Raw genomic sequence first — 109,175 nt, 5'->3', positions numbered from 1 at the left:
CCTTTTGCTTACTTTTCGGCGTTTGAAAAAGTGAGTCGCCGTAAGGGCGAAACCCTAAGTGGCCGTTACCGCAGGAATGGATATGTACACCGAAAAAAGGGCCAGCTGTCAGGCCCCAGTCCCTGCGATAAAGCTAAAAATCTTCATCGGCTGTAACATAACCCCCCGTTTGCCACCGCCCATCCCCGCCATAGGGCAGGAGCCCGGGCACGCAAGCGTATACACAACAGATACATTTTTTCAGGTTCAGGAATTGCCAATGACTCAGTCGCAACGTTTGAAATACTCGATTCTGATCTCCCTCGTGGTACTGGGGACCATGTTTGGCCTTTCGTATTTGCAGAACACCGGCGTCATCAGTGAAAAACTGTTCCAGTACATCGCCATTGGCGTGGCGGTGGTCGTGGTGGTCATCAACGGCGTGATGCGCCGCAAGGTCAAGCCCTGAGCGGCAGCCCCGGGCCTGGCTCGATCAGTCGTTGTGCAGCAGGGCGGCAGCTCGCGGGTGAAGGCTGTAGCTCTTGTCCGCATTGAGGACAATCACGCCTTCGCTGCACAAGCGTTTCAACACTTCGCGCACACTCAGGAACGACAGGGGAATGTCCAGTTCCAGCAAGTGAGTGTGTACGCCGCGCACGCCCAGGCTGCGGTCGTTCTCGGCGGCCGAGAGCAGGGCGTCGATGACTTTCAAGCGAATCAGACTCGTTCGCAGGCCAAAGCTCTTGAGCAGGATGCGGATCCGCTCGTTGCCGTGGCGCTCGGTACGCTGGTCGAAAACACCGACCCCAATGGAAGTGCCCTTTGGCGCGTTGCTACCGTCCGTTGGCAGTTGCGAGTTGTACATTGCAAAAACTCCTGTTCAGAGCCTGATCGGGAAAAATTGGGCGCTCTTACCTATTAAGACGTATGAGCGACCCAAATCATGAAGACTTGAATGTAGAAATTTCGTCGTCATGATGTGACCGCTGTGTAAGGTGCCCTTGAAATGCGGTCCGGGACCGCCATCCAGTCTCCTAAATTTTTGTCGTTTGCTTCGTCCCTAAAAGGATGCGCAGTGCGTGTGTGTACGCAGAACTGTGACCATCGTTTTTCGATCAGGAGCGAGTGTGATTATTTCCAGCCAGTTAGCCAGGGTGAGCCTGGCGGGTGTGTGCCTGGGGCTGAGTCTTGCGGCGAATGCGCGCAGTCAGCCTGAGCAGGCCAGTGCCGATATCCGCCGGACCAGTTTCGGTGTGCCGCATATTCGGGCCGAGAACGAGCGCGGGCTCGGTTACGGCATTGGCTATGCCTACGCTCAGGATAACCTGTGTTTGCTGGCCAATGAGATCGCCACGGTGAACGGTCAACGCTCACGGTTTTTCGGCCCGGACCAGTTCACCGTCGACGAGCGTGAAAACCGCGTCAGCGATCTGTTTTTCACCTGGTTGAACACCCCGCAGGCCGTCGACGCCTTCTGGCAGGCGCAAACCCCGGAAGTACGGCAGCTGATGGAAGGTTATGTGGCCGGCTACAACCGCTCCCTGGGCGAACGTCGGGCCCAGGGCTTGCCGCAGCAGTGCCAGGGCGACTGGGTTCGGGAGATCACCGCGATGGATCTGGTCAAGCTGACCCGCCGCCTGTTGGTGGAAGGTGGCGTCGGGCAGTTTGCCGAAGCCTTGGCGGGCGCGACGCCGCCGGCGGCGGTTGCGGGCAACGAAGGCAAAGGAAAAGCGTTCCAGGTGGCCGACATGCGTATGCAGCGCTTCGCCCTCGATCGCGGCAGTAACGCCGTCGCCGTGGGCAGTGAGCGCTCGTTCAATGGCCGTGGCATGTTGCTGGCCAACCCGCATTTTCCGTGGGTCGGCGGGATGCGCTTCTATCAGATGCACCTGACCATCCCTGGCAAACTGGATGTCATGGGCGCCGCGCTGCCGGGATTGCCGCTGATCAATATCGGTTTCAACCAGCACCTGGCCTGGACCCACACCGTGGATTCGTCCAAGCACTTCACGCTGTATCGGCTGCAACTCGATCCCAAGGACCCGACCCATTACCTGCTCGACGGCGAGTCCCTGCCGATGCACAAACAGACACTGACGGTTGACCTCAAACAGTCGGACGGCTCGGTCAAGGCGGTGTCCCACGTGGTGTACAGCTCGCAATTCGGTCCGATCGTGCAATGGCCCGGCAAACTGGAGTGGGACAACCAGTTCGCCTACAGCCTGCGCGACGCCAACCTGGACAATGACCGGGTGTTGCAGCAGTGGTACGCGATGAACCGTGCCGGTAGCCTCAAGGAATTCCAGGCCTCGGTCCATGAAATCCAGGGCATCCCTTGGGTCAACACCCTGGCGGCGGACGAGCAGGGGCAAACGCTGTACATGAACCTGTCGGTGGTGCCGAACGTCAGCAGCGAAAAACTCGCGCAGTGCAGTGATCCACGGATCGGCTTGCAGATGATCGTCCTCGACGGTTCGAACAGCGCCTGCGCCTGGGACATCGACCCGCAAGCTGCACAAAAAGGCATCTATGCCGCGAACAAATTGCCGCAATTGCTGCGCAAGGACTTCGTGCAGCATTCCAATGATTCGGCATGGATGGCCAACCCGGCGCAGCCGCTCACCGGCTACTCTCCATTGATCAGCCAGGACAGCCAACCCTTGGGCCTGCGCGCGCGGTTCGCCCTCGATCGCCTGGGTAAACTTGCCAAGTCCGGGCCGATTGCGGCGGCGGATCTGCAGCACATGGTGATGGATGATCAGGTGTATCAGGCGGCGCAGGTGATGCCGGACCTTTTGCAATTCTGCGCGGGCGACCTGGGTACCGATGCGCCGGCGCTGGCGCCGCTGTGTGCCAGCTTCAAGGCCTGGGATCGCAAGGCCAATCTCGACAGCGGCGTGGGCTTCGTGCATTTCCAGAATGTCATGGAACCGCTGGAACAGATGCCTGATGTCTGGCGCGTGGCGTTCGATCCGCTGGATCCGCAGCACACGCCGCGTGGCCTGGCGATTGATCGTCCGCCGGTAGCGCAGGCGCTGCGCCAGGCGATGCTGGCATCGGTCGAGCAGGTCAACGCGTCAGGGCTCAAGAAGGAAACGCGCTGGGGCGATGTCCAGGTGGTCAGCAGCGGCGGAGTGCAAACGCCGATCCACGGTGGGCCGGGTACGCTGGGCGTCTACAACGCCATCCAGAGCGTGCCCAGAACCGACGGCAAACGCGAAGTGGTCAGCGGCACCAGCTATCTGCAAGTGGTGACGTTCGATGAAAAGGGCCCGCAGGCGAAGGGGCTGCTGGCGTTCTCGCTGTCGAGCGATCCGGCCTCGAAATACGCCCGGGACCAGACGCTGGCGTTTTCGAAGAAACAGCTGAGTGTGTTGCCGTTCACCGAGCAGCAAATCAAATCCGATGCGAACTATCAGGTGCAGACCATCCGCGAGCAGGACGCCAAGGTGGCGGCTCACTAGGTTAGTGTGTATTTGATCGAGACATGAAGGCCGCACCCCGCAAGGGTGGCGGCCTTCAGCTTTTCGGGGCTTGCTGCGGAATCGAGTTGAGGACCGGGTTGCCGTCCTTGTTACGGGTCAGGTAGACCGGCAGTACCTTGGGCAGGGACGTCACCAGGGTATTGAGTTCCTTGATGTTGTAGATGCCGCCGATGCGGATTGCGCCGGTACTGTTGTCGGCGACCACCAGGGGATTTTCCAGGTAACGGTTGATCAACGGCAGGGCATCGTTGAGCGCCAGGTCGTCGAGCACCAGTTTGCCGCTGCGCCAGGCCAGCGAATTATCGTTGTCGTAGGTCTGGCTGATCCGCGGGATGTAGTCGCCATGGCCATAGCTCGCCTGCATCGAAGGGCCGAGCCGCAAGCCGTCCCCCGGCAGGTCAGCGTTGCTGCTGACCAGTACCGAGCCTTCGATCAGGTTCACTTTGACCTGGTCTTCATACATCCAGACATTGAATTTTGTCCCGGTGACCCGGATCCGGCCTTCGGCCGCCTTGACCACGAACGGGTGGGACGTGTCGTGGCTGACGCTGAAGAAGGCTTCGCCTTTGCCCAGGGTGACCTGGCGTCGATCCTTGTAGTTGCTGTAGGTCAACTCGCTGCCCAGGTTCAGTTCGACCTGGCTGCCGTCCTTCAAGGTGACTTGGCGCACATTGTCAGTCGCCTCGAAGTGTTGGTACGAATCGGGCAGCCACCCCAGATTCCAGCCACTGTAGGCCGCCAACGGCAACGCCAGTGCGCACACGGCCGCCGCCATGCCGACAGTGCGCCAGGGTGTCCGGGTGGGGCGAACCATTGGCACAATGCTGGATTCGGGGCGCGGCAGGTCGCCTGCAACGTCCCAGATTTCCAGCATGGCCTCGTATTCGACCAGGTGCAGCGGATGAACATCCAGCCACTGCTCGAATGCCTGCCGCTCTGCAGCGGTGCAGTCAGGTGCATGCAGGCGCATGCACCAATGCGCGGCGGCCTCGGTGATGGCGTCAAACTGGGCTTGTGAGAGTGGGCTGTCGGTCATTGACTCATCCTGATTTCCCGCATTCTAACCTTGAGGGCAGTCGGCGAGAACAGCCGTCATGGCATTTACCCATCAAACGGCTGTTTATTTTCCGCAGTCAAGGTGTATTGACGTGTAGCTCGCGTCCGAGATGACTGATTAACCAGGCTACGCTGTCGGCATTCCCAAGTTGTACCGCCAGACGGGTCAGTGAGTCATGTTTGAATTTATCGCGAGCGCCGGCCAGATTGTCTGCGCCGGTCAACGCCAGAATATGCGCCTTTATCCGATCGGTATCTTCAAATAGGGTACTTCCCGGGTCTTCCCACTCGCCGGTGTCGGGGTCCTGAGTCATGAACAATCGAGTGTAAGGCGTCTCTTTTGCCAGTGCGGTGTTCTGAACATCGGTCAATGCATCCTTGAGAGCAATGGCGGTTGCGCTGGCCGTGCCGATCAGGTCGGGGAAGGGTCTACCAGGATCCAGGTAGGAAATGTCCTCGGTTTTACAAGCAATGTGTGAAAGCTCATGCAGGAGCGTTATCGCCCGGGCATGCGTGTGGATCGGGAACGTGGTGTCGGAAAGATGTTGGCGGTAATGCTCGAAGCCGGGGTCGAAGAATCGTTCTCCCAGATAGATCGTCTTCGTTTTGTCCTTTGGTACGATAAAACCGAATGTACTGTCTGCGCTGTCGATTACCCTGCCGACGACAAAGCGATCGGACTTGGCCTTTCTGAGTGTGGGGTCCAGCAAGGCGGTAAAGATATCGCCCACGACCTTTTCCAGCTGTTCCACATGCGCGGGCAGCACCTCTTCCACATCGATGAAACGCTTGATGAGTTGATGCACGGGGGTGTCCGTGTCGTCGGCGTTGTTCAGCAACTGCAGGTTTTGAAAGCAGGTCCAGGCATAACTCGTTGCCTGGTCCAGCGCCTGGTCGATCTGCCTGGCCTTGTGCGGGAAAATACGTCGAATCTGCGGCACTCCACGGGCGTCGACGTTCATGCCGTCCCAAACCGATGCCAGGGTATCCAGCCGACTCATAAGGCTGAATTGCGGCTTCGGTGCTTTGCGGTCGAGCACCCACTGTTTCGATGTGTTTTGCCGCAGATAAGGGCCGAGCTTCCTGGGGCTGGCGATGCGCCAGCGGGTGCCGCGTTTGGCCACCGGAAAGACCTTGCCTTCCACCGGCCCGTAAAGTTGTTTGGTCGTCGGGTGCGCATAGAGCCCGGGTGTTGAGTCGGGCTTAAGCGAGCCCAGGTCGACGTTGGGGCTTTCATGGCGCTGTAAGTTTGTGCGCTCGGGGGCGGTGACCTTGATGTCCTGCCATTTGCAGGCAGCTTCGGGTTTTTCTTGCTCCGCATCGGTCGACGTGGAAGTCGACAGCGCGTGAGTGTCCAGCGATTGGCGCAACGAAGCGAGTTGAGCGATGCCGCTGACGAACGCCCTGATGGCCGCACCCCATTTGTGCGTTTGCAGGTCTTCGGCGGATTGTTTGATGTCCAGGTAGCTGTGGTACACCGTGACAGGGTAGGCGAGCTTGCCCATGAAAAACGAATACGCCGCGTGCAGGTCTTCACCCAGAACGTGCTTGATGGTTGCCCATTGACTCTGTTTCCTGTCATCGGACTGACAACCGAGCAACCGGCCCAACAACGCGGCATTGTCATTGAACAAGTGCCCGAACAGGTGGCCCTTGATTGGATTGGACGCCAGCGTGACCTCGGTCTCCGTGGCCACTGACCCGGCTCGTATAGGCCGGTTGCCGCGCGTTGCCATCCGTGTCTCCAGCGAAAACCGATCAAGATTCCTCAGGTTCATGAGGACCCAATCGAACAGAGCACCGCGCGACTTCAGTTCTACCAGCAGCTGGGTTTCGCTGGCGTACTCCTTTATCCCGTGTCGTGGACTGTGAGGGGCGACAAGCACCTGCGGCGCGGTGCTGTCGGCCGATGAACCGATCAGATAGACGCCTGGCACCTTGACCGCTTGTCCGCTCCGGACGCCGAGCAACTCCAGGGGGCGGATGATCGCGTGGGCCCCCTCGACGGCCTTACGGGCGATGGCATCAGGCATGTCCATGACCTGGCGGATCAGGTCGAACCCGGTTTCGCTCAGGCGCTCCTGCAGTTTTTCCACGTGGGCGAGGTGCATCAATTGCCAAGGCAATTGCCTGTAAAAACGCTGCCTGCGATCGGCGTTTGCCACGGTGTCTGCAAGGGCCGCGCTGAGTATTTTCTGCTGATGTTCACCGGGTTTCAGGTCGCGTATCAGGTCTTTGATATAACGTTCGTTCATGCCCTCTGGAAGGTCCGTAGTGTCCAGCGACGTCAGTTTGAGGGAAACCGTGTCCAGGTCCTTGAGATGCGCCAGCGCAAACTCGGTCAGGGTCTGGTTGCGGGGCGCAGACCAGGGGCTCGCGATCTCGACCTGGACCTTGTCCGGATCAAGGTTGAAACCGTCTGCCTTGAGTTGTTGTTCCAGCTCATGGTGGGCGGTGCGCGGTAATGAGCGGATGCCGGTGAGGTAATCCTCGTCGTCCTTGACGTTGTTCCGGTATTGCTCAAGCAGTTCGCCATGCAGGATCAGCTCTTTGATCGGCGCCTTGGCCAGCCAGACCGGCAGTTTTTGCTGGGTGATCAGCGACTGGGCGATGTCGGTCGCATGACTCAGCCCGGTCATGGGCTCGCGCAGGGCCACCAGATTAAGCAGGTTCGTCAGTGGTGCGGGGGCGAGCGGGGTGGCCAGTGCACGGGTGACGAAGGCCTGGTCCAGATCAACGAAGGGTTTTTGCAGGTTGTCGAGAAAATGCCCATGGACCTGTTGCAGCGGCGCCAGGGTGTAGGCCTTGCCTGGCGATCGTTCGCTGCGACCGAGGTTCTCCAGAAGCATGCAACGATGATTGTCGTCCTCAAGGCGACGTTCCAGTTCGTCCTTGAGCGGCGTCAGTGCCTTGAAGGCTTCAAATCCCAGTGCCGGCGTCCACAGGATGGCCTTGCCCGAATGCACCGGATCCAGGCCGCCCCGTTCGGTCAGGACGAAACAACTGGCCAGTTTCAGCGGGCTTGCAGCCGCGCCAGCCTTCAACGCGAGGGAGAAGACCTCCGGAAAAAAACCGTTCAACGCCGCGCGTTGCACGCGTGTAGGCGTATCGAGCACGGTTTTGATGATCGCCTGTTCCGTCGCACCCAGGGTGCGTGAGACGGCGCGAAGCTTCAATTCACTGCGCAGTGCCGTTGCCAGGGTATGGGTAAAACTTGACTGCAAATCCGCCAATGATGAACTGACGAGGTTTCGCACCTCGGAGAATGTCTGGGCTGTCGTGGGAATGGTCGGGTGTTTTTCAAGACGTTGATCGAGCGCCTGTTCGACCGAGCCCAGCAGCGAGAGCTCCGTTTTGGCCGACTCGCCGCGCACCGTGGCCGGTCGCGCATTCACGCGTCGGTCCGGGCGTGTGCTCCAGCGTCCTGCGCTGCCCTGCAGCAGTAAGCGCTGATCGATCAACCCCCGGACGTCCAGGGCATTGTCGAGCAAGGCATGAGGGTCCTGCGTGCCTTCGCTTTCACGGTAAAGGTTCAAGGCATGGCTGAGGTTTTGCCGTTGTTTATCGATGATGTCAGCCATCACGCTTGTAAACACCGCGCCGACGACGGGCTGACCGACGAGCACCCAATCGTTCGGTTCCAGTGCAGTAAAGGTGTTGCGTTCGTCCAGTGACATGAAGTTGAGCAGCGTCTCTTCATGGCCTTCGCTTCTGAGCATCTGTCGCAGGATTGTTTTCACCGCCGACAGGTTGCTTGTGACGTCGATGCCTCGGGACGGGCTGTAAAGGAAACCCAGGGTGTTCGCGCCGCCGATCATCAAGGTCGAGGCAAGTTCCGCGAAAGGTTTGAGGGGGGCGGTGATCCGCACTTTTTCAATGCGAAGGTGATCGCCCGTGGCTGGGGCGAGGCTGACCTTCATCAGTTGCAGGTATTGCTCTGTCGTCACAGTGCCCTGTTGGCGCTGGTACAACAGCTTCGCGTGAAAAGTGTCGCGCAGGCCCTCGGCAAAAAAAGCCTGGCGCGCCAAGCCATTGTCCATGGGCGTGTTCCAGAATGTCTCAATCAGGCTTGGGAGGTCGTCCAGTGTTGATTGCAAGGTGGGCATCTTGACCAGCTCGCCCGCCATCGCCTCGAGGTTTTTTTCCTGCTGTTGCTTGAGCGTGAGTTCCTGATCTGCGAATACCGCGCCTTCGATTTCGCGGGTAGCGATGTCGAGCTCCGTGGCGGCGACCAAGGGCAGGCGTTGTTCGATGGAGAGGAACCGCAACAGTTCACGTTTTCCAGTGGCCTGCGCTAACCATTCCTTGAGTTTGCTCTTGAGCTCGGCCATACCCGCGAATTTGCTCAAACCTTTCCACGGTGTGTAGAGCATGACTTCGCCATCGTTGGGCCGGCTCATGATAAAGGCACCGGCCAATGGTTTGCCGGTCTCTGCGGCCAAAGACAACAGCAGCTGAAAGGCCTGCATCGGTTTTTCATGGGCTTTGCGGGCTGCCTGGGTCGCTAGATAAACCGTGTTCAGCCAGTCCAGATCGTCCAGGGTAAAGCCCAGCGCGGTTTCCCGTTCGCCGAGTTGCATGGCAGTGGATGCAGACAAGGCGTCGTCAAAAAAATACGGCAGTGCAGTTGTCGTCATGGTGTTTCCTCGATGGGCTGCGACGGTGTTCAGCGCAGGTCGTTGGGTCGAGGGGCAACAGTAGGGGCGGGGAAAAGGCGGGGTGCGGTACATATTGCTTGCGCGAGAGACTTGACAGGATGCCGGTAAGAAAGCACTTAATCGACGTGTTGCCCGCCTCTAACAATAAAACTGGAGCTTCAGATGACCGCTTCGCCTGAAATGGCAGTCAGTTCGGCCAACTCAACCCTGGATTTTGATTCTCTGGTGCTGTTGCTCGAACGCATTTTCGTTCGTCACGGCACCTCCGCCGAGGTCGCCAAAACACTGGCCCTCAACTGCGCCGGTGCCGAACGCGATGGCGCCCACAGCCATGGCGTGTTCCGCATTCCCGGCTACGTGTCGACGCTCAAAAGCGGCTGGGTCAATGGCCAGGCCGTGCCTGTGGTCGAAGACGTGGCCTCGGGTTTTGTCCGGGTCGACGCCGGCAATGGTTTCGCCCAACCGGCGCTCGCCGCCGCCCGCGCCTTGCTGGTGGAAAAGGCGCGCAGTGCCGGCATTGCGGTATTGGCAATTCGTAACTCCCATCACTTCGCGGCGTTGTGGCCGGACGTCGAGCCGTTCGCCTATGAAGGGCTGGTGGCGTTGAGCGTGGTCAACAGCATGACCTGCGTGGTGCCGCACGGCGCCGATCGCCCGCTGTTCGGCACCAACCCGATTGCCTTCGCCGCCCCGCGAGCAGGCGGTGAGCCGATTGTCTTCGACCTGGCGACCAGCGCGATTGCCCATGGCGATGTGCAGATCGCCGCGCGCAAGGGTGAACGCTTGCCGGCGGGCATGGGCGTCGACGGCCTTGGTCAACCGACCCAGGATCCGAAAGCGATCCTGGAGGGCGGCGCGCTGCTGCCATTTGGCGGGCATAAAGGTTCGGCGCTGTCGATGATGGTGGAGCTGTTGGCGGCGGCGTTGACCGGCGGCAATTTCTCGTTCGAGTTCGACTGGAAGAACCACCCGGGGGCCAAGACCCCGTGGACCGGCCAACTGTTGATCGTGATCGATCCGAGCAAGGCGGCCGGACAGAGCTTTGCCGAGCGCAGCCAGGAACTGGTGCGGCAGATGCACGGTGTGGGGCTCAAGCGGTTGCCGGGGGATCGGCGGCATCATCAGCGGGCCAAGTCTGACGCGGGCGGCATCCAGCTGGATGCGGATACGCTGGCGAGTTTGCGGGAGTTGGCGGGGCTCTAATTGTAGGAGCGAGCCCTGCTCGCGATGGACTTCCAAGCGCCGTGTTTAACCAGTAGACACGCGTCTTCGTTAACGACCATCGCGAGCAGGCTCGCTCCTACAGGGACCGTATTTCAATTGTGATACCGCCGGCTTACCGGCGGCCCAGCAACAAGCCCACGACCAACCCAAATCCTGCGGAAATGGCCACAGTCTGCCATGGGTGCCCGCCAATGTAGGTTTCAGTGGCTTCGACCGCTGGCAGGGTCCGGCTGCGCACGCTGGTGACCGAGTCCCGTGCCTGCTGGAGTTTCTGGGCGATTTGTCCGCGAAGCGTGTCCGCCTCTTCACCGACCAGTGACGCACTGCTCTTGAGCAGTTTTTCCGACTCTTCAATCAGTGACTGAAGTTCGCTGAAAGCCTGGTCCTTGATCTGGTCTTCGGCGGCTTGTGCGGCGGTTTTGCGGGCCATTGGGTGACTCCTTGCAGTTAATGGGCATTGAACAATGGAGTCCGGCGTGACGGAAAAAGTTGCAGTGATCTTGCGGGCGGACGCCATCCTGTTGAAAAATCCAGCGCAGGACATTTCTACCTACAGTGTAAGATGTAGCCTATTTACGCAGCAGGTAATTTCCCATGAGTTTCAATCTGGCCGACAAACCCCTTGCCGAGCGCGCAGCGCTGGAAGACGAGAAATCCCGTCTGTTCGAACTCTGGCAGAACAATTTGGGCAAGGCCAAGGGCGAAGCCGCACGCCTGTTCGGCGAGCGCGCCAAGCGCAAGGGCAAATGGGCCGAGTGGGTCCGCGCCGAGCTGGACGGCATGTCGCCACCGGAGTTCTCGAATATGGTGCGAAGTGAAGTCAATCGATTGATGGCGGCCAAATAACGCAGAGCTACGCAAAGCTCGCGACAATCGCCTCACGCACTTTCAACACCACCGGATCGAGTTGTGTACTGGTGCGCCAACCCAGTTCGATCGGATAACGCGGCAGCGCCAAAGGGCAGGGCAGTAGTGCCAGGCCGCTGAGCGCTGCGATGCTTCGGGCGGCATGGGCCGGAATGGTCGCCACCGCCTGGCTGCCCTTGAGCAGATGCGGCAACGCCGCGAAATGCGTGGTCGACGCGCACACCCGCCGGCTCAGGCCCAACGTGGCCAATCCCTCATCGGTGATCCCGATAAAGCCACCCGATGACACCAGGATGTGTTCACGGGCGACGAATTCTTCAAGGTCGATGGTTTGCTGTCCCGGGGCCAGGCTCATCGGGTCAACCAGGCACAGATAATCGCCTTCAGCCAATACCTGTCGACTGAGCAAGCGTTCGGCAAAGCCGCCGGCCGTGATTGCCAGGTCGATGCTGCGATCCATCAACGCCTGGGCGACGATCTGGCTGTGGGTCTGGCGGAAGATCAGCCGCAACTTTGGCGCGCAACGGGCGATTTCTTCGATCAAGCGGCGACCGTAGGCGATTTCGAAATCATCCGACATGCCCACCGTGACTGAACGGCCTTCATAGTGATGGGCAGCCGGATCGACCATCGCCAGACTTTGCCGGCATTTGTTCAGTGCGTCGCTGACCACCGGTTTCAGCTGATTGGCCTTGAGCGTCGGCGCCAGGCCTCGGCCGGTGCGTACGAATAACTGATCGCCATACACCTCGCGCAACCGGCGCAACGCCGCACTCACCGCCGACTGCGTGACGCCCAGGCGCAACGCCGCGCGGCTGGCGCTGGACTCTTCGTGCAAGGCCTCGAAGACTTTGAGCAGGTTGAGGTCGACGGTGGCGATATTCATCGGGTTCATATCATTCAGCAGTGAACGGGGCTTTATTCATGATCAGGTAGCGCCTGAGAATGAGCAACACCCGATTCGAATGGAGTTACTGTTATGCCCAAGTCAATCGTTGCTGCACTGCAAATCGGCGCACTGCCTGGCGGCAAGGCCGAAACCCTGGAGCAGATCCTCTCGTACGAAAACGCAATCGTGGATGCCGGTGCGGCGCTGGTGGTCATGCCCGAAGCGTTGCTCGGCGGTTACCCGAAGGGCGAGGGGTTCGGCACGCAACTGGGTTATCGACTGCCGGAAGGCCGGGAAGCGTTCGCCCGTTATTTCGCCAACGCCATCGATGTGCCTGGCGCGGAAACCGAAGCGTTGGCCGGGCTGTCGGCGCGTACCGGCGCAAACCTGGTGATCGGTGTGATCGAACGTGCCGGCAGCACTTTGTATTGCTCCGCGTTGTATTTCGATCCGCAGGCCGGACTGGTCGGCAAACACCGGAAACTGATGCCCACGGGCACTGAGCGACTGATCTGGGGCAAGGGCGATGGCTCGACCTTGCCGGTGATCGATAGCCAGGTCGGACGGATCGGCGCGGTGGTGTGCTGGGAAAACATGATGCCGCTGCTGCGCACGGCGATGTACGCCAAAGGCGTGGAGGTGTGGTGCGCGCCGACGGTGGACGAGCGGGAGATGTGGCAGGTGAGCATGCGCCACATCGCCCATGAAGGGCGTTGCTTTGTGGTCAGCGCCTGTCAGGTCCAGGACTCGCCGCAAGCCCTGGGCATGGAGATCGCCAACTGGCCGTCGGATCGGCCGCTGATTGCTGGCGGCAGTGTGATCGTCGGGCCGATGGGTGACGTGCTGGCCGGACCGCTACGCGGCGAACGCGGACTGCTCACCGCTGAAATCAACACCGACGACCTGATCCGCGCGCGCTACGACTACGACGTCGTCGGCCATTACGCGCGTCCCGACGTATTCGAGTTGAGCGTGGATGAACGCGCCAAGCCCGGCGTCCGGTTCAACACATAACCAGATGGCTCAGCGGCTCAACTGTGCGACAACCGCAGGCGTGGCGGGCTCAGCCTTGGCCGGCACATCCGGGTTTTCCATGACCTGGAGGATCGAGGCTTCCGGATCGAAATCGTCTTCTTCCAGCTCGATGAATTCCTCGGGCAGGAAGATGTTCAGCACGATAGCGCACAACGCGCCCACGGTAATCGGCGATTCGAAGATGTTGTGCAGCGCCTTGGGCAGTTCGCGCAACACTTCCGGCACGGCCGCCACCCCCAGGCCCATGCCGATGGAAATCGCCACGATCAGCATGTTGCGTCGATGCAAGCCGGCTTCGGCGAGGATCTTGATCCCGGCCACGGCGACGGTGCCGAACATCACCAGCTCCGCACCGCCGAGCACCGGTTTGGGCATCAACTGCAGCACGGCGCCGATCATCGGGAACAACCCCAGCAGGACCAGCAGGCCGGCAATGAAAAATGCCACATAGCGACTGGCCACGCCGGTCAGCTGGATCACCCCGTTGTTCTGCGCGAAGGTCACCATCGGCATGCTGTTGAACACCGCCGCCATGGCCGAGTTGAGGCCGTCGGCCAACAGGCCGGATTTGATCCTGCGAATGTACACCGGGCCCTTGACCGGTTGACGGGAAATCATCGAGTTGGCGGTCAGGTCACCGGCCGCTTCCAACGGTGATACCAGGAAAATCACCGCCACCGGGACGAACGCCACCCAGTCGAAGGCAAAGCCGTACTTGAACGGGACCGGCACGCTCATCAGCGGCACGGCCGGCAGGCTGGCGAAATCGACGTGGCCCAGCAGCCAGGCGACGGCGTAGCCGAGGGTCAGGCCGATGACAATCGCGCCCAGGCGCAGGAATGGCACGTCGACCCGGTTCAACACCACGATGGTGCCGAGCACCAGGGCCGCCAGGCCCAGGTGACTGGCCGCGCCGAGGTCGGGGGCGCCGAAGCCGCCGGCGATGTCGGTCATGGCGACCTTGATCAACGAGAGGCCCATCAGGGTGATGATGGTGCCGGTCACCACCGGGGTGATCAGCATCCGCAGCTTGCCGATGAACTGGCTCAAGACCACTTCGATGAAGGCGGCAAAGAAGCACACGCCGAAGATGGTCGCGAGGATTTCATCGGTGCCGCCGCCCCGGGCCTTGACCATGAAACCGGCACTGAGGATGACGCTGATGAACGAGAAGCTGGTGCCTTGCAGGCACAACAGGCCCGAACCCACCGGACCGAAGCGCCGCGCCTGGACGAAGGTGCCCAGGCCCGAGACGAACAGCGCCATGCTGATCAGGTAGGGGATTTCGCTTTGCAAACCCAGGGCACTGCCCATGATCAGCGTCGGGGTAATGATCCCGACGAAGCTGGCGAGTACATGTTGCAGGGCGGCGAACACCGTGGCGGTGAGGTGCGGGCGGTCGTCGAGGCCGTAGAGCAAGTCGCTGTGGCGCGGGTTTTTTTCAGGGGAAGTCATGGTGGTTTGTACGCCGGGAGGCGGGGCCGGGTCAGAAAAAGGAGGCGCAGGATGCCAGAACGATCCAGCCACGGCAAAAGCAAAATCCTCAGGTAAACGCCGCGAGCAAATCCTCTTCAAAGGCCATCTGCGCATCCCCCGGCACTTGGGCGCGATGGCGAGCCAGGTGAAACGCCACCTCGAAACTCAAGCCATCGCGGCGCACCGGCCGCAGCAAACCCTTGTCTTCCCAACTGCGGGCAAAGTGACTGGGCAAATACCCCACATGCTTGCCGGACAGGATAAAGGCCAGGGTGCCTTCGACCTGTTCGGAGCGCGCCGAGCAGACTTTTCCTTGAAACGGCTCGTCGCTGCGCAGGAAGCGGTAGGGGTGATCGACCCGGTCGCAGGCCTGGAGTGCCTGGTCGTCCGGTGCCTCATCGGTGAACAGCGGATGGCCAACGGCGCAGTACAGGTGCTGGGTTTCAGTAAACAGCTGGCGGTAGTCAAACGCACTCTGGATCTGCGAGAAATAGCCGATGGCCAGGTCCAGCCGTTGCTGCAGTAACAAACGTTCCATGTCACCCGGCATGGCGCTCATCAACTCGATGCGTACCGACTCGTCACGCTCGCGAAAGCGCTGGATCGCTTCGGCCACCCGCTGCAGCACCGACTGGTCCAGCGCTTCGGACAATCCCAGGCGCACCTCGCCGATCAAGCGCCCGGCCACGCCGTTGGATTGATGACGGAACGCTTCGATGGACTGGAACAGGCTGCGCGTCGCGTTGAGCAATTGCTCGCCTTTGGGTGTGATCCGAAAGCCGCCCTTGCCACGGCTGCACAAGCGATAACCGAGACGGGTCTCCAGTCTGGCCATCTGCTGGCTGATGCTCGACTGGCTCAGGCCCAGTTCACCCTGGGCTGCACTGAAACCGCCGCACTCGACCACGCTGACGAACAGGCGCAGCAGTTGCAGGTCCAGGTCATGCAGTTGGCCGAGCATCAAACATTACTCCGAGATAATGTCAGGTTAACAATCTTTATATTTTACCAATGTAACCGAGGACGCATCCTGCAACCACTTCCTCAGGTCAGGTGTGCGTCATGGCTCCCGTGCTCAAGTATTGTGTCCCAACGCTGTTCCTCGCCATGGCCGCCGCGGCCCAGGCCGAGGACAAAGTCGTCAACCTCTACAGCTGGGCCGATTACGTCGCCCCCGAAACCCTGCAGCGCTTCGAACAGGAAACCGGTATTCAGGTGCGCTACGACACCTTCGATGCGCCGGAAGTGCTGGAAACCAAATTGCTCACCGGCGGCAGTGGTTATGACGTGGTGGTGCCGTCGTCCAGCGTCCTGGCCCGTGGCCTGGCGGCCGGTGCGTTGCAAGCCATTGCCCACGAAGGCTTGAAGGGCTACGCCAACCTTGATCCGGACTTGCTGGAGAAACTCGCTGCGGTCGATCCCGGCAATCAATATGGCGTGCCTTATACCTGGGGCACCCTGGGTTTGGGGATGAATGTCGAGGCGGTCTCGAAACGCCTGCCGAACGTGCCGCTCAACAGCCTGGACTTGTTGTTCAAGCCCGAGTACGCCAGCAAGCTCAAAGACTGCGGCGTTGCGATCATCGATTCACCCCAGGAGGTGATCGGCCTGGCGTTGCACTACCTGGGCAAGGATCCCTACAGCACCGACAAGAAGGACCTCGACGCGGCGCAAGCGTTGCTGCATCAACTGCAACCTTCGGTGCTGTACGTCGCCAGCGGCCGGCAGATCAACGACCTGGCCAATGGCAGCGTTTGCCTGGCCCTGGCTTACAACGGCGACGCCAGCATGGCCGCCGATCAGGCACGCAAGGCCAACAAACCCTATGAAATCGCCTACCGGATTCCCAGGGAAGGCACCCTGGTGTGGCAGGACAACCTGGCGATCCCCAAGGACGCGCCGCACCCTGAAGCCGCGCGCCAGTTCATCGAATTCATGTTGCGCCCCGAATCCGTCGCTGCGCTGACCAACACGCTGTTCTTCGCCACCGCCAACCAGGCCGCCACGCCGCTGGTCGACGAGGCGGTGCGCACCGACCCGGACATCTTTCCACCCGCCGACATTCGTCAGCGCCTGTACGCCGACCGCAGCATGAGCCTCAAGGACATGCGCCAGCGTACCCGCGTGTGGACCACTTTCCGTAGCCGCCAATAACAAGGAGCCTTCAATGGACGTCCCCATGCAGAACGATCAGGCCATCACCCGTGACAGCCTTTATGGAACCGCCGCCGAAAGCACCTACGCCGGCATCACCAGTTTCATGCGTCGACGCTACAGCCGCGACTTGCGCGGTGTCGATGTAGCGGTCAGCGGCGTACCGTTCGACACCGCGACCAGCAACCGCCCCGGCGCCCGCTTCGGGCCACGGGGGATCCGCGCCGCGTCCACCGGGATTGCCTGGGAGCGCCACTGGCCGTGGACCTTCGACCCTTTCGATCATCTGGCGGTGGTCGACTTTGGTGATTGCGACTTCGACTACGGTTCGCCGCAGTCGACCCCCGAATGTATCGAAGCCCACGCCGAGCACATCCTGGGTGCGGGTAGCGCGATGCTGACCTTCGGCGGCGATCACTTCATCACCTATCCGCTGCTCAAGGCCCATGCGCGCAAGCATGGTGCGCTCTCGCTGATACACTTCGACGCCCATAGCGACACCTGGCCGGACGAGGAGGGCAAGCGCATCGACCACGGCACCATGTTCTGGCATGCGGCCAAAGAGGGCCTGGTCGATCCGTCGCGTTCGGTGCAGATCGGGTTGCGCACCACCAACGACGATCACCAGGGTTTCCAGGTACTGGATGCGCGACAAGTGCATCGGCGTGGCGTCGATGCGATCGTCGAGGCCATTCGTGCCAGGGTCGGTGACCACCCGGTGTACCTGACATTCGACATCGACTGCCTCGACCCGGCATTCGCACCGGGCACCGGCACCCCGGTATGCGGCGGCTTGAGCACGGTGCAGGCGCTGGAAATTCTCGGCGGTTTGCGCGGGATCAACCTGGTGGGCATGGATGTGGTGGAAGTGGCGCCGGCCTACGACAACGCCGACATCACCTCATTGGCGGCGGCGACGCTGGCGATGGAGATGCTGTGCCTGTATGCGGCGAAGCATAAGGTCGACCAATAACACACGCACATAGACTGTAGGAGCGAGGCTTGCCCGCGAACCGGACACCTCGGTGTAACTGCCGGACCGAGGCGATCCCTTCGCGGGCAAGCCTCGCTCCTACAAGGGGCGTGTATCAGGCCACCGGGATTTTCGGCAGTTCCAGGGTTACACCCCCGCTGAACCGCGCAAACGACCCACTAATGGATTCATGGGGCACGCCCTTGGGCACATCGCTGACACCCTCGAGCCGCGCCAACTGCTCGGTATTCAATTCCACGTTCAACGCCCCCAGAGTCGCATCCAGTTGTTCACGGGTGCGCGAGCCCAGGATCGGAATCAGCGTGGTGGTCGAGCGTCTGGCTTGAGCGCGCAGCCAGGCGATGGCCACGTGGGTCGGGCTCGCACCCAGCTCCTCGGCGACGGCGAGCAGCGTGTCGAGCAGGGCGGTTTCGCGGGCGCTTTTCTCGGCGTGAACCAACATCCCCAGTTTGCTGGCGCGGTTGTCGCCATCGCCGCTGCGGTATTTGCCGGTGAGGAAGCCTCCACCCAGTGGCGACCACAGGGTCGCGGCCAGGCCCAGGGCTTCAGCCATGGGCAATTGTTCGCGTTCGGCGCTACGTTCGGCCAGGCTGTACTCCACCTGGATCGCCGCAATCGGGGCAAAACCACGCACCTCGGCCAGCAGGTCGGCGCGGGCGATGCGCCACGCCGGAAAGTTCGACAGCCCGGCGTAATGGATCTTGCCGGCACGGATCAGGTCGTCGAAACCGCGCAGGATCTCCTCCATCGGCGTCACGCCGTCGCTCATGTGTGCCCAGAACAGGTCCAGGTGATCGGTTTTCAGCCGCTTCAGGCTCTCTTCCACGGCGCGAACCATGTTCTTGCGGTTGTTGCCGGTGTGGGAAATGCCGGCGTCCGGCGTCGTGCCCAGCGTGTATTTGCTGGCGATGACCAGATGATCGCGTTCGGTGGCGATGAATTCGCTGAGCATGGCTTCCGACTGGCCCGCCTGGTAGCCGTTGGCGGTGTCGATGAAATTACCGCCAGCGGCAAGATAACCATCAAATATCCGCTTGGCTTCATCGCGCTCGGCGCCATGACCCCAGCCGGTGCCAAAGTTGCCGGCACCCAACGCCAGTTCGGAAACCCGCAAGCCGGTTTTACGGCCGAAAACTTTGTAATGCATGGGGGAGACTCCTGTGGAACCGATTGAATGAATTTAAATGTTGTGCGTCATTTATTAAATATGATGCCAATAATATTTGCCGTCAAGGCGTTTTTCCCTTGCCCGACAAGTGCACAAGCGGCGTGAAATTTCACAGAAGACGTTGTCGACGGGTGGCATACTGCCGCGCATGAATGTCGACTCTCCCCTCAGCGCCTGGCAGCACGCGATCGAACAGAAGGGTTTCGTCCAGGACGAAGCCCAGGAACATGCCGTCTGGGCCCTGCAAAAGTGCCACGAGGCCCTGCATGAAGGCCGCAAGCCGATCATGGGCGTGTACCTCTGGGGCCCGGTCGGGCGTGGCAAGACCTGGTTGATGGACCAGTTCTACCAGCACCTGCGGGTGCCGGCCCGGCGTCAGCACTTTCATCATTTCATGGGTTGGGTGCACCAGCGTTCCTTCCAGCTGACCGGTACCGCCGACCCGTTGCAGGCCTTGGCCCGTGAACTGAGCGAAGAAGTGCGGGTGCTGTGCTTTGACGAGTTGTTCGTCAATGACATCGGTGACGCGATCATCCTTGGCCGCTTGTTTCAGGTGATGTTCGAGCAGGGCGTGGTGGTGGTCTGCACTTCCAACCTGCCACCGGACCAGCTGTACGCCGACGGCTTCAACCGCGACCGCTTCATGCCGGCCATCGCCGCGATCAAGCAGCACATGCAGGTGATCGCGGTGGACGGCGGCGAAGACCATCGCCTGCACCCGGGGCAGGGCTTGCAACGTTACTGGGTGGCGGCGCCCGGACAGCCCAGTGCACTGGCTGACGTGTTCAAGGTGCTGACCCTGGGCCAAGTGGTTTCCAGCGCGCCGATCAAGGTCGGCTATCGTTCGCTGGAGGTGGTGCAGGCCAGCCAGAGCGTGCTCTGGTGCCGTTATGCCGACCTCTGCGAGCAGCCCTTTGCCGCCATGGATTTCATGGCCCTGTGCGACACCTTCAGCGCTATTCTTCTAGGTGACGTGCCCAACCTCAGCGCGCAAAAACGGGCAGGGCGCATTGCCCGGGGCACTGAAGACGGGGTCGAGCGCGTGGTGGCAGGCGACCGCGAACTGCCGCAGTTGTCGGTGCACGATGACGGTGTACGGCGTTTCATCGCGCTGGTGGACGAGTGCTACGACCGCAAGGTGCCGCTGTACCTCGAAGCGCAGGTGCCCATGGACTCGCTTTACACTGAGGGCTACCTGGAATTTCCGTTTCGCCGAACCCTCAGCCGCCTGCAGGAAATGCAGCTGCAACGTTTTGCCGAGGCCTGACATCCAGGAGGCGTGAACATGAATCAACCCCTGTCACACCATTTGTTGACCATGGCCTATCAGAATGCCTGGGCCAATCACCGGCTGGCCAAGGCCTGGTGCCAGTTGAGCCAGGAGCAGTTGGCGGCGCCCCGGGTCAGCTTCTTTCCCAGTCTGTGCGCGACCCTCAACCACATCCTGACCTGCGACTGGTTCTATGTGGATGCGCTTGAGCGCGAGTTGCGCGGTGACGATCCCCATCCTGATTGCTACCTGTTCTTCAAGGATGACGAGCCGTTTACCCAGGCCGTCGACCTCAAGCGCGAACAGGCGCAGGTCGACCGACGCCTGATTGCCTACTGCGAGCAAATGCGCGACACCGACTTGGGCAAGATCGTGACCATCGCCCGGGACACACCGCAATACGACAGCCGCTTGCGCCTGCTGTCGCATCTTTTCGAGCATCAGATTCATCATCGCGGGCAGGTCCACGCGATGCTCAGCGGCACGTCGGTCAAGCCGCCGCAGCTGGACGAGTTTTTCTGTGCCGGCGAGTCGCACCTGCGGGCTGAGGATTTTGCCGAGCTGGGATGGACTGAAGCGCTGATCTGGGGGCATTGAGATCAAAAGATCGCAGCCTGCGGCAGCTCCTACACTGCGATCTTTTGATCTTGCAACACACATGACGCTCAGGATAGGGTCGTAGTCCGATGCCTACGTATCGGGACTACTTCATGTGATCGGGGATGGAAATGGATTCCGCAGAAATTCTTGTGCTTCAAGCCAGCTATACCAATCCGGTGCACGCCGAGGCGATTGGCCTGGTATTGAACAGTTACGCCGAAGATCCAATGGGGGGTGGTCATTCCCTGCCTGCCACGGTGCTGGAACATCTACCGGGTGAGTTGGCCAAGCGCCCCCATGCGTTCAGCGTTCTGGCCTTTGTCGGCGGCGAGCCGGCCGGGTTGATCAATTGCTTTGAAGGCTTTTCGACCTTTGCCTGCCGGCCATTGGTCAACGTGCACGACGTGGCGGTGGTGCCGAAGTTCCGCGGCCTGGGCCTGAGCCAGCGGATGCTGCACAAGGTCGAGGACATCGCCCGCCAGCGCGGCTGCTGCAAGATCACCCTGGAGGTGCTGGAAGGCAATGCGCCAGCGCAGGCGTCCTACAGCAAGTTCGGCTTTGCCCCGGGCGAGTTCGATCCGGCACACGGGCGCATGATGTTCTGGATCAAGCCGCTTTAATCCGGGCAAAAAAAGGGCGTCCATCAGGACGCCCAACAGAAGTCTCTGACCGAAGAGCAAACGGTCAGAGGTGTAGCAATCATTTCGGCCGATAGGACTCGGTCATTTGCGCGGTTTGATCGTCCGGCACCCGCAGCTCTTTTGCCTGCTCTGGCGTGATGTTGCCCAGCGCCACTTGCTGGTTGTAGTGCAGGGTTGCGTAGTAGTAGCGCATGCGTTCGGCGCCGCCTTCGGCCAAGGCGCTGGCAGAACCCAGTGTCATGAGGACCGCGAGGATCAAGGTGGATCTTTTCATGGTGTGCCTCCCACTTACAGATGTCGGATGCCTTTCGTCCATGAGTCAATGAATCAAAGTCGAACGCTCATTATCCGCCGATTCGGTTAAATGGGAATTAATAACTCTAGAGCTTCCAGTCGAGGCTCAGGGTCACCGTGCGCGGGTCGCCCCAATACACGCCGTTGTAGAACCCGACGTTGTCGTAGTACTTCTTGTCGAACAGGTTGTTGACGTTCAACGAGGCCGACAGGTGTCGGTCGAATGCGTAGCGCGACATCAGGTTGACCACGGTGTAGGCCTCCTGCTGGATGTTCGTGCGCTCGGTGATGATGCTGTTATCGGCGCGGCGACCGACAGGGCGATTGGCGCCGCGATAGATGTCGCTCTGCCAATTCAGCGCAGCACCAACGGTCAGCGCCTGCCACTCGCCGGGCAAGTGATAAGCGGTGGAGAACCGCAACATGTTCAACGGCTGGACCGTGTTGATACGCTGTTTTTCACCGTCGACCGAATGGGTGTAGGTGTAACCGGCGGTCATGTTCCAGCCCTCCATGACCTCGCCTGACAGCTCGGCTTCGAAGCCTTGCACTTTGTTGCCTTTACCGCTGGATTTATAGAACTCCTCGCCGGTCACCGGGTCCGGCGGCACCGAGTCGTCCAGTTCCGCGACGTTGTCCTGCTTGCTCCAGAACAACGCGGTGGCCAGGTTCAATCGTTCTTCCAGCAGGCTGCCCTTGAGGCCCAGTTCATAGTTGCTGCCGACCACAGGTTCAAGGTATTTGCGACTGCTGTCTCGCACCGTCTGCGGTTTGAAGATATCGGTGTAGCTGATGTAAACGGTGTACTCCGGGGTCAAGTCGTAAAGCAGGCCGGCGTAGGGCGTCCACATGTCGTTTTGTTGCTGGCTGCTGTGATCGATGCCGTTCAGTTGCAGGTTGTCGTCGTAACTGTTGGTGGTGGTCGAGGTTTTCCAGCTGCCATAGCGGCTGCCGAGCACGGCGTGCAGTTCGTCGGTGAGGTTCAGGCGCGTGGCCAGGTAGCCGGCTTTCTGCCGGGTATAGTCTTTCGAGCCTGTCAGGCTGGTAACGGAGTCGGGGAATTTGCCGATGTTGCCCATGTATTTCCAGTCAGGGACATTTTCATAATCTGCAGCTCGCGGGCCATCCACCGTGTAAGGAGAATCCTCGCGGCGCTCGGCTTCGCCATAACCCACCATCATTTCGTGATCGCGCCCAAATAGCGTGTAGGGGCCGGACACGTTGAAATCATAGGCCTGCATTTTTTGCGTGCCGATCATGTGGCTGACGTTGGCGACCATGCCGCTGCGGTCCGCCTCGGGGAAGCCACCGCCGGCGTAGTAGATCTTGCCGTCGGTGTCGCTTTCGCGGTGGGTGTAGGCGGCCTTGAGCTGCCACCCGCCGCCGAGCTGGTGGTCGAGGTTGGCAAACGCGGTCTTGTCCTTGAGCGGCCAGGAACTCCAGGACGTGGCCATGTTGGTCGAGCGCCCAAGGTTGGCCTTGCTGCCGTCGGCGTTCCAGTACGGCACCGTGCCCCAGGACGTGCCTTGCACGTGCTTGTTCTGATAGTCGTAACCCACAGCCAGCAGGGTGTCGTCAGTCAGGTCGGCCTCGAGCACACCGTAGCCGACTTCCCGTTGCTGCTGGTATTTGTCCCGGTATGAATCGCTGTCGCGGTAGGCCACCACCCCACGACCGCGCAGGCGCCCGTCGAACGCCAGCGGGCCGCCGACGTCCAGGTAGCTGTAGTAATCGTCGTAACTGCCGCCGCTGACACCGCTCTTGGCTTCCCACTGCGACGTGGGGCGTTTGCGCACCATGTTGATGGTGGCAGAAGGATCACCTGCGCCTGTGGTCAGGCCCGTTGCACCGCGTACCACTTCGATGTGGTCGTAGATGATGGTGTCGGAATCGGACTTCATGTAGCTGAAGGTATTCAACATGCCATCGATCTGGAAATTGTTGATGGTGTAGCCGCGCGAGGAATAGCTGACCCGGTCCGAGTCGTTGTGCTGGACCACTATGCCGGTGGTCTGGCTCATGGCTTCGGACAGGCTGCCGAGTTTGAAATCGTCCATTTGCTGGCGCGTGACCACGGATACCGATTGCGGTGTGTCCTTGATCGACAGGTTCAGGCGGGTGGCGGTGCTCATGGCCCCGGTGGTGTACGAATCGGTATTTTCGGTGGTGCTGCCCAGACTCTGGGCGGTGACGTTGGTGGCGCCGAGCACGAGGGTTGGCGCCAGCGGGGCGCTTTCGGTCTCGGTTTCAGCCAGCAGATCCGGGCTCAGTGCGGCACCGCACAGGCCAAGGGTAAAAGTCATGGAACGGGTGATAGGCGCGAACATCGCAGCCGACTCCTTGTCGTCGAGGGAAAAATCCGTTTATGCAAAGACGAAGGAGGGGGGAGGGATTTAGGGGTAAACGAGAATAATTATTATTTTGTGGGGTGTTCCTGCCACACAAAACAACTGTGGGAGCGAGCCTGCTCGCGAAAGCGGCGTGTCATTCAACATTGATGTCGACTGACCTGGCGTCATCGCGAGCAGGCTCGCTCCCACAGGGAGTACAGCCTTGAAAACGGTTATTTTTGTACGACTTCAGGCAAGACTGGCGCAGCTTTTGGCTTAATCAGGCTGAAATCGATCAATGGCCGCTGTTGCCGCTCGTAAGGGTTACCGATCAGCAAAGGTCGCGCCTTGAAGCTGTCGCTGACCACGCTCTTGGTGCGATCGAGTTCATCGAAACTCAGGCCCGCCAGGTCTGCCCAGGTATGGATCAGGTGCGAGCTGCTGTAGGGACGCTCCAGGTCAGCGCCAAAGTTCCAGTCGTGGCTTTCTTTCCATTTTGGCGAGGCCCAGGCCATGAACGGGATGGTGTACATCGGCGCCGTCGGCTTGTTCTCGTTGCGCCCCAGAGTGCCATGGCCCGGGGAGTCGAACACGTCTTCACCGTGGTCGGAGAGGTAGAACAGGAAGCCGTTCGGGTCGGACTTGGCGAAGTCCTTGATCAGGCTCGACACCACGAAGTCGTTGTACAGCACGGCGTTGTCATAGCTGTTGTACGTTGGCAGCTGATCGTCCCGTACACCGGCCGGAACGCCGTTGCGGTCCTTGAACTTGTCGAAGGTCGCAGGGTAGCGGTACTGGTAGCTCATGTGCGTGCCGAGCAGATGCACGACGATCAGCTTGCGCGGTGCCGCGTCGGTCAGGGCCTTGTTGAACGGCTCGATCACGTCGCCATCGTACTGGGCGGCATTCTGGTTGCGGTTGTTGTTGAGGTACACCTGCTCGTCGGCCTGCTCGGAGAAGGTCGTGAGCATGGTGTTGCGCTTGGTCATGGTCTGCTGGTTGGTGATCCAGAACGTCTTGTAGCCGGCCTGTTTCATCATGGCGACCAGGGACGGCGTGGACAGGTACAGCTCAGGGTTTTCTTCGTCGGCGAAGGTCAGCACCTGTTGCAACGCCTCGATGGTGTACGGGCGCGGCGTGATGACGTTATCGAAGACCGCCAGCTGGTCCTTGAGCTTGTCCAGTTCCGGAGTGGTTTGCCGAGGGTAGCCGTACAGGCTCATGCGCTGACGGTTGGTGGACTCGCCAATCACCAGCACCAGGGTCGCGGGCTGGTTGGCCGTCGAATCCTTGAAGTTGTGCAGTGGCGCAACCTTGCTCGCGCTGTGCAGCATCTGTTGCATGTTGGCCAGGGTATCGAGGTAGCGGTGATAAGCCACGGCCATCTGCCATGGCACCGCCGGCTCGATGCGGGTTTCGAATTTCTCGAAGCCTTCGGCGAAGCTGCCGGTACGCAAGGTGTGCTTGACCAGCGGATAGCCGATCACGCCGACCGCTATGGCGGTGGCCGCCACCAGTGCCTTGGCGCGAGGCAGGTACACCGGGCGCAGGCGTGTCCACAGGAAGTAACCGACCGCGGTGTGCGCGAGGAAAGCCGGGACCATCCACCAGGCAAAATACTGGGTCATGTACTCGCCGGCTTCGGACACGTTCGACTCGAACATGATGAAGATGACGCTTTGCGAGAATTCCTGCTGATAGATGAAGAAGTAACCGAGGCTGGCCATCGAGCACGCCCACAGCACCACGCCTATGACCGCGGCCATCACTCGGGTTTGGCGGGGGAACAGCAGCATCGGCGCCAGCCAGATGGCACTCATCACGAACGCCTGGCGAAAACCGGTGAAACCGGAGGTGCCAGTCAGTTGGATCAGCAGTTGGGTGATGCCGGAAAAATACCAGAAGAACAGGAACAACCAGAGAAATCCTGCCCAATCGAAACCTTTCGCAGACGAATCGCTGCGTTTAAACCAAGTCATTCAACGCTCCAGCCAGTAGTCAGTCGCACCGCCTGGCCCACGCAGTCGCCGAAAAAACGGCGGCCGCGCGCGGCCCAGGCGGCGCACATTGCGCCGGAGTATCAACAAGCGAATGTGAAAACTTCGTGAGTTGCCGGGAGTAAAGGGGGGATATGGCGTGTCGGAAGCAGTGCAGGGCTGCTTCCGGCTTGGGCGGGAAGATCAGGCGTGAGGTGCCCGCTGGGGCAGTGGCAAGGGCTGTTCGCCCTGGGTCAGCAAGCGCAGTTGCGCCAGCTCCTGTTTCAACTGGTCGCGCTCGTCTTTCAACTGACGCAATTCATCGCGACGGATAGTGACGTAAAGGGTTTGTGCTGGCAGTGCGGTGTGTACTGTGCCCATTGCTCACCTCGCAAATGGCGTGTCTCAACTGTAGTTGGCCGCCGAAATCGGTGGCTGATCTACTATCGGCGCCAATTTTGATTTCTTTTGCCCCCGAAGGGAACTTTTTTATTTTTCATGGTCGTTGTGTCTTCGGCACGATTCCCGACGTTATCCATCAGGATCGGGCACAATGCCCGGAAACTTCACGCCAACGCTCTGGACTAACCTCATGAGTCGCGTTGGGCTATAACCTTTGACACACATTTATTTGTAGTAGGGAGCATCAGCACATGCAACTCGGGATTATTGGACTGGGCCGCATGGGCGGCAATATTGCGCGGCGCCTGATGCTCAACGGACATTCCACCGTTGTGTACGACCGCAATACCGCCTTCGTCGATACCTTGAGCAGCGATGGCGCCACCGGCGTCGCCGATCTGCCGGCCCTGGTTGATGGCCTGGCCAAACCACGAGCGGTGTGGGTCATGCTGCCGGCAGGCGCACCGACCGAAGACACCATCGACACCCTGAGCACCTTGCTCGAAGCCGGCGATACCATTATCGACGGCGGCAACACCTTCTATAAGGACGACATACGCCGGGCCAAGGCGCTTTCGGAAAAAGGCCTGCACTACATCGACGTCGGCACCTCCGGCGGCGTCTGGGGCCTGGAGCGCGGTTATTGCATGATGATCGGCGGCGACACCGAGACCGTGAAGCGTCTTGATCCACTGTTCGAAAGCCTCGCTCCGGGCATGGGCGATATCCCGCGCACCAAGGACCGCAAATCCGATGACGACCGTGCCGAGCGCGGTTACATCCACGCAGGTCCCGCCGGCGCCGGGCATTTCGTCAAGATGATCCACAACGGCATCGAATACGGCATGATGCAGGCCTTCGCCGAAGGTTTCGACATCCTCAAGACCAAATCCAGCACCCTGCTGCCGGAAGACCAACGTTTCGACCTGAACGTCGCCGACATTGCCGAAGTCTGGCGTCGTGGCAGCGTGGTGTCGTCCTGGCTGCTGGACTTGACTGCCGACGCCCTGGCCAGCGATCCGAAACTCGACGGTTACTCCGGTTCCGTGGCGGACAGCGGAGAGGGTCGCTGGACCGTCGAAGCAGCCATGGAGCAAGCAGTGCCGGCCACCGTGCTGACGACCGCTCTGTTCTCGCGCTACCGTTCCCGTGGGCAAGGCACCTTTGGTGACAAGATCCTCTCGGCCCAGCGCTTCGGCTTCGGCGGCCATGTGGAGACTGCGAAAAAATGACCCACGGGATCCGCAGGAAATCCAAGACTGAACCCGCGCCACCTACCACGCTGTTCCTTTTCGGCGCCCACGGTGATCTGGTCAAGCGCCTGCTGATGCCGGCGCTGTACAACCTCAAGCGCGACGGTTTACTCGGGGATGGCCTGCGGATCGTCGGCGTTGACCACAACGCCATCAGCGATGAAGGCTTCGCCAGGAAGCTCGAAGACTTCATTCGCAGCGAGGTGGCCGGCAAAGTCGGCAAGGGCGATCAGTCCCTTGATCCAGACTTGTGGGCCAAACTCGCCAAAGGCATCAGCTACGTCCAGGGCGATTTCCTGGACGACAGCACTTATAAAGCGCTGGCGGCAAAAATCGCCGACAGCGGTACTGGCAATGCGGTGTTCTACCTGGCCACCGCGCCACGTTTTTTCAGTGAAGTGGTGCGTCGTCTCGGCGCATCCGGTTTGCTCGAGGAAAACCCGGAAGCATTCAGGAGGGTGGTGATCGAAAAGCCCTTCGGCTCCGACCTGCCAACCGCCGAGGCCTTAAACGCCTGTCTGCTCAAGGTCATGACGGAAAAGCAGATCTACCGGATCGATCATTACCTGGGCAAGGAGACTGTGCAGAACATTCTCATCAGTCGCTTTTCGAACAGCCTGTTCGAAGCCTTCTGGAACAATCACTACATCGACCACGTTCAAATCACCGCCGCCGAAACCGTCGGCGTCGAAACCCGTGGCAGTTTCTACGAAAACACCGGCGCCCTGCGGGACATGGTGCCCAACCACCTGTTCCAGTTGTTGGCGATGGTGGCCATGGAGCCACCGGCTGCGTTTGGCGCCGACGCGGTCCGTGGCGAAAAGGCCAAGGTAGTCGGCGCGATACGTCCCTGGTCGGTGGAAGAGGCCCGGGCCAATTCGGTGCGGGGTCAGTACACCGCGGGGGACGTCGATGGCAAATCCCTGCCGGGCTATCGCCAGGAAGACAGGGTCGCGCCTGACAGCAACACCGAAACCTATGTGGCCCTCAAGGTCATGATCGACAACTGGCGCTGGGTTGGCGTGCCGTTCTACCTGCGTACCGGCAAGCGCATGAGCGTGCGTGACACCGAGATCGTCATCTGTTTCAAGCCTGCGCCTTATGCGCAGTTCCGCGATACCGAAGTCGATGAGCTGGCGCCGACGTACCTGCGCATCCAGATCCAACCCAACGAAGGCATGTGGTTCGACCTGCTGGCCAAACGGCCCGGCCAGGCCCTGAAGATGGACAATATCGAACTGGGGTTCGCCTACAAGGATTTCTTTGAAATGCAGCCGTCCACCGGCTACGAAACCTTGATCTACGACTGCCTGACCGGCGATCAGACCTTGTTCCAGCGCGCTGACAACATCGAGAACGGCTGGCGTGCGGTGCAGCCTTTCCTGGACGCCTGGCAGCAGGATGCCAGCGTGCAGACCTATGCCGCGGGTGAAAACGGACCTAAAGCCGCCGAAGAACTGCTGGCACGCGATGGTCGCGTCTGGCACGGCCTCGGATGAGTGGCGAGTCGCAACAATCCATCCGCTTGCTGCTCAGTGACATGGACGGCACGTTATTGTTGCCCGATCACAGCCTGAGCCAGCGCACCATCGATGCGGTCCGTTCGTTGCGTGAGGCCGGCGTGTTGTTCAGCCTGGCCACGGGACGGCCACCCAGGGCCATGTTGCAGACGATCGAGGCCTTGGGTGTCGACCTGCCCACGGCAGCCTTCAACGGCGGCACCCTCGTTCATCCCGACGGCAGTTTGCTCGTCGCGCATTACTTGCCGGCCACCGCGGCGTTGACGACCCTGGCGCTGTTCGCCGATCAACCGGAGATCGATGTCTGGGTGTTCAGCAGCGGTGACTGGCTGGTGAAAGACTCGACCGGCCCCATGGTGCCGCGTGAGCAGCACGGGCTGGGATACCCGCCAGTGGTGGTCGAAAGCTTCGAACCGTACCTGGCCCGCATCGACAAGATCGTCGCCGCCAGCAACAACACAGCGTTGCTGGTGGAGCTGGAGGCCCGGTTGCTGGAAAAAGTTGAAGGGCAGGCCCAGGTCTCGCGTTCGCAACCGGTGTATCTGGACGTGACTGCGATGCAGGCCAACAAGGGAGAGGCGCTAAGGACGCTGGCCGAATTCCTCGGAGTGCCGTTGGCGCAGACGGCTGCAATGGGAGATGGCGGCAATGATCCGGCGATGTTTCAGGTGGCGGGGTTGTCGATCGCCATGGGGCAGGCGGAAGAGGCGGTGAAGCGTCAGGCGAATTTGGTTACCGCGAGCAATGCAGAAGACGGTGCTGCGTTGGCAATCGAGCAATACATCCTGAAACGCTGAACCCCCGTAGGAGCTGCCGCAGGCTGCGATCTTTTGACTTTGCTTTTCACAACAAGATCAAAAGATCGCAGCCTGCGGCAGCTCCTACAGTAGGTGTGTTGTTACAACCAGAAACTCACGGCGTACCAACCAAGAACGCCCATCACCACCGTATATGGCAACGCCATCCACACCATCCGCCCATACGACAGGCGAACCAGCGGTGCAATCGCCGAGGTCAGCAGGAACAGGAACGCTGCCTGGCCATTGGGCGTCGCCACGCTGGGCAGGTTGGTGCCGGTGTTGATCGCAATCGCCAGCGTCTCGAAATGCTCGCGGCTCATGTGCCCGGAGAGGAAGGCCTGTTTCACTTCGGTGATGTAGATGGTCGCCACGAACACGTTGTCGCTGATGGCCGAGAGCAGGCCGTTGGCGATGTACAGCATGCCCGGTTGTTGCTCGGCGGGCAGGGCCAGCACCCAATGGATCAATGGCGTGAACAGCTGTTGATCGTGGATCACCGCCACCACGGCGAAAAACACCACCAGCAACGCCGTGAAGGGCATGGCGTCCTTGAACGCGTTGCCCAGGCGGTGCTCGTCGGTGATGCCGGTGAACGCGGTGATCAGCACAATCACCATCAGCCCGATCAGGCCCACTTCCGCCACGTGAAAGGCCAGCCCGGCAATCAGGATCAGGGCTGCCACACCCTGCACGAGCAACGCTGCACGCTGGCGTGAAGTGCGCTCGGCATTGTCTTGGGCGGCGTAATTGGCCAGCACGGTGCGCACGTTGTCCGGCAGCAAGGTGCCGTAGCCAAACCAGCGCAGCTTCTCCAGCAGGACGCAGGTGACCAGGCCCGCGACCAGCACCGGCAAGGACACCGGCGCGATCTTCAGGAAAAATTCGGCGAAGTGCCAGCCCATTTCATGGCCAATCAGCAGGTTCTGCGGTTCACCCACCAGCGTACATACGCCACCCAGCGCCGTACCCACGGCGCCGTGCATCAGCAGGCTGCGCAAAAACGCGCGGAATTGCTCAAGGTCAGCGTGATGCAGGGTGGGCAGGTGCTGGTCATCGTTGTACTCGCTGTCCTGGCGCGGATCGCTGCCCGAGGCGACGCGGTGGTACACCGAGTAAAAGCCGACGGCGGCACTGATGATCACCGCGGTCACGGTCAGGGCATCGAGAAACGCCGACAGGAACGCCGACAAAAAGCAGAACATCAGCGCCAGCAGGGCCTTGCTGCGCACCCCGAGCAACAGGCGCGAGAACAGGAACAGCAGCAGGTCTTTCATGAAGTAGATACCCGCGACCATGAACATCAGCAGCAGGATCACCGGGAAGTTGTGCAGCAACTCGTCATAGAGCGCCTGGGGTGTGGTCATTTTCAGCAACAGCGCCTCGACCAACAGCAAGCCGCCGGGCATCAGCGGATAACATTTGAGGGCCATGGCCAGGGTGAAAATGAACTCCAGCACCAGCAACCAGCCCGCCACCACCGGGCCTGCGGTCCATAACGTCACGGCGTTGAGCAGCAGGAAACCGACAATGCAGGCCTTGTACCAGCGCGGTGAGTTGCCGAGAAAATTGTGCGCGAACGCCTGGGCCATCGAGCCGGACATCGGCTACTCCTTGTATTAAGAAGCGCGCAACTTGCCGTAAGCCGAACAGAAGATCAAGCGTAGGAAAAGTCCATCGAACTAACCCAGGTAGCGTGCGACGATCGCCCGATAGCTGCCGTCCAGGGAATAGCCGGCGACGAGGATGTTACGGTCATCCTGCACCGCGATCGAAGTGGCCGTGTCGAGGCTGCGCCCAAGACGGGTGCGCACCCATCCGTTGCCGTCGCCAAAATCGCCATCGACTTCGCCGTTAGGCAGGTATCGACCCAACACAAAGTCGGCCTCGACACCGCCAATGGTGGCGCCGGTTGTCAGCACGCTGCCGTCCGGCTGCACCTGGGCGGCGGTCCACTGGCAGCCGCTGTGGCCGATTTCCAGCAAGTGCGCCTGGCCGCCATTGCAATGATGGTCCGGGCGTCCATTAGAGTGCACCTTGAGCGCCAGGCAGCGCATGGGGTCGCGGCTGCTGCCAAAACATTGCACGTCGCCGTTGTCCCGCTGGACGATCTGGCTGACCTGGGCACCCTGTCCGCTGGCCTTGAAACTCATGAAACCATCGACGGCAAAGCTGCTGTCCAGGCTGCCATCGGCGTGATAACGCGCCACCAGTCCTTCTTCTGGAAAGTTGATCGATCCACCCACCAGGATGCGACCGTCGCGTTGCACCGTCACGCTGCTGAGCCAGGTATTCATCAGCAGGTGCCTGACCATCACAAAGCCGCGGCCATTGAAGGTGCTGTCCAGCGTGCCATCGGCGTTCAGGCGTATCAGCATGGCGGCATGATCGGCCAGTTCGAAATGATGATTGGCCACCAGCAGTATCCGACCATCTTCCTGCACGTCGACGCTGCAGGCCTCGGCGCCCGGTACTCCCGGGGGTAGCCAGACATCGCGCATGCCCCGGGACAAGTTGCCTGGCAGGCGCACGACACAGCGGCCATTGTCGCCAAAACGCTGGACCGGTTGACCCAGCGAGTCAAACAGCGCCAGGGCGGGAAGCGTGCGGTGATCGCTTTCGTATTGCAGGCCCGCAATCAACAGGTGCCCATTGGGCAGCACCTGCACCTTGCCCGCCATGGCCTCGAAGCCCGGTTCGAATTGCCCGATGACGCTGCCTTGATTGCCAAAAGCCAGGTCCGCCGAACCGTCTTTCAGCAAGCGCGCCAGGCCAAAGCGGTTGCCCCCAGGCATTGCGACCTTTGCCGCCACCAGTATCCGGCCCTGTGAATCAATCGCGATGTCGTTGGCCAGACTGGAGGTGCTGCCGAAGAAATACACCTGGGCGGTGCCTTTGGCTGCGAAGGTGGTATCGAGCTTTCCGGCATGATCGACGGTTGCGGGGAAAGCCAGAACGGACTGGATTGACATCACGCATCTCCTTGCGAGTCGTCCTGATCCAGAAGTTGGGCGGTGGCGACTGTTAAGAGAATATTCAATCCCTGAATGGTTGAATGCACAACTGTCAGAACTAACAGGTGGAGGGTCGTTGTGTGCCACAACAGTGTCTTTTCGAACCAAACGCAAGCCAGCAAAGAATAAAGGGCGCGCCGAAGTTCAAGTAAGAAAGCGTCTTAAGTGCAGTTGGAGTTAAAAGTCAGCTAACTAACGCCAGCGAAGGGCGCGGATTACTCCAGAGTAATCCGCCCTACGATTATTGTGGCATTGACCACGATTGCAGTGCGTAGCCTTCTTCGCTCAACTCGGCGCGCGCCTGTTGCAGCAGGCATTCGAGCTGCGCTGGATCGGTATAGGCGCTGCTCGGGATCTGCTTGCGTCCAATATTGTTGTTGGTGCGGTCGATCACGGTGAGGGTCAGTTCGCCATTACCGTCCTGTGGGGCCCAGGCCACGCATTTGAAAGGTTTGAATGCGCGGTCGGCAATCAGCAGAGCTTCGTTGACACGGAGCGGGGCGTTCATAGGTCGTCTCTCTATAGGCCCAATCAAGTCAATTGCCGTCGGTTGGGCTTACCGTTCGGCTGGTTACTTGTACTGATGCCCGCAACCGGGGTTCAGGTCACACACATTCAAAAGAAATTTCAACTTTCTTCTAATCCCCGCGCAAACAAGCAGGTGTTGAAAGCGCAATGAAAGAAAACATTCGTCAGGTTGTTGGAAAAACCCGTTTCTTATAACTCTTTACGTACCAGGCCTATAGTCAAACGGTACAAGCGCCCGTCAAATTCTTGCTAACGTTACAGCCAGGTCCGCCAAATGACTGTTTTTAATAAAAAATCCTAAAATTTGGCGTCAAGGAAATCACATGAGCGAAGCGCCTGCGTTACGTCGTCTATTAGTGGTGGATCCCTGCGACGACTGCCATCGTCTGTTACCGGGATTACGTTCCGTGGGTTGGGACGTTGACAGCTGCTCGCTGGACAACGCTGCCGATCGTAGCTGTGACGTGGGCTTGTTACGATTACAGCCTTTTCATCTTGAGCATCCGGATACGGTCAAAGAGGTGATCAGCCGCAGCGGTACCGAGTGGATCGCCGTGCTTAATCAGGATGTCCTGCGGCTACAGAATGTCGGGGACTTCGTCTGCGAGTGGTTTTTCGATTTTCATACCTTGCCGTTCGATGTCTCCAGGGTCCAGGTCACGCTGGGTCGGGCCTTTGGCATGGCGCGCTTGCGCGGGCAGGGCACGGTTCATATCGATCAGCCCGAGCACGAGTTGCTGGGCGACAGCAAGCCCATACGCGAACTGCGCAAATTACTGAGCAAGCTGGCGCCCACCGAGTCGCCGGTGTTGATTCGCGGTGAAAGCGGCACCGGTAAAGAGTTGGTGGCCCGCACGCTGCATCGACAATCCCTGCGCCATAGCAAACCCTTTGTCGCGATCAATTGCGGGGCCATTCCCGAGCACCTGATCCAGTCCGAACTGTTCGGCCACGAGAAAGGCGCCTTTACGGGCGCCCATCAGCGCAAGGTCGGGCGGATCGAGGCGGCCAACGGCGGCACGCTGTTTCTCGACGAGATCGGTGATCTGCCCCTTGAACTGCAGGCGAGCCTGTTGCGCTTCCTCCAGGAAAAACACATCGAGAGGGTGGGCGGCAGTCAGCCGATTCCCGTGGATGTGCGGGTGTTGGCGGCAACCCATGTTGATCTCGAGGCGGCGATCGAGAAGAAAAGCTTTCGCGAAGATCTGTATTACCGCCTGAACGTGTTGCAAGTCGCGACCGCGCCCCTGCGTGAGCGCAATGGCGACTTGTCGATGCTGGCCAACCATTTTTCCCATTTCTATAGCCGTGAAACCGGCCGCCGTCCGCGTAGCTTCAGTGAAGACGCCCTGATAGCCATGGGCAAGCATGACTGGCCGGGCAATGTGCGCGAACTGGCCAACCGGGTACGTCGCGGCTTGGTGCTGGCCGAAGGCCGGCAGATCGAAGCGAGAGACCTGGGGCTGATCAGCCATCACGCCATTGCCGCGCCGATGGGCACGCTGGAAGACTACAAGCACCGGGCAGAGCGCCAGGCCCTGTGTGATGTGCTTAACCGCCACAGCGATAACCTGAGCATCGCCGCCAAGGTGCTGGGGATATCCAGGCCGACTTTCTACCGGTTGTTGCACAAGCATCAGATCCGCTAACCAGCCGCTGCGGTGTACCTGCCGCACCGCGCCATCGTACTTCGCCTGCAGGAGCGAGCGGGCGGCGATCCGACTTGCCCGCGAACCAGACGCTGCGGTTTACCTGTTGCACCGCGTCATTCGCCGGCAAGTCGGATCGCCGCCCGCTGGCTCCTACAGAAGATATAACCGCAAAAACCCCGTTGCGATTGAAGTCGCAACGGGGTCTTGTCGTGGGTCAGAAGTAGTACGGGAATTTCAGGCTGAAGGAGAAGTCCGGCGAGTCGTCGGTCAGGCCGATGGCCAGGTTGGGAACGATTGTCAGGTTGTCGGTGGCGGCCAGGGTCATGCCGATGTTGAAGTTGGCCGAGTTGTAATCGCTGTTGGAAATCGATTGCCAATCGCCGCCGTCCGGCTTGATTTTGCTCTTACGGGCGAACTGGTCGGTGAACGAGAACGACATACTCATCTTCTCGTTCAAGGCGAACGCAATACCGGCGCCGATCTGCCAGGAGTCGCCCAGCTTCACGTCCCCGGGTACCTTGGTGTTGACCGTAGGGCTGATGTCGCTGAAAGAGTCCTCCATGTTGTAGGTGTAGGACAGGCTGCCGAACAATACGGCCGGGTCGAAGGTCTTGACCAGCGAGATACCCGGGGTGATCGACCAGACACCATTGCCGGTAGGCAAGTCTTCGGGTACTGCGAGGTTATCGTTACCCGGGACTTCGACCAGCTTGATGCCGTAAGGGTCCTCCCCGGTCGGCGCCTTGACTCGCAGTGTCGCCACTGCGTCGGGCAGGTTGGCCGATTCATCGAGGAACTTGTAGGCAACGCCAACGTTTATGTCGCCAATGGCCGGGTCGCGGGTAACGGTTTCGTCTGAAACCCCGTTGGCGGCGCCACCGGCGCCACCGGAAGAATACGTCGATTCGCGATAGACCACGGGCACGTTAATGTCGAACTGCCAGCGTTGGGCTACGTTGTAGCGGGCGGTCAGGTCCAGGGTCCAGTTATCCGCCTTGATGCGGTCGAGGTTGATATTGCCGAGGAAAATCGAGTCCAGTGCCAGGAAACCGTTGAGTGTCAACGCACGTGTATCGTAGTGGGTGTAGGTCAGGCCGGTTTCGACGCTGAACTTGCCACCGCCAAAGAACCCGCTGGCCTCGTCGTACAGGTTGGAAACGCTTTGCGCCGGCTCCGAATCATCCTTGAGCGACTGCCCGTAGGAACTACCGGTGGTCCCGGGCGCGCCGGCAGCCACCGTCTGGCCACTTCTGGGCGCTTCGGCGGGGGATTTGGTCAGGCGTTTGGGTGCGGGTGTCGCCGGTGCTTCTTCGACTTGGCGAACGCGCTGTTCAAGGACCATCAACGCGTTCTGTTGTGCTTCGTACCGCTGTTTCAACTCCATGAGTTCTTGTTTTAGTGCTTCGACCTGGGGGTCCGGTGCTGCGTATAGCAATGGGGCCGGTGCCAGGCTACTCAAACAGACGATAACTCTAAACGTTAACGATCGGTGCATGGGTTAGCCGTCCCTTCTGACTACAGATGATGAGACTGAGCGTAGATCAGAATCCTTGAGTGCGAAGACCTTTGAGCTGGTCCAGGTTGCCGTTCAGCGAGCTGGCTGTCGCCACGTTGTCTCGCAGCACGACATTGAAGGACGTGAGGTTTCTGACCTGGTTGCTACTGCCGAGCAAAGTCGTGTTCTGCATCAGTCCACCCTGGGCCAGGCGTTGTACGGTACTGCCCTGGTTGTTGTTGGCCACGATGTTGAGTTGCACGCCCGTACCGCTCGAGGAAACGCTCAGCGAGCCCGCGCCATTGGAACCGACCAAGGTCGAGCCCGCGGCCAGTGCCTGGCCTTGTTGTTGCGTGGCTGGCGCCTGGCTGGCCTTGGTGACGTTGATATCAACGTTGTTGTAGGCACTGTTGTTATCGCCGGCAGCCCGCACGACTTGAGTGACGCCTTCGGTGCTGTTCAGGCCGGCGCCGCCCGTGACGGTACCCGTGCCAGTACCAGGGGTTTGACTACGCGCTGAGCCATTGCCTTTTTCGTCGATCATCGTCACATAGAACTGTGGCTTGATGGTCGATTGTTGAATCTGCATCCTGGAAGTTGCCCCGATCACTTCACCGTTGGCGTTTTGCCAGGTGCTGGTCATGGCAATGCCGAAACTGATGATCCGCCCCGGCATGACATAACGACCGCGCAGGCTTGCCAGTTCCTGGTCGTTCAGTTCAATGGGCTTCAATATTTCTGCATGGATTGGCAGGCTGGCGGCCAGGCAGACCACGGCCAGCCAGATTGGAGTCTTCATTGGATACTCCCGGAGCGTCGTGCTCCTTTTGTTATTAGAAGAAGTCGCTTTGAATGAATCCGAAATCCATCAACTCCGCGTCCTGTACCGGGCTGAAGGTGTTGACGCGGTTTTTGGCGGTCAGTGGCAGGGGCGGGTCGAGCAACGCATTGGCTTTGTCGTAGCCTTGGCCGATGACGGCAAAGATGATGCCGTTCCAGCCTTTGATAAAGTCATCGATTTTGTAGCGTTTATGCCCCAGTACCGGATCGCCGATATAGACCCAGTCGTTTTGGACTCTTTGCATGACCACAAAGTGTTTGTAGCCACGGATGTCCAGGAGTACCACCACAGGAATTTTGATCTCTTTCAAGGATTCCGGTGATACCCGGTAGCCACGGGCCCGCATGCCGATACTTTCCACGTAGCGCTTCATGTCGAGCATGGAGAAGCCCTGGACGCGGACCAGATCCTGATCGGAGTGTGACAGCATGCCTTCGATGATTTGTTCTTCGTCTACGTCCAGCCAGTAGGCCTGGCGCAGGATCGTCGCCAGCGCCGCGGCGCCGCAACTGAAGTCGGTTTTCTGTTGCACCAGGTCGGCAAATTTGCGCTCGCGTACGCTCTGGATCGGCTTGTACACCAGCGCACCGCCCGGCAGGACGGACAGCGGCAGCTGTGCAGCCTCGATCACACTGGACACGCAAAGCAAGATTGCCAAGGCGATAATACGCATGGTGGGACGCCTTCTGGTTGGGTTTAAAAAGGCCCCCGGACGGGGGCCTCTGCAGACAGCATTAGAACGATTGGTTGGAGATGGCCAGCGAGTTGCTTTGTTGGTTGCCCACACCAGCAGCCACGTTGACACCCAGGTTGCCGCTGCCGCCGTTCACCGAACCGCTCAGGGTTGCAGTGTTGGTCACAGGGTTGGCCCAGCCGGTTGGAGTCAGCACTTGATAAGAGTAGGTGTTACTCAAATCATACGAGCTGCTTTCGCTCCAGCTTTTCGCTTTTGCGTACTCGGATTCGGACGACTTGCTGCCCGATTTGTCATACGACGATGCGTTGGCTTTCTCGAACGAAGTGTCGAACGATTTTTCGAACGAGGAATCGCGCGATTTGTCGTACGAGGATTCACGGGATTTGTCGTACGAGACGTCGAGAGACTTGTCGAACGAAGATTCACGCGATCTGTCGAACGAGGATTCGCGCGATTTGTCGAACGATTTGTCTACCGACACGTCAAGCGTTGCGCTAAGCGAAGCGCTAAGCGATGCCTCGGACTCTCTGCTGCGGGTGCGATCGCCAAAACCGTTGTTGACGGTAGTGGAGTGGGAAGCCGCCGCCGCAGCATCCAGGGTCGCGTCCAGGGAAGCATTCAGAGAAGCACTCGATGAACCGCTTGCACTGCTGCTGTTGGAACCACTTGCAGCGCTGCTATTGGAACCGCTTGCATCCAGGCTGAAGGAACCGCTTGCGCTGCTGCTGTTGGATCCGCTTGCATTACTGCTTTTGGAACCGCTTGCATCCAGGCTGAAGGAACCGCTGGAGCTAGAGTTCTTGGAACCGGCAGCGGCCCAGCTCGACGAATTGCTTTGACTGCCGCTGGCTTCGAAGGACTTCTCGCGAGAGGCACTACCACTAGCGGTTTTGGTAACCGTAATGGTATCTACGCGATAGGTCCGGTCAGCGGTGTTATTCACAACGAGGCCAGGACCGTCTTGATTGGCGGAGGCGGTGGCTCTTGCGCTACCGAGTGGAGCATTGGTATTGGCAATTGCCATGGTGTTTTTCTGTTGGTTCAGATCGCCGCCAGCAATGTTGACACCCACGTTACCGCTGCTACCGTCGGCGGATCCACTCATCGTGGCAGTGTTGGTTACGCCGAAGTTGTTGACGTAGTTACGGTTGCTGGTTTGCCTTACTTCAGCGTTGGCAGTGGCACTGCCGAACACGAAGCTGTTGTCGATCGCGGCGTTGTCGGAGGCTGCGTTGGCGATGGCGGCGGCGTTGTCTTGCTGGTTGCCGTTACCTGCCGCCACGTTGACGCCGACGTTGCCGCTTGCGCCTTGGGCCGAACTGCTCATCTCGGCCGAGTTTTCTACCCCTTCATTCCAGATGCGGTTGTTGGTGCTGCTCTGTCTGTCGTGAGCATTGGCAGTCGCACTGATAGGGATCATTTTTGCAGGAGGGGTGTGGTGTCCGCCGTTGTGATGGTTACCACGCCGATCGTTTTGCCCAGCTTGTACAGCAACAGCCATGACCGCAGCAATTGCGAAAACCAGAGGCTTTAATGCCATCGAAGGTTTCATGGTGATTCTCCGTACTTATTTTAGGTTAAGTGTTGTTATTACCTGTTTGGGTCAGTCCACGACCCGTACGCTAAGGGTGTTGGCCATGCGGTTTCCCACCCCGGCGCTCTGATTCAACTGAATGAGCCCACGGCTACCGGTGAAAGCCTGGTCACTGGTAGTGACCTGGCGATAGCCTGGTGCAGAGTCAGTTGGATCGGAGTTGTAGAGCAGCGTCACGTTCTGTTGCATGAGGACGCTGTCATCGATACTTTGCGGCTGTGCACTGGTGCTGATCCGCAGCGCATTGGCTTGCTGGTTGCTGGCACCCGCGCTCTGGTTGACGCCCAACACGCCATTGCCATGGCTGAAGGAGTCGCCTTGAATGCTCGATTGGGCATCCATATTGCGGTCGACAATGGTGCGCAACCGTTGGCGAATTTCTGTGGTCGCGCTGGCGTTGTGACCCGCGGCGATGGCCCGGGCATTAGCCTGTTGCTGCAGGTCGCCGGCCGCCTGGTTGACCGCGAAGTTGCCTTGGTACTGCGCGCCCGAGCCGTCGATGTCGGCGTTATTGATGACGGGGGATTGGGCGAAGGTCGATGCACTGCAAAACATGGCGAACATCAGCAGCGTACGATTCATCTTAACGGTCTCCCGTTATGATATTCAGGGCGCCCAGGCCCCGTTGGACGTTGGAGTTGACCATGTTGGCAATGCCGCTGCCGGAATTGCCCGAGCGCCCGGCGGGGAGGTTGGAAAGCTGGGTCTGGTTGCTGATGTTGCCGCCCAGGTTGTTGGTGTTTTGCGTCACCATGCGGGAGATGCCTGCACCACTGGCGACGCCGGCAAAGTCGCCGTCGCTCAACTCGTTGGTTTGAGCGAGGATCTGCTTGGACGGGTTGGCGTTCGCGGTCGTGGGGTTGGGGTCGGGAACGAGCGGTGGAACGGTTGCGTTGCGCACCTGGACATCACGCTTGATGATGATGATGCCGTTGTCAGCTTGTACAGGCAGGCAGACCGTTAAGCTGAATGCGCATCCGACCAGCAGGAGACTATAGAGACTGTTATCAAATTTCCCCACGACGGCAATTCCTTCTGTAAGTGGAACGCTGGCCCTTATCAGCGTTGCAGGGGAAGAGAGCAGAAGGTGTGCCGTTTTTGGTTTTGCTTTTAATAACAGTGGCTTGGCTTTAACTGTTGAGGTGATGAAAAACACTTTGTAACGTCATTGAGACAAAGCCAGGCAAAAGCGCCGTCCATGCTGGCGGCATTGCTCGCTAAGGTCGTATCAGGCAGGTTGTATCAGTGGCTTAACATTTTCTGGCGAAAATGCTGTAACCGCTTTAGTTCGCGGGTTTGCGCAGGGGAGGGTGTTTCAGGAATGGACGTTTTCGGCAGGAAGTGGCCGCCCTGTCAAGCCATGAGCAAGCGCGCGACAGCGTCAAATGCCGCGTCCTTGCGCTGTTGCCAGTCACCTTGCAGTACCTGGCAAGGCTGGTGATGCAGGTCAAGCCACTGGCGGCTGGCCTGGAAAAACGCCTGGCGTTCTGCCAGTTGCGGTTGGCAACGCTGACCGTCGTCGTGCCAGGCCACTGTCTCAGGACTTAGCAGCAGGTGCAGGTCGTAATGGCGCTCCTGCAATGCCTGTTCGATCCACGTCGGGCAAACGCCAAACAACGTGCGACTCCATAACATGTTGCTCAACAGGTGCGTATCGAGAATCAACAGGGACGGCTGTTTTGCGCGTGCCTCATCTTCCCAAGTCAGCTGGCCAAGTGCTATGGGCGTGATGTCTTCGTAGCAGGTTAGCCGGGCTTCATTATCGATGAAATACCGAACGTACTCGCCGACCAATATGCCGCCGAAGTTGGCGTGAATCTCGTTCGCGAGCCAGCTTTTGCCGCTCGATTCCGGTCCTGCCAGCACCAGTACCTTCATGGGCACAGCAGCGGATCGCTGCGCCATGTGCGCCAGCCTTGAATGGCCAGAAGGAAAAACAGGAAATACAGGGCCGCCGTCAGGTACATCCCTTTATAGAGGAACAGGCCGACGAAGACACAGTCCAGGACGATCCACAGCGGCCAGCACTGCAGGCGCTTTTGCGCCATCCACCATTGCGCCACCAGGCTGAAGGCCGTCAGGGCCGCATCGAGCCAGGGTTGCGCGGCATCGGTCCAGTGCGCCATGGCGGCGCCCAGCAACAGGCTGCCGAGCGCGCCAAGGGCCAGCCCGAATGCCACCGCTTGCCCGTCCAGCCGGCTGAGTTCGCGCCCGTGATGTGCCTGGCCTGCGCGCGTCCACTGCCACCAGCCATAGATCTGCAGCGCGGCATAGATCACTTGCAGCAACATGTCCGAATACAGCTTGACCTCGAAAAAGATCCAGCTGTAGATCAGCACCATGACCAGGCCGATCGGCCAGCACCAGGGGTTCTGCTTGACCGTCAACCAGACGGCAATGACGCCGAGTGTAGCGGCAAACAGTTCAAGCCCGGACATGCAGGTTCCTTGGAGAAATCGAAGAGGGGCGATTGTAACCGGATTACGGCGAAGAGGCTTGTTCCAGCGCTTCCCCGGTGTCGACAACGCGGCAGCGAAACGCGCACTTGTCTGCTAGGATTTCGTCCCCGCACGCAAAAACCTGAAATCAAACTGATTTTTCACGAAACGCTGGAATTTTTTGCGTAGGCTTGTGCGCGCGGGACGAAACGAAAACGGCTTTGAATAAATTAACGGGGCATGCGTCCACGCATAGCCTTTTGGGGGATTGATGGATCTTTGGACGGCCTTTCAGGCTTTGATTCTTGGCGTTGTAGAAGGGCTGACGGAGTTCTTGCCCATTTCCAGTACCGGGCACCAGATTATTGTCGCCGACTTGCTCAATTTTGGTGGCGAGCGCGCCATGGCGTTCAACATCATTATCCAGCTCGGTGCCATCCTGGCGGTGGTCTGGGAGTTTCGTCGCAAGATTTTCGACGTGGTCGTGGGCCTGCCGACGCAGCCCAGTGCCCGACGCTTTACCGCCAACCTGCTGATAGCTTTCCTGCCGGCAGTGGTTCTCGGGGTGATTTTCGCCGACCTGATTCACCACTACCTGTTCAACCCGATCACGGTGGCCACCGCATTGGTCGTTGGCGGGATCGTCATGTTGTGGGCTGAAAAGCGCCAGCACGAAGTGCATGCCGAAAGCGTCGATGACATAACCTGGAAAGACGCCCTGAAAGTCGGCCTGGCCCAGTGCCTGGCGATGATTCCGGGAACCTCGCGCTCCGGCTCGACGATCATCGGCGGCTTGTTGTTCGGCCTGTCGCGCAAGACCGCTACCGAGTTTTCCTTCTTCCTGGCCATGCCGACCATGGTGGGCGCGGCGGTGTACTCGGGCTACAAGTACCGCGACCTGTTCGTGCCATCTGACTTCCCGGTGTTTGCGCTCGGCTTCGTCACTGCGTTCATCTTCGCGATGATTGCGGTCAGGGGCTTGCTCAAGTTCATCGCCAGCCACAGTTACGCGGCGTTTGCCTGGTACCGCATTGCGTTCGGCTTACTGATCCTGGCCACCTGGCAGTTTGGCTGGGTCGACTGGACCGCGGTCAAGCCATGAACGATGTCAGCGCGCGCAACGGGGCAGGCATCCGCAATGTGCGTTTGAAACTGCTGGTGTTCGCCATATTGTGCGCGCTGCCGTTGTTCGGTTCGATGTCGTTGTGGCTGCAAGGGGTTTCGCTGATTCCCCTGGCGGCCTACGGCGTCGTCAGCGTGCTTGCGTTCCTGCTGTACTGGCGCGACAAGCGCAAGGCGCGCTTTGATCGCTGGCGCACGCCGGAAAACGTTCTGCATGCGCTGGAATTCGCCGGCGGCTGGCCGGGTGCCTTGCTCGCGCAGCAAGTGTTCCGGCACAAGACGCGCAAGGTGTCCTTTCAACTGGTGTTCTGGATCATTGTCCTGCTGCACCAGGTGTTCTGGATCGACCGGTTATTCCTGGGGGCGCAGCTGTTCGCACTGGTCTGACCCTGCAAGTACTAAAGCAGTAAGCCGACCTGGGTGCGCTTGGGTAACTTGCTCACCACCAGTTGATGGGAGCGCCGCAGCAAGCCTTGTAGTTCCTCGGCGCCAAGCGGGTAGGGCGTGGCCATGATGATCCATTGGGCTCGCGCCAGATAAGGCGCCGGGTGAATACCCGGACGGTCGCAGTGCCCGAGAAACAGGTCCTTGTCGACCTTGAACGCCAGGGAGTCGCCGCGCAGGTTCTGCAAGGCGAACATCTTGTTACCGGCAATCGAAAATACCCGCACGCCACCCCATTTGTAATCTTCACGGGCACCCGGCAATGCCAGGCAAAAAGCCGCCACGTCGGCCTCGTTCATGCGTCCTGCCTTCATATCAAGCGATCCCCACAGGCATTGAATGTTTCGATCAGATGGTCGAGCCAGGCACGCACGGCCGGCATCACTCCGCGCCGATGGGGGTAGACCGCCTGCAGCCAGCCCCCTGGCAACGACCAGTCGGGCAGTAACTGTACCAGTGAGCCGTTTGCCAGTTCCTGTTCGCAATACATCATCGGCAGCGTGGTAAAACCCTGGCCGGCCAGTGTGCAAGTCTTTCGCACGATGAAGTCGTCGATGCCCAGCCGTGCTTCAAGGGCCAGGTCGTATTTTTTGCCCTGGCGATCGACCAGGCCGATGTGCACCAGACGGTCGGGCTCGAGGGCGCCGAGCACAGGCAGGTTTTTCAGGTCATCGGGGTGATTGATCTCAAGCCCCTGGAGGAAGGCGGGGCTGGCGACCATCAGCATCTGCGCCTGGCGCAGGCGGCGGGTTACCAGCAACGGGTCTTCATCACCCGGCTCGCGTACTCGCAACGCAACGTCCACGCCTTCGGTCACCAGGTCTACGCGACGATTGACCAGCATCACCTCCAGCTGGACTTGAGGATACTTCTCCAGAAAGTTGCTGATCACCCCCGGCAGCATTTCGTGTGCCAGGCCGACCGGGGAAGAGACCCGCAAGCGCCCGCGCGGTTCGCTGGACATGCTGGCCACGGCTTCGTCAGCCATTTCCGCTTCCAGTAACATCGCCTGGCAATGGCGCAGATAGCGCTCGCCTACAGCAGTGAGTTTCAGCTGGCGGGTGGTGCGTTGCAGCAAGCGTGCACCCAGGCGCTCTTCAAGTTCGGCAATGCGCCGCGACAGTCGCGACTTGGGAATCCCCAGCAAGCGCCCCGCGGCCGCGAAGCCGCCGGCCTCGACGACTTTGGCGAAGTAATAGAGGTCATTAAGGTCTTGCATGGGTGCTTTCTCGATCGTTCTATCAGTGAGACAAACTATCGCATTGTTGCACTCTAATCAGCTATTGGTTTCGCCTGTAGGATTGTTTCCATCAGATCGCCCTGGCGGCGATCCTCACCTGGAGATCCCACATGAAACTGCTGCATATCGATTCGAGCATTCTTGGTGACAACTCGGCTTCCCGTCAGCTGAGCAGCGAAGTCGTCAAAGCCTGGCAAGCCGCTGAGCCGTCCGCCGTGGTGACCTACCGTGACCTGGCTGCAGACGCTATCAGCCATTTCTCTTCGACCACCCTGGTTGCAGCGGGTACCACCGCTGAACTGCGCGACGCCGCCCAACAGCACGAAGCTCAGCTGAGCGCGTCGACCCTGGCCGAGTTCCTCGCCGCCGATGCCGTGGTTATTGCAGCGCCAATGTACAACTTCACCATCCCGACCCAACTGAAAGCCTGGATCGACCGCATTGCCGTTGCCGGCCAGACCTTCCGCTACACCGAGGCCGGCCCTGAAGGCCTGTGCGGTGGCAAGAAAGTCGTGATTGTTTCGACTTCCGGGGGCCTGCACGCCGGCCAGGCCACCGGTGTTGCCCACGAAGACTACTTGAAGGTGTTGTTTGGTTTCATCGGCATCACCGACATTGAGTTCGTCCGTGCCCACGGCCTGGCCTACGGTGACGAAGTGCGCGGCAAAGCCATGAGCGATGCCCAGGCGCAAATCAGCGAGCAGTTGTTCGCCGCCGCGTAAGGCTTGGGTAAAGACCCGCTGCCGCTGCAGGCAATCTCCAAAAAACTCTGTATTCTGTTCACGCAAGTGGCAGATGCGGAGTTTTTTGTTTCTGGTTGTTGCCAGTTGTTGTTGCAAATTGTGGCCCGAGTTATGCAGTCGAGGCTTAACGTCTCCGTTCCGGTAGCAGGTGGGGCATCCTATGGTGCGTCTTTGTGCAGGTTTACTGATCTGTCTGCTCGCCAGCCTGAATCCAGTGCACGCAGCACCTGCGCCGCATCCTCACTGGAGCGTCGGTTTTCATGAGATGAGTTTTCTTGATCCGCTCGATTTGCAACCGATGCGTGCCATTGCCTTTTATCCTTCGAGCGCCAAGGAACACTCCAGCAGGCTTGAGGGTTACACCGTCGAAGCCGGCGAAGACACCAAAGTCGCCATGGGCCGGTTTCCGATGCTGATGCTGTCCCATGGCAACACCGGCACGCCGCTGGCTCTGCATGACCTGGCCACGTCGCTGGCACGCAAGGGCTTTGTAGTGGTGGCGGTAATTCATCCGGGCGACAACTCCAAAGACCACAGCCGCCTGGGCACCTTGAGCAACTTGTATGGACGGCCGATCCAGATTTCCGAAGCCATCACCGCGACGCTGGGTGATCCCATGCTCGCACCCTACGTCAATGCCGAACAGGTCGGGGTCATCGGTTATTCGGCGGGCGGCGAAACGGCGTTGATACTGTCCGGCGCGACCCCGGATCTGGATCGTCTGCGCCGCTACTGCCAGGAACGCCCGGACGACCATGATGCCTGCAATACCCAAGGTGAACTGATCGTCGACCGCGACGATTTGCAGCCGGTGGCCGATCCGCGGGTCCATGCGTTACTGCTGATGGCGCCACTGAGCCTGAAGTTCGGCCGTCAAACCCTGGCCGATGTGCATGTCCCGGTACTGCTTTACAGCGGCGATGGCGACAAGCTGGTGGCTCCCGACAAGAACGCCGCTGCCCTGGCGCGCAAGCTGCCCGTCGCCCCTGACTTCAAACTGCTCGCCGGGGCCGGGCATTTCGTGTTCATGGCACCCTGCAATGACGAACAGATCGTCAACATGCCGGCCCTGTGCACCGATGCCGAGGGGGTCGATCGTGTGGACATTCACCGCAACCTGATCTTCGAAGCCGGGCGTTTTTTTTCTCGCACGCTGGGCAGGGCGACGCGGGCCGGGATGCAGACCGCCGATCAATGAACGGCGAGCAGAGGTCTTTTATAATTCGTTACTTGTTTGCCAAGGCTGTTTCCAGGGTTTGAACTCTGGCATTCAGTTCGCGAACGGATTCGATTAATGGTGCAACTAGTTTTTGATAGTCCACTTGCAGGTGATCACCTTCAGTGCGTACCAACTGTGGGTAGACCTTTTGTACATCTTGCGCGATCAGGCCGACGTCAGCCTGGTCGTTTTGTTTCCAGTTGAATGTCACGCCACGGAGTTTAAGCAGATTCTCCGTCGGGTTTTCCAGACGCTGTACATTTTGTTTCAGGCGTTCATCGCTGAATGGGCAGCAATCGCCGCCAATGCCGCCAGAGCCCGGCGGGCCGCCAACATCATAGCAGACACCGTTGTGGCAGATTTGCTGTTGAACCGAACTTTCGGCGTTTGCAGTGGGGGTAATTAAGAACGCCAGCAATGGAGTAAGGAGTGTTAGAGCGGTTCGCATCGTCTATTCTTTCCGAGCAAGAGTTTAATGTAGATGTGTCGTCTACGATTTTGTCAAAGTTGATAATCAAAGCAACGATGGCACTCTGCGATAATTGATGCGTGATATTACTTGTTGTTGTATTTTGAAATGCTTTTATGGTTTTTTTTGTGTGGCTATTTCAACTAGTCGGGCTTGCAGCCTGACGTGATAGCAACAAAGTGAGACAAAGTCCGGTGACGGACAGCAACGCAGCGCAAAAGAAAATCCACGAGTACCCGAGGTTCAACGCCACCGCCCCCATCAACGGACCGGCAATCGCCAGGGCCAGGTCGAAAAACACCGCATAAGCACTCAAGCCCGCGCCACGACTGGAGTTGGGCACCTGCTTGATCGCTTCGACGCCCAGCGCTGGATACACCAGCGACAGACCGAAACCGGTCAGGCCGGCGCCGATCAAGGCATAGCCGGTCGAAGGCGCCAGCCACAGCAGTGCCAGGCCGACGGTCTCGATGGTCATGCAGGCAATGGCCGAAGTGAAGCCGCCAAAACGGCTGATGCTGGAAATGAATAACAACCGGGCCAGGATGAAGCACACTCCGAATACCGTCAGGCAATACGCCGCGCCGCTCCAGCCACGATTGATGTAATACAAGGTAATAAAAGTGGTGAGGGTGCCGTAGCCGATCGAGGCCAGGCTCAGGCTTGCGCCAAAGGGTGCAATGCGCCCGAACACCGCCCAGAATGGAAGACGCTCGCCACGAATGACCGGCACCGACGGTTTGTTGCGGATCAGCAGCAGCGCCGCCAGGGCCATCAGCGACAACGCGATGCCCAGGCTGGCGAACCCCAGCTGATCGACCATCACCACGCCCGCTGGCGCGCCAATGGCAATGGCGCCGTAGGAAGCGATGCCGTTCCAGGATATCGAGCGCGCGGTGTGTTCGGCGCCGACCTGGCCCATGCACCAACTGATGGTGCCAACACCGATCAGTCCCTGGGCGATCCCTAGCAGCAGGCGGCCGGCGATCAGGATCAACAGGCTGAGAAGGGGCAGGCTTTGCAATAACACCGACAGCAAGGTCAGCCCGCCGCTCAAGACAATCCCCACCAGCCCGTAGATGATGGCGCGCTTGGTACCGACATTGTCCGACATGCGCCCGGCCATGGGCCGGCTGAGCAGGGTGGCCAGGTATTGCGAGCCTATGGTCAGCCCGGCGACCACGGCGCTGAACCCCAGTTGTTCATGGACATACCCCGGCAAGACTGCAATCGGCAGGCCGATGCAGAGGAAGGCGACGAAGGTATAGAAAACGATGGAAACGATCTGCAAGGTGATCGCCATGGAGCTTTGCGGTGGCTGTTCTTGCGCAGACATGAGGGCTCGTTCGCGGGCGGCGGTGGGAGAACTGCATGATGGCGCGGTGGCGGAATAAAAGAAAGCAGGCTAACTAATTTGGTTTGATATTCTCGTTGATCTTGACGGCCTCATCGTCGGAGCGCCGCCCGGAGCAGGCTCGCTCCCACATTTGAAATGCATTCCCCTGTGGGAGCGAGCCTGCTCGCGAAGGTTTCGACACCACAGAAAATCATGAGTCTGAATGCAAAAAGCCCCGTCACAAAGGACAGGGCTTTTACTTGCAGCTTGCAGCTTGAAACTAATAGCTGCCCTTAGAACACCACACCCTGGCTACGCAGGTAATCGTCATAGGTACCGCTGAAGTCGGTCACGCCGTTAGGGCTCAACTCGATGATGCGGGTAGCCAAAGACGATACGAACTCACGGTCGTGGCTGACGAAGATCAGCGTGCCCGGGTAGTTTTCCAGCGCCAGGTTGAGCGCTTCGATGGATTCCATGTCCAGGTGGTTGGTCGGTTCGTCCATCACCAGCACGTTCGGCTTTTGCAGGATCAGCTTGCCGAACAGCATGCGGCCTTGCTCACCACCGGAGATGACCTTGACCGACTTGAGGATCTCGTCGTTGGAGAACAGCATGCGGCCCAGGGTGCCACGAATCATCTGCTCGCCCTGGGTCCACTGGCCCATCCAGTCGAAAAGGCTGACATCGTCTTCGAAGTCGTGGGCGTGGTCCTGGGCGTAGTAGCCCAGCTCTGCAGCGTCGGTCCACTTGACGGTGCCGGCATCCGGGGTCAGTTCGTTGACCAGGGTGCGCAGCAGGGTGGTTTTACCGATACCGTTCGGGCCAATGATCGCCACGCGCTCGCCGGCTTCAACAACGAAGCTGAAATCCTTGAACAGCGGTTTGCCGTCGAAGCCTTTGGCCATGCGTTCGACGATGACCGCTTGACGGTGCAGCTTCTTGGTCTGTTCGAAACGGATGAACGGGCTCACACGACTCGAAGGCTTGACCTCGGCCAGCTGGATCTTGTCGATCGCCTTGGCGCGGGAGGTCGCCTGCTTGGCTTTCGAGGCGTTGGCCGAGAAGCGGCTGACGAACGATTGCAGCTCGGAGATCTGCGCTTTCTTCTTGGCGTTGTCCGACAGCAGTTGCTCGCGGGACTGGGTCGCCACGGTCATGTACTCGTCGTAGTTACCCGGGAACAGGCGCAGCTCGCCGTAGTCCAGGTCAGCCATGTGCGTGCACACGCTGTTCAGGAAGTGACGGTCGTGAGAGATGATGATCATCAAGCTGGAGCGCTGGGTCAGAACGTTTTCCAACCAGCGGATGGTGTTGATGTCCAGGTGGTTGGTTGGTTCGTCGAGCAGCAGCACTTCAGGATCGGAGAACAGCGCCTGAGCCAGCAATACTCGCAGCTTCCAGCCTGGGGAAACTTCGCTCATCGGGCCGAAATGCTGCTCAATGCCGATACCCAGGCCCAGCAACAGTTCACCGGCACGGGATTCGGCAGTGTAGCCGTCCATTTCTGCGAATTCGGTTTCCAGCTCGGCCACGGCCATGCCGTCTTCTTCGGTCATTTCCGGCAGCGAGTAGATGCGGTCGCGCTCGGCCTTGACCTTCCACAGCTCTTCGTGACCCATGATCACGGTGTCGATCACGGTGAATTCTTCGTAGGCGAACTGGTCCTGGCGCAGTTTACCCAGGCGCACGTTCGGTTCCAGCATGACCTGGCCGCCGGATGGATCAAGGTCGCTACCGAGGATTTTCATGAAGGTCGACTTACCGCAACCGTTGGCGCCGATCAGGCCGTAGCGGTTGCCCGCGCCGAATTTGACCGAAACGTTTTCGAACAACGGCTTGGCGCCGAACTGCATCGTGATGTTAGCTGTAGAAATCAAAGGTTTTTCCTGCGAAGCATTCAGAGTAGCTAGGGTTGCGGCAGTACCGATTCAGTACCCGTTCACGCTGTTCGACCATGGGCAGTACATCCCGGTCAGCAGCGCAAGATCCATTTGGCAATAAGTGGACAGCAGCATAGGGAGCGCTTGGCCCGAGTCGAAGTGCGCTGAGGCCGGGATTTCCCGTCATCAACCAAGGGGGGCGCGTAAAGTTTGGCGGCGATTGTACTGGTCTGGCTATATAAACGATAGGGCAATAAGGCCGCACCGACGCATTGACGGTATCAACGGACAGATTTTCACATCTTAAAGCTAACAATTGGTTACAAGCGATGGCTAAAATGCCATCTTTCACTGGGTGCCAAACGTTGGCATCGGCTCAAGGACGGTCCTTCGGGACAGTTTTCTGGTTTTCAAACGCTGCGCAAGCTCCACAGGTGATTTGGTTGCCAGGGGCGCAGTTTGTTCACCTCTGACGTGTGACGATTTCCGTGAAACTCATCATTGCCGCTGTCTACGTTGTATCCATCGCGTATGTCCACCTGCGCGGTCGCGTACGCCACAAGCTGGGTCGCCAACTGAGCGACCACTCGACGTTCCTGGCGCCGATCAATTGCTTCCTTTATCTGTTCTCGAAGATCCCCAACAAGCCGTTTCTCAACCCGGCGGACTTTCCCGACCTGACGCCGCTGCAGACCCATTGGCAGGAAATTCGCGCCGAAGGCCAGAATCTGCTGAAGGCGGGGGAGATCAAACGCTCCAATGATTACGATGACGTCGGCTTCAACTCCTTCTTCAAGACCGGCTGGAAGCGCTTTTACCTCAAGTGGTACGGCGACAGCCACCCGTCGGCCATGAAGCTGTGCCCGCGCACCACTGAACTGGTGCAGAGCATCGGCTCGATCAAAGCGGCGATGTTCGCCGAATTGCCGCCGGGTTCCAAGCTGGTTCGCCATCGCGATCCCTATGCCGGTTCCTACCGGTATCACCTGGGGCTGGAAACGCCCAATGATGCCGGTTGCTACATCAACGTCGATGGCCAGAGCTATCACTGGCGCGACGGTGAAGCGGTGATGTTCGACGAGACGTTCATTCATTACGCAGAAAACACCACTGACCAGAACCGCATCATCCTGTTCTGCGATGTCGAGCGCCCGATGAAATATCGTTGGGCTGCTGCGTTCAATGGCTGGTTCAGCCGCCATGTGATGTCGGCTGCCGGTGCGCCGAATGAGGCGGGTGACAAGACCGGAGGCATCAACCGCCTGTTCGGCAGGATCTACAAGATCCGCCTGCGCGCCAAAGCCTTGAAGAAACGTAATCGCAAGCTTTATTACCTGCAGAAGTGGGCGTTCTTTGGTGGGTTGCTGGCGATCTTTGTCATGGTCTGATTCATTCGTTTGTCAAACTGACGTCATCGCGGGCGAGCCCGCTCCCACAGGTTTTGTGAACGCCGCCTATCACTGTGGGAGCGGGCTCGCCCGCGATGACGCCGGAAGGTCCAGTACATTATTTGCTGACTTTTTTCCTCGCAGCCGGTTTGGTCGTTGATTTGGCCTTGGCAGCAGGTTTGCTCTCCCCCTTGCCACCCAAACTGCGCTTGAGCAACTCGGTCAAGTCAATGACATCCGCCGTCTTGCGTTCCTCTTCGCCAGTGGCCGTTTCAACATCCTCGATCTTGCCTTCATGGGCCTTCTTGTCCACCAGGGCCATGATCTTGTCTTCGAATTCGTCCCGGTAATCATCCGGCGACCACTCGACACTCATGTCCTCTACCAGGCGCTTGGCCATGTCCAGTTCACCCTTGGCCAACTCGGCCTTGGTCACGTCGGGGCCCAATGCCAGCTCGTCCAGGCTACGCACTTCCGCCGGCCAGCGCAGTTTCACCAGGACCATGGCCGATTCCAGCGGCATCAAGGCAGCCAGGTATTGGCGGGTATGCAGTACCACACGAGCCAGCGCGACTTTATTGGTTTTGGTCAGGGTTTCGCGCAACAGGGCATAGACCTTGCCGCCGCGTTTATCCGGGGCCAGGTAGTAGGGCGTGTCGATGTTCTGCAGGGGGATCTGCTCGCTGTCGACGAAGGCAAAGATATCGATGGTCTGGGTCGACAGCGGATGCGCCGAGCGAATCTCCTCTTCGCTGAGCACCACGTAGCGGCCCTTTTCGTATTGCACGCCTTTGACGATGTGCTCTTTGGTGACTTCCTTGCCGGTGACTTTATTGACACGTTTATAGCCCACCGGGTCCATGCTGCGACTGTCCAGCCAGTCGAAATCCACCCCTTGGGATGACGTCGCCGAAACCAGCGCCACAGGGATATGCACCAACCCGAAACTGATCGCGCCTTTCCAGATTGCCCGTGCCATGGTGGTCTTCCCGAAAGTGATGTTCAGGTGACCTTGGGCCTGGCGCAAAAGTTTCAGCGGCCTGCAGGCCGGTCTTTCGGTCCATCAACGTCGTGTTACATCTTGCCGGCAATTTTGGGTTAACAAATCCGAACCCCAGGCGTAGCGTGCTATCGAAGACTTAATTCACGCATCCGTCGCGAGGCTCGCCCATGAACCGATGTGTACCTGGCCTTGTCGTGCTGGCATTGAGCGGCGTACTCGGCCACCTGGCCCAGGCCGGCGTCGCTTCCCCCGACACACCGTTACAGGTGGTGCAAAACCTGCCGGGCAGCACCAATAACAATCCCTACAACAGCCCGATCCGCCGGGCCAACCCAAACAGCATGCAAGGCACCCAGCCCAGTGCCCCAGCAATACGTGGGCCGAATACGGTGCCGGTGCCGCGGCCGCCGACCCTCGATAATGGCGGCATTGGCAATCGTTATCCGCACAATCCCTCGGCGCCCGCCAGCCCTCCTAAGTTCATCCCCAATCCGCCGCCCCGTAGCCCTTGAATGACAGGAAAAGCGTCCTGTTGGCCAATCCCATGACAAAAGGAATCGTGCATGTTGCGTAAAACCCTGCTGGGCACTTTCTGCGCCAGCACCTTGTTAGCCGTCAGCGCGCCTGTTCTGGCAGCGATCAGCCAAGACATGCAAAGCGAGCAGGGCACCCTTGAGGTCACCCCCATCGCCACAGGACTTGAACACCCTTGGGCGTTGGCCTTCCTGCCGGACCGTCAGGGAATGCTGGTCACCGAACGACCGGGCAACCTGCGCGTGGTAACCGCCGAGGGCAAGTTATCAGCGCCGCTCAACGGCGTGCCCAAGGTCTGGGCCAAGGGGCAGGGCGGTTTGCTGGATGTGGCGTTGTCCCCCGACTTCAAGCAGGACCGGATGATTTACCTGTCCTATGCCGAAGGCGGCGGCCAGGGCGGCAAGGCAGGTACCGCGGTCGGCCGTGGACGGCTGTCCGAAGACCTGACGACGCTGAAGGATTTCCGGGTGATTTTCCGTCAGGAGCCCAAGCTCTCGGTGGGCAACCATTTTGGTTCGCGGCTGGTGTTCGACCGGGATGGTTATCTGTTCGTTACCCTGGGGGAAAACAACGATCGTCCCACCGCCCAGGACCTCGACAAGTTGCAGGGCAAGGTCGTCAGGATCTATCCCGACGGCAACGTGCCCGATGACAATCCCTTTGCCTCCCAGGCCGGTGTGCGCCCGGAAATATGGGCCTACGGCGTTCGCAACCCGCAAGGCGCGGCGCTCAATCCCTGGACTGGTACGCTCTGGGAAAACGAGCACGGTCCCCTGGGCGGCGATGAGGTCAACATCATCGAGCGCGGCAGGAATTACGGCTGGCCGCTGGCCACCCATGGCATCAATTACTCGGGTCAGCCGATCCCGGAAGCCAAGGGCAAAACCGCCGAAGGTACTCTTGGGCCGCATCATGTCTGGGAGAAATCCCCGGGTTTGAGCGGCCTGGCATTCTACGACGGCGACCGCTTCAAGGCCTGGCAGCACAACGCGTTCATTGGCGCACTGGTGACCCGGGAGCTGATCCGCCTGCAGTTCGACGGCGACAGGGTGGTTCACGAAGAACGCTTGCTGGGCGAACTCGACAAGCGCATCCGCGATGTGCGGCAAGGGCCGGATGGGTATTTGTATGTGCTGACCGATGAAGAGGATGGCGCGCTGTACAAGATAGGGTTGAAGTAACGCTTACCCGATCGATCCCATGTGTGGAAACGATCGGGGTCTGAGTGGGGCCTGATGTACAAATGGCAGTTATTGCTCGACAGCCTTCTCGACCTTGCTCGAGGCCGACCAGACCCGGTAACGAACCTCGACGTCCTTGGGCACGTAGAGCACGATCGGCAGTTTGCTGTTGTAGCGCAGCATGAAACCATCACCGACCACCGGCACGAAATCCTGTTGGCGCTTGCCATCCGGGCAGGCCATCAGCGTGCTCATCGGGCCGATGACTTTTTCCAGGCGGTAGAACGGATACCCCCAACCTTCGAGGTTCTTCTCATCGAGAATACCGCCCAGGCGTTGGCGATTGCAGTCGACTTCCAGGGTCTTGCCAGCAAGGATCTGCACCTGGAAGTCGTCTTCACGGGTTTGCGGGGCGAGATGGATGACCTGGCGGGTGAAACCACTTTCCGGCTTCGGGAAGGGCGCAACTTCTTCGAGTTTTGCCCCGTGGGCGATGCTCGACAGCGTGACGGCGATCAGCCCGATGGTGGTGCTGAGGGTCGATGAACCCATGATGCCTCCTTGCGTTTGTGTGGTTGAGCGGATTCTGGGTCAACCATTCTCGACGGCGGCAGTGGCCAATGCAAATCCTTCGCCTCAGCGTGCAAATTGCAGGGCCGCCAGCAGCCTTTTTCGCAATTTGCATGAGCGTTTTTACGAGACCTTACAATAAGTCCTTGAATTACCGATGAGCTGCACAGCGAAATTCAAGGCATGTTTTATGCTGTACCTGTTCTTAAGCTGACCGGGATTTCATATGAGTCAGTGTCGATGGTTAATTGGCAGTCTCACAACGGAGAGGGTCGCCATGTTTCTTTCTGCCTTGGAACTTCGCAATATCATTGAAAGCAGTTTTCTACCGAAACGCTGTCAATGCACGTTGTCGCCGGACTTGTCGATGACCGTAAAAGTGTTTGCCGATGGTGAAACCGATCAAATCGATCTATTGAAAACCGGAATCGACGCCCAGCAACTCAATGGCTGTCGGGAAATCAACGAACTGATAGCCACGCTGCGTTCCGATCTTCAAAATCACTACACGGAACCCGGAAATACCCAGGGGATGCGCAAAGCGCTTTAAACCGTCGCTTCAAGTTCCGCCAATGCGCGCCGGGTCTGGAAAAAACCCAGACCCTGCGCCAGCACCGATCGGGCATCACGCTCCAAGTCTATTTCAGACTTTTTCCTTCAGTTCTGATAACTGCAAGCGTCGGAAAGTTTTCGATAGGCGATTTCTTCAGGTTGGCCCGATTGTGAGTCGATGTACTTCATTGTCGCGGTAATCACTTCGCAGTCCAGGGTGGTGGGTTCGCTCAGCGCAAGCACTTTGCCCACGTGCAATGGCATGCCGTAGTGGTAGGAAGGCACGTTTTGTGCGGAGGTGGTGTCATTGGCCTGTGCAACGCCGGTCGATGAGGCACAGACAAGGGCGATTGAAACGAGCAGGGCGCGCGAGTTCATGGGGCAATCTCCAGTGCGGATGCAAGTTAGCTCGACGTGTCGTCGAACCTGCCGCACTGGGCGTCAGAGGGCTCTGAGGGCGTGCGGTCCAGTAAAGTGTTGGACTGTGCGATTAAGCATTGGTTAACCCGACTGAACGCCACCTGTCGTACTGCCACTACCGTTCGGCGGCATTTATCAATTTAAAGCGGTCACTATTGAGACTAAAGTCGTCTGCAGTGAGAAAAAGCCTTCTGCCATCATTGCCGCTCACCCCGCGTGTTCAATTCAGCCCGGTCCTCTACAGGAGCGGATGAAGGCTATTTCTGGCTGATTGCGCCTTGGCGCAATCGCTGCATTGTTGGAGTTTTTAATGCGTCCCCCTTTTACGTTCATCCGCGCCCGCCAGTCATTGGGCTTCGGCGCTCTGGTCCTGTGCGCCGGTTTTACCGGGCCGGTTCAAGCGAGCGGTTTTATTGATGACACCACAGCGAAAATCGAATCACGTACGGTGTATTTCAACCGCGACTTTCGTGACGGTCACACCTCCAACGAGCAGGGCGCGTCCAAACGCGAAGAGTCAGCCCAGGGTTTCATACTCAATCTGCAATCGGGGTACACCGAGGGTACGCTGGGTTTCGGTGTCGATGCATTGGGCATGGCGGGATTCAAGCTCGATTCCAGCCCAGACAGCAGCAATAGTGGCCTGTTGCCGTCCAGCGGCAGTAACCCGCGTGGGTCGGCGGATGAATACACCAAGCTCGGCCTGACCGCCAAGGTGCGCGTCTCGCAGAGCGTACTGAAGTACGGCGCCCTGCTGCCGGATGTGCCGCTGCTCAAATACAACGACGGCCGCTTGCTGCCGACCATGTTCAATGGCGCGATGCTCACGTCCAGGGAAGTGAAAGACCTGAACTTCATGGCCGCGCGCCTGGACAAGTACACCGCCCGGGATTCTACCGATTCCCAGGACATCCGCGTGCACTGCAAGAACAAACGCTATGCCTGCAACATCACTGCCGATCATTTCGACATGTACGGCTTCGATTACCGGATCAACGAGCGGCTGACGGCTCAGTATCACTACGCCGAACTTGAAGACATCTACCGTCAGCACTTCGTCGGTGTGCTGGGCAATCAACCGCTGGGGGGCGGCGTGCTCAAGGCCGATCTGCGCTTGCTCAAGAGTGCCGACAGTGGCGCTGCCCGTGCCGGCTCCATCGACAACCGCGCCCTGAGCGCAATGCTTGCCTATGCCCTCGGCGGCCATACGTTCAGCGCTGGTTGGCAGCGCATGAACGGCGACAACTCGATGCCGTACCTCGATGGTACCAATCCGTACCTGGTCAACTACGTGCAGGTCAACGATTTCGCCGCGGCGCAGGAGCGCTCATGGCAGCTGCGTTACGACTATGACTTCAAGGCCATCGGCCTCAACGGCCTGACATTCCTGACCCGTTATGTGAACGGTGATCACATCAAGGTGCCGGGCAGCGATCAGGAAGGCAAGGAATGGGAACGCGACAGCGAACTCAAGTATGTGGTGCAAAGCGGGACGTTCAAGGACGTCAGCCTGCGGCTGCGCAATGCGACCTATCGCACCAACTACGAGCAATATGCCCGGGACGTGGATGAGACGCGGCTGATCATCAGCTACAATTTTTCGATCCTGTAGCGCCTGAAAGATTGCCATCGCGAGCAGGCTCGCTCCCACATTGGCCCGGGGGCGTACACAACATTTGTGAACGACCGGAGACCTTGTGGGAGCGAGCCTGCTCGCGATAGGGCCATCACATTCAACGCAACTCTATCTGATGGCGATACGGCAAATCCGGCCCGGTCTTGCTGCACGTCAGCGCAGCCGCCTGCACCGCAAACCTCACCATCGAGTCGATCTGCTGGCGACTCAGTTGCCGTACCCCCTCGACCGAATCCAGCCGCTGTTCGGTCAGCCAGGCAATCAACGCCGCCTGGAAGGTATCGCCGGCGCCCACGGTGTCGGCGATGACCACCGCGCAGGCCGGCACCGACCACGAACCGTGGGTCCGACTGAACACCGTCGCACCTTCGCCACCCCGGGTCAGGAACACCAGCTGGCAGCGGTGTTGCAGCCAGCCCTCGATGACCCGCGCCGGGTCCTGCCCGGGAAACAGCAGGCCCAGGTCCTCATCGCTGACCTTGATCAGATCGGCATGCTCGACCAGGGTGGCAACCCGCGAACGCCACAGCTCGATGTTCGGCTGCGGGTTAAGCCGCACGTTCGGATCAAGGCTGATCAGGCGCTTGCCGCTTTCCCGGCGCACCAGCTCCAGCAGGGTGTCGGCAATCGGCTGCACCACCAGGGAAAACGAACCGATGTGCAGGCCGCGCACTTGCGGCCCCAATGTCGGTAGATGCCCGGGTTGCAGTTGTCGATCCGCGCAGCCTTCGCCGCGGAAGCTGTAGTGCGGCGAGCCATTGGCCCCGACCGCGACCATCGCCAGGGTGGTTGGTGCGGCAAACTCCACCAGATAATCAGTGCACACGCCTTCTTCCTCCAACACCTGGAGCAAGCGCCGGCCGAGGTAGTCAGTGGACAAGCCGGCCAACAACGCAGCCTCCACGCCCAAACGGCGCAAGCCCACCGCAACGTTGAACGGCGAGCCACCGGCGATGGCCTTGAAATTCACTTTTGAAGCCAGGCCGCTGGCGTCGTTTTCACTGAAGAAATCGAACAGCGCTTCGCCACACACCAGATACATAGTTGTTCGCTCTTTATAGGGTTGCGACATTTTGTTGATAGCGTTCGTAGGCCAACTGCGAGGCCGCCACGTTTTCCGCAATTGGTAAGGTTTCACTGGCCGGATCGAACTTCACGCAGCGCTCGCACAGATCCGCCAGGCTGTCCTCATGCCCGGTTGCCCGGGACTTGCACCAGGCCGCCTGAATCGCCGCGCCAAGGGCGGCGGCTTCGCTTTGCTCGGGGCAGATGACTGTCATGTTCATGGTATCGGCAACGATCTGCCGCCACACCGCGCTCCTGGCGCCACCACCGATCAGGCAGATGCGCAGGCTTTGTAAGCCATTGTGGCGCAGCAGGTCCAGTCCGTAACGCAAACCGAAGGTCGTGCCTTCCACAACGGCGCGACACAGATTGGCCCGGGTCAGGTTGCTCATGGTCAGTCCCAGTACGCTGCCGGTGGCATGGGGCAGGGCAGGGACGCGTTCGCCGTTGAGGAACGGCAGCATGCTCACCCCTTCGGCGCCGATGGGGGCCAGGGCAACGAGCGCATTGAAATGCTCGATATCCAGATCGAACAATTCTCGGACCAGCCCCGTGGCGTTGGTCAGGTTCATGGTGCAAATCAATGGCAACCAACCGCCGCTGGATGAACAGAACGTAGCGACTGCAGCAATCGCGCTGACGTTCGGTTGCTCGGCATAGGCGTACACCGTGCCGGACGAACCGAGGCTCATGGTGATCGCACCCGGTTTGATGTTGCCGGTGCCGATGGCCCCCATCATGTTGTCGCCACCGCCGCTGGACACCAGCGCCTGCGGGTTGATGCCCAGGTGTTCGGCGATGCCCGGCAGCAGCGTGCCGACGGCTTGATGGGCATCGATCAGTTCCGGCAGCGCGGCTTGCAGACGCCCGCTGGGGTCGATGTAGCGCAGCAGCTGCACATCCCATTGGCGGGTACGTACGTTGAAATAGCCGGTGCCCGAGGCATCGCCGTACTCGCTGCAACTGCGACCGGTGAGCCAGAAGTTCAGGTAATCATGGGGCAGCAGGATGTGCGCGATGCGCGAGAACAGATCGGGGTGCTGTTCCTGGGTCCAGAGCAGTTTTGAAACCGTGTAGCCCGGTGCAATCACCACACCGAGACGTTCCAGAGAGCCTTTTTCGCCTCCCAGATGCTTGAGCAGTCGATCGTTCTGCGCGGTGGTTTCGGTGTCGCACCAGAGCTTGGCCGGGCGCAGGACCTGGCCTTGATCGTCGAGCAGCACCAGGCCATGTTGCTGGCCGGAAACGCCGATGCCGAGGATGTCCTGGCCATCGACCTCCGCTGCCAGCAATGCGCGGCGGGTGGCAAGGCTGAATGCCTCCAGCCATTGCGCCGTGTCTTGCTCACGGCGACCGTTGGCGCCGCTGATCAGCTTGTGCGCGGCGGCGCCCTGGCCCAGGACCTGGCCGCTGAGCGCATCGAGGACGATGGCTTTGGTGCCTTGGGTGCCGCAGTCGATGCCGAGGAATAGTTGTTGGGTTGCCATGGTGGATCCTTGGTGTGTCAGTTCGATCGCGGTGAGTCCATTCGCGAGCAAGCCCGCTCCCACAGTGGTGCGGGGTGGAACATGGATTTGTGTACGACATTGACCCCTGTGGGAGCGGGCTTGCCCGCGAAGACGGCAGTGGCTACACCACCGACATCACGCCAGAATCCGCTCCAGCGTGCGCGACACCCCAACCTCGCGCAAACTGTTGCAACACCACTCGAACGCCGCGACAAACTCCGCCGAACGTGGAATCGCCGTACCAAAAATCTCCTCAACCTCCAGCAACCGCTGGGTGATCAAGACATCATCAACCACCAGCGCCTGGCAAAACGCCGCACGCGGATCCGGAATCGAGTAGGTATTGCCACGCTCATCCACCCCCTTCAAATACAATGCCCACGCGGCAACGACCAGCGCTGCGCGTTTGGTTTCCCGGCCATCGGCAATCAAGCGGTTGATGGTCGGCACGGTGAATTTGGGAAACTTCGACGAACCGTCCGAACACACGCGCTCCAGCTGATCGGCAATTGCCTGGTTGGAGAAGCGTGCCACCAGCGTGTTCTTGTACTCGGTCAGGTCGATCCCCGGCACCGGCGACAACTGCGGTGTCACGTCCAGGTCCATGTAGGCACGCATGTAGCGCACGAACAGCGGGTCGTTCAGGGTCTCGTGGACGAAGCGGTAGCCCTTGAGGAACCCCAGGTAGGTCAGGGCCAGGTGACTGCCGTTGAGCAGCTTGATTTTCATTTCTTCGTAGGGGCTGACGTCGTCGGTGAACTGCACGCCGACCCTTTCCCAGGCCGGGCGGCCGTTGACGAACTTGTCCTCCAGCACCCATTGCGCGAACGGTTCGCAGACCACCGGCCAGGCGTCGTCGACCCCGTGCCGGTCGGCCAGTTGCTGGCGGTGTCGGGTGCTGGTCATCGGCGTAATGCGGTCGACCATGGCGTTGGGGAAGCTCACGTTGCGCTCGATCCAGTCGCGCAGATCGGTATCCAGCAGGGCGGCAAAGGCCAGCAGGGCCGTGCGGGTGACCGCGCCGTTGTGCGGCAGGTTATCGCAGGACATCAAGGTGAATGCCGGCGTGCCTGCCGCGCGGCGTTTGGCCAGGGCGGCGCAGAGGAAACCGAACACGGTTGTCGGGGCGTGCGGGTTCGCCAGGTCGTGCTGGATCTGCGGCAGATGGGCCATGAACTCGCCGTTGCTGTCGTCGATGCAGTAGCCACCCTCGGTGATCGTCAGCGAAACGATGCGGATCTCGGGGCTGGCGAGTTTGTCGATCAGCGCCTGGGCATCGTCTTCGGCCAGCAGCATGTCGCGGATGGCACCGATGATTCGCACTTGGGTGTCGTCGGTATCGCCGAGCTCGAACAAGGTGAACAGGTAGTCCTGTTGTTGCAGATCATCCCGGGCCCGGCGATCTTCGCCGCGCAGACCGACGCCGCAGATCGCCCAGTCCAGACCTTCGCCCTGGTTCATCAACGCATCGGTGTAATACGCCTGGTGGGCGCGGTGGAAACCGCCGACGCCAATGTGCGCGATGCCCTGGCGGGTGTCGCTCAGGGCGTAGGCGGGCCGGGCCACCGTAGGTGCGAGTCGCTGCAGGTTGTGTTTATCGAGTTTCATCACAGGCTCTCTGAATCAGGCAGCGACGCGCAACGGACGGGTCATCGCCACGCCGTCGGCATCGAACAAATGGCAGTGGCTGGCGTCCAGGTGCAGGCTCAAGGTCTCGCCGTAGCGGCTGGCCAGGTCCCCGCGAACACGCATCGTCAAGGCTTCGCCGTTGGCTGTGCGCACGTGGCAGAAGGTATCGCTGCCCAGGCGTTCGCTGACGTCGGCGGTCACGTGCAGCGTGCAGTCGCCGGGCGTAGCCAGTTCCAGGTGCTCCGGGCGAATCCCCAAGGTGACGGCGCCGCCGACCCTCAGGTTGGCGCCGCCGAGCGGCAGGCTGATGCGGGTGCCGGCGTCCAGTTGCACTTCGCAGCCCTGGCCATCGACCCGGCTGACCTGGCCCTTGAGGAAACCCATTTTCGGTGTGCCGAGAAAGCCTGCGACAAACAGGTTGGCCGGCTGGTGATAGAGGTCCAGCGGCGAGCCGATCTGTTCGATTTTGCCGCCATTGAGCACCACGACTTTATCGGCCATGGTCATCGCTTCGACCTGGTCGTGGGTCACGTAGATCATCGTGGCTTGCAAGTCTTTATGCAGGCGCAGCAGTTCAAGGCGCATCTGCACCCGCAGCGCGGCGTCGAGGTTGGACAGTGGTTCGTCGAACAGGAAAATTTTCGGATTGCGCACGATGGCGCGGCCAATCGCCACGCGTTGCCGTTGACCACCGGACAGCTGTTTGGGCTTGCGTTCGAGCATCGGTCCGAGCTCCAGGATGCGCGCCGCTTCACCGACTTTCTTCTCGACCTCGGCTTTCGGCACCCCGGCCAGGTCGAGGGCAAACGACATGTTCTTGCGCACGCTCATGTGCGGGTACAGGGCGTAGGTCTGGAACACCATCGCCAGGTCGCGCTTGGCCGGGCTGACTTCGGTGATGTCGCGGCCGTCGAGTTCGATGGAGCCACCGCTGACTTCTTCCAGCCCTGCGATCAGGCGCAGCAGGGTGGATTTGCCGCAACCGGACGGACCGACGAACACCACGAACTCCTTGTCGTTCACTTCCAGGTCGATGCCCTTGATGATGGAAAAGCCTTCGAAGCCTTTTTGCAGATTCTTGATTTTCAGGTTGGCCATGAGGATGGGCCTCCACGTGTTGTTGTTATTTCACGGCGCCGAACGACAGCCCGCGCACCAATTGTTTCTGGCTGATCCAGCCGAAGATCAGGATCGGCGCGCAGGCCAGGGTCGACACCGCCGACAACTTGGCCCAGAACAAACCTTCGGGGCTTGAGTACGAGGCGATCAACGCGGTCAGTGGCGCCGCTTTAGATGAGGTCAGGTTCAGCGACCAGAAAGCCTCGTTCCAGCACAGGATCAGCGACAGCAGCACGGTCGAGGCCAGGCCGCCCTTGGCGATCGGCAGCAGTACCCGGAGCATTTCCTGCCACAGCGTCGCGCCATCCAGGCGGGCGGCTTCGAGGATGTCTTTCGGGATGTCCTTGAAGTAGGTGTAAATCATCCAGACCACGATCGGCAGGTTGATCAGGGTGTAGATCACGATCAGTGCGATGCGTGTGTCGAGCAGGCCAAAGCTCTTGGCCAGCAGGTAGATCGGCATCAGTACGCCCACCGGCGGCAGCATCTTGGTGGAGAGCATCCACAACAGCGTGCCTTTGGTGCGCTGGGTTTCGTAAAACGCCATGGAGTAGGCTGCCGGCACCGCGATCAGCAGGCACAGGGCCGTGGCGCTGAACGAAATCACCACGGAGTTCCAGGCGAAACTTGCGTAGTCGCTGCGCTCGTTGATGTGCAGGTAGTTTTCCAGCGTCGGGGTGAAGATGAACTGCGGCGGTGTGGCGAACGCATCGATTTCGGTCTTGAAGCTGGTCAGCACCATCCAGAAGATCGGGAAGAAGATCAGGATCGCGATGGCCCAGGCCAATGTGCCCAGCAGCAGGCTTTGCAGGCGACGGGATTGTTGAAGAGTCATGGCGTGGGCCTCAGGCTTTGTCAGTCAGGTTTTTGCCGATCATGCGCACCAGCACGATGGCCGCGATGTTGGCGATCACCACCGCGATCAAGCCGCCTGCCGAGGCCATTCCGATATCGAACTGCACCAGCGCCTGGTTGTAGATCAGGTAGGCGAGGTTGGTCGAGGCGTAGCCGGGGCCGCCGTTGGTGGTGGTGAAGATTTCGGCGAACACCGAGAGCAGGAAGATGGTTTCGATCATCACCACCACCGCAATCGGTCGCGCCAGGTGCGGCAGGGTCAGGTGCCAGAAGATCGCGACCGGCCCGGCGCCATCGAGGCGCGCGGCTTCCTTCTGCTCCAAGTCCTGCGATTGCATCGCCGTCATCAGGATCAGGATCGCGAAGGGCAGCCATTGCCACGAGACAATGATGATGATCGACAGCAGCGGGTAGTGCGCCAGCCAGTCCACCGGTTGCGCGCCGAACAGCTTCCAGACGTAGGCGAGAATCCCCGACACCGGATGGAAAATCAGGTTCTTCCAGATCAGCGCGCCGACGGTGGGCATGATGAAGAACGGCGAGATCAGCAGCACCCGCACGATGCCGCGACCGAGAAACTCGCTGGCCTCCAGCAGGGCACTGATCAATACACCGAGCACCACGCTGATCAGCAACACACTGCCCACCAGCAACAGGGTATTGGTAGCGCCGGGCATGAAACCGGAGTCGGTCAGGAAGTAGTCGAAGTTCTCCAGCCCGACGAATTCGTTTTCACCCGGATTGAGCAGGTTGTAGCGAATCAGCGAAAAGTAAACGGTCATGCCCAGCGGCACGATCATCCACAGCAGCAGCAGCGCCACCGAAGGGCTGACCAGAAACCAGCCGGGGTTGGCCACGCGACTTTTACGCTGGGGTTGGACAATGTCCAGGTGAGCTTTGGCAGTTGAAGTATTCATGGCGTAAGAACCGATTCATGTAGACCAGTGAAGATCCAATGTGGGAGCGAGCCTGCTCGCGATGGCGGCGTATCAGCCACCCAAAATGTTGAAGCGCAAACCGTCATCGCGAGCAGGCTCGCTCCCACAGAAGGCAGGAGCGGGATTGCGCGGTTATTTCGGGTAACCGGCGCGCTTCATCTCGCGTTCGGTGGTTTGCTGGGCCGCGGCCAGGGCCTGGTCAACCGGAGTTTGGCCAATCAGCGCTGCCGAGAACGATTTACCGACCTGGGTGCCAATGCCCTGGAACTCCGGGATGGTCACCAGCTGAATGCCGATATAAGGCACCGGTTTGAGCGTCGGCTTGCCCGGGTCCGCTGCCTTGAGCGACTCCAGCGTGACCTTGGCAAATGGCGCGGCACTCAAGTAGGCCTCGCTGTAGGTCGAGGCCCGGGTGCCTGGCGGCACGTTGGCAATGCCGTCTTCTTGTGCCACCAGTGCAGCGTATTCCCTGGACGTGGCCCAGGCACTGAAGGTTTTTGCCGCGTCCTTGGCCTTGGAACTGGTCGGGATCGCCAGTGCCCAGGAGTACAACCAGGCCGAGCCTTTATCGGTGACCTCGTGGGGCGCGTAGGTGAAACCGACGTGGTCGCTGACCTTGCTCTGGGTCTTGTCGGTGACGAACGAGCCGGCGACGCTGGCATCGACCCAGATCGCGCATTTGCCGCTGTTGAACAGCGCCAGGTTTTCATTGAAGCCGTTGCTCGATACCCCAGGTGGTCCGGATTTCTTCATGGTGTCGACGTAGAAGTTCAGCGCGTTCTTCCATTCGGGACCGTTGAATTCCGGTTTCCACTGCTCATCGAACCAGCGAGCGCCATAGGCGTTCGCCACGGTGGTGACCAGCGCCATGTTTTCCCCCCAACCCGCCTTGCCGCGCAGGCAGATACCGTACTGTTCCTTATCCTTGTGGGTGAGTGTGTTGGCGAATTCGGCGATCTGGGTCCAGGTCGGGCGCTCGGGCATGGTCAGGCCGGCGTCCTTGAACAGGTCGGTGCGGTAATAGGTGATGGAGCTTTCAGCGTAGAAGGGCAAGGCATACAGCGTCCCTTTGACGGACAGGCCCTCGCGCACCGAGGGAAAAACATCGTCGAGGGCGTAGCTGGCCGGCAAATCCTTCATCGGCTCCAGCCAACCTTTCGCGCCCCACAGTGCGGCTTCGTACATGCCGATGGTCAGTACATCGAACTGTCCACCCTGGGTGGCGATGTCAGTGGTCAGGCGCTGACGCAGGACGTTTTCTTCGAGCACCACCCAGTTGAGCTTGATGTCCGGATGCTCGGCCTCGAAGGTTTTCGAGAGCTTTTGCATGCGAATCATGTCGCTGTTGTTGACGGTGGCGATCGTCAGGGTCTGGGCGCCAAGGCTGACGCTGCTGAGGGTCATGCAGGTGAGGGCAAGCAGAGCTTTTACAGAAGGTTGCATCGTGCACTCCTTTTCTGCACCCGAAGGCCACAGAAGGACAGTTATTGTTTTTGTATCTTCCGACGGCTGGAAGAATGTGCGCTGATTACAGCCTTCTATTGAGGGCGAGACAAATCATCCATCGCACTTGGATTGATACTTTTTTGCACTGGAGTTTGGAGGGGGAGACGCAGAGAAGGGCTTTTTCAGCGGTGGGACGACATCGAATCCGTACAGGTTTTGGGTTGAAATACAGCACCGCCGCGCCCACAGGGATTGTGTTTTAACCCAGGTTTTGCTCGGTCAACCGCTGCACCACCAACCGCCGGTAATGCGAAGGCGTCATGCCCTTGAGCTGCTGGAAACGCCGGTTGAAGTTGGAGATATTGTTGAAGCCTGACTCGAAGCACACGTCGGTCACCGGTTTGTCGCCATCGGCCAGCAGTTCGCAGGACTTGCTGATGCGCAGGCGATTGACGAACTCGATGAAGCAGCGCCCGGTGGCCTGCTTGAACACGCGGCTGAAGTAGGTCGGCTTCATGCCCAGATGCTCGGCGACTTCCTCCAGCGGCAACTCGCGGGCGTAGTGGGCAAAGATGTAATCCACCGCGCGGTTGGTGCGATCGATGTTGTGTTCGTCGGCCAGTTGCGGCGTCGTGGCACCGGACAGCAGTTGATAATCTTCGCAGGCCGCCAGCAACTCCAGCAGTATGAAAAAGTGCCCGAGGCGGGTCATGCCCTGGGTGTCGGCGATGCGCTGCATAAGGTCCATCGCCTTGCCGATCGTGTGTTTACAGCGAAACTCGATACCGTACTGCGCGCGTTCCAGCAGCGGCGCCAGGCTCCTGAGTTCGGCGAACACCTGGTAGCCGCTGTCGAACAGCTCGTCGGTGAAGTTGACTAGCATGTCGCGCTTGGGCACCACCTCATCTTCGGCCACCTGGCTGATCCAGTTGTGTGGCAGGTTGGGGCCCGTGAGAAACAGGGTTTGCGGATAGAAATTGCCGATGTAGTCGCCAATGAATACCTTGCCTGAACTGGCGACGATCAGGTGCAGCTCGTATTCCTTGTGAAAATGCCAGCGTACCAGGGGGCAGGGGAAGCCGTGCTGGCGATAGATGATGGACAGCCCGTTATGGTCGTCCATCAGTTCATAGGAAGGATCGGTGACTCTGGCGGTTCGGGTCATGTCAGCGCACTTTTTATTGTCATTGCACCTTGATCATGCCTCTTTCCAGGCCTGCAATGCCAGCTTGCAACGCTCCGGCCGTCCCGCTGGCGCCCGAGCATGTAACGCAGGGTCGTAGACCGCTTGGGTGCGAGTGCTTACAGTGGGTTTCGGTTTTTTGCTTCAATCCACTGCGCCATATATTGGGTACTTTTATTGTGGTGGTGGCGTAACATGCTGCCGGTGAAGTTATCCCTCCTGAGTTGCAACAAGTTCCGCTGGCAATACCGTAGTTTTTCTATCAGTGCCTGGCCATGTATCGATCGTTGATAACGATCGCTCAGGAGCGTCTGTCCAAAAGCCTGGGCGTCTTTCCAGCATGATTCATCCTTGTAGAGCTGAACCGCGCTATGAGCGAACGCTTGTGCTGTTTGGGCGATGACGCCCGGCCACGAGTGTTCGCCGTGCATGGCTTCGGCACCTATCGGTGTGGTGACACAGGGCGTTCCACAGAGCATGGCATCGACAATTTTGCCTTTGATGCCCGCACCAAAACGCAAAGGTGCCAGGCAAACCCGCGCCGCCGACATGACCTGCAATGCATCCTCTGTCCAGTTCATGACATGAAAACCTTGCGCCGCATTGTGCAGGGCCGTAGCTTTTGGTGGCGTGTAGGCACCGTAGATATGCAATTGGGCATTGGGCAGTCGTTCGCGGATCAACGGCCAGATCGTCGTTTTCATCCAGAGCACCGCATCCCAGTTCGGTGCATGTCGAAAATTACCGATGCTGATAAAGTGCGCACGATCTTCAAAAGCGGCCGGCGGCACGCAGGGCGGTTCGACCATCAGCGGACACCAGTGCAGCAAGTGGCGCGGCATGTTGAACTGTTCGACCAGTAACTCGATTTCCACTTCAGAGACCATCAGGTTCAAATCGCAACGATACAGCGCGGCAATTTCACGTTTTGCCAGGTCGGTATCAGCCATCAATTCGAATTCTTCGCGCAACGCGGGTGCGAACAGTTCGTTGAAATCATTGTTGTCGTCACTGGCCTTCAAACGGTCCTTGAGTCGCTGATGCCGAGCGTGCCGCAAGCTTTGCAAATCCGAGGTTTCAAGCACCCGCAACGCGTCAGGACAGTGCTTCTCTACACGCCAGCCAAACTGTTCCTCCATCATGAACTGATCGAACAGCACCATGTCTGGAGCCAGTTCGCGGACGAAGTCGTCGAAACTGCTGTTGTTCAATTCGATCGGTACTTCACGAATACCCAGTGTTGTCAGGTCAGCGCGATGCTCTCCGGTACCCGCGGGGCTGCTGAACGTAATGTCCCACCCCTGCTGCAAGAACGTCTCGAGAATTTGCAGCACATGCCCACTGGCTGCCGAAGAGCGAGGCTCGGGCCAGACGTAACCAATGACCAGGACTTTGGTTGCGTGGGGCAGGGTCATTGTTGTTCCTTCGGGCAGGTTATCGGGTAGAAATCGAGAGGGCGCAATTAAACCACAAGAGGGTTGACCCTGAGCGAAACCCCGCCGCCGCAGGTCGCCCTGCGGCGGTGATCCCGGTTTTAGATCGTATTGAGTTTCACCAGGACATCCACGCCGATGTAGCCGTTGCGGTTTCGATCAAGCGCCAACTGCATGGCTTTGATATTTTCCAGATAGACAGGTCGGTTGGTCGCCAACTGGCTCAACAACGAAGTCGTTATGGCAAACGAGTCTGCGTTTTTCAAGGCGGTGGTGCTTTTGAGGTATACCGGCGGGTATTTGCCGGGAATCGCTGGCGCATGACCGGAGGCGAGGTTCAACAAAGGGCCTACGTCCAGTTGTTGGTAACCTTTCTGATAAACATCCGGGGCTAACGCATAGTTGAAATCCCGGGTGTCGGGCGCACCGTGAAACATTTCGTGAATCAAACCGTCAGCCGTGGTACCTGAGTTGAAAAACTCCTTGCGGTAATTATCATTAAAATTGTGAATGTTTATCCTGATAAATTTTTTGCGCGCTGCTTCACTGTGGCTTGCGGCCTGCCATTCCTTATACCAAGTGGTGTTTAATGACGCGAGCGCCTCGGTGTTTTTTGAACCATCAAAAATTACATTGTTGAGACTGACCTTTGAAAAGTCAGCTTTTACTTCATTCAAATAGGTGATGTATTGGTTGCGTGTTTGGGGTGAGGCGTCCCCCAGAAGTAGCTTGAGCACAAGGTTTGCATCATCCTTTGAAGCAGTGTCGGACAAGACACTGAGAGCACTGTCTACTTTCTTGCGCGCCAAAGGAAGCCCTTCCTTGATAACACTTCTGGCATAGCTTTCAGGCATGAATTTATAACGGATTGGATGGAGTTTTATTGTCGACTCGAAGTTGTTCAGTTTTTTACCCCATGGCTGGCCAAGTCGGTTGAGAGCATACCAATCGTCATTTTTGCGCACAGCCGCAAATACAAAAGAATCGACGGCGCTATCAAGGGGGCGCCATGTGCCTTGTGCCACGTCAATTCGTTGTGCTGCCTTGATCAAGTCGTATGAGTCAGCGGCACCGTTAAGCTTTCGAAGTTGATGGGTGGCATTTTCCAATGAGTGCAGCCCCAGCTTGCCAATGCCCAGTGCACCTTTTTTCAGATACTTTCCGGCACCATAGAGTAGTTCAGGTGTGCCATCCAACGGGTTGAATACCGAGTTGAGAAGTACAAGGCCAGTCTTCGCCAGCGCTCTTGATTTTGCCCCGATGGAGGCTGCCTTGCCTACCATGCTAACGGCCTTTGCGACCACGCCGACCACCAGTAATACGTTGACGGCGAGTTCAATCGTGCAAGCCAGTACACTGCCTCTATTGCGGTCTGGATCGTCTGAAGTAAGGTCCTCGTAGCAGCTCTTGAAAGGTACGATGATATTGATGAAGGTGTCGAAGTAATTTTCTTCCCTGGCGAGCTTGAGCTCCAGCTCTGTTCGGCCTCTTGAATCTTCTATCAGTTCTTCGTATGTCCAGACAGGCCGATGTTTGAGGATAAAGTCCACCAGCGAATTGAATTGCCCGCTGTAAAAACTCTTGCAATGACCTTGCTGTGTTTCGCTCGATTTTTTTTCAGTGCGAGGTGGTGAGCCCAGCTTGTCGATGACGCCTTGACTGGATAAGGCAACGCCGTGGGGAACGCCATGGGTATAGCGTTCGATGTCGGTAGGCAACATAAGCGGGGTAGCTGCTTTGCTCAAACTATTGATGTGACCGGTAAAGTCCAGCCTGGCAGGATGCTGTAGCAAGTTTTCTTTCTCTATCAGTGCTGCCAGTTCCGGGTTTTTCCGACATTCACCCTGTAAAGTGAACAACTCATAACAGTACAGCCGCCCTTCATGGTTCGAACACAACACCAGACCGTAGCGGCCCGTAGCGGCATCCTTGTCTTTCTGCTTTTCCTGGAGAAACATGTCTGGAGGCTGGATAACGGCAACCGATGGGCGGAGTGTGAATAGCGTGATTTCTCCGCACAGCAAGCGAGCTCGGTCAATGGGCGGTAATCCCGATAAAACAAGGTTCACTGTTGTGGCCATCGCTTTTGCCAATGGTGCATAGGCTTGGTCAAAGCGACGCTTGAATACGCCTTCCGTAGAAACCAGGCCAGGTAAAAGGTGCGGGAAGCTCTGGTAAATGCTTGTGCCTCTTCGTAAATCCCAATTGCTTGTCCCAAGGTGATTGGACATGTTGAGCTCGACCATTGACATGGCCAATGGCTCGAAATTGTTGAACTCATGGGATCCGCGTCGTTTCTCGTAGAGTATTTTTTCCTCCAGGAAATCGCAGCCCGGCACGATATGCTGGAGTATCTCCAGTGATATCGCTTTTCGGGTGGGAAGCGCAGTGGCCAAGGTTGTTGCTGTTTGTGTATAGAGATCGCCGAATGCCTGGTAAGCCGCGATGGCAGACTCAACGGCAGCCGGATAATGACTATTTACGCTGTCGAGCGTAACAATACTGTTCAGTAGGGCCCAATCAATGATGGGGTCAATCGCCAACACGCTGTGCAGAATTTCCAGATCCTTGTTGACTGGCTCAATTGCCTCGAGTTGCATGACATCGCAATAGGCCATCGACAGCGCAGACCCGATTGCGTTTGCCTCTGCCAGGGCGACACCCCGACAGAAGGCGATCCATTCGGATGTTCCCGCGAGCAGAGAATCGGGTAGCTCTCGAACCAGAAGCTCTGGGGCCTTGCCTGCCAATAGCAAGTAGGCAGCTAATGTGGTGGCATATACGGGTACTTGATGGTTTACCTCGAGATGCCTTTCAAAGTCGAAGATGATGTCTTGTGCTGACTTTTCAATGTTTTCGGGAGCGTAAAGATTGTAACCGGCCACATGATTGCGCGGTTCCTCTTCTCCCGCCGCGGGGTATGTATCCAGAATGATGGCGGTCATCAAGATCTGTTCCGCGTACAGTTCAGAAATGTCATCTCCTGCACTGGAACCGTACCAGCCGAGCGCATCGATATAGGTTTTAGACCAGGACTGCAAAAACGGTGGAGTGCCCAATTCGTGCAAAAGTTCACGGCAGTTCGCCAGGGTAATCGTATGCCCCTGGGGGCCAAATGCGATCTCCCATAGAACTGCCATGAGTTTTTTTTCACGTCCGGTGAATTGTTCCGTCAGCGCGCGTATTGTTTTTCGCTCAGCAGACGATAATTCGGGGGCTGAGATCATTGCCCAATAGTTATCGAGAGGAGGGCTGGGGCTATACTCGAACTCTAGATGTTTAATCAGATTTTTTATGCCCTTCACATCTACAGGTAGATCGTACTCATGAAATGCTATCCACTGCTTCACACCGATAGCATCATTTGTAGAAACAACTCCCCCTATCGATGCCGCGATTTCAGTGAGCGTAGTTAAATCGTCCTTGAGCTCAGGATCAAGATTTATCGCGTTGGTGACGCGGTCTACACGGTCATGAGGCCATACGAAAATCTGACCTGCGGTGAATACATGGAAAGAACCTGATTTAACGCCATGTTCTTCGAGAATATGTTTAAAGGCTGGCTTGTCCATCATTCGTTGTAACAGGACTGCACCAGGTTGATGGGCTTGTTCGAAAGATGAACCCTTCTGCGCGGTGATGAATTCACCGTCCCAATATACAGGGATATCGTCGTCCTCTCCGGTGATACCTTTTTTAAGCAGTGTGAGAATCTGTTGCCGCTCGATCTGATCGCTCTTGATATTTTTTTCAGGGTCGCTAAGGATGCGATGCGGCTTGGAGAAACGCACAACAGAAGTTTTCGCAATGTCGGGGAGATTCATTTATAAGTCCATTTTAGGTTTTGGTTTTAGATGTGGTAATCCTCTTGTAGTCAGGGCAAGCAGGCAATTGACGATGTGTGAATGCTTGTTTCTTGCTTTCGGAAAGCGAAGAGCATTTGATTAATCTAAAATTAGCCGCGCATTCAACCATTCGGCGCATAGGAGATGGGCTGTTGAGCCTGCGAGCGGCGACTCTTGGTTTGCGCCGCCCGTAGGCACCCACTCCTTTTTCAAATCACGCGAATAATTCCGCTTATCTCCTGGTAATTGGTTATCTTGCCCCCTCGCGCCAAATTGGAGCTCAGCGAGAGTTGGTACCAATCGGTCGCTTGTTTGCAGATCAGTACATCCGTTGCCTGGAATAGTTCACCAATACCTTCCAGACGTGCAATTTTCACATCCGCAATGTTCAAAGACTTTACTGCGTTAAGCGCATCGAGCGTCCCGCTTATGGAGCGAATTTGTCGGGTGGCTTTTCCGGAGGTCTTGACGCCTTGTCCAGTGATGAGTAAAACGCCGTTTTTAGTGAGATTCCCGCCTTTTTTCATGAGGCTTGATACACCATCCAGCGGGTTGACCAAGCTCAATGCAAAACTGCCACTGAGCCTGACCAGTTTCACGGATTTCGAAAGAAGACTCCCGGTTTTCAAGGCGACGCTTGCAAATTTCGACGCGACGCCCGCTGCAGAGCCAACAACCGCCAGCGCGTCGAGTGCGCACCCAATGACTCCGGATGCCTCGCGGTCAGGATCACCCGACGTCAGATCTTCGATGCAGCCCTTGAACGGGATAATTAAATTAAGAACCAGGTCAATATTTTCTTCTGTGTTCTGTCTGGCAGCCTCAAGGGGGGCTACACCATAACCGGTATCGTAAAGTTCTTCGTAGGTGGCCGGCGGGAAATGTTCAAGTAAAGTTTCTACAGTTTTGTTGGTTCTTTGGGAGAAGAAGGTTTCAAGTTGACTTCTGGTGCTGGGGGAACCAGGTGGGGCTTCATTTGATTGCCATAGTTTTTCGACGACCAGTTTATGGGTGACGTCCCTGACGGGCGCCGTCCCCTTCAGGTACGCGTCAATGTCCAAGGGCCAATCAAGGGCTTGCGCCTGCCATTGCATCTGGTCTTTATCAGCCCAAAGGCTGGGGTCGAAATATTCAATGGAGGTGGTCAGGAAAATATCGCCCAGGTCCTGGCGGCTGAAGCACTCGGCTCGCAGCGTAAACAGTTCGTAGTAATATTTCTGAGCGTCGTGCTCGGCGCATATGATGACGCCATAACGCCCCCTGTATTTATCCCTCAGTCGTTGTGTCTCTTTCGTTGCATGATCGGAAAATTTTTCGCGGACTGTGTAAAAGCTGAGAACGCCATATTCCAATCGAATTCGATCTGTTTCAGGCATTTTTGACAGGGCGAGCTTTAGTGCGGTGACTGTGCCTTGCTGTATTTTTTCATAATAATCGCTGAATAAGTTGGTGTATAATACTTGAATATTTTGAAGTTTGTAGAAGTAGGGTCTGGCCAGTGCCATTCCGTCATTATATCCAAGGTTAAAGATATCGGCAGATAGGTCTGTCCCGGTCCAGCCCTGATGCATCAAATCTCCTGACATGTATAACTCATGAATCGATATTGCTTTGTTTCTTGGCAGGTCGGTGTGTCCGAAGTGTTTGTTGGTAAAGTAGCCACCATCCGGAATGGCTCTTTTAAGCTCGCTCAAGGCGACTTCTTCGCGCGTCGGAAGTGGCGTGTTAAACGCATTACTGCATTGTTCCAAGGCTTCTGTGTATTGATTGTAGTGAGTTTCGGTGGTGTAGAAATTATCAGGGGTGTATTCGCCTTCAGGGCTGTAGGGGATCAGCCCATTGACGGCGCCCCAGTTAAGCATGTGCGTTATGATGTCTAGCCCGAAGAGTTGCTCAAGCTGCTGATCGAATGGCCCTAAGTCGGCGTAAGACTGTACTTGTTCGTAGGTCATCGCACGTGATGACCCCGGGGCAATGGTTTCGATCTTTGCGACAGCAAAGCTATGCACGACCCACGCGGGCGAGCTGATTGTCATACTCTCCGGAATTTCTTTTACAAGGCATTCAGGCGCCTCATCACCTACTAGAATATGCACCGCCAGGGGAGCTGCTTTCGCATCAATCATGCCGTTGGCGACAAGGTGTTTTTCCAGATTCAGTAAAATTTGCGCTGGGTGCAGATCCGCGTTTACCGGTTGGTAAAGAGCGTAGCCCAGCACACGACCTTTGCTTTCAATCTCACCTATGTTCGGATCGATGTTAAGTACGATAGCTGCCATGAGGAGTTGTCGCAGATCCTCTTGACAAGGTGAATCATCCGAGTCTGTTCCATACCACTCCAAAGCTTCAAGGCAGTCCTGCGCGAGATTTGAACCGATCATGCCTTCCATGAATTCGTTGATAAATTGAGCTGGGTCGTTCTTCAGATCGACCTGTGAGTGGGTGTTTTGCTCGACCAACCTATTCAGTAATTGGCCCGTATCGCTCAGCCCGAACGTTGTCGTCGTGTTTTTGATTTTTTCGCGCTGGACAAGAGTCAATGCGGTCGGGGAAATTTCCGGGTCTTTAAGTATGTCGTAATACTTTCCTGTTCCTGATAATGCAGGACGTCCTTTCTTGAAGAATTCCATGAGGTTTGCAAGCTGCTGAGCCGTAGATGGCATGGGGTGCCCATAAAATCTGATCCACTGTTCAACGTTGATCTGGTCGCAGCTGTATATGAAACCACCTGCGTTGTTCGCGTATTCGCTGAGCTCGTCCACGTGTTGATTGAGGGTTTCATTCTCTTTCAGAAGGTCGTCAATTTGCATGGACGTGCCATCAGCTATGACATGTAGCTCTTTGTTCGAGTTGCACACGTATGTGGTGGGTTCGGGCAGGCTGGATAATTCTTCCAGTCTTATGAATTCGTCGCTCTTCAGCAGTTCATTCAACTTCGCTTGCCCCGCTCGATGAGCCAGTTCTAGCGAGCTGCCAGGGGTGGTGGGGATAAGCAAGTTTGAAAGTTTGAATTCGGCATTGGCGTCGGGGAGATTGTTTACATAGTCTTCCAGTGACTCGGTGATGAATTCTTTCTCTGCTTTGTTGAACGCCAGCAAGGCGCTAATGTCGGACTCAAGGTTGTCGAAAGTTGATATTTTTCGATAATCATATCTAGGGGTGTTCATCAATAAATCCTTTTTCTGATGATTGCGCAGGTCTGCGCGGGTTTATGAAATAAAAGGCGGCTGTTGGTAGTGATTGATGTCTATGACATTTTCGAAGCAGAGTAGGGCTGGCGACATAAAGATGGCCAGAGGGTATGTTGTGCTTTTTGTTTCTTTGAGGTGCTAGATGTTAACGCGGCCAGGTTTCTGGCCGGCTATAGCAAAGTTATCAACGCTAAGCGGATATTCATTTGCGCAGGATTGCAAGTGGATCAGCCAAGGATGCCCTTGACCTTGTCCCGCAACTGATCGATGGAAAACGGTTTGCCAATAAGATGCATGCCTTCGGGCACTTCGATGTTTTCGGCATAACCGCTGGCAAACAGGATTGGCAGCGCGGGACGCAGGCTTCGCGCCTCATTGGCCAGTTCCCGGCCGTCCATGACCGGCAGGCCAACGTCGGTCATCATCAGGTCAATGTGTTGGCCTTGGTTCTTTAAGAACTCCAACGCCTTTTCACTGCCATCCGCCTCCAGGACCTTGAACTCCAATTCCTCCAGCACGTCGACAATCAACATACGCACGATGGCATCGTCTTCGACGACCAAGAGGGTGAGGGCGTTGGTGGGCATGATGGCGTTCTCTAAGGGGTCGGTGGGTTTTTCGGCCGTTCAAAATCGCCGGCTCTCTTGCATGAGTAAGTGACGGGTCCCTACAAGTTCCCCATAGGCTATAAAAAGAAGGGGCGGCACGCGTATGGGCAAAGGATAACCGCTGCGTTGTGCATTTTGCGGCCAACCCTGTGAGAAAATTCGATCAGTGCGTCAGTTTTGGGGCAAACTCCTTGGTTTCATCCGTTCAACAAGGCTTGACTATGACCTCTGAGTCTTCGGTTGATGAGCAGCGATTTCGCAAGCTCCTGAGCCGCAACATCGGCCTGCCGCTGGGCGTCGGCGCCATCAGTGCGGTTTTCTTCGTAACGCTGATCACTTATCTGCTGTCGACGATCCAGTGGGTCGAGCACACCGACCGGGTGATCAATAACGCCAATGAGGCGGTCAAGCTGACGGTCGATCTGGAAACCGGCATGCGCGGTTACCTGCTCACCAGCGACGATAAATTTCTCGAACCCTATGAAACGGCCAAGCCACGCATCGCGGTCGTGCTCAAGACCTTGCTCGAGCTGACCGCCGACAACCCGGTCCAGACCGACCGCTTGCACAGGCTCGAATCCTTGCAGCAGGAGTGGGCCGGCTACGCGCAATCGATGATCGAACTGCAGCGTAGCAACGGTGACTACCGTGGGGCGGTCAGGGCCGGCAAAGGCAAGCGCCTGACCGATGAGATCCGCAAGCAGTATGAAGACGTGATCGACATGGAGCAGCAGTTGCGCGCCACGCGTAACGAGGAAGTGCGCCGTACCACGATCTGGAGCATCACCCTCTATCTGTTGTTCATTGCCGGTATCAGCGGGTTGCTGGCGTACATCGGCCGCCGCGACCTGGTCAATCTGTCGCAAAGCTACGCAGGGACACTGGCGGCGCAACTGGCCAGCGCCCAGCGCCTGGAGCAACAGGCCTGGCTGCGCAATGGCCAGACCCAACTGGCCGAGCAAGTGTTGGGGCAACTGTCGCTCAACTTGCTGGGGCGCAACATCCTGCAGTTCTGCGCACAGTACCTGGGCAGTGCCGTGGCGGCCATTTATGTGCGCGAAGAGCACGGCGGCCTGCGCCGCGTGGCGTCCTACGGGTTTTCCCGCGAGCAGCAGGAGCGTGAGCAGCAGATCTACAGCGACGAAGGCATTGTCGGCCAGGTGGCGCAACAGGCTCGCCTGATTCGCCTGGACGATGTGCCCGGCGACTACTTCAAGGTCAGTTCCGGTCTCGGCGAAGGTTTGCCACGCAGCGTGCTGGTAGTGCCGACCAGCGACGACGAGCGGGTCAATGGCGTCATCGAGCTGGGCTTCCTGCGCCCGCTGACCGACCGCGACATCGATTTGCTGGAACTCATTGCCGGCAATATCGGTACCTCCATCGAGGCGGCGCGTTATCGCCAGCGTTTGCAGGAAGTGCTGGCCGAAACCCAGCAACTCAACGAAGAGCTGCAGGTGCAGCAGGAAGAACTCAAGACCGCCAACGAAGAGCTTGAAGAGCAGTCGCGGGTGCTCAAGGAATCCCAGGCACACCTGGAAACCCAGCAGGTCGAACTGGAACAGACCAACGAACAACTCGCCGAACAGGCGCAGGTGCTGGCCGATCAGCGCGACGCCATGGACCTGAAAAATACCGAGCTTAATCAGGCCCAGGCCCAGCTCGAAGAGCGCGCTGAAGAATTGCAGCGTTCGAGCAAATACAAGTCCGAATTCCTCGCCAACATGTCCCACGAGCTGCGCACGCCGTTGAACAGCTCGCTGATCCTGGCCAAGCTACTGGCGGAAAACCCGCAGGAAAACCTGAGTGCCGAACAGGTCAAGTTCGCCGAGTCGATCTATTCGGCCGGCAACGACCTGCTCAACCTGATCAACGACATTCTCGATATTTCCAAGGTCGAAGCCGGCAAACTGGAGATACGCCCGGAAAACACCAGCGTGGCGCGCTTGGTAGACGGCTTGCGCGGGATGTTCCAGCCGTTGGCTGCGGACAAGCATCTGGACTTCCAGGTCGAGTTGCAGGACGGTGCGCCAACCATGATGTACACCGATCGCCAGCGCGTGGAGCAGATCATCAAGAACCTGCTGTCCAACGCCGTGAAGTTCACCGAGAAAGGCCAGGTCGCCCTGACCGTGACGGCGGCGCCGAATGACGGCATTGCCTTTATCGTCAGCGATTCGGGGATCGGTATTGCCGACGATCAACAGGAAAGCATTTTCGAAGCCTTTCGCCAGGCCGACGGCACCACCAATCGTCGTTACGGCGGCACCGGGCTGGGCCTGTCGATTTCCCGCGACCTGGCCGCGCTGCTCGGCGGCTCGATCAATGTGGCCAGCACGCCGGGGCAGGGCAGCCGATTCAGCCTGGTCCTGCCGCAGCAATACGTCGAGCCGGGCGACGAGCCAGTGGAGCCATTGCGCGCCTTGCCGGCCCTCACGCCAACCCAGGCCACGCCCAGCGCGATTGCGCCAGCGGAGGTCCAGGAGATTGCGCGGTTCGCCGATGACCGCCTCAAGGCACCTTTCACCGTGCGGTGTATCCTGGTGGTGGAGGACGAGCCGAATTTTGCGCACATCCTCTATGACCTCGCCCATGAACTGGGTTACCAGTGCCTGGTGGCCCATGGTGCCGACGAAGGCTACGACCTGGCCAGGCAATTCATTCCCGACGCCATCCTGCTGGACATGCGCCTACCGGACCACTCTGGGCTGACGGTGCTGCAACGCCTGAAGGAACACGCCGAGACCCGGCATATTCCGGTGCATGTGATTTCGGTCGAAGACCGGGTCGAAGCGGCCATGCACATGGGGGCCATCGGTTATGCGGTCAAGCCGACCACCCGCGAAGAGCTCAAGGACGTGTTCGCGCGCCTTGAAGCCAAACTGACCCAGAAGGTCAAGCGCGTGTTGCTGGTCGAGGACGACGACTTGCAGCGCGATAGCATTTCCCGGCTGATCGGCGATGATGACATAGAGATCACCGCCGTCGGCCTGGCGCAGGACGCCCTGGCCTTGCTGCGCACCACCGTGTTCGATTGCATGATCATCGACCTCAAGCTGCCGGACATGCTTGGCAACGACCTGCTCAAGCGCATGTCCACCGAAGACATCTGCTCGTTTCCGCCGGTGATCGTCTATACCGGGCGCAACCTGACCCGGGACGAAGAGGCCGAACTGCGCCGGTATTCGCGCTCGATCATCATCAAGGGCGCGCGCTCTCCCGAGCGCCTGCTGGACGAAGTGACACTTTTTCTGCACAAAGTCGAATCGCGGTTGTCCCATGACCGGCAGAAGATGCTCAAGACCGCCCGCAGCCGTGACAAGGTGTTCGAGGGGCGCAAGGTGCTGTTGGTGGACGACGACGTGCGCAACATCTTCGCCCTCACCAGTGCGCTGGAGCAAAAGGGCGCGGTCGTGGTCATTGGCCGTAACGGACGTGAAGCGATCGAGCGATTGAATGAATTCGAAGACATCGATCTGGTGTTGATGGACGTGATGATGCCGGAAATGGATGGTTTTGCAGCCACTACCTTGATCCGCAAGGAGGCGCGCTGGCGCAAACTGCCGATCATCGCGGTGACGGCCAAGGCCATGAAGGACGATCAGGAACGCTGCTTGCAGGCCGGCGCCAACGATTACCTGGCCAAGCCCATCGACCTCGATCGCCTGTTCTCGTTGATTCGTGTGTGGTTACCGAAGATGGAACGCATTTAAGTGCAGAGCGATTATCCAGGGGAGCGAAGCAGCGAAATCGAATTGCGCTTGTTGATCGAGGCGATCTACCTCAAGTACAGCTACGATTTTCGCGATTACTCCGGCGCATCGATCAAGCGCCGGGTGACGCACGCCTTGAGCCAGCTCGAGTGCAACACCATCTCGGCGTTACAGGAAAAGGTCCTGCACGACCCGACGGCGTTCATGCAGTTGCTGCAATTGCTGACGATTCCGGTCAGTGAAATGTTTCGTGACCCTTCGCACTTCCTGGCCATCCGCCGCGAGGTGGTACCGTTGCTCAGGACCTACCCGTCGATCAAGATCTGGATCGCCGGGTGCAGCACCGGTGAAGAAGTCTATTCGATGGCCATTCTGCTGCGTGAAGAAGGCCTGCTCGAGCGCACCATTATCTACGCCACCGACATCAATCCGCGTTCGCTGGAAAAAGCCAAGCAGGGGATTTTCTCCATGGAGAATGTCTGCGCCTACACTTCAAACTACCAGCAGGCCGGGGGCAAGTGCTCCTTTGCCGACTACTACACGGCAGCCTATGGGTACGCGATTTTCGACAAGTCGCTGTGCGAAAACGTCACTTTTGCCGATCACAGCCTGGCAACGGACAGCGTATTTTCAGAAACTCAATTAATTTCATGCCGTAATGTATTGATTTATTTCAATAAAAAGCTCCAGGATCGCGCCTTCGGATTGTTTCATGAGTCGCTTTGCCACCGCGGCTTCCTGGTGCTGGGCAGCAAGGAAACCCCGGATTTTTCAGCCTTCGGCAACCAATTCACGCCGTTGGTCAAACAAGAACGGATCTACCGCAAATCATGAACAGCGCAACGGGTTTACCTTCCATAGAAGCGATTGTGATCGGCGCATCGGCTGGCGGAGTTGAGGCGCTGCTCAACATCCTGGGTCCCCTGCGTGTGGGTTTCGGATTGCCGATCATCGTGGTCCTGCACTTGCCGGCCGAACGCCGTAGCCACCTGGCGGAAGTCTTTGCCCGGCGTGTGTCGCTGCCGGTCCTGGAGGCCATGGACAAGACCCCGGTGCAAGCCGGAACCCTGTATTTCGCTACACCCGGGTACCACCTGTCGGTTGAGCAGGACCGCAGTTTTTCCCTGAGCCTGGAAGACCGTGTGCATCACTCGCGGCCGGCCATCGATTACCTGTTCGAATCCGCCGCCGATGCCTACGGCCCGCACCTGGCCGCGGTGTTGCTGACCGGTGCCAACCAGGATGGCGCCAAGGGCATGTCCCAGGTCAAGCGGCGTGGCGGGTTGACCATCGTCCAGGACCCGGACGACGCCCAGGTCGCGACCATGCCCCAGGCGGCGCTGGATATTCTGCAACCCGATCACATACTCCCCATACGCGGCATCGGCCGCTTGCTTGTCGAGCTGGAACGAATCGCATGCTAAGTAATATCCAGGCCAAACTGCTGATCGTCGACGATCTGCCAGAAAACCTATTGGCACTTGAAGCGCTGATCAAGCGCGAAGATCGCATCGTCTACAAGGCTCTGTCGGCCGACGAAGCCTTGTCGCTGTTGTTGCAGCACGAATTCGCCATGGCCATCCTCGACGTGCAGATGCCCGGCATGAATGGCTTCGAGCTGGCCGAGTTGATGCGTGGCACGGAAAAAACCAGGAACATCCCGATCGTGTTCGTCAGCGCCGCCGGTCGCGAACTGAACTACGCGTTCAAAGGATACGAAAGCGGCGCCGTCGATTTCCTGCACAAGCCCCTGGATATCCAGGCGGTCAAGAGCAAGGTCAATGTCTTCGTCGACCTCTACCGCCAAAGCAAGGCCATGAAGCAGCAGGTCGAAGCGCTGGAGCAGAGTCGCCGGGAACAGGAAGCGCTGCTCAAGCAGTTGCGCAGTACCCAGCTTGAGCTGGAGCAAGCGGTGCGCATGCGCGATGACTTCATGTCCATCGTTGCCCATGAAGTACGCACGCCGCTCAACGGTTTGATTCTTGAAACCCAGTTGCGCAAGATGCACCTGGCCCGGGACAACGCCGCCGCCTTCACCCTGGACAAGATGCACGCCATGGTCGATCGCGACGAACGGCAGATCAAAAGCCTGATCCGCCTGATCGAAGACATGCTCGATGTGTCACGCATTCGTACCGGCAAGTTGTCGATTCGCCCGACACACTTTGATCTGGCGGCACTGGTTCGCGGTTTACTGCACAATTTTGCCCAACAGATCGAAGCCGCCGAGGCGTCGGTCAGCCTGGATGCCGAGCAACCGGTGATGGGCGATTGGGACGAATTTCGCATTGAACAGGTGATTTCCAACCTGCTGACCAACGCCCTGCGTTACGGCGCCAAGAGCCCGATCTCGCTGAAGGTGTACAGTGAGAACAATGAAGCGCGGGTGGAAGTCCGTGATTACGGAATTGGCATCAGTGAAGAGAACCAGCAACGGATATTCCAGCAATTCGAGCGTGTCTCGGCCAACCATGTCGCCGCCGGGCTGGGCTTGGGGTTGTTTATTTCCGAACAGATAGTTGCCGCCCATGGCGGTACCATTACCGTCGAGAGCCGGATTGGCGAAGGCGCCCTGTTTCGCGTTTGTCTGCCGCTGTAGGAAAACAGTGCGATAAACGCAACCTCTGATCGACCCCGGGGTCGTATCAGCAGCTATTGACCGAACAAAGGCTTCCCATGAGTGAAGATGCACAAGATGTAGTCCTCGTCGTCGAGGACGATCCCTCCATCCTGATGGTGCTGTCGGCCTACCTGTCGGGGGAGGGCTATCGGGTGCTGCAAGCCGAAAACGGCGAGCAGGCCTTCGAAATCCTCGCCAGCAAGCCACACCTGGACATGATGATCACCGACTTCCGCCTGCCCGGCGGTATCTCCGGCGTGCAGATCGCCGAGCCCGCGGTGAAACTGCGGCCTGAGCTGAAGGTGATTTTCATCAGCGGCTACGCCCAGGAAATCCGCGAGACGGACAGCCCGATCACCCGCAAGGCGCCGATTCTGGAAAAGCCATTCGATCTGGACAGGTTGCAGGAACTGATGCAGGAAATGCTGTCCTGACCCGGTAGGAACTGCCGCAACCTGCGGCAGCTCCTACACGCGAATCATCTCCTGCACCTTGGCCGTCAACAGATCGAAGGTAAACGGCTTGGTGATCATCTGCATGCCCGGGTCCAGGAACCCGCCGCGCACCGCCGCATGTTCGGCATACCCGGTAATGAACAAGACCCTCAGCTGCGGCCGCAGCTGCCGGCCGATTTCCGCCAGTTGCCGGCCATTCATGCCGGGCAGGCCCACGTCGCTGATCAGCAGGTCGATGCGCTGGGTCGAGTCGAGGATCGGCATCGCACTGTCGGCATCGCTGGCCTCGACAAAGGCATACCCCAGATCCCCCAGCACGTTGCTGACCAATAACCGTACCGCCGGATCGTCCTCGACGATCAGCACGGTCTCGCCATTTTGCGCGTAAGGCGCATGTTCGATGTCGATAGGCTTGTCCTGGGGTAGGTCACCGCCAAAACGCGGCAAATACAGGTTCACCGTGGTGCCTTGGCCGACTTCGCTTTGAATCGCGACATGTCCGCCCGATTGCTTGCTGAAGCCATAGATCATCGATAAGCCAAGGCCCGTGCCCTGGCCGATGGGTTTGGTGGTAAAGAATGGATCGAAGGCTCGATTGATCGTGCTTTGCGGCATGCCGCAGCCATTGTCGGTGACGCTCAGTACCACGTAGTCACCTGGCGCGAGGTTACCGTGGGGCCTGGTGAAATCGGCGTCCAACTTGCGATTCGAGGTCTGCACCAGCAGTTTCCCACCATCAGGCATGGCGTCGCGGGCATTGATGACCAGGTTGAGCAGGGCGCTTTCCAGTTGATTGGGGTCGGCTTCGGCGACCCACAGCTGCTCGTTCAACTGCATGTCCAGGTCGATGCTTTCGTTGATGCTGCGTTGCAACAGCTCGCCCATGGAGACCACCAGGTTATTCATGTCCACGGGCTTTGAGTCGAGCGACTGGCGACGGGAAAACGCCAGCAGACGGTGGGTCAGGCTCGCCGCACGATTGGCGGACGTCACGCCGAGGTCGATCAGGCTGTCCAGGTCCTCTGTGCGCCCACGGGCCAGGCGCCGGCGCAACAACTCCAGGCTGCCGATGATGCCGGTCAGCATGTTGTTGAAGTCATGGGCGATGCCGCCGGTGAGTTGGCCGACCGCTTCCATTTTTTGCGACTGACGCAGCACCTCCTCGTTGTGGCGCAGCTGCGCGGTGCGCTCTTCGACCTGTTGCTCCAGGGTCTCGAGGGTGTTTTGCAGGCGCAGTTCACTCATGCTCAAGTCCACCAGCCGGTCTCTGGCTTCATACTGTCGCCTTCGACCGCGCAGGGCGGCAGTGACCATGCTGATCAAGGTTTCCGGGTGGAAGGGGCGTTCGAGGAACGTGACGTTACCCAGCAGAGGGCCAAAACGCGACGCCGGGTTGTGTTCCGGGCCACCATGGTGAGTCAGCAACACGATCGGCAAATCCGACCATGCCGGTTGCTGCTCGATCAGCCCCAGCAGCGGCTCAAGATCGCTGCGCAGCAGGGCTTCGCTGGACATGAGCAACAGGCCGGCACCTTGTTGCAGTTCGTGGCAAAGCCCCGCCAGGTCCTTGCTGACGACCCCGCCGAAGCCGGCCTCGTTGAGCAAGGTCAAGGCGATCTGGCTGTCTCGCCCCAAGGGGGCAAGAATGATCGCACGCTCGGACGTCGCTTGATTGACTGTCACGGTGTCTCATCCCTGAGCAGGGGATTGCTCGCGCCCAGGTAGGTCGGGACACCGCGCAATACGCCCTGGAAGGTTTCCAGCGGATCGCCTATGGTCATGCCGTTGGCGCTGATCTTGTATTCGCGGATGGTCGATTCATGGCTGCCGGTGCGTTTCTTGATGATCGAAATGGCACGCCGAACCTTGCCCAGGGCTTCGAAGTAGCGCAACAGAATGACCGTATCGGCCAGGTAGGTAATGTCCACCGGGGCCTGCATGTCACCGACCAGGCCATGCTGGGCAACGGTCATGAAGGTCGCTGCGCCTTTGCGATTGAGGTACAGCAGCAGCTCGTGCATGTGCAGCACCAGGGCGTTTTCTTCCGGCATCGCCGCTTGGTAACCGTTGATACTGTCGATCACCACGGTCTTGATGTCGCCCTCATCGACGCAGCGACGCACCCGGTGGGAGAACTCGCCGGGGGACAGTTCAGCGGCGTCCACTTGCTCTATCAGCAGATTGCCGCTGTCTTGCAGCGCACTCAAGTCGATCCCGATGTTCTTCATGCGTGCGAACAGCAGGCCAAGCTCTTCATCGAAGATAAACAGCGCCGCTTTCTCGCCTCGGCTCACGGCCGCGGCGGCGAAAATCATCGAGATCAGCGACTTGCCGGTGCCGGCCGGGCCGAGGATCAGGGTGCTTGAGCCCGTCTCGATACCGCCGCCGAGCAGCGCATCCATTTCGCGGATGCCGCTGGTCAACTGTTGGCGCAGGTAGTCCCCACGGTGCTCGGCGGCCACCAGGCGCGGGAACACGTGTACGCCGTTGCCCATGATGGTGAAATCATGAAAGCCGCCGCGGTACTTCTGGCCACGGTATTTCACCACCCGAACGCGTCGGCGCTCGGCGCCATAGTTGGGCGTCAGTTCCTCGAGGCGAATCACGCCGTGAGCCACGCTGTGCACGGTCTTGTCCAAAGATTCGGTGGTCAGGTCATCGAGCAGCAGCACCGTGGCCTCGTAGCGCACGAAATAGTGCTTGATGGCGAGGATCTGCCGACGATAGCGCAGCGAGCTTTGCGCCAGCAGGCGAATCTCGGAGAGGCTGTCGAGCACCACGCGGGTCGGCCTGACGCGTTCGACCACTTCAAAAATCTGTTTGGTGGCCTCACCCAGTTCCAGGTCCGAGGAGTACAACAGCGATTGCTGGTGCTCGGCGGTCAGCAGGCTTTCGGGGGGCGTCAGTTCGAAGATATGGACGTTATCGTCCAGCTCCCAGCCATGGGAACGTGCACCCTGGCGCAATTCGCGTTCGGTTTCGGACAGGGTGATGTACAACGAGCGCTCGCCGGCTTGGGCGCCAGCCAGCAAAAAGTGCAGGGCGACCGTGGTTTTGCCGGTTCCGGGTTCGCCTTCAAGTAAAAACACATGGCCGCGGGACAGTCCGCCATCGAGGATGTCATCGAGACCATCAATTCCTGTGGCGGCTTTTACGCTGGTCAACTCGTTGGATGTAGTCAAAAAATGCCCTCTCATGACTAGGGGAAACGAGGCAGCTGGTGACGGGCTGCCTGTTCTCTTGACCCTGGGTCGTAATGAGCGTTCAACTTTTTGTAGGGGGACGTTGGGCCTACGCACCCTTGCCCGCGTCATCGTTTTTCGCCTGTAGGAGCCAGGCTTGCCGGCGAACCAGACGCTGCGGTGTAGCTGTTGCACCGCGTTATCGTTCTTCGCCGGCAAGCCTGGCTCCTACAGGCGAGGAACGTTTTATAGCCCTTGCTGCAACGCCGGATCATCCGGATTCATTTGCTCAAGCTGCGCCAGCAATATCTGCACGTTCTGCAACTGTCCGCTTTCTTTCCAGTAATTGATCAGCAACACCCGTGCCCGACGATCGTTCGGGTGGCGCTGGACGATTTCCTGCAGCTGTTTCTGCGCCGCTTCCAGTTCCTGTTCGCCATGCAGCGTGGTGGCCAGGTCGTAGCGGTAATCCTTGTTGTTCGGCTCAAGCTCCACGGCCTTTGATAAACCTAGCAGGGCGAACTCGCTTTGGCCGTGATGCAGCAACCAAAGCCCCAGTGCGTGTTGCAAATAGGCCGAGTCGGGCTGGGCCTTGAGTTGTTTGGCCAACAGTTGGCGGGCGGCGTCGGCCTGGCCCTGTTTGTCCAGTACTTCGATCTGCATCACCAGCGCCGGCAGCTTGCCAGGGTCGAGGCGCAACGAGTGTTCGAGCGCCTGTTGCGCCTCTTTCAATTGGGCGTTGTGCAGGTACAGCCGCGCGAGTTGGTACTGGTTGTCGGCGCTTTCAGGCGCGATTTTCAACACCTGCTGCCAGGCGTCGATGGCTTGCTCCAGAGGGCCGAAATACAGGCCGAGATCATCGGGCGACAAGCCCAGCAGCGCATTGACGGCGGCCAGTCGCACGTTCTGCTCGCCGTCATCGAGCAACGGCCCCAGCAACAGGCTGCGCTGGCCGCTGGGCACCAGTGCGCTGATGCTTTTGATCGCTGCGATGCGGACCTCGGGCGCCTCATGCTGCAAGTCCGCATCCGCAAGCTTCAGCGCCACGGAGCTGGGGTAGTTGGGCAGTTCGGCATGCAGCCAGACGCGTCGCTTGGGTGAAATGTCCGGGCGGGCCAATTGCTGGTAGAGCACCCGCGCGGCCCCCGGTTGGCCGTTGCGGGCTGCCGTCAGCGCTTCGGTGTAACCGCGCTTGATTGCTTCGGGCACCACCGGGGTGCTGCTGCGCAGGAACATCCAGGCAAGGCCGATGGCAAACAGGACGCAGAGACTGATGAGCAGGTAGCGGCGGGACTGGGGCATGCAGAATCCGGAAGCTGGCAGGCTTTGGCAAAGCTGTCAGCTTCGGTCAGGCGGGGCCTTGAGTCAAACCCTGACTGCGATACGCAAACCTGTCCAGACCCCGATGCTGTGACTACGCTTGCTGGAGTGGACTGGACGGGTGTACCCATGCAAGCGCTGCTGCAATACTTCAAGGCGATGCTCAACCCCGGGCGCGGGGTGCTGCTGTTCGCCTTGAGAACCATTGCGGCCGGGCTGTTGACCCTGTACCTGGCGTTCGTATTCGACCTCGAGCAGCCCAAGTGGTCGATCATGGCCGTGGTCATCATCAGTCAACCCTTGGCCGGCATGGTGCTGGCCCGCAGTTTCGGCCAGGTCATCGGCACCACCCTGGGGGCGGCGGTGGCCGTACTGATCATGGCGATCTTCCCCCAGGCGCCGCTGCCTTTCATCATGACCTTGTCGCTGTGGCTGGCATTGTGCACCGCCGGTGGCACCTTGTTGCGCTATACCAGTTCGCAGGCCTTTGTCCTCAGCGGCTACACGGCCGTGGTCGTGGGATTGCTGGCGGTGCCCGATCAAGACGGTACCTTCCTGCTGGCCGTGACCCGCGTGACCGAGACGCTGCTGGCGGTGGCTTGCGTCTGCGTGGTCAGCCTGCTGACCGCGCGCCCCGAGGCCGTGGCCAAGGAGTATTTCGACCGGATCGACCAGGTGATCAAGCTGCTGGCGACCCATGCCAGCGCCGTTATCCGCACCGAGGAAAGCGAAGCCGACTTCCACCGGCGGCAAATGCAATTACTGGGGCAGATCAGCGCGCTTGAGGGGGTACGCCGGCATCTGTATTACGACGCGCCGCGTTTGCGCAGCGCCGACGACCTGGTGCAGTTACTCGGCAACCAACTGGTGCTGCTGACGGCACGGCTCACTGCCTTGCGCCATCAACGCGAACTGTTGCTCGAGCGCTGGGAAGGCGAGATACCCGGGGAAATACGGCAGTTGCTCGACGAAGAACTGGTCTTTCTCGATGAACTGGCCCGGCAGGGGCGCGCGATGCCCGCCGAGCAACGGCGCCAGTTTGCTGCGTTGCAAACGCGTTTCGATGCACTGGCGTACCGCTCGGAGCAACTGATCGAACCCTTCAAGGCCACCCTGCGCTCGCTGTCATGGTCGTTGCGCTGGGAACAGGCGCGCATGCTGCAGCAGCTTGAAACGATCCTGGAATTGAGCGATGTAATCCAGACCGGGCGCAAGGCCAGTAGCGTTTATCGCGGCCAGGCCAATCCTTTGCACCTGGATTTCACCCTGGCGACGATGAATGCCATCCGCGCTTACTGCGCACTGATGGTGGCCGGGCTGATCTGGATTGAAACCGGATGGGACGGCGCCCGGGGCGGGATGGTCGTGGTGGGGATTCTCTGTTCGTTGATGGCGACGTTTCCCCGGCCACTGCTGGCTGCCCAGAGCTATGCCCGGGGGCTGGCGCTGGCACTGGTGTTGTCGTCGGTGCTGCAGTTCGCGCTGGTGCCGATGATCAGCAGTTTCGAGCTGCTGGCGCTGTTGCTGGCGCCAATGCTGTATGCCGTCGCCGTGGGGTTGTCCAGCCCGGCCACGACGGGCACGGGGATTGGCCTGGGGCTGATGACGTGCCTGTTGTTGGGCCCGCAAAATACCGGCATCGGGCAAAACAGCGCCATCCAGTGGTTCGAGTTTGCCGGTGCTTACGTGTGCGCCGCGACACTGGCGTTGAGTGTCTATGCCTTGATCTTTCCCTTCAGGCCCGTGCTGCGGATGCGCCGCTTGTTCAGGGAGAACTGCGAGCAGGTCTACGCCTTGCTGAAAACCCCGGCCACCGATGAAAACCAGTTTGCCTTCGAGAGTCGCATGGTCGATCGCCTGACCATGATGCTGGGATTGATGCCCGCCATCCAGGACAAACCCGCGCGGGACCTGTTCGACGTCAGCCTGGGGTGCATGGCGCTGGGCATCGCCTTGAACCAGCTGCGCCAACAGGGGCAGAACAACACATTGCTTAGCCCGCAGTTGCAAAGCCGATTGCTCGCCACGGTGCGCGAAACCGGGAGGCTGGTGGCAGGCCGGCCGGACATTCACGTGGACAGTGTGCTCGACAGTCTGCACGCCTTGGGTGATGAACTGGACGCGCTGCACTCGAGCGTTCATGAACACCTCTGGTCGGTGTTTCGCATGCGCGTGGCGCTGTTGATCGTGGTGTCGTTCCTGGAACGCCACCGTGGCCACTTCGAACCCGCCACCTTGCAAGGAGTACCCGAGCTTGCCCATTGATCTGGAAATAGGCGGCGTCTACCTGCCGCCGATCGCCCAGGCGTTGCTCCTGGGAGTGCCGGTTTTCCTGGTGCTGGACTGGATTCTGCGGCGCCTGGGCGTGTTGCAGTTCGTCTGGCACGAAGCCTTGTTCGAAGGTGCGTTGTACGTCTGCGTGTGCGCGACGTTGATCCTGGTGATGGGAGCCTGATGCCGTGAAGAAGATCCTTGCCCATCTCACTACGGTGGCGGTGGTGGTGCTGGCGTTCGTGCTCGGCTGGTTTGCCTGGGAGCACTACACCCGCGCGCCCTGGACCCGGGATGCACGGGTGCGTGCCGATGTCGTGACCTTGTCCGCCGATGTCGCGGGACGCATTGTCAGCCTCGGTGTTCACGACAACCAGCATGTGGAGAAGGGCCAGTTGCTGCTGGAAATCGATCCTTCACGCTACGCCCTGGCGGTGGAACACGCCAAGCGTTCGGTGGAAGTGGCGAAGGCTTCACTTGGGCAGTCCGAAGCAACCATCGTTGCCAGCCAGGCGTTGCTGCGCCAGCGGCAGAGCGAGGAGCGGCGCCGGCGCACCCTCAAGGAGCGCTCTGCCATTTCCGGTGAAGAGTGGGAAAAATCCAGCACCGATGTCTCGGTGGCCCAGGCCGACTTGCTGCGAAACCAGGCCAACCTGGGATTTGCCCAGGCCAACGTGCAACTGGCCATTGCCGCCTTGGCCGAAGCCGAACACGATCTGGAACGCACCCGCGTCGTATCGCCGGTCAGCGGCTATGTCACCAACCTGTTGACCCGCCAGGGCGACTACGCGACCGCAGGCGGTCCGCTGGTGGCGCTGGTGGACAGCGATTCGTTTTATGTCAGCGGCTATTTCGAAGAAACCAAGCTGCCGCGGATCGGGGAGGGCGATCGGGTCGACATCGAGTTGATGAGTGGAGAACGATTTGGCGGCACCGTGCAAAGCATCGCCTTCGCCATCGCCGACCGGGAAAACCTGCCCGGCGGGCGTTTGCTGGCCAACATCAACCCCAGCTACACCTGGGTCAAACTGGCGCAGCGGGTGCCGGTGCGGATACGGATCGACGCGGACTATGCCGGTAAAGACAAGCTGCGAGCGGGCACAACGGCCACCGTGACCGTCCGGGAAACCCACAAATCTGAATTACAATACTGAACCCGGTGGGAGCGGGCTTGCCCGCGATAGCGGTGGATCAGCCGACATTAATGTTGAATGTGCTGCCGCCATCGCGGGCAAGCCCGCTCCCACAGGGGCCGTAGTGTTTTCTAAAATCGCAAAAAAAAGCCCCGCGACCGAATGAGGCGCGGGGCAAAAAATTGGTTGGTTGCGGCCAACCAAAGGAGCTCTTTAAAGGCTGTTAGTTGCTGGCCACCGTCTCCGGTTGCCAGCCGCCACCAAGGGCCTTGTAGATCGCGACGATGCCGCGGTACAGGTCGACTTCGGCCTGGGCCTGGGTGTCTTCCGCCGCCAGGCGCTCACGTTGGGCATCGAGCAGCACGAGGAAGTCGGCGGTGCCTTCGCGGTAGCGGATCTCGGCGAGGTCGGCCGCGGAGCGGCTCGATTCACTCTGGCGAATCAGCGAAATCAGCCGTTGCTGGCGTTTGCCGTAGTCGCTGAAGGCGTTTTCCGATTCTTCCAGGGCCAGCAACACCTGCTGCTCGTAGGTCGCCAGGGCGCCCTCGGCATCGGCGTCGGCACCGCGTATGCGGGCTTTTACACTGCCCAGGTCAAACGCCGCCCAGGTGATGCTCGGGCCCAGTGCCCAGGCGTTGGCCGCCGAGGAACCGATCTGCGAGCCACGCCCGGCGGTCCAGCCGAGGAAGCCGCTGAGGCTCACCCGCGGAAACAGGTCAGCCTTGGCCACGCCGATACGCGCCGTGGCCGACGCCAGTTTGCGCTCGGCGCTGAGGATGTCCGGACGGCGTTGCAGCAACTCGGCGGGATCGCCGATCGGCAGGGCCTTGGCAATTGCCGGCAAGTCTTTGGGGCTCAGGTCCACGGCCAACTTGTCCGGGCGCTGGCCCAGCAGGGTGGCGATGCGGTTTTTCTGCCGCACCTGTTCGGCCTGCAATTGCGGCACGCTGGCTTCGACCGAAGCCAGGCGCGCATCGGCACGTTCCACATCGAGTTGGTCGCCGACGCCGGCATCACGCAGGCTGATGGTGATCTTGCGCGACTCCTGCTGGTTGTTCAGGTTGGCCAAGGCGATCTTTTCCCGCAGTTGCGCACCGCGCAGCTGACCATAGGCGTCCACCAGTTCGGCAATCATGGTCACCTGCAGCTGATACAGATCAGCTTCAAGCGCCTGTTGCTCGGCATTCGCCGATTCCAGGTTGCGCTGGATACGGCCAAACAGGTCGATCTCCCATGCCATGTCCAGCCCCAGGTCGTAGCGCTCACTGTTGACCCGGTCGGTGGTCTCGCCGGGAATCTGCCCTTTGCCCAGGTCACTGCTGACCCGGCTGGTGATGGTCGGCATGGCGTCGTTGCTGACGTCATCGCGGATCGCCCGGGCCGCTTTCCAGCGCGCGAAGGCGACGCGCAGATCACGGTTGCCCTTGAGGGATTCGGTCACCAACTGGTTGAGGGTCGGGTCTTCGAACTGCTGCCACCAGATGCCTTCGAAACGCGAGCGGTCGAAGTTTTTCTGGCCGGCTGCGCCCTGCGTGGCCGTGGTGATGTTGGCCGGTTCAAGGGCTTGGGTTTTATAGTCCGGGCCGACGGCACAGGCGCTCAGCGCCAGTACCAGCAGGCTCGGCAGGAAAGCTTTCAAACTCATCAATGCGACTCCAGCTTCAGGGCACGGGCGGCTTTGCGCGCTTGACCACGCTCGACAAAGTTGCGAATCAATACGTAGAACACCGGCGTCAGCAGCAGACCGAAGAAGGTCACCCCGAGCATCCCGGAGAACACCGCCACACCCATGGCGTGACGCATTTCGGCACCGGCGCCGCTGGAGAACACCAGGGGCACCACACCCATGATGAACGCGAACGAGGTCATCAGGATCGGCCGCAGACGCAGGCGGCAGGCTTCAAGTACCGCGGCCAGCGGGCTCAGGCCTTCTTCCTGCTTATCCTTGGCGAACTCGACGATCAGGATCGCGTTCTTGCAGGCCAGCCCCACCAGTACGATCAAGCCGATCTGGGTGAAGATGTTGTTGTCGCCGCCCGAAGCAATCACACCGGTAATGGCCGACAGCAGGGTCATCGGTACGATCAGGATCACCGCCAGTGGCAGGCTCCAGCTTTCGTACTGCGCCGCCAGTACCAGGAACGCCAGCAGCACGCAGAGCGGGAACACGAACAGCGCGGTGTTGCCGGACAGGATCTGCTGGTAGGTCAGGTCGGTCCATTCGTAGGTCATGCCGTTGGGCAGTTCTTCCTTGAGCAGTTTCTCGATGGCTTTTTCCGCTTGGCCGGAGCTGTAGCCTGGGGCGGCGGCGCCGTTGATTTCAGCGGTGATGAAGCCGTTGTAGTGCATCACGCGGTCCGGCCCCGAGGTGTCGCTGACCTTGATGAAGGTCGCCAGCGGGATCATCTCGCCCTTGTTGTTGCGCACCTTGAGCTGGCCGATCTGGTCGGATTCGAGGCGGAACTGCTGCTCGGCCTGGACGTTGACCTGATAGGTGCGACCGAAGCGGTTGAAGTCGTTGGCATACAGCGAACCCAGGTAAATCTGCAGGGTGTCGAAGATGTCGCTGACGGCCACGCCGTGGGTCTTGGCTTTTTCCCGGTCGATGGCGGCATCGACCTGGGGCACGTTGACCGTGTAGCTGGTGAACAACCCGGCCAGTTCCGGCACGTTGTGGCTCTTGGCGATGACGTTCATGGTTTCCTTGTACAGCTCTTCGTAGCCCAGGTTGCCCCGGTCCTCGATCTGCAGGCGGAAACCGCCGATGGTGCCCAGGCCTTGTACCGGTGGCGGCGGGAAGATCGCCATGTAGGCTTCCTGGATCCCGGCGAACTGGCCGTTCAAGGCACCGGCAATCGCACCGGCGGACATGCTCGGGTCTTTACGTTCGTCGAACGGCTTGAGGGTCACGAAGACGATGCCGGCGTTCGGGCTGTTGGTGAAACCGTTGATCGACAGGCCAGGGAAGGCCACCGCACTTTCCACGCCAGGCTGTTTCAGGGCCAGGTCGGACATGCGCTTGATCACGTCTTCAGTGCGGTCCAGGCTCGCCGCATCCGGCAATTGCGCGAACGCCACCAGGTATTGCTTGTCCTGGCCGGGTACGAAACCGGTCGGGGTGCTGGAGAAACCGAAGAACGTCAGCACCATCAGGCCTGCGTACAGCAGCAGGGCGATGCCGCTTGAGCGGATCACGCGGGCAACGGTACCGACGTAACCATGGCTGGCCTTTTCGAAGAAGCGGTTGAACGGACGGAACAACCAGCCACCGAACATCTTGTCGAGGACCTTGGAGAAACGGTCTTTCGGTGCGTCATGGCCTTTGAGCAACACAGCGGCCAGGGCCGGCGACAGGGTCAGGGAGTTGAAGGCCGAGATCACCGTCGAAATCGCAATGGTCAGGGCGAACTGCTTGTAGAACTGCCCGGTCAACCCGGAGATGAACGCGGCCGGAACAAACACCGCGCACAGCACCAGTGCCGTGGCAATGATGGGCCCGGTCACTTCACGCATGGCGCGCTTGGTGGCTTCGACCGGTGTCAGCCCGAGCTCGATATTACGTTCGACGTTCTCCACCACCACGATCGCATCGTCCACCACGATACCGATCGCCAATACCAGGCCAAACAGCGACAGGGCGTTCAGCGAGAAGCCGAACAGATGCATCACGGCAAAGGTGCCGATCAGCGATACCGGCACCGCCACCAATGGAATGATCGAGGCGCGCCAGGTCTGCAGGAACAGGATCACTACCAGCACCACGAGGATTAGCGCTTCGAACAGGGTGTGGACCACCGCCTCGATGGAGCCGCGCACGAAGATCGTCGGGTCGTAGACGATGCTGAAGTCCATGCCCTCGGGGAAGCTCTTCTTCAGTTCGGCCATTTTCGCCCGAACTTCGTTGGAGATCTCGATCGCGTTGGAACCCGGGCGCTGGAAGATCGGGATCGCCACCGCCGGCTGGTTGTTGAGCAAGGAACGCAAGGCGTACTGGCTGGAGCCCAGTTCAACCCGAGCGATGTCTTTCAGGCGAGTGATTTCACCGTCGTCGCCAGAGCGAATGATGATGTTCTCGAACTCTTCCTCACTGACCAGACGGCCCTGGGTGTTCACTGACAACTGGAAGCTTTGCGCATTCGGCGCAGGCGGCGCGCCCAATGCACCGGCAGCCACCTGGCGGTTCTGTTCACGGATGGCGTTGACCACATCGGTAGCAGTCAGGTTGCGCGAAGCGGTCTTGTTCGGATCGAGCCACACGCGCAGCGAATAGTCGCCCATGCCGAACAGCTGCACATCACCGACACCGCCCAGGCGCGCCAACTCATCCTTGATATTGAGGATCGCGTAGTTGGACAGGTACAGCATGTCGTAGCGTTTGTCCGGCGAGGTCAAGTGCACGACCATCGTCAGGTCGGGCGAGGCCTTGTCCACGGTGATACCGATGCGCGTCACTTCCTCGGGAAGCTTCGGTTCGGTGCGGGTCACGCGGTTCTGCACCTGCACCTGGGCGTTGTCCAGGTCGGTGCCCAGGGCGAAGGTGATGGTCAGGGTGATCTTGCCGTCGGCGGTCGACTGCGAGGACATGTACAGCATGTTCTCGACGCCGGTGATCGCTTGCTCGAGCGGAGCGGCCACGGTTTCACCGATGACTTTGGGGTTGGCACCCGGGAAGTTGGCGCGCACCACCACGGTCGGCGGCACCACTTCCGGGTATTCGCTGATCGGCAACTGGAACAGCGAGATGGCGCCGGCGATCAGGATCAGCAGCGACAGCACCGCGGCGAAGATCGGCCGTGAAATGAAGAATTGGGAAAAATTCATCGGAGTCGTTATCCCTTAACCGCGTGGGTTCGCAGCAGCCAGTTTCACAACGGTGCCCGGCGCGACCTTGGCAGGCGCGACTTGGGGCAGGTTGCTGGCTTCCAGCGCTTGTCGTTGTTGGGCCAGGGCCGCAAGGGTCTGCTCGGTGGCCATCGGAATCACTTCAGGGGTGACCGGGGAACCCGGGCGTACCCGCTGCAGGCCCTTGACGATGATGGTGTCGCCCGAGTTCAGGCCGTTACGCACGATGCGCAAGCCTTCGATTTTCGGACCCAGCTCCACGGCGCGATAAGCCGTGTTGTTGTCGGCATCCATCACCAGCACGAACTTCTTGCCCAGGTCCGTACCTACCGCCTCATCGTTGATCAGCATGGCGTTGTAGGTGCCGCTGCCCACCAGTTTCAGGCGAGCGTAGAGGCCCGGGGTGTAGCTGCCGTCGCTGTTGTCGAACACGGCGCGACCGCGGATGGTGCCGGTTTTCGGGTTGACCTGGTTGTCGACGAAGTTCATCACGCCCTGGTGCGGGTTGCCGTCTTCGTTGGACAGACCCATGTACACCGGGGTGGTGGCGCCGCGTTTACCCTGGCGGGCGAGCTGGGTGTACTTGAGGAACACGCGCTCGTCGGCATCGAAGTAGGCGTAGACCTTGTCGGTGGACACCAGGCTGGTCAGCGGGGTGGTATCGGCCGTCACCAGGTTGCCGGCGGTGATTTGCGCACGGCTGACGCGACCGCTGATGGGGGCGGTGACGCGGGTGAAACTCAGGTTCAATTTCGCCAGGTCCAGCTGTGCTTGCAGGGCGCCGACGGCGGCGCGAGCCTCTTGGGCGGCACTGGTACGCGAATCGGCGAGCTCGGCGGAAATCGCATTGCTGGTGCGCAGGCGCTCACCGCGCTGGGCTTCGTTTTCGCTGCGGGTGGCGTTGGCGCGGGCCTGGGCAACCAAGGCTTCGAGGCGACGGACTTCAGCCTGGAACGGACGCGGATCGATCTGGAACAGCAGGTCGCCTTTCTTGACCAGGGCGCCTTCGGTGAAGGTCACTTCATCGATCTGGCCCGAGACCCGTGGACGAATCTCTACGGTTTCCGGCGCTTCAAGGCGCCCGGTGAATTCGTCCCACTCGTTGACCGGTTGCTCCAGCACCTTGGCCACGCTGACCTTGGCTGCGGGCAGGGTAGCGGCAGTCTCTGGCGTCTTGCCGCAAGCGCTCATCACCACTACGGCCAATACGGCCAACGGCAAGCGCAAATGTTTGAGTGACTGTTCCATGGATGCATCCGCCAATGTATTAAGATTGGCGAATGATGCTCGGCAGGGTTGTATCGCACGAATCGAATGGGGCGAAGGTAACTATCATTCGGAATGATAGGAGAGGCGGGGTAGCTCTCTAGCCTGCGCCTTTGCCAAGGTCTCGATCAATGGGGTTGATGGAAATTCTGTGTTTCCATGAGGGTAAAGGTCAAGCTTGAGACCGAATCGCTCCCTTCGCTTTGTAGGAGCGAGGCTTGCCCGCGAAGAGGCCATCAGCCTCAACACATGATCAGGATCAAGCCAGACTATCCGGATCCCCGAAGAACATCTGAATCCGCGACCTCAACCAACGCTCCCCCGGATCATTATCCTGGGACCCACGCCATGCCATGTGCAATTCAAAGCTGCGCACCGGCAGCGGTGGATCTTCGGCCCGCACACCGCCGGCTGCCGTCAGCGCATCGGCCGTATAGTCAGGCACAGTCGCGACAATATCAGTGCCGCTTAACAGCGAACTCAACCCGTTGAACTGCGGCACTGCCAGCACCACATGACGTTTGCGCCCGAGCTTTTCCAGTTCTTCATCGATGAAGCCGCTCAGGTCACCGGCGAACGACACCAGCGCATGGGGGCGAGCGCAGAAATCATCCAGGCTCAATGGCCCGGGCACAGTGTCGGCGCGCAACAGTTTTGGCGAGCTGCGGCGCAGCACTTTGCGCTTGGCATTGGCGGGCAGGTCGGTGGTGTAGCTGACGCCGATGGATATTTCGCCGGAGGCCAGCAAACCGGGCATCAGGATGTAGTTGACCCGCCGCACCACCAGCACGATCCCCGGCGATTCGGCGCGCAGGCGCTTGAGCAGCATGGGCAGCAGGGCGAATTCGACGTCGTCCGACAGCCCGATGCGAAACACCGCGGTGCTGGTGGCCGGGTCGAACTCGGCGGCACGGCTGACGGCGGTGGAAATCGAATCCAGTGCCGGGGAGAGCAGGGCGAAGATCTCGACCGCCCGCGCGGACGGTTCCATGCTGCGGCCGGTGCGCACGAACAGCGGGTCGTCGAACAGCCCGCGCAAGCGCGAGAGCGCCGCACTGATGGCCGGTTGACCGAGGAACAGCTTCTCCGCGGCGCGGGTCACGCTGCGCTCGTGCATCAGCGTTTCGAACACGATCAACAGGTTCAGGTCGACACGACGCAGGTCATTACGATTCATCTTGAGTCCTGGCAGAGTCAGCAAACTTGACGTGAGCGGCCATATGAGAACAATGGCCAGCAGGAATATTACGGGGAAAGGCTGGTACTCTGCACCGAGTAATTCAATTTTCCCACACCGGCTGCTCCGGTTTCTTACGACATTTGACGATGTTGCTGCAGCTGCGGAATCAATGACAGGCATGTCGACTATTAATAGCCACTGATAGTGTTGGGTCAAAACCCCAGCTAGAGTTCAAGGCATTAGAGGTTCAATTGGCGAGGTTTGCGATGTCCCGCACGATCCGTTTTCACAAGTTTGGTCCAGCCGAGGTGCTCAAATGCGAAGAGCATGCGGCGGCTCTGCCTGCTCCGGGCGAAGTGCAGGTGCGCGTCGAAGCCATTGGCATCAGCTGGTACGACACACTCTGGCGCCAGAACCTGGCGTCGTCCCACGCTCGCCTGCCTGCCGGTATCGGCCAGGAAATGGCCGGTATCGTCACGGCTGTCGGTGAAGGTGTCGATGACCTGGCGGTTGGTGACAAGGTCGCCAGTTTCCCGGCCCAGAGCCCGAACGATTACCCGGTCTATGGCGAGCTGATCGTCCTGCCGCGCTCGTCGGTGTCTCGTTACCCGGACGTGCTCAGCCCGATCGAAGCCAGCGTGCATTACACGCCGCTTTTGATCGCCTATTTTGGCTACGTCGACCTGGCGCGGGTCAAACCCGGGCAATTTGCCCTGGTTACCGACGCCAGCCACTGCGCCGGCCCTTCGTTCGTACAACTGGGTAAAGCCTTGGGCGTACGAGTGATCGCCGCGACCAAATCCGCGGAGGAGCGTGAATACCTGCTGTCCCTGGGTGCCGAGAAAGTCATCGTCACCGAGGAAGAAGACCTGCTGATGCGGGTCAACAAGATCACCGACAACCGTGGTGTGGACGTGGTGTTCGATGGTTTGGGCGGTCCGCAGATGTCGTTGCTCGGCGACGTCCTGGCGCCGCGCGGCAGTCTGGTGCTGTACGGCCTGCAGGGCGGCAACCAGACGCCATTCCCGGCGTGTGCGGCGTTTCAGAAGAACATTCAGTTTTTTGTGCACTGTATCGGCAATTTCACCGGCAAGCCGGAGCTGGGCATCATCCAGGACCAGGTCGCGCTGCAACGTGCCTTGCGCGACATCAACCAGCTGACCGCCGATCGCGTGCTGCTGCCGCTCAAGACCCGGGTCTTCCCGTTCACCGAGTTCGTCGAGGCGCACCGCTACATGGACGAATGCCCATGCCGCGAAAGGGTTGCCCTGCAAGTCGAACCTGCTTGACCCCTCCCGAAGAGTCCGTGCCTGCACGGACTCTTGCGTTTTAGCGCTTTGCCCCCCGACATGAGACGTCCCACCAGCCTGAAGGTGGGTCGGTTCAGCAACTGAACCGGTTTTTGCTCTCGATCTGTAGCTTCTAATCAACATCCAAGTACTGATAATTGCATGATTACTTTCATCTCAAGGAATGAGTCATGGCCAGGTATCTAGCCGATACTTTTCAATGGGCGTCGTTAACGCAAGTTCGACAACTAGTGGCTTTTTGCGTGGTCGCCACATTACTACGAGAAGCTACTTTCCTCATTTTTTGTATTAAATGTCTGTGGGACGCTGTCGGACATTTCCTAGGATGCCGAAGGCAATCGAAACAAACCCCCGCCAAGCTGCTGTGCGTCAGCCCTTACGGGCCTGCCTGGCCTGCAGCGATCAATTATTTCAAATGATGACGAAAAATTTTATTGTTAGCATTTGGTAATAAAGTTCAGTAATTAATCTCCCTTCGGGCATTCCTTGCGCTAGGCGTGAAGTTGTTTGCGTTGTATCGGACTTTTGAATAGCAGGTAAATAGAAATGACCCATATCCATGACCAGGCGATGAACTATGTCTATCAACAAGTGCTGCAGCGCCTGTTGAGTTTTTTTTCACGCGCCGAGCGCACGGCTTTGCAGTTGTTGATCCAGCGCCTGGCTGTCGCCGCCGGAGGGATGGATCGGATCGGTGACTACAAGGTATTGGCGGTCCAGTGCGGATCGCGTGACAGTTGCTACACCCTGGCTCTGCTGCGGGCCGCACAGTTGACCATCGCCACCCGGGCGCCCACGACATTCAGGTTGCGGGTGGCGACCCTACGGCGCAATGGCATGAGCCAGTTGGCACTGGATAACATCCATCGCAGCTACAACGCCTTGTTCGTCTACGATGATCCCCGCGTCGAAGTGCTGATGGTTGATAACAGGGAGGTGCTGGCGTTCGATCACCGTGCCCCTCTATCGCGCGGCGCACGTGAGGCCAACCGGACGAACCTGCTGATGATGGGCCATCGTCGCATCATGGACGGACCACTTGACCTGTGGGACGACGGGTACCTGGCCGCAGGCGAGTTCCATGGACAGATCGCCCGCTGGAACAATGGCGTCGATGCCTTGGTCAGTGGCGACTCACCGCGCGAGCAGAAGCGGTTCATCGAAGGGCTCAAGCGCGCGGCCGCCAAGGCCGGCCTCGTGACGTCCAACCGTCAGGAGGCGGATTACGGTGGGTTGTTCATGTTGCTCGATGAATTTGGCAGCGACTGTTATCAGGCGTTTTATGAAGACTACGGCCAAGAGGCCTGGCGTCCGGCAGGGCAGTTTGAAGCCTGTCGTCGCACGACCTACATCGATATCCACGACGTGCTGGTCAGCCACCTTGAAGAGCGCTGGCCGCTACTGACCGAGTTTCTCGGGTTCCAGGCCGATGAACTGGCGGCGCATCTTGGCGAAAATCAGCACGTCAGCGTCGCGGTCTCGGCACACCTGCGGGGGTTGCAATCCTGCTTCGTCCAGGGCAACACCTATGCGGCAGGTGTTACACACTACCTGCAGCGCGCCCTGGTGATGATGCGCCGTAATCAACTATCGGAGCGCTTATGTGATCGGGCAGACGAGACGTATGGCAACCCGCACAAACTGGTTGCACAGCGCGCCCTGATCGCCGATGAGGCTCAGCAGGGCTTTGGCCTGAACGAGGCGCAATGGGTGTGCCTGTTGTTTGCACCGTTTGTCGGGCAGGGTGCGACACTGGAACGCTTCCTGCGCCAATGCCATCCGGGCATGCTCGTGGCCATGCCCGAGTTGCATCGGGCGATGCAGGGGCATCCGGTCCAGGAGCAGATCCTGCAGTGGATGGTCGATGTCAGCGGCTTGCCTGTCAGCCTGATCGGCAACCTGTATCGCATGGCGCCTGTGGTGCAGGAGGGCAGGTCGATGAGCCCGCCCGACAGCCATGCCCCGGAGCCCGGGCAAGCAAGCGACGAGGTGTCGGTGACCGGTGAATGGTCGGCAGGTCGTTGAGCGTGCGCATGTTGCCGGCCTTTTCGAGTGTGCATGACAGCCACCGCCACGCAAGCGGTCCCCTGCCATGAAAGGACAACGTGAAACCGATTTCGCCTATCAGGCGGTCTACCGCTACTTGACCAGCCTGATCAGCGAACCCGTGAGCGATAGCCGTGTACGCCTGCCATCCTTGCGTGAACTGGCCGAGCGCTTGAACGTGTCGATCTCGACCATTCAGTACGCCTATGCGCTACTGGAAAAGGAGGGGCGGGTTTATTCGGTGGCCAAGTCCGGTTACTACGCGCTGCCGGTTGCCCCCAACAGCACGCTCTATGATGGCAGTGACTTGCTCGAGAGCGTGTATGTCAACGCCCGTCTTCCCGCCATGCTGGTCCTGAGCGCGGATGAGCCTGCGTTACTGCAACCGCTCGACAGCCCGTTGTTATTGCTGGAAAGGGAGCTGCTGCGCCAATACCCGCGCCAGCCGCAGCCGGCTGCGCAGCCTTGTGGCGAACTGGAGCTGCGTACCGCGTTGGCGGCGCGTTATACCAGCTCGCCGGTACGCTGTTGGCATGCCGATGATGTCTACATCGGCGCCGATCTACGCGGTGTGCTGGAAATCCTGATCGTCGTGCTGGAGCTCAAGGACGCCGCTGTGGTTGTCGAGTCGCCCTGTGACTGGGCGATACTGCGTCTGTTTCAGGCGGCCGGTGTGAAGGTGATCGAATGGCCGCTGCTGGGCGACGGTAGCCTGGACGGCAAGCGCCTCAGCGACCTGCTGGAAGCGCAGCCGGTGCGCCTGGTGATGGTGTCATCCGGGATGAACATGCCCCGGGGCAGCAAGGCCCCCGATGACAACCGGCAGGCGATCGCGCAATTGCTGGAACGGCAAGGCATTTGGGTGCTGGAAAACGATTGTTATGGCGAACTCGAGTTTGAGTTCGATCAGCGGCGATTTCGTGATCTGTTGGCCCCGGAGCGCCTGATGGTGTTTTCCACGTTCGAAAAGATCATCGGCCCGGAGGCCCCTTATGGCTATCTGCTCTCCCGCCATATGAGCAGCGAGCTGCAACGGCAATTTCTCTTGCGCGCCTTTCGCCTGTCGCCGATTCGCCAGAAAGCCATTGCGCGTTTGTACAGCAACGGACGCATCGATCAACACTTGCAGGTACTGCGCCGGCGCCTCAAGGATGGCAAGGAGCAAATCACCCGGCTTTTGCAGGAGCGCCTGGGTGATGCCTTGCAGTTCGTCGAACCCCAGGGCGGGGCGACGATCTGGCTGCGTTCATTGCGCCGGGTCGATATGAGCCGGGTGTTCCAGCGGTTGCTCAGGCAACAGGTGGTCGTCGCGCCCGGCGAGCTGTTCAGTCTGCAGGGCCTGCACGGACAACACTTGCGCTTGAGCCATGGCGTTGGCAACGACCAGGAACTGACCGCCGCGCAGGGCTTGCTGGGAGACGCCTTGCGTCTGGAAGCTATCGATTGAGCCTTTGCCAAATGACATCAATGGATCGATTCCATCGCGCTAAGGTCAAACTGCCAGTAAACTCCGGTCCTACTCCTGAACTCTATTCCAGAGGTATTGCATGACACTCAGTCCTTTTGCGGGCAAGCCGGCACCGGCGCAATTGTTGGTAGATATCCCGCGACTGGTCACGGCCTATTACACCGGCCAACCCGACGCCGCCATTTCTACCCAGCGGGTGGCTTTCGGCACGTCCGGGCATCGAGGCAGCTCGTTCGACTTGAGTTTCAATGAATGGCACGTCCTGGCAATCAGCCAGGCCATCTGCCTGTATCGCCAGGCCCAAGGCATCGATGGCCCGTTGTTCGTTGGCATCGATACCCACGCGTTGTCCACGCCGGCCGGCGCCAGCGCCCTGGAAGTGCTGGCCGCCAATGGCGTGACGGTGATGATCGCCGAAGGTGACGAATACACGCCGACGCCAGCCGTTTCCCATGCAATCCTGTGCTACAACCGCGGCCGTACCTCGGGCCTGGCGGATGGCATCGTCATCACCCCGTCCCACAACCCACCGCAAAGCGGGGGTTACAAATACAACCCGACCAATGGCGGCCCGGCCGATACCCACATCACCAAGTGGATCGAAGCCAAGGCCAACGAGCTGTTGGCGAACAAGCTCGCCGGGGTCAAGCGCATCAGCTACGAGCAGGCGCTGAAGGCCAGCACCACTCATCGCCACGACTACCTCAACACCTATGTCGCCGACCTCATCAATGTGATCGATTTCGACGCCATTCGTGAGGCCAAGCTACGCCTGGGCGTCGATCCACTGGGTGGCGCAGGCGTGCGTTACTGGTCGGCGATTGCCGAACATTACCGCCTGGACCTGGACGTGGTGAACAAGCAGGTTGACTCGACGTTCCGCTTCATGACCGTCGACTGGGACGGCCAGATTCGCATGGACCCATCTTCCAGCCACGCGATGCAGGGGCTGATCGGCCTGAAGGAACGCTTCGACGTAGCCTTCGCCTGCGATCCAGACCACGACCGTCATGGCATCGTCACCCCCTCCGGCGGCCTGCTGGCGCCGAACAACTACCTGGCCGTGTCGATCGATTATCTGTTCCAGAACCGCCCGCACTGGCGAGCCGATGCCGCCGTGGGTAAGACCGTGGTCAGCAGCGGCTTGATCGACCGCGTGGCCAAGCGCCTGGGGCGCCGCCTGTATGAAGTGCCGGTCGGCTTCAAATGGTTTGCCGACGGCCTGTTCGACGGCTCCCTGGGCTTCGGTGGCGAAGAGAGTGCCGGGGCTTCGTTCCTGCGCAAGGACGGCAGTGTCTGGTGCACGGACAAGGACGGGCTGATCCCGGCCTTGCTGGCGGCAGAAATGACCGCACGCACCGGTCGCGACCCAAGTCAGGCCTACCGGGCCCTGACCGACGAACTGGGCGAGCCGTTCTCGGTGCGCGTGGATGCCAAGGCCAACCCGGAACAAAAGGCCCTGTTGAGCAAGTTGTCGCCGGATCAGGTCACCTCGACTGCACTGGCGGGTGAACCGATCCAGAGCATCCTCAGCCATGCTCCGGGTAACGACCAGGCCATTGGCGGTCTGAAGGTCATGACCGAAAACGGCTGGTTCGCGGCGCGCCCGTCGGGCACCGAGGATATCTACAAGATCTACGCGGAAAGCTTCGTCAGCGACGACCACCTCAAGCAGTTGGTGGCTGAAGCCCAGACGCTCGTGGATGGCGCTATTTCTGCGAAATGATTGACGGCCGTCTTCGCGAGCAGGCTCGCTCCCACAGGATTGCGTAGAACCTGTAGGAGCGAGCGGTGCGGCGATCCGGCTTGCCCGCGAAGACGGCAGCATGAACACCGATGTACTCCAGCCAATAAAAAAGGGCGACCTCCCACGGTCGCCCTTTTTTTGTCCGATTTACAGCATCAAGCCAAATCCACCAACACAATCTCGCTGTCCTCAATCGCCGTCACCCGCAACACCTGCTCCTGAGCAACCGCCACACCGTCTCGAGCTTGTGCACGCAAGCCATTGATTTCAATGACTCCAGTGGCCGGCACCAGGTAAGCGCGACGCCCGCTGTCAAGTTGATACTCGGCGGTTTCGCCGGCCTTCAGGTTCGCCGCCACCAAGCGCGCATCGGCGCGGATTCGCAGGCTTTGATCGTCCCCGGCCTTGCCGCTGGCCAGGGTCACGAAACCTTCGCGCCGGCCTTTCGGAAACGGCTTGGCGCCCCAGGACGGTGCCAGGCCGGATTCGTTGGGGATGATCCAGATCTGGAAAATCTTCGTCGGCGTCGCTTCCAGGTTGTATTCGCTGTGGGCGATCCCGGTGCCGGCACTCATGACCTGAACGTCACCCGCTTCAGTGCGACCCTTGTTGCCCAGGTTATCCTGGTGAGTGATGGCGCCTTCACGCACATAGGTGATGATTTCCATGTCCCGGTGCGGGTGCTGCGGGAAACCGGTGCCCGGGGCAATCACGTCATCGTTCCATACCCGCAGGTTGCCCCAGTTCATGCGCTTGGGGTCATGGTATTCGGCGAACGAAAAGTGGTGATGGGCATCCAACCAGCCATGGTGAGCGCCGCCAAGCGAGTTGTAGGGTCTGAGTTCAAGCATGATCGTCTCCTGAAGGGTTCGTCATGGGGCGCAAGGGCTGGCCACGAATCGACACCGGTGGTTGATGACGGGCATCATCCATCAGGCAACAATCGATAAAAAGCGTAAAAAGTGCCTCATGATCATCGAATTATTTGATGGAAATAGGCCTCGAAAACGTCTTACCCGGCCTTCAATATCGCCTATAAGCCGATGACTCATAAGCATTTCACTAGAACTGAGCGGCAAATACAGACACCATAGCCCTCAACAGCCTCACACCCTGGAGTCCGTCCGCGTGCCGCAACACACCCCCGATCTTCCGCCTGAACTTCGTCCCCTGGCCGAGATGCCATGGCTCAAGCGCCTGGCCGCGCGCTTTTTCGGTCATGGCCTGACACGCCTGCGTGCACAACACCGCGCGTCCTGGTTGCATGGTCAGGCCGACGGTTTTCGCAGCGGCCACAGCGCCGGGGTGGACTATGGATACAAGGAAGGCAAGCTCGAGGGGCTGGAAGAGGGCCGGCAAGTCCTGCTGATTCGCGACTCGCGCTGCACCGAGCACCGGCCACCGAACATCGATGATCATCTGTTCGACGACTGGCGCCTGCCATTGACCGCCGAATTGAAGAAGCGCATGAAGGCCGACGTCGCCCGGTTGCTGCCGGCGCATGCCCAGCCCAGCGCCGCGCAGTGGAAGATGATCTTCAGCGACACGCCATCGACGTCGGTGATTGCCGGCGCGGGCGCGGGCAAGTCGACGACGCTGGTCCTGCGGATTCTGCTGTTGAAACACTACCTGGGGTTCGAACTGGGCTCGATGACCGTGGTGACCTTTACCCGCGAGTCGCGCAAGGACTTCATCAATAAACTGATCGAGCTGTTTGCGCTCTGGGGACATACGCTGGGTGTGCGCGAGGCGCGTGACCTGGTGCGCACCTTCCATTCGCGCATTCTGCCGATGGTTCGCAGCCTGCCGGGCTTCGAACGGCTGCAAGCTTTCGAGAACCTCAGTAACCGGGCGCAAGGTGCGGATGACGAGGTGGACAGTAATCCCTTCGATCTGCGCATCAATGACGCCCAGCGTCAGCAACTCAACGCCTGTTATCACGCCTTGCACAGCCGCCATGAGCGTTTTCGCGAGCTGATCAAGCCATTGTCCCGCCACGCCTTGCAACTCAAGGAACTGGAGCGCGACCACCCCGATGTACAGAAGCGCGTGGCCGTCACTGAGCTGGCGGCCAAGCGCGATGAAGAACTCTGCGACCTGGTGGAAGACTTGTGGTTTCGCGCTGGTGCCTGGCCGATCAAGGGCATAGAGCCCAAGCGCCAGGCTTTTGATATCAACGGCAGCGCCTTTCACTGCCATGGTTACATTGCGTCGCTGGACGCTTGGGTGGTACTGGGTTTCGATCCCGGTGAAAACCCGCAGCTGACCCGGCCGAATGCCAAGCTGACGCTGCGTGCGGAGACCGCGGTGAAGCGCACCCTGTTTCAAGCTTTCTGTCGTAAGCCGTTGATATGGCTTGATAACTACGAGTCGTCAAGACGGGTTTTGGCATCTCTTGGTGGCGATGCCAGCGCCGGGCCGGGCTTTGATTACAAGGTCAAAGGTGAGCTGGCGTCTGCGCCATTGCTGGACTGTTTTGTCGCTGCTGCCGGTTTCATCGAAAACCTCGGCCTCGATGTGCCGACTGCCGTGGGTGAGATGAGTTTTGCCAAGGACGACCCGGACCGGTTTTTCTTCGAGGCCTTGAGCCTGTACTGGCGTGCCCTGGAAGATCATCTGCTCGACCAGAAACCGCCGGTCATGACCTACAACCGCATGTTCGCGCTGTTCAGCGAACATTCCCCGGAAAACCTCAAGCTGCTCAGCGACGAGCTGTTGCGGCCGCTGTCGCATTTGATGATCGACGAGTTCCAGGACGTTTCGCCGCAAATCGTCTCGTGGATCCGCGCCAGCCTGGCCGAGATCCGCAGTCGCGGCCCGGCGATGCACGTAGGGCGCGGCGCCCAGCACTCGTCATTGCTGTGCGTGGGCGATGACTGGCAGTCGATTTACGGTTGGCGCGGCAGTTCGCCGAGCTATTTCATGGAGTTCAACAAGACGTTCTCGTCGCCGAGTACCACCAAGGTCATGCTCAGCGACAATTATCGCAGTCACCAGCACATCATCGACGCCGCCGAACACATCGTGCGAGCCGCACCGGCAATTGCCGGCAAGAAGGCCAAGGCCAGCGGCGAGCCCAAGGCCTTGCTGCCGGTCAATGTACTGGATCGGGACGATCAGGCCATGGCCCAGCGCTTGATGGAGCACTACCGTAAAGGTGACTCAATCTTGATGCTTTATCGAAAAAGTAGCGATAAGCCGTTGATAGAGCAGCATATTCAGTCGGTAGTTAATGTTGATTCTAGCTTGCCGCATGAGGCCCGACGTCTCAAGCAGCTGACTTATCACAGCGCCAAGGGCCTTCAGGCGGACGCGGTGTTCCTGCTCGGCGATTGCCAGCACCTGACCCGTTCGCCGTACAAGAACCAGGTTTACCGCTTGGCGGGCCTGGGCAAGGCTGGCGACAGTGAGCCTTATGACAATGCCCAGAAGGACGAGATTTTGCGCCTGGCTTATGTGGGTATTACCCGGGCGGTGAGTCATTGCTATTGGTATGTCGATGCGCAGGAGGCCCAGGCGGCGAATACGCCCAAGGCGTCGGACCGGATCGGCAAGGGCAAGGCGTTTTTCGCCGATCATCGCCAAGCCAAGAAACCGGCGTAATCCTCGTAATTGGATGGACTCGTCCAAACCGAGGCGGCCTTACGGCCGACCTGTTGTTTGTTGTCCGTGTACATATCCATTCCTGCGGTAACGGCCACTTAGGGTTTCGCCCTTACGGCGAGTCACTCGGAAGAG

The 109,175-nt window shown here is 59.2% G+C and carries 87 protein-coding genes; 36 read left to right on the top strand and 51 right to left on the bottom strand.

Going from position 1 to position 109,175, the window contains the following annotated elements:
• Nucleotides 1-259: 259 nt before the first annotated feature.
• Nucleotides 260-448, top strand: a complete 189-nt coding sequence (locus PMI35_RS12445; RefSeq protein ID WP_008061425.1) for a hypothetical protein — start codon at nucleotides 260-262, stop codon at nucleotides 446-448.
• Between the two features lie 24 nt (nucleotides 449-472).
• On the opposite strand, the gene PMI35_RS12450 is transcribed toward PMI35_RS12445, so the two are convergent.
• Nucleotides 473-844 carry a hypothetical protein gene (locus tag PMI35_RS12450; RefSeq protein WP_008061422.1) on the bottom strand — a complete coding sequence of 124 codons (372 nt, stop codon included), beginning with the start codon at nucleotides 842-844 and terminating at the stop codon, nucleotides 473-475.
• A 262-nt stretch (nucleotides 845-1,106) separates the two neighbouring features.
• Between PMI35_RS12450 and pvdQ the strand changes: the two genes are divergently transcribed.
• Nucleotides 1,107-3,443: a bifunctional acylase PvdQ gene (gene pvdQ, locus PMI35_RS12455; RefSeq protein WP_008061420.1), complete on the top strand. Its 2,337-nt coding sequence runs from the start codon at nucleotides 1,107-1,109 to the stop codon at nucleotides 3,441-3,443.
• 55 nt (nucleotides 3,444-3,498) lie between these two features.
• Here the strand turns inward: pvdQ and PMI35_RS12460 are convergent, their stop codons facing one another.
• A complete protein-coding gene (locus tag PMI35_RS12460; protein ID WP_008061418.1) occupies nucleotides 3,499-4,500 on the bottom strand; it encodes a FecR family protein in 1,002 nt (333 codons plus the stop codon).
• A 97-nt stretch (nucleotides 4,501-4,597) separates the two neighbouring features.
• Nucleotides 4,598-9,157 (bottom strand): dermonecrotic toxin domain-containing protein, encoded by a 4,560-nt coding sequence (locus PMI35_RS12465; protein ID WP_008061416.1) that lies wholly within the window; start codon nucleotides 9,155-9,157, stop codon nucleotides 4,598-4,600.
• A 183-nt stretch (nucleotides 9,158-9,340) separates the two neighbouring features.
• On the opposite strand from PMI35_RS12465, the gene PMI35_RS12470 reads away from it, so the two are divergent.
• The gene (locus PMI35_RS12470; RefSeq protein WP_008061413.1) at nucleotides 9,341-10,381 is read left to right on the top strand and encodes an Ldh family oxidoreductase; all 1,041 of its coding nucleotides are present in this window, start codon (nucleotides 9,341-9,343) and stop codon (nucleotides 10,379-10,381) included.
• Nucleotides 10,382-10,514: 133 nt separating this feature from the next.
• Here the strand turns inward: PMI35_RS12470 and PMI35_RS12475 are convergent, their stop codons facing one another.
• Nucleotides 10,515-10,832, bottom strand: coding sequence for a DUF883 family protein (locus tag PMI35_RS12475; protein WP_008061411.1), 318 nt, complete (start codon nucleotides 10,830-10,832; stop codon nucleotides 10,515-10,517).
• A gap of 164 nt (nucleotides 10,833-10,996) precedes the next feature.
• On the opposite strand from PMI35_RS12475, the gene PMI35_RS12480 reads away from it, so the two are divergent.
• Nucleotides 10,997-11,248, top strand: a complete 252-nt coding sequence (locus PMI35_RS12480; protein ID WP_008061409.1) for a hypothetical protein — start codon at nucleotides 10,997-10,999, stop codon at nucleotides 11,246-11,248.
• Nucleotides 11,249-11,255: 7 nt separating this feature from the next.
• On the opposite strand, the gene PMI35_RS12485 is transcribed toward PMI35_RS12480, so the two are convergent.
• The gene (locus PMI35_RS12485; protein ID WP_008061408.1) at nucleotides 11,256-12,164 is read right to left on the bottom strand and encodes a LysR family transcriptional regulator; all 909 of its coding nucleotides are present in this window, start codon (nucleotides 12,162-12,164) and stop codon (nucleotides 11,256-11,258) included.
• An 84-nt stretch (nucleotides 12,165-12,248) separates the two neighbouring features.
• Between PMI35_RS12485 and PMI35_RS12490 the strand changes: the two genes are divergently transcribed.
• Nucleotides 12,249-13,172 carry a carbon-nitrogen hydrolase family protein gene (locus PMI35_RS12490; protein WP_008061398.1) on the top strand — a complete coding sequence of 308 codons (924 nt, stop codon included), beginning with the start codon at nucleotides 12,249-12,251 and terminating at the stop codon, nucleotides 13,170-13,172.
• Nucleotides 13,173-13,181: 9 nt separating this feature from the next.
• Here PMI35_RS12490 and PMI35_RS12495 read toward each other — a convergent pair whose 3' ends face one another.
• Both PMI35_RS12495 and PMI35_RS12500 read right to left on the bottom strand, forming a co-directional pair.
• Nucleotides 13,182-14,648 (bottom strand): nucleobase:cation symporter-2 family protein, encoded by a 1,467-nt coding sequence (locus tag PMI35_RS12495; RefSeq protein WP_008061397.1) that lies wholly within the window; start codon nucleotides 14,646-14,648, stop codon nucleotides 13,182-13,184.
• An 88-nt stretch (nucleotides 14,649-14,736) separates the two neighbouring features.
• The gene (locus PMI35_RS12500) at nucleotides 14,737-15,630 is read right to left on the bottom strand and encodes a LysR family transcriptional regulator (protein ID WP_008061396.1); all 894 of its coding nucleotides are present in this window, start codon (nucleotides 15,628-15,630) and stop codon (nucleotides 14,737-14,739) included.
• A 101-nt stretch (nucleotides 15,631-15,731) separates the two neighbouring features.
• On the opposite strand from PMI35_RS12500, the gene PMI35_RS12505 reads away from it, so the two are divergent.
• Both PMI35_RS12505 and speB read left to right on the top strand, forming a co-directional pair.
• Nucleotides 15,732-16,823 (top strand): polyamine ABC transporter substrate-binding protein, encoded by a 1,092-nt coding sequence (locus PMI35_RS12505; RefSeq protein WP_008061395.1) that lies wholly within the window; start codon nucleotides 15,732-15,734, stop codon nucleotides 16,821-16,823.
• Between the two features lie 13 nt (nucleotides 16,824-16,836).
• Nucleotides 16,837-17,796, top strand: coding sequence for an agmatinase (gene speB, locus PMI35_RS12510; protein ID WP_008061394.1), 960 nt, complete (start codon nucleotides 16,837-16,839; stop codon nucleotides 17,794-17,796).
• A 115-nt stretch (nucleotides 17,797-17,911) separates the two neighbouring features.
• On the opposite strand, the gene PMI35_RS12515 is transcribed toward speB, so the two are convergent.
• The gene (locus tag PMI35_RS12515; RefSeq protein ID WP_008061390.1) at nucleotides 17,912-18,964 is read right to left on the bottom strand and encodes an aldo/keto reductase; all 1,053 of its coding nucleotides are present in this window, start codon (nucleotides 18,962-18,964) and stop codon (nucleotides 17,912-17,914) included.
• A 169-nt stretch (nucleotides 18,965-19,133) separates the two neighbouring features.
• On the opposite strand from PMI35_RS12515, the gene zapE reads away from it, so the two are divergent.
• The 3 genes from zapE (at nucleotide 19,134) to PMI35_RS12530 (ending at nucleotide 21,475) form a co-directional block, all read left to right on the top strand.
• Entirely contained in the window at nucleotides 19,134-20,252 is a 1,119-nt protein-coding gene (zapE, locus tag PMI35_RS12520) for a cell division protein ZapE (RefSeq protein WP_008061388.1), read from the top strand.
• An 18-nt stretch (nucleotides 20,253-20,270) separates the two neighbouring features.
• Nucleotides 20,271-20,852 (top strand): DinB family protein, encoded by a 582-nt coding sequence (locus PMI35_RS12525; protein ID WP_008061386.1) that lies wholly within the window; start codon nucleotides 20,271-20,273, stop codon nucleotides 20,850-20,852.
• 131 nt (nucleotides 20,853-20,983) lie between these two features.
• Nucleotides 20,984-21,475 carry a GNAT family N-acetyltransferase gene (locus PMI35_RS12530; RefSeq protein WP_008061384.1) on the top strand — a complete coding sequence of 164 codons (492 nt, stop codon included), beginning with the start codon at nucleotides 20,984-20,986 and terminating at the stop codon, nucleotides 21,473-21,475.
• 79 nt (nucleotides 21,476-21,554) lie between these two features.
• On the opposite strand, the gene PMI35_RS12535 is transcribed toward PMI35_RS12530, so the two are convergent.
• The 4 genes from PMI35_RS12535 to PMI35_RS34970 all read right to left on the bottom strand — a co-directional run bounded on the left by PMI35_RS12535 (nucleotide 21,555) and on the right by PMI35_RS34970 (nucleotide 26,477).
• Nucleotides 21,555-21,770, bottom strand: a complete 216-nt coding sequence (locus PMI35_RS12535) for a hypothetical protein (protein WP_008061382.1) — start codon at nucleotides 21,768-21,770, stop codon at nucleotides 21,555-21,557.
• Nucleotides 21,771-21,876: 106 nt separating this feature from the next.
• Nucleotides 21,877-24,117: a TonB-dependent siderophore receptor gene (locus tag PMI35_RS12540; protein ID WP_008061380.1), complete on the bottom strand. Its 2,241-nt coding sequence runs from the start codon at nucleotides 24,115-24,117 to the stop codon at nucleotides 21,877-21,879.
• Nucleotides 24,118-24,353: 236 nt separating this feature from the next.
• Entirely contained in the window at nucleotides 24,354-26,099 is a 1,746-nt protein-coding gene (locus PMI35_RS12545; protein ID WP_008061378.1) for a phosphoethanolamine transferase CptA, read from the bottom strand.
• Between the two features lie 201 nt (nucleotides 26,100-26,300).
• A complete protein-coding gene (locus tag PMI35_RS34970) occupies nucleotides 26,301-26,477 on the bottom strand; it encodes a DUF6026 family protein (RefSeq protein ID WP_008061376.1) in 177 nt (58 codons plus the stop codon).
• Nucleotides 26,478-26,749: 272 nt separating this feature from the next.
• Between PMI35_RS34970 and gnd the strand changes: the two genes are divergently transcribed.
• Genes gnd through PMI35_RS12560 form a run of 3 tightly spaced genes read left to right on the top strand, consistent with a single transcriptional unit; the run spans nucleotide 26,750 to nucleotide 30,068 of the window.
• Nucleotides 26,750-27,730 carry a phosphogluconate dehydrogenase (NAD(+)-dependent, decarboxylating) gene (gene gnd / locus PMI35_RS12550; protein WP_008061374.1) on the top strand — a complete coding sequence of 327 codons (981 nt, stop codon included), beginning with the start codon at nucleotides 26,750-26,752 and terminating at the stop codon, nucleotides 27,728-27,730.
• Nucleotides 27,727-29,250: a glucose-6-phosphate dehydrogenase gene (gene zwf / locus PMI35_RS12555; RefSeq protein WP_008061372.1), complete on the top strand. Its 1,524-nt coding sequence runs from the start codon at nucleotides 27,727-27,729 to the stop codon at nucleotides 29,248-29,250. The genes gnd and zwf overlap by 4 nt, the downstream gene beginning before the upstream one ends.
• Nucleotides 29,247-30,068 carry a Cof-type HAD-IIB family hydrolase gene (locus PMI35_RS12560; protein ID WP_008061371.1) on the top strand — a complete coding sequence of 274 codons (822 nt, stop codon included), beginning with the start codon at nucleotides 29,247-29,249 and terminating at the stop codon, nucleotides 30,066-30,068. Before zwf ends, PMI35_RS12560 begins: the two co-directional genes overlap by 4 nt.
• A gap of 101 nt (nucleotides 30,069-30,169) precedes the next feature.
• Here PMI35_RS12560 and nhaB read toward each other — a convergent pair whose 3' ends face one another.
• From nhaB to PMI35_RS12575, 3 genes are all read right to left on the bottom strand, one after another.
• Nucleotides 30,170-31,672: a sodium/proton antiporter NhaB gene (gene nhaB, locus PMI35_RS12565; RefSeq protein ID WP_008061370.1), complete on the bottom strand. Its 1,503-nt coding sequence runs from the start codon at nucleotides 31,670-31,672 to the stop codon at nucleotides 30,170-30,172.
• Between the two features lie 78 nt (nucleotides 31,673-31,750).
• Nucleotides 31,751-33,040, bottom strand: coding sequence for a delta-60 repeat domain-containing protein (locus tag PMI35_RS12570; RefSeq protein WP_008061369.1), 1,290 nt, complete (start codon nucleotides 33,038-33,040; stop codon nucleotides 31,751-31,753).
• A 283-nt stretch (nucleotides 33,041-33,323) separates the two neighbouring features.
• The gene (locus PMI35_RS12575; RefSeq protein WP_008061368.1) at nucleotides 33,324-33,590 is read right to left on the bottom strand and encodes a hypothetical protein; all 267 of its coding nucleotides are present in this window, start codon (nucleotides 33,588-33,590) and stop codon (nucleotides 33,324-33,326) included.
• Between the two features lie 343 nt (nucleotides 33,591-33,933).
• On the opposite strand from PMI35_RS12575, the gene PMI35_RS12580 reads away from it, so the two are divergent.
• The gene (locus tag PMI35_RS12580; protein ID WP_008061367.1) at nucleotides 33,934-35,259 is read left to right on the top strand and encodes a sigma-54 dependent transcriptional regulator; all 1,326 of its coding nucleotides are present in this window, start codon (nucleotides 33,934-33,936) and stop codon (nucleotides 35,257-35,259) included.
• Nucleotides 35,260-35,476: 217 nt separating this feature from the next.
• On the opposite strand, the gene PMI35_RS12585 is transcribed toward PMI35_RS12580, so the two are convergent.
• The 8 genes from PMI35_RS12585 to pnuC all read right to left on the bottom strand — a co-directional run bounded on the left by PMI35_RS12585 (nucleotide 35,477) and on the right by pnuC (nucleotide 42,327).
• A complete protein-coding gene (locus PMI35_RS12585; protein WP_008061366.1) occupies nucleotides 35,477-36,757 on the bottom strand; it encodes a hypothetical protein in 1,281 nt (426 codons plus the stop codon).
• Nucleotides 36,758-36,803: 46 nt separating this feature from the next.
• Nucleotides 36,804-37,556, bottom strand: a complete 753-nt coding sequence (locus PMI35_RS12590) for a hypothetical protein (protein WP_008061364.1) — start codon at nucleotides 37,554-37,556, stop codon at nucleotides 36,804-36,806.
• Nucleotides 37,557-37,590: 34 nt separating this feature from the next.
• Nucleotides 37,591-38,271 (bottom strand): C39 family peptidase, encoded by a 681-nt coding sequence (locus PMI35_RS12595; RefSeq protein WP_008061363.1) that lies wholly within the window; start codon nucleotides 38,269-38,271, stop codon nucleotides 37,591-37,593.
• Between the two features lie 61 nt (nucleotides 38,272-38,332).
• Nucleotides 38,333-39,847 carry a hypothetical protein gene (locus PMI35_RS12600; protein WP_008061362.1) on the bottom strand — a complete coding sequence of 505 codons (1,515 nt, stop codon included), beginning with the start codon at nucleotides 39,845-39,847 and terminating at the stop codon, nucleotides 38,333-38,335.
• A gap of 51 nt (nucleotides 39,848-39,898) precedes the next feature.
• Nucleotides 39,899-40,471, bottom strand: a complete 573-nt coding sequence (locus tag PMI35_RS12605; protein ID WP_008061361.1) for a hypothetical protein — start codon at nucleotides 40,469-40,471, stop codon at nucleotides 39,899-39,901.
• Nucleotide 40,472: 1 nt separating this feature from the next.
• Nucleotides 40,473-40,910 (bottom strand): hypothetical protein, encoded by a 438-nt coding sequence (locus PMI35_RS12610; RefSeq protein ID WP_008061360.1) that lies wholly within the window; start codon nucleotides 40,908-40,910, stop codon nucleotides 40,473-40,475.
• Nucleotides 40,911-41,242: 332 nt separating this feature from the next.
• Nucleotides 41,243-41,767 carry an AAA family ATPase gene (locus PMI35_RS12615; protein WP_032831754.1) on the bottom strand — a complete coding sequence of 175 codons (525 nt, stop codon included), beginning with the start codon at nucleotides 41,765-41,767 and terminating at the stop codon, nucleotides 41,243-41,245.
• Nucleotides 41,764-42,327: a nicotinamide riboside transporter PnuC gene (gene pnuC, locus PMI35_RS12620; RefSeq protein WP_008061358.1), complete on the bottom strand. Its 564-nt coding sequence runs from the start codon at nucleotides 42,325-42,327 to the stop codon at nucleotides 41,764-41,766. Before pnuC ends, PMI35_RS12615 begins: the two co-directional genes overlap by 4 nt.
• Before the next feature lie 271 nt (nucleotides 42,328-42,598).
• Here pnuC and PMI35_RS12625 point away from each other — a divergent pair, with 271 nt between their 5' ends.
• Together PMI35_RS12625 and PMI35_RS12630 are read left to right on the top strand one after the other, a co-directional pair.
• Nucleotides 42,599-43,429, top strand: coding sequence for an undecaprenyl-diphosphate phosphatase (locus PMI35_RS12625; RefSeq protein ID WP_008061357.1), 831 nt, complete (start codon nucleotides 42,599-42,601; stop codon nucleotides 43,427-43,429).
• Nucleotides 43,426-43,836 carry a DUF1294 domain-containing protein gene (locus PMI35_RS12630; RefSeq protein ID WP_008061356.1) on the top strand — a complete coding sequence of 137 codons (411 nt, stop codon included), beginning with the start codon at nucleotides 43,426-43,428 and terminating at the stop codon, nucleotides 43,834-43,836. Before PMI35_RS12625 ends, PMI35_RS12630 begins: the two co-directional genes overlap by 4 nt.
• A gap of 11 nt (nucleotides 43,837-43,847) precedes the next feature.
• Here the strand turns inward: PMI35_RS12630 and PMI35_RS12635 are convergent, their stop codons facing one another.
• Together PMI35_RS12635 and PMI35_RS12640 are read right to left on the bottom strand one after the other, a co-directional pair.
• Nucleotides 43,848-44,207, bottom strand: coding sequence for an MmcQ/YjbR family DNA-binding protein (locus PMI35_RS12635; protein WP_032831753.1), 360 nt, complete (start codon nucleotides 44,205-44,207; stop codon nucleotides 43,848-43,850).
• Complete coding sequence (locus PMI35_RS12640; protein WP_008061343.1) at nucleotides 44,204-45,112, bottom strand: LysR substrate-binding domain-containing protein; 909 nt, start codon at nucleotides 45,110-45,112, stop codon at nucleotides 44,204-44,206. The genes PMI35_RS12635 and PMI35_RS12640 overlap by 4 nt, the downstream gene beginning before the upstream one ends.
• 131 nt (nucleotides 45,113-45,243) lie before the next feature.
• Here PMI35_RS12640 and PMI35_RS12645 point away from each other — a divergent pair, with 131 nt between their 5' ends.
• On the top strand, nucleotides 45,244-45,855 hold the full coding sequence (locus PMI35_RS12645; RefSeq protein ID WP_008061341.1) for an FMN-dependent NADH-azoreductase: 612 nt from the start codon (nucleotides 45,244-45,246) through the stop codon (nucleotides 45,853-45,855).
• Between the two features lie 181 nt (nucleotides 45,856-46,036).
• Nucleotides 46,037-47,074 (top strand): alpha/beta hydrolase family protein, encoded by a 1,038-nt coding sequence (locus tag PMI35_RS12650; RefSeq protein ID WP_008061340.1) that lies wholly within the window; start codon nucleotides 46,037-46,039, stop codon nucleotides 47,072-47,074.
• Between the two features lie 28 nt (nucleotides 47,075-47,102).
• Here the strand turns inward: PMI35_RS12650 and PMI35_RS34075 are convergent, their stop codons facing one another.
• The 3 genes from PMI35_RS34075 to PMI35_RS12660 all read right to left on the bottom strand — a co-directional run bounded on the left by PMI35_RS34075 (nucleotide 47,103) and on the right by PMI35_RS12660 (nucleotide 50,780).
• Entirely contained in the window at nucleotides 47,103-47,543 is a 441-nt protein-coding gene (locus tag PMI35_RS34075; protein WP_008061339.1) for a tail fiber domain-containing protein, read from the bottom strand.
• 160 nt (nucleotides 47,544-47,703) lie between these two features.
• Nucleotides 47,704-48,900 (bottom strand): MFS transporter, encoded by a 1,197-nt coding sequence (locus PMI35_RS12655; RefSeq protein ID WP_008061338.1) that lies wholly within the window; start codon nucleotides 48,898-48,900, stop codon nucleotides 47,704-47,706.
• Between the two features lie 293 nt (nucleotides 48,901-49,193).
• Nucleotides 49,194-50,780, bottom strand: a complete 1,587-nt coding sequence (locus tag PMI35_RS12660) for an ABC-F family ATPase (protein WP_081504846.1) — start codon at nucleotides 50,778-50,780, stop codon at nucleotides 49,194-49,196.
• Nucleotides 50,781-51,271: 491 nt separating this feature from the next.
• Here PMI35_RS12660 and lpxO point away from each other — a divergent pair, with 491 nt between their 5' ends.
• On the top strand, nucleotides 51,272-52,171 hold the full coding sequence (lpxO, locus tag PMI35_RS12665; RefSeq protein WP_008061336.1) for a lipid A hydroxylase LpxO: 900 nt from the start codon (nucleotides 51,272-51,274) through the stop codon (nucleotides 52,169-52,171).
• 118 nt (nucleotides 52,172-52,289) lie between these two features.
• Here lpxO and ku read toward each other — a convergent pair whose 3' ends face one another.
• Nucleotides 52,290-53,150, bottom strand: coding sequence for a non-homologous end joining protein Ku (gene ku / locus PMI35_RS12670; RefSeq protein WP_008061335.1), 861 nt, complete (start codon nucleotides 53,148-53,150; stop codon nucleotides 52,290-52,292).
• Between the two features lie 191 nt (nucleotides 53,151-53,341).
• Here ku and PMI35_RS12675 point away from each other — a divergent pair, with 191 nt between their 5' ends.
• The gene (locus PMI35_RS12675) at nucleotides 53,342-53,686 is read left to right on the top strand and encodes a hypothetical protein (RefSeq protein WP_008061330.1); all 345 of its coding nucleotides are present in this window, start codon (nucleotides 53,342-53,344) and stop codon (nucleotides 53,684-53,686) included.
• 51 nt (nucleotides 53,687-53,737) lie between these two features.
• Nucleotides 53,738-54,889 carry a PQQ-dependent sugar dehydrogenase gene (locus PMI35_RS12680; protein WP_008061329.1) on the top strand — a complete coding sequence of 384 codons (1,152 nt, stop codon included), beginning with the start codon at nucleotides 53,738-53,740 and terminating at the stop codon, nucleotides 54,887-54,889.
• 69 nt (nucleotides 54,890-54,958) lie between these two features.
• On the opposite strand, the gene eco is transcribed toward PMI35_RS12680, so the two are convergent.
• The gene (gene eco, locus PMI35_RS12685; protein ID WP_008061327.1) at nucleotides 54,959-55,441 is read right to left on the bottom strand and encodes a serine protease inhibitor ecotin; all 483 of its coding nucleotides are present in this window, start codon (nucleotides 55,439-55,441) and stop codon (nucleotides 54,959-54,961) included.
• 295 nt (nucleotides 55,442-55,736) lie between these two features.
• Here eco and PMI35_RS12690 point away from each other — a divergent pair, with 295 nt between their 5' ends.
• The gene (locus tag PMI35_RS12690; RefSeq protein WP_008061324.1) at nucleotides 55,737-56,009 is read left to right on the top strand and encodes a DUF1652 domain-containing protein; all 273 of its coding nucleotides are present in this window, start codon (nucleotides 55,737-55,739) and stop codon (nucleotides 56,007-56,009) included.
• Nucleotides 56,010-56,116: 107 nt separating this feature from the next.
• Here PMI35_RS12690 and PMI35_RS12695 read toward each other — a convergent pair whose 3' ends face one another.
• Entirely contained in the window at nucleotides 56,117-56,389 is a 273-nt protein-coding gene (locus PMI35_RS12695) for a DUF2790 domain-containing protein (protein ID WP_008061322.1), read from the bottom strand.
• Between the two features lie 352 nt (nucleotides 56,390-56,741).
• On the opposite strand from PMI35_RS12695, the gene PMI35_RS12700 reads away from it, so the two are divergent.
• Complete coding sequence (locus tag PMI35_RS12700; RefSeq protein ID WP_008061313.1) at nucleotides 56,742-58,043, top strand: OprD family porin; 1,302 nt, start codon at nucleotides 56,742-56,744, stop codon at nucleotides 58,041-58,043.
• A gap of 121 nt (nucleotides 58,044-58,164) precedes the next feature.
• Here PMI35_RS12700 and PMI35_RS12705 read toward each other — a convergent pair whose 3' ends face one another.
• The 12 genes from PMI35_RS12705 to PMI35_RS12760 form a co-directional block, all read right to left on the bottom strand.
• The gene (locus tag PMI35_RS12705; protein WP_008061311.1) at nucleotides 58,165-59,109 is read right to left on the bottom strand and encodes a carbohydrate kinase family protein; all 945 of its coding nucleotides are present in this window, start codon (nucleotides 59,107-59,109) and stop codon (nucleotides 58,165-58,167) included.
• A gap of 13 nt (nucleotides 59,110-59,122) precedes the next feature.
• Nucleotides 59,123-60,619: a xylulokinase gene (gene xylB / locus PMI35_RS12710; RefSeq protein WP_008061310.1), complete on the bottom strand. Its 1,497-nt coding sequence runs from the start codon at nucleotides 60,617-60,619 to the stop codon at nucleotides 59,123-59,125.
• 156 nt (nucleotides 60,620-60,775) lie between these two features.
• Entirely contained in the window at nucleotides 60,776-62,248 is a 1,473-nt protein-coding gene (locus PMI35_RS12715; RefSeq protein ID WP_008061309.1) for a mannitol dehydrogenase family protein, read from the bottom strand.
• A 15-nt stretch (nucleotides 62,249-62,263) separates the two neighbouring features.
• Nucleotides 62,264-63,367 (bottom strand): ABC transporter ATP-binding protein, encoded by a 1,104-nt coding sequence (locus tag PMI35_RS12720; RefSeq protein ID WP_008061308.1) that lies wholly within the window; start codon nucleotides 63,365-63,367, stop codon nucleotides 62,264-62,266.
• Between the two features lie 25 nt (nucleotides 63,368-63,392).
• Nucleotides 63,393-64,223 (bottom strand): carbohydrate ABC transporter permease, encoded by an 831-nt coding sequence (locus PMI35_RS12725; RefSeq protein WP_008061307.1) that lies wholly within the window; start codon nucleotides 64,221-64,223, stop codon nucleotides 63,393-63,395.
• A 10-nt stretch (nucleotides 64,224-64,233) separates the two neighbouring features.
• On the bottom strand, nucleotides 64,234-65,160 hold the full coding sequence (locus PMI35_RS12730) for a carbohydrate ABC transporter permease (RefSeq protein WP_008061306.1): 927 nt from the start codon (nucleotides 65,158-65,160) through the stop codon (nucleotides 64,234-64,236).
• Between the two features lie 153 nt (nucleotides 65,161-65,313).
• Nucleotides 65,314-66,624: an ABC transporter substrate-binding protein gene (locus tag PMI35_RS12735; protein ID WP_008061305.1), complete on the bottom strand. Its 1,311-nt coding sequence runs from the start codon at nucleotides 66,622-66,624 to the stop codon at nucleotides 65,314-65,316.
• Between the two features lie 262 nt (nucleotides 66,625-66,886).
• Nucleotides 66,887-67,792, bottom strand: coding sequence for an AraC family transcriptional regulator (locus tag PMI35_RS12740; RefSeq protein ID WP_008061304.1), 906 nt, complete (start codon nucleotides 67,790-67,792; stop codon nucleotides 66,887-66,889).
• Between the two features lie 137 nt (nucleotides 67,793-67,929).
• Nucleotides 67,930-69,225 carry a glycosyltransferase gene (locus tag PMI35_RS12745; RefSeq protein WP_008061303.1) on the bottom strand — a complete coding sequence of 432 codons (1,296 nt, stop codon included), beginning with the start codon at nucleotides 69,223-69,225 and terminating at the stop codon, nucleotides 67,930-67,932.
• A 119-nt stretch (nucleotides 69,226-69,344) separates the two neighbouring features.
• Nucleotides 69,345-73,067: a hypothetical protein gene (locus PMI35_RS12750; protein WP_008061302.1), complete on the bottom strand. Its 3,723-nt coding sequence runs from the start codon at nucleotides 73,065-73,067 to the stop codon at nucleotides 69,345-69,347.
• Between the two features lie 230 nt (nucleotides 73,068-73,297).
• The gene (locus tag PMI35_RS12755; protein WP_008061301.1) at nucleotides 73,298-76,255 is read right to left on the bottom strand and encodes a hypothetical protein; all 2,958 of its coding nucleotides are present in this window, start codon (nucleotides 76,253-76,255) and stop codon (nucleotides 73,298-73,300) included.
• A 251-nt stretch (nucleotides 76,256-76,506) separates the two neighbouring features.
• Nucleotides 76,507-76,866, bottom strand: a complete 360-nt coding sequence (locus tag PMI35_RS12760) for a response regulator (protein ID WP_008061300.1) — start codon at nucleotides 76,864-76,866, stop codon at nucleotides 76,507-76,509.
• A gap of 242 nt (nucleotides 76,867-77,108) precedes the next feature.
• Between PMI35_RS12760 and PMI35_RS12765 the strand changes: the two genes are divergently transcribed.
• The 5 genes from PMI35_RS12765 (at nucleotide 77,109) to PMI35_RS12785 (ending at nucleotide 83,651) form a co-directional block, all read left to right on the top strand.
• Nucleotides 77,109-80,597: a response regulator gene (locus PMI35_RS12765; RefSeq protein WP_008061298.1), complete on the top strand. Its 3,489-nt coding sequence runs from the start codon at nucleotides 77,109-77,111 to the stop codon at nucleotides 80,595-80,597.
• A complete protein-coding gene (locus tag PMI35_RS12770; RefSeq protein ID WP_008061297.1) occupies nucleotides 80,598-81,431 on the top strand; it encodes a CheR family methyltransferase in 834 nt (277 codons plus the stop codon).
• Nucleotides 81,428-82,021, top strand: coding sequence for a chemotaxis protein CheB (locus PMI35_RS12775; protein ID WP_008061295.1), 594 nt, complete (start codon nucleotides 81,428-81,430; stop codon nucleotides 82,019-82,021). Before PMI35_RS12770 ends, PMI35_RS12775 begins: the two co-directional genes overlap by 4 nt.
• Nucleotides 82,015-83,196, top strand: coding sequence for a hybrid sensor histidine kinase/response regulator (locus PMI35_RS12780; protein WP_008061292.1), 1,182 nt, complete (start codon nucleotides 82,015-82,017; stop codon nucleotides 83,194-83,196). The genes PMI35_RS12775 and PMI35_RS12780 overlap by 7 nt, the downstream gene beginning before the upstream one ends.
• A gap of 77 nt (nucleotides 83,197-83,273) precedes the next feature.
• Complete coding sequence (locus PMI35_RS12785; protein WP_008061291.1) at nucleotides 83,274-83,651, top strand: response regulator; 378 nt, start codon at nucleotides 83,274-83,276, stop codon at nucleotides 83,649-83,651.
• A gap of 33 nt (nucleotides 83,652-83,684) precedes the next feature.
• Here the strand turns inward: PMI35_RS12785 and PMI35_RS12790 are convergent, their stop codons facing one another.
• The 3 genes from PMI35_RS12790 to PMI35_RS12800 form a co-directional block, all read right to left on the bottom strand.
• Entirely contained in the window at nucleotides 83,685-85,355 is a 1,671-nt protein-coding gene (locus PMI35_RS12790) for an ATP-binding protein (RefSeq protein WP_008061290.1), read from the bottom strand.
• Nucleotides 85,352-86,854, bottom strand: coding sequence for an ATPase domain-containing protein (locus PMI35_RS12795; RefSeq protein ID WP_008061289.1), 1,503 nt, complete (start codon nucleotides 86,852-86,854; stop codon nucleotides 85,352-85,354). The genes PMI35_RS12790 and PMI35_RS12795 overlap by 4 nt, the downstream gene beginning before the upstream one ends.
• A 246-nt stretch (nucleotides 86,855-87,100) precedes the next feature.
• Entirely contained in the window at nucleotides 87,101-88,156 is a 1,056-nt protein-coding gene (locus tag PMI35_RS12800) for a tetratricopeptide repeat protein (RefSeq protein ID WP_008061288.1), read from the bottom strand.
• Between the two features lie 147 nt (nucleotides 88,157-88,303).
• Here PMI35_RS12800 and PMI35_RS12805 point away from each other — a divergent pair, with 147 nt between their 5' ends.
• From PMI35_RS12805 to PMI35_RS12815, 3 genes are read left to right on the top strand one after another with little or no spacing between them, the layout of a single operon-like run.
• On the top strand, nucleotides 88,304-90,439 hold the full coding sequence (locus PMI35_RS12805) for an FUSC family protein (protein WP_008061287.1): 2,136 nt from the start codon (nucleotides 88,304-88,306) through the stop codon (nucleotides 90,437-90,439).
• The gene (locus PMI35_RS12810; protein ID WP_008061285.1) at nucleotides 90,429-90,629 is read left to right on the top strand and encodes a DUF1656 domain-containing protein; all 201 of its coding nucleotides are present in this window, start codon (nucleotides 90,429-90,431) and stop codon (nucleotides 90,627-90,629) included. Before PMI35_RS12805 ends, PMI35_RS12810 begins: the two co-directional genes overlap by 11 nt.
• 4 nt (nucleotides 90,630-90,633) lie before the next feature.
• Entirely contained in the window at nucleotides 90,634-91,599 is a 966-nt protein-coding gene (locus tag PMI35_RS12815; protein ID WP_008061284.1) for an HlyD family efflux transporter periplasmic adaptor subunit, read from the top strand.
• A 202-nt stretch (nucleotides 91,600-91,801) separates the two neighbouring features.
• Here the strand turns inward: PMI35_RS12815 and PMI35_RS12820 are convergent, their stop codons facing one another.
• From PMI35_RS12820 to PMI35_RS12835, 4 genes are all read right to left on the bottom strand, one after another.
• Nucleotides 91,802-93,223: an efflux transporter outer membrane subunit gene (locus PMI35_RS12820; RefSeq protein ID WP_008061283.1), complete on the bottom strand. Its 1,422-nt coding sequence runs from the start codon at nucleotides 93,221-93,223 to the stop codon at nucleotides 91,802-91,804.
• On the bottom strand, nucleotides 93,223-96,399 hold the full coding sequence (locus PMI35_RS12825) for an efflux RND transporter permease subunit (RefSeq protein ID WP_008061282.1): 3,177 nt from the start codon (nucleotides 96,397-96,399) through the stop codon (nucleotides 93,223-93,225). The genes PMI35_RS12820 and PMI35_RS12825 overlap by 1 nt, the downstream gene beginning before the upstream one ends.
• Before the next feature lie 15 nt (nucleotides 96,400-96,414).
• The gene (gene mexE, locus PMI35_RS12830; RefSeq protein WP_008061281.1) at nucleotides 96,415-97,668 is read right to left on the bottom strand and encodes a multidrug efflux RND transporter periplasmic adaptor subunit MexE; all 1,254 of its coding nucleotides are present in this window, start codon (nucleotides 97,666-97,668) and stop codon (nucleotides 96,415-96,417) included.
• Nucleotides 97,669-97,945: 277 nt separating this feature from the next.
• Nucleotides 97,946-98,863 (bottom strand): LysR family transcriptional regulator, encoded by a 918-nt coding sequence (locus PMI35_RS12835; protein WP_008061280.1) that lies wholly within the window; start codon nucleotides 98,861-98,863, stop codon nucleotides 97,946-97,948.
• Between the two features lie 269 nt (nucleotides 98,864-99,132).
• On the opposite strand from PMI35_RS12835, the gene PMI35_RS12840 reads away from it, so the two are divergent.
• The 4 genes from PMI35_RS12840 (at nucleotide 99,133) to pgm (ending at nucleotide 105,416) form a co-directional block, all read left to right on the top strand.
• Nucleotides 99,133-100,155 carry a zinc-dependent alcohol dehydrogenase family protein gene (locus PMI35_RS12840; RefSeq protein ID WP_008061279.1) on the top strand — a complete coding sequence of 341 codons (1,023 nt, stop codon included), beginning with the start codon at nucleotides 99,133-99,135 and terminating at the stop codon, nucleotides 100,153-100,155.
• A 567-nt stretch (nucleotides 100,156-100,722) separates the two neighbouring features.
• The gene (locus tag PMI35_RS12845) at nucleotides 100,723-102,201 is read left to right on the top strand and encodes a hypothetical protein (protein WP_008061274.1); all 1,479 of its coding nucleotides are present in this window, start codon (nucleotides 100,723-100,725) and stop codon (nucleotides 102,199-102,201) included.
• A 67-nt stretch (nucleotides 102,202-102,268) separates the two neighbouring features.
• Complete coding sequence (locus PMI35_RS12850; protein WP_008061272.1) at nucleotides 102,269-103,669, top strand: aminotransferase-like domain-containing protein; 1,401 nt, start codon at nucleotides 102,269-102,271, stop codon at nucleotides 103,667-103,669.
• A gap of 100 nt (nucleotides 103,670-103,769) precedes the next feature.
• On the top strand, nucleotides 103,770-105,416 hold the full coding sequence (gene pgm / locus PMI35_RS12855) for a phosphoglucomutase (alpha-D-glucose-1,6-bisphosphate-dependent) (RefSeq protein WP_008061269.1): 1,647 nt from the start codon (nucleotides 103,770-103,772) through the stop codon (nucleotides 105,414-105,416).
• A gap of 176 nt (nucleotides 105,417-105,592) precedes the next feature.
• On the opposite strand, the gene PMI35_RS12860 is transcribed toward pgm, so the two are convergent.
• The gene (locus PMI35_RS12860) at nucleotides 105,593-106,288 is read right to left on the bottom strand and encodes a pirin family protein (RefSeq protein ID WP_008061266.1); all 696 of its coding nucleotides are present in this window, start codon (nucleotides 106,286-106,288) and stop codon (nucleotides 105,593-105,595) included.
• A 277-nt stretch (nucleotides 106,289-106,565) separates the two neighbouring features.
• Between PMI35_RS12860 and PMI35_RS12865 the strand changes: the two genes are divergently transcribed.
• Nucleotides 106,566-109,040, top strand: a complete 2,475-nt coding sequence (locus PMI35_RS12865) for a UvrD-helicase domain-containing protein (protein ID WP_008061264.1) — start codon at nucleotides 106,566-106,568, stop codon at nucleotides 109,038-109,040.
• Nucleotides 109,041-109,175: the final 135 nt, after the last annotated feature.

Source organism: Pseudomonas sp. GM78 (assembly GCF_000282475.1).
Lineage (GTDB): Bacteria > Pseudomonadota > Gammaproteobacteria > Pseudomonadales > Pseudomonadaceae > Aquipseudomonas.
This window is presented reverse-complemented; position numbering and strand designations above follow the sequence as displayed.

Coding starts and splice junctions, on each gene's coding strand:
- PMI35_RS12445 (WP_008061425.1), top strand. CDS start 260: ATGACTCAGTCGCAACGTTTGAAATACTCGATTCTGATCTCCCTCGTG.
- PMI35_RS12450 (WP_008061422.1), bottom strand. CDS start 844: ATGTACAACTCGCAACTGCCAACGGACGGTAGCAACGCGCCAAAGGGC.
- PMI35_RS12460 (WP_008061418.1), bottom strand. CDS start 4,500: ATGACCGACAGCCCACTCTCACAAGCCCAGTTTGACGCCATCACCGAG.
- PMI35_RS12465 (WP_008061416.1), bottom strand. CDS start 9,157: ATGACGACAACTGCACTGCCGTATTTTTTTGACGACGCCTTGTCTGCA.
- PMI35_RS12470 (WP_008061413.1), top strand. CDS start 9,341: ATGACCGCTTCGCCTGAAATGGCAGTCAGTTCGGCCAACTCAACCCTG.
- PMI35_RS12475 (WP_008061411.1), bottom strand. CDS start 10,832: ATGGCCCGCAAAACCGCCGCACAAGCCGCCGAAGACCAGATCAAGGAC.
- PMI35_RS12480 (WP_008061409.1), top strand. CDS start 10,997: ATGAGTTTCAATCTGGCCGACAAACCCCTTGCCGAGCGCGCAGCGCTG.
- PMI35_RS12485 (WP_008061408.1), bottom strand. CDS start 12,164: ATGAACCCGATGAATATCGCCACCGTCGACCTCAACCTGCTCAAAGTC.
- PMI35_RS12490 (WP_008061398.1), top strand. CDS start 12,249: ATGCCCAAGTCAATCGTTGCTGCACTGCAAATCGGCGCACTGCCTGGC.
- PMI35_RS12495 (WP_008061397.1), bottom strand. CDS start 14,648: ATGACTTCCCCTGAAAAAAACCCGCGCCACAGCGACTTGCTCTACGGC.
- PMI35_RS12500 (WP_008061396.1), bottom strand. CDS start 15,630: ATGCTCGGCCAACTGCATGACCTGGACCTGCAACTGCTGCGCCTGTTC.
- PMI35_RS12505 (WP_008061395.1), top strand. CDS start 15,732: ATGGCTCCCGTGCTCAAGTATTGTGTCCCAACGCTGTTCCTCGCCATG.
- speB (WP_008061394.1), top strand. CDS start 16,837: ATGGACGTCCCCATGCAGAACGATCAGGCCATCACCCGTGACAGCCTT.
- PMI35_RS12515 (WP_008061390.1), bottom strand. CDS start 18,964: ATGCATTACAAAGTTTTCGGCCGTAAAACCGGCTTGCGGGTTTCCGAA.
- zapE (WP_008061388.1), top strand. CDS start 19,134: ATGAATGTCGACTCTCCCCTCAGCGCCTGGCAGCACGCGATCGAACAG.
- PMI35_RS12525 (WP_008061386.1), top strand. CDS start 20,271: ATGAATCAACCCCTGTCACACCATTTGTTGACCATGGCCTATCAGAAT.
- PMI35_RS12530 (WP_008061384.1), top strand. CDS start 20,984: ATGGATTCCGCAGAAATTCTTGTGCTTCAAGCCAGCTATACCAATCCG.
- PMI35_RS12535 (WP_008061382.1), bottom strand. CDS start 21,770: ATGAAAAGATCCACCTTGATCCTCGCGGTCCTCATGACACTGGGTTCT.
- PMI35_RS12540 (WP_008061380.1), bottom strand. CDS start 24,117: ATGTTCGCGCCTATCACCCGTTCCATGACTTTTACCCTTGGCCTGTGC.
- PMI35_RS12545 (WP_008061378.1), bottom strand. CDS start 26,099: ATGACTTGGTTTAAACGCAGCGATTCGTCTGCGAAAGGTTTCGATTGG.
- PMI35_RS34970 (WP_008061376.1), bottom strand. CDS start 26,477: ATGGGCACAGTACACACCGCACTGCCAGCACAAACCCTTTACGTCACT.
- gnd (WP_008061374.1), top strand. CDS start 26,750: ATGCAACTCGGGATTATTGGACTGGGCCGCATGGGCGGCAATATTGCG.
- zwf (WP_008061372.1), top strand. CDS start 27,727: ATGACCCACGGGATCCGCAGGAAATCCAAGACTGAACCCGCGCCACCT.
- PMI35_RS12560 (WP_008061371.1), top strand. CDS start 29,247: ATGAGTGGCGAGTCGCAACAATCCATCCGCTTGCTGCTCAGTGACATG.
- nhaB (WP_008061370.1), bottom strand. CDS start 31,672: ATGTCCGGCTCGATGGCCCAGGCGTTCGCGCACAATTTTCTCGGCAAC.
- PMI35_RS12570 (WP_008061369.1), bottom strand. CDS start 33,040: ATGTCAATCCAGTCCGTTCTGGCTTTCCCCGCAACCGTCGATCATGCC.
- PMI35_RS12575 (WP_008061368.1), bottom strand. CDS start 33,590: ATGAACGCCCCGCTCCGTGTCAACGAAGCTCTGCTGATTGCCGACCGC.
- PMI35_RS12580 (WP_008061367.1), top strand. CDS start 33,934: ATGAGCGAAGCGCCTGCGTTACGTCGTCTATTAGTGGTGGATCCCTGC.
- PMI35_RS12585 (WP_008061366.1), bottom strand. CDS start 36,757: ATGCACCGATCGTTAACGTTTAGAGTTATCGTCTGTTTGAGTAGCCTG.
- PMI35_RS12590 (WP_008061364.1), bottom strand. CDS start 37,556: ATGAAGACTCCAATCTGGCTGGCCGTGGTCTGCCTGGCCGCCAGCCTG.
- PMI35_RS12595 (WP_008061363.1), bottom strand. CDS start 38,271: ATGCGTATTATCGCCTTGGCAATCTTGCTTTGCGTGTCCAGTGTGATC.
- PMI35_RS12600 (WP_008061362.1), bottom strand. CDS start 39,847: ATGAAACCTTCGATGGCATTAAAGCCTCTGGTTTTCGCAATTGCTGCG.
- PMI35_RS12605 (WP_008061361.1), bottom strand. CDS start 40,471: ATGAATCGTACGCTGCTGATGTTCGCCATGTTTTGCAGTGCATCGACC.
- PMI35_RS12615 (WP_032831754.1), bottom strand. CDS start 41,767: ATGAAGGTACTGGTGCTGGCAGGACCGGAATCGAGCGGCAAAAGCTGG.
- pnuC (WP_008061358.1), bottom strand. CDS start 42,327: ATGTCCGGGCTTGAACTGTTTGCCGCTACACTCGGCGTCATTGCCGTC.
- PMI35_RS12625 (WP_008061357.1), top strand. CDS start 42,599: ATGGATCTTTGGACGGCCTTTCAGGCTTTGATTCTTGGCGTTGTAGAA.
- PMI35_RS12630 (WP_008061356.1), top strand. CDS start 43,426: ATGAACGATGTCAGCGCGCGCAACGGGGCAGGCATCCGCAATGTGCGT.
- PMI35_RS12635 (WP_032831753.1), bottom strand. CDS start 44,207: ATGAAGGCAGGACGCATGAACGAGGCCGACGTGGCGGCTTTTTGCCTG.
- PMI35_RS12640 (WP_008061343.1), bottom strand. CDS start 45,112: ATGCAAGACCTTAATGACCTCTATTACTTCGCCAAAGTCGTCGAGGCC.
- PMI35_RS12645 (WP_008061341.1), top strand. CDS start 45,244: ATGAAACTGCTGCATATCGATTCGAGCATTCTTGGTGACAACTCGGCT.
- PMI35_RS12650 (WP_008061340.1), top strand. CDS start 46,037: ATGGTGCGTCTTTGTGCAGGTTTACTGATCTGTCTGCTCGCCAGCCTG.
- PMI35_RS34075 (WP_008061339.1), bottom strand. CDS start 47,543: ATGCGAACCGCTCTAACACTCCTTACTCCATTGCTGGCGTTCTTAATT.
- PMI35_RS12655 (WP_008061338.1), bottom strand. CDS start 48,900: ATGTCTGCGCAAGAACAGCCACCGCAAAGCTCCATGGCGATCACCTTG.
- ku (WP_008061335.1), bottom strand. CDS start 53,150: ATGGCACGGGCAATCTGGAAAGGCGCGATCAGTTTCGGGTTGGTGCAT.
- PMI35_RS12675 (WP_008061330.1), top strand. CDS start 53,342: ATGAACCGATGTGTACCTGGCCTTGTCGTGCTGGCATTGAGCGGCGTA.
- PMI35_RS12680 (WP_008061329.1), top strand. CDS start 53,738: ATGTTGCGTAAAACCCTGCTGGGCACTTTCTGCGCCAGCACCTTGTTA.
- eco (WP_008061327.1), bottom strand. CDS start 55,441: ATGGGTTCATCGACCCTCAGCACCACCATCGGGCTGATCGCCGTCACG.
- PMI35_RS12690 (WP_008061324.1), top strand. CDS start 55,737: ATGTTTCTTTCTGCCTTGGAACTTCGCAATATCATTGAAAGCAGTTTT.
- PMI35_RS12695 (WP_008061322.1), bottom strand. CDS start 56,389: ATGAACTCGCGCGCCCTGCTCGTTTCAATCGCCCTTGTCTGTGCCTCA.
- PMI35_RS12700 (WP_008061313.1), top strand. CDS start 56,742: ATGCGTCCCCCTTTTACGTTCATCCGCGCCCGCCAGTCATTGGGCTTC.
- PMI35_RS12705 (WP_008061311.1), bottom strand. CDS start 59,109: ATGTATCTGGTGTGTGGCGAAGCGCTGTTCGATTTCTTCAGTGAAAAC.
- xylB (WP_008061310.1), bottom strand. CDS start 60,619: ATGGCAACCCAACAACTATTCCTCGGCATCGACTGCGGCACCCAAGGC.
- PMI35_RS12715 (WP_008061309.1), bottom strand. CDS start 62,248: ATGAAACTCGATAAACACAACCTGCAGCGACTCGCACCTACGGTGGCC.
- PMI35_RS12720 (WP_008061308.1), bottom strand. CDS start 63,367: ATGGCCAACCTGAAAATCAAGAATCTGCAAAAAGGCTTCGAAGGCTTT.
- PMI35_RS12725 (WP_008061307.1), bottom strand. CDS start 64,223: ATGACTCTTCAACAATCCCGTCGCCTGCAAAGCCTGCTGCTGGGCACA.
- PMI35_RS12730 (WP_008061306.1), bottom strand. CDS start 65,160: ATGAATACTTCAACTGCCAAAGCTCACCTGGACATTGTCCAACCCCAG.
- PMI35_RS12735 (WP_008061305.1), bottom strand. CDS start 66,624: ATGCAACCTTCTGTAAAAGCTCTGCTTGCCCTCACCTGCATGACCCTC.
- PMI35_RS12740 (WP_008061304.1), bottom strand. CDS start 67,792: ATGACCCGAACCGCCAGAGTCACCGATCCTTCCTATGAACTGATGGAC.
- PMI35_RS12745 (WP_008061303.1), bottom strand. CDS start 69,225: ATGACCCTGCCCCACGCAACCAAAGTCCTGGTCATTGGTTACGTCTGG.
- PMI35_RS12750 (WP_008061302.1), bottom strand. CDS start 73,067: ATGAATCTCCCCGACATTGCGAAAACTTCTGTTGTGCGTTTCTCCAAG.
- PMI35_RS12755 (WP_008061301.1), bottom strand. CDS start 76,255: ATGAACACCCCTAGATATGATTATCGAAAAATATCAACTTTCGACAAC.
- PMI35_RS12760 (WP_008061300.1), bottom strand. CDS start 76,866: ATGCCCACCAACGCCCTCACCCTCTTGGTCGTCGAAGACGATGCCATC.
- PMI35_RS12765 (WP_008061298.1), top strand. CDS start 77,109: ATGACCTCTGAGTCTTCGGTTGATGAGCAGCGATTTCGCAAGCTCCTG.
- PMI35_RS12775 (WP_008061295.1), top strand. CDS start 81,428: ATGAACAGCGCAACGGGTTTACCTTCCATAGAAGCGATTGTGATCGGC.
- PMI35_RS12780 (WP_008061292.1), top strand. CDS start 82,015: ATGCTAAGTAATATCCAGGCCAAACTGCTGATCGTCGACGATCTGCCA.
- PMI35_RS12785 (WP_008061291.1), top strand. CDS start 83,274: ATGAGTGAAGATGCACAAGATGTAGTCCTCGTCGTCGAGGACGATCCC.
- PMI35_RS12800 (WP_008061288.1), bottom strand. CDS start 88,156: ATGCCCCAGTCCCGCCGCTACCTGCTCATCAGTCTCTGCGTCCTGTTT.
- PMI35_RS12805 (WP_008061287.1), top strand. CDS start 88,304: ATGCAAGCGCTGCTGCAATACTTCAAGGCGATGCTCAACCCCGGGCGC.
- PMI35_RS12820 (WP_008061283.1), bottom strand. CDS start 93,223: ATGAGTTTGAAAGCTTTCCTGCCGAGCCTGCTGGTACTGGCGCTGAGC.
- PMI35_RS12825 (WP_008061282.1), bottom strand. CDS start 96,399: ATGAATTTTTCCCAATTCTTCATTTCACGGCCGATCTTCGCCGCGGTG.
- mexE (WP_008061281.1), bottom strand. CDS start 97,668: ATGGAACAGTCACTCAAACATTTGCGCTTGCCGTTGGCCGTATTGGCC.
- PMI35_RS12835 (WP_008061280.1), bottom strand. CDS start 98,863: ATGAATCGTAATGACCTGCGTCGTGTCGACCTGAACCTGTTGATCGTG.
- PMI35_RS12840 (WP_008061279.1), top strand. CDS start 99,133: ATGTCCCGCACGATCCGTTTTCACAAGTTTGGTCCAGCCGAGGTGCTC.
- PMI35_RS12845 (WP_008061274.1), top strand. CDS start 100,723: ATGACCCATATCCATGACCAGGCGATGAACTATGTCTATCAACAAGTG.
- PMI35_RS12850 (WP_008061272.1), top strand. CDS start 102,269: ATGAAAGGACAACGTGAAACCGATTTCGCCTATCAGGCGGTCTACCGC.
- pgm (WP_008061269.1), top strand. CDS start 103,770: ATGACACTCAGTCCTTTTGCGGGCAAGCCGGCACCGGCGCAATTGTTG.
- PMI35_RS12860 (WP_008061266.1), bottom strand. CDS start 106,288: ATGCTTGAACTCAGACCCTACAACTCGCTTGGCGGCGCTCACCATGGC.